An 89,091-nucleotide genomic window follows, 5' to 3' on the forward strand; every position below is an offset into this window, starting at 1 on the left:
ATGCGGTTGGTGAGTTCGGTGACCTGGTTGTAGATCGAGCGCCGCTCCGCCATCAACGAGCGGATCTTGCGGTCCGCGTGCATCACGGTGGTGTGGTCGCGGCCGCCGAACTGGGCGCCGATCTTCGGCAGCGAGAGGTCGGTGAGCTCCCGGCACAGGTACATGGCGATCTGCCGGGCCGTCACCAGCACCCGGCTGCGCGAGGATCCGCAGAGGTCGTCCACGCCCAGGCCGAAGTACGCGGCGGTCTGCTGCATGATGACCTGTGCCGTGATCTCCGGCCCGGCGTCCTCGTCCCCGCCGGGGATCAGGTCCTTGAGGACGATCCCGGCCAACTCCAGGTCCACCGGAGCCCGGTTGAGGTTGGCGAAGGCGGTGACCCGGATGAGCGCGCCCTCCAACTCCCGGATGTTGCGGGTGATCCGGGACGCGATGAACTCCAACACGTCGGCGGGAGCGTTGAGTTGTTCCTGGATCGCCTTCTTGCGCAGGATCGCGATCCGGGTCTCCAGCTCCGGCGGGGTGACGTCGGTGATCAGTCCCCACTCGAAGCGGTTGCGCAGCCGGTCCTCCAGCGTGGTCAGCAGCTTGGGCGGCCGGTCCGAGGAGAGCACGATCTGCTTGTTCGCGTTGTGCAGGGTGTTGAAGGTGTGGAAGAACTCCTCCTGCGTGGACTCCTTGCTCGCGAGGAACTGGACGTCGTCCACGAGCAGGATGTCCATGTCCCGGTAGCGGCGGCGGAAGGTGTCCGCCTTGCCGTCCCGGATCGAGTTGATGAACTCGTTGGTGAACTCCTCCGAGGACACGTAGCGCACCCGGGTGCCCGGGAAGAGGCTGCGCGAGTAGTGCCCGATGGCGTGCAGCAGGTGGGTCTTGCCCAGCCCGGACTCCCCGTAGATGAAGAGCGGGTTGTACGCCTTGGCCGGGGCTTCGGCCACCGCCACCGCCGCCGCGTGCGCGAAGCGGTTGCTGGCGCCGATCACGAAGGTGTCGAAGAGGTACTTGGGGTTCAGCCGGGCCGCCGGCTCGTCCTTGCGCGAGCCCCCGGCCGGAGGGGCGCCGGGCGGGGCGGGCACCCCGGGGACGGCGGGGCGGTCGGTGCCGCGCTCCGCGGCGGGCTTCTCGGCCGGGCGGCCGCCGGTGGGACGGGAGCCGGGCGACCGCCGGCCGGCGCCGGTGCGCGGCTGCTCGCCGGGGCCGGGGCCGTACGCCCCGCCGAACAGGTCGCCCTGGGTGGTCGAGGGCGGGCTGGGCAGGTGGCGCGGCGCCGGGCGGGGCGCCGGCTCCTCGGACTCCCGGTAGGGCTGCTGCGGCTCCTGGTAGCCGGAGTCCTGGTAACCGGACCACGGCTGGCCGGACTGGCCGCCGTAGGAGGCGGGGCGCTGTTCGTAGCCGCCGCCGTCGTCGTAGCGGGGGCGGTCGTAGTCCTGCTGGTAGGACTGCTGGTGGTAGTCCTGCCCGCGGTAGCCGTCCGGATCCTCCTCGGCGGGGCCCGGGTAGGGCTCCGCGGGGGCCTGGGCGGCGGGCGCGGGGGTGGGCACGGCGTTGGCGTCGACCATCACGGCGATCCGCACCGGCCGGCTGAGCTCGCGGCTGAGGGCGTCGGTCAGCTGCGGCAGCAGTCGGCCCTCCAGCACCTGCTTGGCCCGCTCGTTCGGGGTCGCCAGCAGGGCGGTGTCGTGCATCATCCACATGGGCTGGGTGCGCTGCACCCACTGTTTGTCCATCTCCCCGACGTCGGGGTCGCTGACCAGCCGCTCGACGACCCTCGCCCAGACCGGGACGAGGTCGCTGTTGACATCAGCCACTGGTGCACGCTTTCAGAGAACAAACCAGACAAGTTCTGCAACGGTAGTCAGCGAACAGAGACGGATCAAGTCGTTGTCCACAGGCTGTGGGTAAACCTGCCGCAGGGGGCTGGTTTGACCCTCGGACCCCGTCCCGCGTACCGTAACCAGGTCGAGTTGTCGATGGCCGCTGCCGCATGTCCGCGGGTCCACCCGCTCCATAAGGCGCGCAGCACGGGCGCCGTGGATTGCCCCAGACCCCAGCCGAACTGGGGCGACGGGCCGGATTTCCGAATCAGGGGAGATCACGCGGACGCACGGTGACGGCCAAGCGACCCCCCGTCATCCTACGATTCACCTCAGGAGCCCCCGAGTGAGCAAGCGCACCTTCCAGCCGAACAACCGTCGTCGCGCGAAGACCCACGGCTTCCGGCTGCGTATGCGTACCCGCGCCGGCCGCGCCATCCTGGCCGCCCGCCGTGGCAAGGGCCGCGCCAGCCTGTCCGCCTGATCCACGACAGAGTCTGTTGTGCTGCCCTCCGAGAATCGGCTGCGGCGGCGCCAGGACTTCGCGACCGCGGTGAAACGCGGTCGCCGGGCCGGCCGGCCCCTTCTGGTCGTCCATCTCAGCAGAGAGGGCGACCTCCAGGGGCCGACCGACCGGACCAGCGACTCCCGCCCGCACGTCGCCGAGGGGACTCCTTCGGCGCGTGCGGGTTTCGTCGTGAGCAAGGCCGTCGGCCCGGCGGTCGTCCGCAACCTGGTCAAGCGCCGGTTGCGCCATCTCATCCGTGATCGTCTGTCCCGGCTGCCCGCCGGTAGCCTGATAGTGGTGCGTGCGCTGCCCCAGGCCGCGACCGCCTCGTACCAGGATCTCGAACGTGATCTTGACGCGGCGCTGAAGCGGTTGCTGAGGGTCGAGCCCGCCGCCTCGGCACCGACGGGAGCAGGGCGATGAAGTACCTGCTGATGGGTCTGATCAGGGTCTACCAGTGGACCATCAGCCCGCTGCTCGGTCCGGTCTGCCGTTATTACCCCTCCTGCTCGCACTACGGCTACGAGGCCGTCAGGGTGCACGGGGCGGTCAAGGGCGGCGGACTGACCGTATGGCGCATCCTGCGCTGCAATCCGTGGTCGCCCGGCGGGGTGGACCACGTACCGCCGCGCAAGCACCCGGTGTGGCACCGCCGGCTGCGCGATCTGCTGAGCCCCAAGAGCGGGACCGCCGAGCCGGAGCCGGTGGCGAAGCCCGATGCCCAAGGAGTCTGACCGGTGACCTTCGGTTTTCTGAGTCCCCTCTACACCGCGGTGTCCTGGATCATCGTCCAGTTCCACTCGCTGTACAGCCACATCTTCGACCCGGACGGTGGCTGGGCCTGGGGTCTGGCCATCGCCTCGATGGTGGTCGTCATCCGGATCTGCCTGATCCCGCTCTTCGTGAAGCAGATCAAGGCGACCCGCGCCATGCAGGCGATCCAGCCGAAGATGAAGGCGATCCAGGAGCGCTACAAGAACGACCGGCAGCGCCAGTCGGAAGAGATGATGAAGCTGTACAAGGAGGCGGGCACCAACCCGTTCTCCAGCTGCCTTCCGATCATCGTGCAGGCGCCGTTCTTCACCGCCCTCTACGGCGTGCTCGCCAAGGTCGCCAAGGGCCAGGACATCGGCGTCATCCACGGCAGCCTGCTGGTCAGCGCCGGCAAGGCGCACATCTTCGGTGCCCCGCTCTCCGCGACCTTCCTCGGCAGCAGCGAGACCAGCGTCAAGATCGTCACCGCGGTGATGATCATCATGATGTCGCTGTCGCAGTTCATCACCCAGCGCCAGCTGATGACCAAGAACGTCGACCTCACGGTGAAGACGCCGTTCATGCAGCAGCAGAAGATGCTGATGTACGTCTTCCCGGTCATGTTCGCCGTGATGGGCATCAACTTCCCGGTCGGTGTCCTGGTCTACTGGCTGACCACCAACGTCTGGTCGATGGGCCAGCAGCTGATCGTCATCCACAACAACCCGACCCCGGGCAGCAAGGCCTTCCAGGAGCGCCAGGCGCGGCTGAAGAAGGCCGGTCGACTGCGTCCGGACGGTACGGAGATCAAGGGCGCGCTCTGGGGCCTGCTGCCCCCGTCCAAGGAGGCCCTCGCCGAGGCGTCCTCCGCGGCCGCCGTGGTCGAAGAGTCGGTGCAGGTGCGCCGCCAGCAGCCGCGCCGGCAGACCAAGGCGCAGCGCCAGCAGGCCGTCGCCACCGCCCAGGGGGAGGCGGACGCGTCCGGGGCGAGCGAGGGCAGCAAGGACGGGCAGCCGACCGACACCGTCCCGGCCGAGTCCGGCCCCAAGCCCACGGCGGCCAAGCAGCCCGCAGCCAAGTCGGGCGGTCCCCGGCAGGGCGCCCGCCAGCAGCCCAAGCGCGGCGGCCAGCGACCGAAGAAGAAGTCCTGACCGACCCCTGCCCCGCTGTGGCACCCCAGAGCTTCGTTCCCGGCCCGCCCGACGGGCCCAACTCCGAAGGAGTCCATCAGTGACGGAAGGCACCACCTCCGCCGTCGAGGCCGAGGCCGCCGCCAGCGCCGACGAGAGCCTCGTCGCCCGCCTCGAGCAGGAAGGCGACATCGCGGCGGACTACCTGGAGGGTCTGCTCGACATCGCGGACCTCGACGGTGACATCGACATGGACGTCGAGGGCGACCGCGCCCTGGTCTCCATCGTGAGCGACGGCAACGACCGCGCGCTCCAGCGCCTGGTCGGCCAGGACGGCGAGGTGCTGGAGGCCCTGCAGGAGCTGACCCGGTTGGCTGTCCACCGGGAGACCGGCGAGCGCAGCCGCCTCATGCTGGACATTGCCGGCTTCCGGGCCCGCAAGCGGGAGGAGCTGGCGGCCCTCGGCGCCAAGGCGGCGGAGCAGGCCAGGACCAGCGGCGAGCAGGTCAAGCTGCGGCCGATGACGCCGTTCGAGCGCAAGGTCGTCCACGACGCGGTCGCGGCCGCCGGTCTGCGCAGCGAGTCCGAGGGCGAAGAGCCCCAGCGGTGCGTGGTCGTGCTGCCGGCCTGAGGCCGACGGGCGACGTCCGGCCGCTGCGGCGGCCGGTGAGCTTCACCGGACGCGACCCCGTCCGCCTCGTGCGGGCGGGGTCGTCGTCCCTTCCGCGGGGTTCGGCCCGGCGGGGATGTTTCACGTGAAACGGTGCGTTGAGCGGGTCGGTGGATCCGGGGATCGGAGAGGTCGAGATGGACACGGAGAGCGGGGCCGCCGGCCGTCCGGGGGCGGACGTGGATCCGGACGCTGAGGGGCGGGCGGCCGAGGCGCCCGAGCTGGACGTGCCGGGCGACGCGCCTGCCGCGGCCCGGGAGGTCTTCGGTGACCGCTTCGACGCAGCCGTCCGCTACACCGAGCTGCTGGCCACCGCGGGCGTCCAGCGCGGACTGATCGGTCCGCGCGAGGTGCCCCGGCTGTGGGACCGCCACGTGCTCAACTGCGCGGTGCTCGCCGAGCTGCTGCCGGCCGGCTCGACCCTGTGCGACGTCGGCTCCGGTGCCGGGCTGCCCGGCATCCCGGTGGCGCTGGCCCGTCCGGACGTCTCGGTGACCCTCCTCGAGCCGCTGCTGCGCCGGACCACCTTCCTGGAGGAGGTCGTCCGCGAGCTGGCGCTGGAGAACGTCACGGTGCTGCGGGGCCGCGCCGAGGAGATGGTCGGCAAGCTCGCGGTGGACGTGGTGACCGCCCGGGCGGTGGCGCCGCTGGACCGGCTGGCCGGCTGGGGGCTGCCGCTGCTGCGTCCGCACGGGCAGATGCTGGCGCTCAAGGGCGACAGTGCCGAGCAGGAGCTGGCCGACTCGCGCGCCGGGCTGACCAAGCTCGGGGCGGTCGAGTGGAGCGTGATCTCGGTCGGCGAGGGCACCCTGGAGACCTCGACCCGGGTGGTCCAGGTCAAGGCCGGGGAGAGCCCCGGCGGTGTGCGGGCCGCGACCCGGCGGGCCAAGATGGCTCGGGCCGGCCGCGGCGCGAACGCGAAGGGCGGCGAGCGCGGTCGGGGCGGGCGGCGCCGCGGCCGCTGAGGCCGGGTGCCACCGAAGACCTGTCGCAGCGGGCGGGCGGTCCTCCAGAACGGGGGAACCGTCCGCCCGTCGTCATTCAGGTGACGGCTGGGCCGATGATCGGACACCGGAGTGTCGCAACGTCAGATTTCCGGCATAGCGGGCATGGTGTTCGACGTGAAACGTCGCTCCTTGCTCTCCGGAATCCTCCGTCGTGACCGGGCGGCGACTGTTGCCGCTCCGGTTTCACGTGAAACACTGAGCCCCATGCAGGACTCGGAGACCATCGACCAGATCGATGACACGCCCATCGCCCGGGCCGCCCAGGCTGCGGTCCAGGCGATCGGCCGAGCGGGGGAGGGGCTTCCCCGGCCCGCCACCACCCGGGTGATCGTGGTCGCCAACCAGAAGGGTGGGGTGGGCAAGACCACCACCACCGTGAACATGGCCGCCTCGCTGGCGATGCACGGACTGCGCGTCCTGGTCGTCGACCTCGACCCCCAGGGGAACGCCTCCACCGCCCTCGGCATCGACCACCACGCCGACGTGCCGTCCATCTACGACGTCCTGGTCGAGGGCAAGCCCCTGGCCGACGTGGTGCAGCCCGTCGTGGACGTCGAGGGGCTGTTCTGCGTCCCCGCCACGATCGACCTGGCCGGTGCGGAGATCGAGCTGGTCTCGCTGGTGGCCCGGGAGAGCCGGCTGCAGCGCGCCATCGCCGCCTACGAGCAGCCCTTGGACTACATCCTGATCGACTGTCCGCCCTCGCTGGGCCTGCTGACGGTCAACGCCCTGGTGGCGGGCCAGGAGGTGCTGATCCCCATCCAGTGCGAGTACTACGCGCTCGAGGGCCTCGGCCAGCTGCTGCGCAACGTCGATCTGGTGCGCGCCCACCTCAACCCCACGCTGCACGTCTCGACCATCCTGCTCACCATGTACGACGCCCGGACCAGGCTGGCCGCCCAGGTCGCCGAGGAGGTCCGGACCCACTTCCAGAACGAGGTGCTGAGCACGGCGATCCCGCGCTCGGTGCGCATCTCGGAGGCGCCCAGCTACGGGCAGACGGTGCTCACCTACGACCCGGGCTCGACCGGGGCGCTCTCCTACCTGGAGGCCGCCCGCGAGCTCGCGCTGCGCGCGGTGGGTCCGGGTGGAGCGCAGGTGGGGCAGCAGCGGGACGGCCAGCAGGGGCACGGAGCCCCGGTGGTACAGCACGGCACGACGGAGGGTCATCGGTGAGCGGTCGCAGCAGGGGACTTGGGAAGGGGCTGGACGCGCTGTTCGGCGGGGCGGCACAGCCCGCGCCGGCCGCGCCGGCGCCGCCCTTGGTGACGGCCACCGGAGGGACCTCGCCGACCGAGGTCCCGACGCTGCCGGCCGACCGCAGCACGGTGGCGGCCCGGGTGGCCGCGGGCAAGCGGGTCATCGAGCAGCCGAAGCCGGCGCCGGTGCCGGGTGCCTTCTTCGCCGAGCTGCCGGTGGACTCGATCGAGCCCAACCCGCGCCAGCCCCGCGAGTACTTCGACGAGGACAAGCTGGCCGAGCTGGTCGTCTCCATCAAGGAGGTGGGCCTGCTCCAGCCGGTGGTGGTGCGTCAGACCGGTCCGGAGGCCTTCGAGCTGATCATGGGCGAGCGCCGCTGGCGGGCGTCCCGTGAGGCCGGACTGACCCTGATCCCGGCGATCGTCCGGGCCACCGAGGACGACAAGCTCCTGTTGGACGCCCTCCTGGAGAACCTCCACCGGGCGGAGCTGAACGCGCTGGAGGAGGCCGCCGCCTACGACCAGCTGCTGCAGGACTTCTCCTGCACCCACGACGAGCTGGCGGACCGGATCGGCCGCTCCCGCTCGCACGTGACCAACACCCTGCGCCTGCTGAAGCTGCCCCCGGCCGTCCAGAGCCGGATCGCCGCCGGGGTGCTGTCCGCCGGACACGCCAAGGCACTGTGCAGCCTCACCGACCCGGAGGACCAGGAGAAGCTGGCGGCCCGGATCAACCGTGAGGGCCTCTCGGTGCGGACCACCGAGGAGATCGTCAAGACCATGAACACGGAGGTCAAGCCGAGCCGTCCGGCACCCAAGGCCGGCAAGCTGCTGACCCCGGCGTTCAACGACCTGGCGAGCCGCCTCTCGGACCGGTTCGACACCCGGGTCAAGGTCGAGGTGTCGCAGCGCGGCGGGAAGCTGGGCAAGGGCAAGGTCGTGCTGGAGTTCGGCTCGGTGGAGGACCTCAACCGGATCCTGGACAGCATGGCCCCGGGCGAGGACGGCCTGCGACTGTCACAGGGCTGAGCCGGCCGGAGGCGACGACCCGATGGGTGCGTGTTGCACGTGAGCGCAGTTTCACGTGAAACATGCACCCATCGGCGTTCACGGGGGAATGCTCGACCGTGAGAGGGAGGAGGAGGTACGGGCCATGGGACGCCGGATAGCCCCGCTGACACTGGACAACCTCGCGGATCTTCCGATCGGGTGCCGCTCCTGCGTGTTCTGGGAGCTGGACCCGGTCAGCGCGAAGGAGGCGGTCGAGTCCGGGAAGCCGGAGCAGGAGAAGGAGGGGTGGATCTCCGCGGTGCTGCTGGAGTGGGGGTCCTGCGGCCGGATCGTCTACGTGGACGACCAGCCCGCCGGCTTCGTGCTCTACGCGCCGCCCGCGTACGTCCCCCGCTCGCAGTCCTTCCCGACCAGCCCGCTCTCACCCGACGCCGTCCAGTTGATGGTCAGCCGCGTCCTCCCCGGGTACCAGCGGCAGGGCCTCGGGCGGGTGCTGGTGCAGACGGTGGCCAAGGACCTGCTCGGGCGCGGGGTCCGGGCCATCGAGGCCTTCGGATCGGCGGGCCGGACGCCGACCAGCTGCGTGCTACCGGCCGACCACCTGCTCGCGGTCGGCTTCAAGACCGTACGACCGCACCACCGGTACCCGCGGCTGCGGTTGGAGGCGCGGACCACGCTCTCCTGGCGGGGCGACGTGGAGGTCGCGCTGGAACGGCTGCTCGGCGGCGGGCGCAAGGAGCCGGCCCTGCGGCCGTTCTGAGCGGGCGCGCCGGGGCCGTGACGGAGCGCTGAGCCGCGGGAGCGGGGCCGCGGAGCGGCAGAACGACGGCGGCGGGGCACCCCGGTTGGGGAGCCCCGCCGCCCGTGCGTTCGGTGACCGGCGTGCCTAGATCAGGCCGTCCAGCTCGCGCATCAGCGCGGCCTTCGGACGGGCGCCGGTGATCTGCTTCACCGGCTGGCCGCCCTTGTAGAGGATCAGGGTCGGGATCGAGATGACGTTGTACTCGGCGGCGGTCGTCTGGTTGGCGTCCACGTCGAGCTTGGCAACGGTCAGCTTGTCGCCGTGCTCGGCCGCGATCTCCTCCAGGACCGGGGCGACCTGGCGGCACGGGCCGCACCAGGTGGCCCAGAAGTCGACCAGTACGGGCTTGTCGCTCTCCAGGACGTCGGACTTGAACGTCGCGTCGGTGACGGTGGTGGTGGCGCCGGCCACGGGAACTCCTCGGGTTCGGACGGAGGGGGCTGCCAGGAGAACAACGGGCGGGCCGTTTCTGTTTCTGCCTGGCCGGGGCGGGGGCGTTCCACGTGGAACGCCCTCGGGGGGTTCGGTCGGTCGCGAGTGGGTCAGACCGCCACGACGGCGGCGGCCTTGGACTCCAGGTCGTCCAGGGCGGCCAGGTAGCGCTCGGCGTCCAGGGCGGCGGAGCAACCGGTGCCGGCCGCGGTGATGGCCTGGCGGTAGGTGTGGTCCACGACGTCGCCGGCGCCGAACACGCCCTCGATGTTGGTCCGGGTCGACGGGGACTCGACCTTGAGGTAGCCCTCGGCGTCGAGGTCCAGCTGGCCCTTGAACAGGTCGGTGCGCGGGTCGTGGCCGATCGCGATGAACAGCCCGGTGACGGCCAGCTCGCGGGTCTCGCCCGTGGTGGTGTCGCGCAGGGTGACGCCGGTCAGCTTCGGGTCGCCGTGGATGGCCTCGACCGCGCTGTCCCACTCGAAGCGGATCTTCGGGTCGGCGAAGGCGCGCTCCTGCATCGCCTTGGAGGCGCGCAGGGTGTCCCGGCGGTGGATGATCGTGACGCTCTTGGCGAAGCGGGAGAGGAAGGTCGCCTCCTCCAGGGCGGTGTCGCCGCCGCCCACCACCGCGATGTCCTGGTCGCGGAAGAAGAAGCCGTCGCAGGTCGCGCACCAGGAGACGCCGCGGCCGGAGAGCTTGTCCTCGTTCGGCAGGCCCAGCTTGCGGTGCTGGGAGCCGGTGGTGACGATCACGGCGCGGGCCTTGTGCACGTTGCCCTCGGAGTCGGTGACGGTCTTGACGTCACCGGTGAGGTCGACCGCGACGATGTCGTCCGGGACCAGCTCGGCGCCGAAGCGCTCGGCCTGCGCCCGCATGTTGTCCATCAGCTCCGGGCCCATGATGCCGTCCCGGAAGCCCGGGAAGTTCTCGACCTCGGTGGTGTTCATCAGGGCACCACCGGCGGTGACGGCCCCCTCGAACACCAGCGGCTTGAGGGAGGCACGGGCCGTGTAGAGCGCAGCCGTGTACCCGGCCGGGCCGGAACCGATGATGATCACGTTACGGACGTCGCTCACTGCTTCTCCTGGTTCGCATCGCGACCCGCGTTTGCTGCGGGGAGGGCGGTCCTGCTCCGCCGCCCGGGACAACGACTGACCAGTCTCCCGCATTCCCAGGCTGATCAGTACCAGGCGCCCGGAGTTCGGGAGCGGCGTCGCGTCCTGGGCGTCGATCGCATGGGAACGACCCAGCGGCCGGCTGGGAACGCTGGTCAGCCCTCGGGGACGGACTGCTGCGACACGACGGGTCCGCAGTCCGGCGAGCGGAAGTAGACGTCCACGAACCCGGGTCGGCCCGGGGAGGGGTAGACCAGCACCTCGACCGGGGCTCCCCGGTAGCTGCCGCGGTCGGTGGCCAGCGGGGTGCCCGGGGCGGGCGGGGGGCAGGAGGCCGAGGGGGGCTGGACGGTCGGGGAGGCGGCGGCGGTCGGTGAGTCGGGTTGCGGCCGCAGGCCCTCCGCGGGTGCCGCGGCGTCGGACTTGGCGTGCCCGGTGGCCCCCGGCCCCGGGGCGGTGCCCGCGCGTGCCAGCAGCTGCTGGATCTGGGCGGCGAGCCCGTCGTCCTGGTAGGCGGTGCCCGGACCGGCACTGCGGGGCGTGCGGGCGCTCTGCTCGGCGGCGGACGTGCTCGCCGGGGCGCCCGCCGTGATCGCGGGGCGGTCATTCGGCGTGGAGGGGGCCAGCAGCAGCGCTCCGCCGAGCCCGAGCGCTGCCAGGGCGGTGGCCGCGCCCAGCAGCAGACCGGCCCGGCGCCGCCGGCGCGGATGGGCGCGGCCGGGGCCGGCGGCCGTGGCGGGGCGGGACGGGGGGGCTGAGGGCCGCGTGGCCGGCCGCACGGACGGCGCCGGGGCGGACGCCCGGTGAGGGTCTCCGACGGCCTTCTGGAGGCTGCGCGCGGCGTCGGCGGCCTCGGCGGGGCCGGCGGGGTCGGTGACGGCAGCGGGGTCGGGGGTGCCGGCGGTGTCAGCGGAGGCGGCGGCGTCGGCGGGCGCCTCCGCGCCGGATGCCCGGGCGGGGGTGCCGGCGTCGATGTGGGCCGCCTCGGGGCGGGCGGTCTGGGCCAGGGCGGCGTCCAAGCGGGCGGCGACGTCGGCGGGCATCGGCTCGGGTGCGAGGGCGCCGAGCAGCGACTGCACCTCGCCCAGCGCATCGACGGTCGCCCGGCAGTCGGCGCAGCCGTCCAGGTGCCGGTGCATGGCCTCGGCGGCCGCGGCGGGCTCGACCAGTCCCTCGGCGAGGTCGGCGAGCTCCTCGACGGAGGGGTGGGACCCGGCGGGACGACGGGAGGAGAGGTGGGCGGTCACGTGCTCGCGTCTCCTTCCAGCGTCGTCCGACCGGCGGTCGGGCCTGTCCCTGTGACGGTGCGGGGCCCCGTCGGGTTCCCCCGGGCGTCGGGGGGCGGCGGTGGGGCCGCGTCGGTGCTGCCCGTGGTCTCCGCCACGGGCCCCGCTCCGGCGGGTGTCCCGCGTGCCGGCGTCTCCCGCGCGGGGGCCGGCCGCGCGGTGGCGGTAGCGGGTGTCCCTCGGTCCGGCGTTCGGCGGACCGGTGTTCCTCGGTCCGGTGTTCGGCGGACCGGTGTTCCTCGGTCCGGTGTTCCTCGGACCGGCGCTGCGCGATCCGGTGTTCCACGTGGAACACCGGTGCCGCCGTCCGCCTCGCGCAGGTGCCGGACCAGGGGCAGCAGCCGGGCCCGCCCGCGTGCGCAGCGGCTCTTGACGGTGCCCACCGGGACGCCCAGCAGCTCGGCGGCCTCGGCGACCGGGTAGCCCTGCATGTCGACCAGGACCAGTGCGGCCCGCTGCTCGGGGGGCAGTTCGGCGAGCGCCGCGGTGACCTCGCGGTGCACCTCGGCGCGGACCACCGGGGAGTCGGCCGGCTCGGCGGGGCCGACCAGGGTGTCCAGCCGCTGGGGGTCGTCGTCCAGGGGCGTGGTGCGGCGCCCGGCGCTGCGCCGGGCGCGGTCCAGACAGGCGTTGACCACGATCCGGTGCAGCCAGGTGGTGACCGCCGAGCGCCCCTGGAAGCCCGCGGCGGCGCGGAAGGCGGAGACCAGGGCGTCCTGGAGGGCGTCCGCAGCCTCCTCGCGGTCGCCGAGGGTGCGCAGCGCCACCGCCCAGAGCCGGTCGCGGTGGCGGTTCACCAGCAGCCCGAAGGCCTCCCGGTCCCCGGCGACGTGCCGGGCGAGCAACGCCGCGTCGTCCTCCGCCACTGCCACCCCTTGCCGCTGTCGTCCGGTGTGCGAAGGGGCGCCGTCAGCCGAAGACCTTCACCTCGGCCACCTGTCCGCGCCACCTGCCTTCGGCGTCCTTATCCTTCGGCAGGCTGGTCAGCCAGATCAAGAGGTAACGCGTGTTCGTCGGGCTGCTCAGGGTGAAGTCGACCGTGGTGCCGGTCTGCTTGTCCAGCACGTTGTACGCCTCCGGCTGGGCGCCCTGCGGGCTGACGGCGGCCTGGGCGTTGGGCACCCGCAGCTCGGCGGTGGTGGTGCCGACGAACTGGACGTTCACCGAGCTGACCGCCTGGGCCGAGCCGAGGTCGATGAGCAGGCCGGTGCCGTCCTTGAGCGGTGGCTTGCTTCCGAAGGGGTCGAGGTACTGCTTGGTCGACCAGGCCGTGTTCGGGTCGCCGTCGAAGACCTTCGGCAGCAGGTAGGTGGACTCCGGGGAGTCACCCCGCGGGTTGTAGGAGAAGGCGTCCCTGATCGGGATCGGCACCGGGCTGTGGGTGCTGGCCTGCGGGCTCGGCGCGGCGCCGCTGGCGGAGGTCTGCGGAGCGGCGTGGGCGGGCCCGGTGTTGCGCAGGTTGTCGACGAACTGCCAGGAGGCGACGCCGATCGCGCCCAGCGCGACCGTCCAGGCGGTGGCCTTGATCACCCGGCGCAGCCGGCGCTTGGTGCGGCGGGAGGCGGTCGGCCGGGACGAGGCCGGCAGCGGGGCGACCTCCGGGTCGGCGACCCGGGTCGGGATGGGCGCCGTGGGCAGCGCGTGGGTGTGGTGCCGGGGCGGGGCCTGGAAGGCGGGCAGCTCGGGCTCGGGCTGGCGGATCTTGGGCATCCGGGCGATCGCCCGGACCAGCTCCTCCGGCGTGGTGATCGGCTCGGCGTGGTGCGGCGGGTGGTCGAACAGGGCCCGGGCGGCGAGCTCGGACAGCCCCTTGTGGACGCCCGCGCGGACCTGGTCCGGCGCGGCGTTCTGGAGGCCCTTCGGCAGCCCCTTGAGGTCGTAGCGGTCCTCGGGGTACGGCCAGCGATGGGTGAGCGCCGCGAACAGCAGCGCGCCGATCGCGCGGGTGTCGGCACGCTGGGCGTCGTCGGTGGAGTCCTCGTCGGGCAGCCCGCGCAGGGCGGCGTCCACCGCGATGCCGTTGATCCGGTACTGGCCGCTGTCGGTGCGCAGCACGCAGCGCGGGGTGAGCCTCAGGTGCGCCTGGCCGCGGCGGTGGGCGGCGGCCACGGCGTCGGCGACCTGGCGGACCATCTGGTAGGCCTCGTGCGGCTCCATCGGGCCGTCGGCGAGCAGCTTGGCGAGGTCGGAGGCGTGCGGGAGCCACTCCCGGACGACGTAGACCAGCTCGCCCTCCTGGACGGCGTCCAGGACCTGGACGAAGCGCGGGTCGCCGAGCAGGGCGGCGGACTTGGCGGCGGCCAGCACCTTGCGGGCGCGCTGGTGGCCGGAGGCCATCAGGTGCACGCCGACGGCCCGGCGCAGCTTCTCGTCGACGGCGCGCCAACTGCTGAAGGTCTCGGTCTGGGAGATGCACTCCTCCAGCCGGTACCGGTGGCCGATCCGGTCGCCGCTGTGCCGCATCGGCGCCGGGAGCGTGCGCGGGAGGGTGGCGGTGTCGCGCGGGTCGACCGTGGGCTGGGGGTCGGTGGGGAGTCGCTTGGGGGCGGCAGCTTCGGGGGCGGGGGCGGGGCCGGGGCCGGGCTTCTTCCGGGCGGTGCCGGCGGCCAGTTCGGCGGCGATCTCCTGGACGGAGAGCGGGGCGGTGATCTCGGAGGTCTCCTCGCCGACGGCGGCCTCCCGCCCGGGGCCGTCCTGGCCGTCCTCGTCGTCGGTCCCGGGATCGTCCTCGTCGTCGGCCTCGGGGGCGTCCGCGGAGGAGGCGTCGGCGGCGTCCGCCGGGGCGGTCTTCCCGTCCCCGAGCCCGTCGATCGCCGCGGCCAGCGCGGCCTCGTCCGCCGCCGCGTCAGCTGCTGACGTGTCGACGACCGCCTTGGTGCCATCAGCCACCGTGGTCCTGCCTCCCCTTGTGTCGCCCCGGCCTGAGAGAGTCGCTGGAGCCCGCGGATTGGCGTCCTGTGCTCCAGGACAATTGTGCCCACTCTTCTCCACCGGGTACGACCGCTGAAAGGTCGGCTCGGTTGCCTACCGGTGGAGAGATGTGGTGCAGATCCGACACCGGGCCGCCACCTTGTGGGCCCGGGAGGCCCGGGCGGAGGCAGCGGCACGGCATTCGGCCGGACGGGCGGAGGCGGTGGGTCGCCCCGGTTGACGTCCGGTCAGGACGCCCGCCCGTCCGGCCGGTTGGCGCGGTGGTCAGCGACCCAGTCGGCCGCGGACCATGCCCAGCATGGCGTTCATCTCCTCGATCCGCAGGCGCTTTGCGATGAACACAAACACCACCAGCTGGAGGCCGCCGGCCAGGACCACCGACAGCACGCTGCCCGCCCAGCCGCCGAGCACCTGCTGGACCGCCAGGCTGACGCCGAGGCCGACCGCCGCGGCCGGGACGCAGGCGGCGGCCAGCCGGCTGTACGTCTTGCCGATCCGCTTGGTGTCCAGCCCGCCGATCTTCTTCTTCAGCTTCGGCACCGCCACCGTCACTCCGACGGCGTAGGCGAGGCCGTAGCCGAAGGCCATGCCGGTCACCGTCCACTGCGAGGGCAGCGCGACCCAGCAGGCCAGCGAGAAGCCGGCCTGGCAGACGGCCACCCAGACGGTGTTGGAGAACGGCGTCCGGGTGTCCTCGTAGGCGTAGAAGCCGCGCAGCATCACGTACTGGGCCGAGTACGGGATCAGCCCGAGTGCGAAGGCCGAGAGCATCAGGCCGACGTTGGTCGCGTTCTCCAGGGCCTTGTCGCCGCCGCCGACCGCGTAGATCGAGCGGCCGATCGCCGGGCCGAGCGCCAGGAACAGGAAGGCCGCCGGGACGACCGCCACCGCGGTGGTGCGCAGCCCGTACGACAGGTCGTCGCGGACGGCGCCGGCGTCCTCGTCGGCCGCCGCCCGGGAGAGCCGGGGCAGCACCGCGCTCATGATCGAGACGGTGATGACGGCCTGCGGGAGCTGCCAGATCAGCAGGGCGTTGGAGAAGGCCGACAGGCCGACACCGCCGTGACCGCCCCGCTCGGCGGCGCTGCCGGCGGCGGTGGCCAGCTGGGTGATGACCAGGTACCCGGCCTGGTTGGCGAGCACGAAGAAGAAGGTCCACTTGGCCAGCCGGGCGGCCTTGCCCAGGCCGTGGCCGCGCCAGTCGAAGCGCGGCCGGAAGCGGAACTCCGCGGCCCGCAGGTACGGGATCATCGCCAGCGACTGGACCACCAGGCCGAGCAGGGTGCCCAGGCCGAGCAGTCGGACGCCCTCCGGGGAGATGTTCTCCGGGGTGACCTGGGTGCCGTCGTAGCCGCCGTAGACCCAGATGTACGCACCGAAGGTGAAGATCACCACGATGTTGTTGAGGACCGGGGTCCACATCATCGCGCCGAACCGCCCGCGGGCGTTCAGGATCTGGCCCATCACGACGTGGACGCCCATGAAGAAGATGGTCGGCAGGCAGTACCGGGCCAGCGCCACCGTGGTGTCGGCCCGGGCCGGGTTCGACATCATCGGGTGCGCGATCAGCTGCACCAGCAGGGGCGCCCCGAGCACCGCCAGGAACACCACGCCGCCGAGCCCGACCATCACCAGGGTGAGCAGCCGGCTGGCGTAGGCGGTGCCGCCGTCCTCGTCGTTCTTCATGCTGCGCACCAGCTGCGGCACGAAGACCGCGTTCAGCGCGCCGCCGCCGATCAGGATGTACAGCAGGGTCGGCAGGGTGTTCGCCGCGTTGTACGAGTCACCCATGACCGCGATGCCGATCGCACCGGCGATCACCATCGTCCGCAGGAAGCCGGTGCCCCGGGAGACCAGGGTGCCGGCCGCCATGATCGCGCTGGAGTTCAGCAGGCTGGCGACCTTGCCGCCGCCCCCGCCGGAGGCCTGGGCCTGCTCCTGCGGCCGGGCCGCGCGCTCCTCGGCGTGGTCGCGGTGGTCGTCGAGCGGCTCGACCGCCGGGGGGACCGCCACGGCGGCCACCTGCATGGTGGCCTCCTCCTCGGAGAGCGGGGGGTCGAACTCGATCGGGGGGACGAACGGGCGCTGCCCCTCCGGGCCGCCGTACAGCGGCTGCCCGGGGTAGCCGCCCGCCGGCGGGTACAGCGTGGCCGGGGGCACGGGTGCGGTCGGCTGGGCCGGGGCGGGCTGGGGCACCGGCGGCTGGGCCGCCGCCTCCGCCTGGTGGCCGCCGAACAGCGCGTCCACCCCGACGTACTCGGTGGTCTCGCTGTCCCAGGCCGAGTGCGCCGGGCCCGGCGCCCACTGCGGTCCGGGCTGCTCGGCGCTCCCCCACGGGCCGCCGGCCGGGGCGGTCGGCTGCTGCTGCGGCCAAGCGGCTTGCGGGGCGGCCTGGGCCGTCTGCGGGGCGGCCTGCGCCGGGGTGTCCCAGCCGGGCTGCACCGGGGGCACCGGGGGCGTGAACGGGGCCGGCGCCGGGGGCACCGGCGTCGGGTAGCCGCCGCCCTGCGGCGGAAGCTGCGGCGGCACGTCGTACGCGGTGGCCGGCGGCTGCGGCGCCGCGGGCCGGTCGGCCCGCAGGCCGTACGGGTCCTGGTCGTCCTGCGGGGTCCCGTACGCCTCGGCGGCGTACGGGTCCTGGGCGTAGGTGTCGGCCACGTACCAGTCGCCGGACGGCGACTCGGCGCCCGGCCGGCTCTCACCGCGGCCCGGCGGCCGCTCCTCGCTGCGCCCGGTCATGTCACCTCTTCGCTGTCGTGGGGGGAGGCCGGCCCGGCGTTGCGGGGGGTCGGCGGCATCAAGGACCAACCTTCTCATCACTGGCGGCCCGATCCCGGCCATCCGGGCTGCTGGCGCGCGGTGTCTGCGTGGGACCGCCCTCGTCGGTGTCCTGCCCCGGGCGTCCCGTCGGCCCTTCCTCCGGCCCCTCCCCCGGAGCCTCGGACCCCGCCTCGGCGGCGGCGCTCCCGGCGCCGTCCGGCGCGGGGCCGTCCCCGACCGGCTGGTCGCCGTCCTCGTGCGGCTGCCCGCCGCGGCGCTTGCGCTGGCGGACGAAGCGCAGCGCGGCCAGCAGCAGCAGGACCCCGGCACCGGCGAAGACGTACAGCACCCCGTTGGTCACCGAGGTGACCTCGACCGGGAAGGTCGCCGCGGGGCCGTACTTCTGCGGGTTGGGGCCGGTGGTCCAGAGCTGGGCGGTCATGGTGACCGGCCCGTTGTTGCGGGCCGCGGCCTGGAACCGCAGGGTGACGCTCTGCGAGGCCGGGATGACCAGTTCCTCCTCCTTGCTCACCGACAGCCTGTTCGGCTGGGTGGACGTGAGCACCAGCTTGAGGTTGGTGACCGTCTGGGTGAGGTCGTTGGTCACGCTGACCTGGAGCAGGCCGGTGTTCCCGGCGAGGGTGACCGCCGTCTTCTGCGGCACCTTGACGGCGTTGGTGAGGTCCGCCAGGTAGGTGGCGACGCCCTCGCGGTAGGCGTCGCCCGCGGCTCCCGTGGTCCGCCACTCGGTGGACAGCGAGCGGACCATGGCGGCGCTGAACGGGCCGCGCACCCGCTGCGGCAGGGTGAGCACCCGCATCAGGGTGTCCAGGTCGCGCTGGATCTTGTCGGTGCCGCTCAGGTCGAAGGCCGACAGTTCGCTGGCCCGGACCTGGGTCGGGTAGTCGGTCGGGGAGGGGACGGTGGTGTTGGCCTTCGGATCCGGCGCGGACTGCGCCAGGGTGTCCAGCTTCACCGGTGCCAGCCACTTGTCGCCCGCCGTCTGCAGCGCACCGGCCAGCACCTTGGCGGTGGCGGCGGACAGCTCGCGCGGGGGCATGATCAGCAGTCCGCGCTGGTTCTGCGGCTGCTCGTGGGTGATCGTGAAGGTCTCGGCGAGGAAGCGCTGGGTCGCCTCGGTCTGGTCCTTCGGGCTCGTGAGGTCCTTCTGGAAGAGCGCGGAGACCGTCTCGTCGGCGACCAGGGCGTTCTGCCCGTTGCCGATCGGGCGCACCGCGGTCGGGGTGTAGTTCACCGAGTCCGGCTCCGGCATGCTCGCGCCGTTGACCAGCACCAGCCCGCTGCCGGCCTGCCGGGCGATGCCGGTGATCTGCTGGTCGACGTAGCCCTGGTACGGCCAGGACACGTCGGAGCGGGTGTCCGCCGACAGCCGGCCCTCGACGGTCAGCCGGCCGGCGGTGGCGGCCTTGTTCAGCGCGGTCGCCATCCCGGCCAGGTCGGCGCCGTTGTGCGCGATCGAGGCGAGGTCGGGGTCGGCGTAGGGCAGCGCGACCACCTGGTTCCCCGGCTTGGCGACGGCCGCGCGCAGCTTGTCCAGCCAGGCCGCGGCGGCGGCCGAGCCGGTGCCGGCGACGGTGTTGTCGTCCCGGGCGGGCTTGCCCGCCGCCGCGCCCGGCTTCTGCACCCGGTACTGCTTGTTGGTCATCGCGAACGCGGCGTCCAGCAGGTCCGGGTCGACCACCCAGGTGAGACCGGACAGCTTGGCGCCGGTGTCCACCAGCTCGTACAGCCGGCCGCCCGGGGCGAAGTCGGTGGCCAGGCTGTCGTCGCGCAGCACCGGAACGGTCTGGTCGTTGTCGGCGACGGTCTGCGCGGCCAGCACCGGCGCGTGCACCAGCGGCCAGAGCGCGGTGACCTTCGTCGGCTGGGCGTCGCCGCCGCCCTGGCTGTACGGCAGGTAGGTGCGGGCGACGCCCAGCATCCGGTCGTGCGGGTTGTCGGCGGTCGCGCCCCAGGCGTCGACCGCGAGCTCGTAGACGCCGCTGTCGGACAGCCCGAGGTCGCTCACCGCGACGCTCAGGGTGTACGCCTGGGTCTGGCCGGGGTTCAGCTCCGGCAGGGCGTACTGCGGGCTGTCCAGCTCCACGCCCGGGGCGTTGCGGGTGGTCATCAGCTGCAGCTCGCTGCGTCGCTGCATCGGCTTGGCGGCCGGCTTGCGGATCGCCGCGTGGGCGCCCTTGAGCGCCGACTTGCCGCCGTTGGTGACGTGCCCGCTGATGGTGACGGTGCCGTTCGGGGCGGCGACCTGCGGATTCACCGACTCCATGGTCAGCACCACCGGGGAGTCGGCGGTCGCCGTGGCGTCGCCGCCGGCCGGCAGCGCCGTCGCCGGAGCCGCCGCGAACAGGGCCAGCGCGGCCCCGAAGGCGGCGGCGAGACGGCGGGCGCGGCGGCCCGGACTCCGTCCGTCGGCGGAGCCGCCCGCAGGGGGTTCGGCGGGGCCCGCGGCCCGTCCAGGCTGTCGGTGCGCCCCCAGGCCCGAGTGCCGTGCCGGCTCACTCACTCGTTTCGCCCTCGCCGTTCTCGATCGATCGCTCGCTGCTGATGCTGTCCGCCCGGCGCTGGCGCCCGGCGTTCCCCGCTCGACGTACTTCGCTTGACGTACTTCGCTGACGTACTCCGCTTGACGCTGCTCGCCGCACTGCCGCCGCGGAGGGTTCCGTCGGCTCCGGCGGCGCGCGACACCGCATCCCCGGTCCGGTGCGCGAGACTCGTCCACCGGCATGGTAACGATCCAGCCAGGCGTGCAGTGTTGCGGGCTGTGAGCTGAGACGCCCAAAACGCGCGGGCGGTTGACCTTCCGGGGCACGTACCCTTGTGAGCCGTGTCCACTGCCAATGAGTCCACCGCGCGCACCGACCGTTCCGACACCGCCGTCCAGGTCGTCCCAGGCCTGAGCGAGGCCCAGACCCTCGGGCTGCAAGAGCTGCTGCGGGTGTCGCCGGTCGCCGACGAGATCGCCCGGCGGTTCCAGGGCGCCGGTCACCGGCTGGCGCTGGTCGGCGGCTCGGTGCGGGACGCGCTGCTCGGCCGGCTGGGCAACGACCTGGACTTCACCACCGACGCCCGCCCGCAGCAGGTGCTCAAGCTGGTCAAGGGCTGGGCGGACGCGGTCTGGGACGTGGGCATCGCCTTCGGCACGGTCGGCGCCCGCAAGGACACCCCCGAGGGCTCCTTCCTGATCGAGATCACCACCTACCGCTCCGAGGCGTACGACCGCACCTCCCGCAAGCCCGAGGTCACCTACGGGGACACCATCGAGGAGGACCTGGTCCGCCGGGACTTCACGGTCAACGCGATGGCCGTCGACCTGCCGGGCCGCGGCTTCGTCGACCCGCACCACGGCCTGGAGGACCTGGAGGCCCGGGTGCTGCGGACCCCCGCCACGCCCGAGGAGTCCTTCTCCGACGACCCGCTGCGGATGATGCGGGCCGCCCGCTTCGCCGCCCAGCTGGACTTCGACCCGGCACCCGAGGTGGTCGCCGCGATGACGGCGATGGCCGAGCGGATCACCATCGTCTCGGCCGAGCGGGTGCAGGCCGAGCTGAACAAACTGCTGCTGGCCAAGCACCCGGTGAAGGGGCTGCGGCTGCTGGTCGACACCGGCCTGGCCGAGCACGTGCTGCCCGAGCTGCCCGCGCTGCGGCTGGAGCGCGACGAGCACCACCGCCACAAGGACGTCTACGAGCACTCGCTGACCGTCCTGGAGCAGGCCGTCGCGCTGGAGCAGGACGGCCCGGACCTCACCCTGCGCCTGGCCGCGCTGCTGCACGACATCGGCAAGCCGCGCACCCGGCGCTTCGAGCCGGACGGCCGGGTCTCGTTCCACCACCACGAGGTGGTCGGCGCCAAGATGACCCGCAAGCGGATGCGGGAGCTGAAGTACTCCAAGGAGCTCACCGAGGACGTCTCGCGCCTGGTCGAGCTGCACCTGCGCTTCCACGGCTACGGCGGCGGCGAGTGGACCGACTCCGCGGTGCGCCGCTACGTGACGGACGCGGGGCCGCTGCTGGAGCGCCTCCACAAGCTGACCCGCTCGGACTGCACCACCCGCAACCGCAAGAAGGCCGCCGCACTGTCGCGCACCTACGACAGCCTGGAGGAGCGGATCGCCGAGCTGAAGGCCCAGGAGGAGCTGGACGCCGTCCGCCCCGCGCTGGACGGCAACCAGATCATGGAGCTGCTCGGGCTCAAGCCCGGCCCGCAGGTCGGCAAGGCGTACAAGCACATGCTGGAACTGCGGCTGGAGCACGGCCCGATGGAGCACGACGAGGCGGTGGCGGCGCTGCGGTCCTGGTGGGCCGCGCAGCAGGGCTGACGTCCGGTCACGACACGAGGGGTGGCCCCGGCACTCGGCCGGGGCCACCCCTCGCGTCGCTCGGGCGCCGAGCTTCTAGGTGAGCTGCTTGAGGCAGAGCACGTAGTCCAGGGCCGGCAGGTTGGGGTGCTTGCTGGTGTACCAGCTGTCCGCCTTCGGCTGCTTCTCGCAGACCTTCTCGTCGGAGGTGGCGAAGTACTTGTACACCACCTTGTACTGGGCCTTGGAGTCGGTGCAGGGCAGCACGCTGACCTTGGGGTGGTTGTCGGTGGTCTCGCTGGTGCCGTTCTCGTTGCGCAGGCAGTCGCCGACCTTGGCGGAGTCGGGGGCGCCGTCCGAGGAGTCGCTGGGGGTGGTGACCGGCGGCACGGTGATGCTCGGCATCGGCGGCAGGCTGAAGCTCGGCGCGGGGAAGGTCGGCGCGGTGAAGGTCGGCATCGGCAGCGGCTTCGACGAGAACGTGAAACCCGTCGGCGCCGGCCCCGGGTACGCGGTGTCGTGGTCGTTCTTCGGGCCGAGCGCACCGGTGGCCGCCAGGAGCACCGTGACCACCAGCGACAGCGGGACCAGCAGCCCGACCAGGTGCGGCCGCCGGCCGAGCGGGACGCCCGGGTCGAGCTGCGGGCCGTGGGTGCCCGGGACGGGCGGGGGCAGCCGCTTGATCCGGCCGTTCGCGGCCAGGTTCATCAGCAGGGTGATCGGCGCCAGGATCAGCGACGCCGGGCTCCACCAGCCCTGGGCCATGGTCCGGGCCGACATGTCGCGCACGGTGGCCGTGCCGCAGGTGCGGCAGAACGGGCCGTGCATCCGCAGCATCCGGTAGGCCAGGACGAGGCCCTGGTGGCCGCGGACGGTGGCGTTCACCGCCGGGTAGCCGCCGCACAAGCGGCAGGTCCGACCGTCCGCCGGGCCCGGCGGCGGGTACCCGTAGCCGTAGCCGGGCGGCTGGGCGCCGTACGGCTGCTCCGGCGGCGGGGCGCTCGGGTAGCCGTACCCGGGCTGGCCCGGCGGCGGCGGTGGGGCGGGCGGGCCGTACGGGCTGCCGCCGGCGTAGGGGTTGCCGTCGCCCGGCGGGGGGCCGTACGGCATCTGGGGCGGAGGCGGAACGGACAAGTGGTCCCCCCGGGAAGGGTGTTGGTTGACGGTGTCAGGACTTCTTCACCGGCGGGTTGCCGGTGGTGCTGGGGCCGGTGGGGGTCAGCGGCCCGAGGCAGAGCACGTACCGCGTGGTGTTCCAGCGGCGGCCGCTCTTGCCCGAGACGGTGCTCGTGGTCTGCGGCGTCTGCCGGCAGCGGGTCACGTCGGTGGTGCCGGTGAACTTCGCCAGCACCCGGTAATTCGCCGCGGGGTCCGTGCACTTGACGATCTTGACGTCGCTCCGGCCGCTCGCCCGGACGCAGTCGCCGACCTTGGCGCTGCTGACGCTCGGTCCGGCCACGAAGTAGGCGGCGGCCAGGGCGGCGCAACCGCCGACGGCGCCGACGATCCGCAGCTTGGACCGGGCGCCGCGCTTGGCGGGCGCGGCCGGGGGCGTCGGGCCGGCCTGCGAAGGGCCGTACGGCCCGGCGTACGGCTGCTGCGCGTACGGCTGCTGCGGCGGGTACGGCTGCGGCTGTCCGTAGGGCGCCTGGGGGTACGGGGCCTGCCCGTAGGGTGCCTGGGCGTAGGGCTGCTGCCCGTAGGGTGCCTGGCCGTAGGCCGGCGGTGGCGGCCCGAAGCCGGGCGGCGTCGCCGGGGCAGGCGGCGGTGGCCCGTACGGGCTGGGCGGTGTGCTCATCAGTTCGTCCCCCGAGACCAAGTGCTGTCGTTCCGACAGGTCTAGGTACCTTAGCGACAGAGTCGGACGCAATCGGCCGACGGGTTGCGGGGGGACTTCGGGACCGGGCGGTTTCGATTCCGGGACACGACGGTTTCAGAGCGGCCGGTCACCCGGCAGCGGACCGGACCGCCGGGCGGCCCGCAGGTAGAGCGCCGCGGTGAGCGCGTACACCGCCGCCACGCCGGCGACCACGCCGGCCGAACGGCCGGACAGCGGCAGCACCAGCGCGGTCACCAGGGCGGCGGCCACGAAGGCGACGTTGAACAGCACGTCGTAGATGGCGAAGACCCGGCCGCGGTACTCGTCCTCGACCGACTCCTGGACCACGGTGTCGGCGCAGATCTTGGTGCCCTGGGTGACCACCCCGAGCAGCAGCGCCGCGATCAGGCAGGGCACCGGGGCGAAGAACAGGCCCAGCGCGGGCACGAAGACGACGGGGGCGACCAGGCAGACCGTCATCCAGCCGGCCAGCCCCAGCCGCCGGGTGCACCAGGGGCTGACCACGGCGGCGGCGAAGAACCCGGCCGCGGACAGCCCGACCGCCTGGCCGAGGGTGGCGAGCCCGGCCGCGCTGTCGGCGGGGTCGTTGAAGGTGTACCGGGCGAGCATCACCACCACCACGATCAGCACGCCGTAGCAGAACCGGGCGGCGGTGACGGCGGCCAGCGCGTGCACGGCCGTCCGGCAGTCCCGGCGCAGGTGCCGCACGGCGGCGCCCAGTTCGACGGCGGCCCGCACCAGCGCCTGGCCGAGCGCCGGGTGGTCACCCTGCTTCTCCGGGCCGAGCAGGTCGCGGTCCATCCGGCGGGCGGCCAGCGCGGCCGACAGGTAGAGCAGCGAGGCGACCGTGACCAGGGCGGCGTCCGCCCGCGGACCGGGGGCCATCACCTGGTGCAGCAGGAACCCGATCCCCCCGCCCGAGGCGGCGGCGACGGTGCCGAGGGTGGGCGAGAGCGCGTTGGCGGTGACCAGCTGGTCCTGCTCCACCACCCGGGGCAGGGCGGCGGACAGCCCGGCCAGGATGAACCGGTTGAGCGCGGTGACCAGCAGCGCGGAGGCGAAGAACAGCCAGGTCGGTGCCTGGACCAGGAGCAGCGCTCCGGTGCCCAGGCCCAGCCCGAAGCGGGCCAGGTTGCCGAAGTAGAGCACCTGGCGGCGGCGCCAGCGGTCCAGCAGCACCCCGGCGAACGGGCCGATCACCGAGAACGGCAGCAGCATCACGGCCAGCACCGAGGCGATGTCGGCGGGGGAGGACTGCTTCTCGGGGGAGAAGACCACGTAGGCGGCGAGCGAGACCTGGAAGACGCCGTCCGAGAGCTGGGAGAGCACCCGGGCGGTCAGCAGTCGCCGGAAGTCCCGGCCCCGGAGCAGACCGAGGAGCGTGGCGCGGTGCGCGGACTGGTGGGTGCTGCCGTTCTCGGTGATCGCCACCCGCCCAGGGTGCCATGGAACGGGGGACCGTTTCACGTGAAACATTCGCTGCGGAAACGTGAAGGGCTCACGATCCGGTGATCGTGAGCCCTTTCCGGGAGCTATGAGCAGTCAGCTCACGTGCTCAGCGCTTCAGCGCTCGACCTCGCCGCGGATGAACTTCTCGACGTTCTCCTTGGCCTCGTCGTCGAAGTACTGCACCGGCGGGGACTTCATGAAGTAGGAGGAGGCCGACAGGATCGGGCCGCCGATGCCGCGGTCCTTGGCGATCTTCGCGGCGCGGACGGCGTCGATGATGACACCGGCGGAGTTCGGGGAGTCCCAGACCTCGAGCTTGTACTCCAGGTTCAGCGGGACGTCGCCGAACGCGCGACCCTCCAGGCGGACGTAGGCCCACTTGCGGTCGTCCAGCCAGGCCACGTAGTCCGAGGGGCCGATGTGGACGTTCTTGGAGCCCAGCTCGCGGTCGCGGATCTGCGAGGTGACGGCCTGGGTCTTGGAGATCTTCTTGGACTCCAGGCGCTCGCGCTCGAGCATGTTCTTGAAGTCCATGTTGCCGCCGACGTTCAGCTGCATGGTGCGCTCGAGGATGACGCCGCGGTCCTCGAAGAGCTTGGCCATCACGCGGTGCGTGATGGTGGCGCCGACCTGCGACTTGATGTCGTCACCGACGATCGGCACGCCGGCCTCGGTGAACTTGTCCGCCCACTCCTTGGTGCCCGCGATGAACACCGGCAGGGCGTTCACGAAGGCGACCTTGGCGTCGATGGCGCACTGGGCGTAGAACTTGGCCGCGTCCTCGGAACCGACGGGCAGGTAGCAGACCAGGACGTCGACCTGCTTGTCCTTGAGGACCTGGACGACGTCCACCGGGGCCTCGTCCGACTCCTCGATGGTCTCCCGGTAGTACTTGCCCAGGCCGTCGAGGGTGTGGCCGCGCTGGACGGTCACGCCGGTCGGCGGGACGTCGCAGATCTTGATGGTGTTGTTCTCGCTGTTGCCGATGGCGTCGGCCAGGTCGAAGCCGACCTTCTTGGCGTCGACGTCGAACGCGGCGACGAACTCCACGTCACGGACGTGGTAGTCACCGAACTGGACGTGCATCAGCCCGGGGACCTTGCCGGCCGGGTCGGCGTCCTTGTAGTACTCGACACCCTGCACCAGCGAGGCGGCGCAGTTGCCCACGCCGACGATGGCTACGCGAACCGAACCCATTTCCGGTTGCTCCCTGTGATCTCATGAGGACCGCCGGAACCGGCGGTACTCGTCCTGCATGTTCGATGACTGCTTGTACGGGCGCGAGGCGCCCACTCCTGCCGCGCGGCACAGGGCTGACGCGGTGTCAGCGCTCCTGGGAGGAGCGCCCCGGGCGGTCGTACGGTGGCCCGGACGGGTCCGGGGACCCGATCTCCTGGCCACGGCCGTCCGAAGTCTTCTGGGGTCCGGCGGCGCCGCCGGTGGCGGATCCGGTCCGGCCGGTGCGGTTGGCCCGCTCGGTCTCGATCAGCTCGTTGAGCCACCGGACCTCGCGCTCCACCGACTCCAGTCCGTGCCGCTGGAGTTCGACGGTGTAGTCGTCGAAGCGTTCGCGGGCGCGGGCGAGCGAGCTGCGCATCCGCTCCAGGCGCTCCTCCAGCCGGCTGCGGCGACCCTCCAGGACGCGCATCCGGACCGCTCGGTCGGTCTGGCCGAAGAAGGCGAAGTGGACGCCGAAGCGCTCGTCCTCCCAGGCCTCCGGCCCGGAGTCGGCGAGCAGCTCCTCGAAGCGCTGCTTGCCCTCGGGCGAGAGCCGGTAGACGATCTTCGACCGCTTGCCGTTGAGCGCGGTGGCCGGGACGTACTCGACGTCCGGGTTGTCCTCGACCAGGAAACCCTGGGCGACCAGGCTCTTCAGACAGGGGTAGAGCGTTCCGTAGGAGAGCGCCCGCAGCGCTCCGAGCAGGATGTTGAGCCGCTTGCGCAGCTCGTAGCCGTGCATCGGGGCGTCGTGGAGCAGCCCGAGAACGGCGAACTCCAGCACTCCTGAGCGCCTGCCCACTGCCGTCGTCCTCCTCCCTCTCGACCCGCTCCCGGCCGCTGCATCCGGCGGTATGCCGTTTCGATGTATCGGCTCGATATATCGAGAACAGTAAACCCGACCCCCGGAACCGGCAAGGGGGGCACGCGTGAATGTGATCACAAGCCGACGCGCGGGTGGGCTTGGCAACGGGCGTGTAATGATCTGTCGCCGTTTTGCGGTTATTAGCGATTGATGCCCGATTAGTTGTGTTTCCCCGCTGCGTACGCTGTCGCGTGTGCACGAGGACCAACCTCCGGGGTTAGGGCGGTCCGGGCATCGGACGTGAACCCTGCCTTCAGGCTGGAAAGGCCTGGCGAGGAGTGGCTGGAACATGAGCGAGCGACGGCGACGGACGCCCAACCCGGGCGGTGACGGGCAGCAGCCCCCGGGGGGCGGTGGCCGTCGGGGTGGACCCGGTCCCGACGAGCTGAGCTCGGACGGACTCGGCCGCCGGCGCCCGCCGGGCGTCCGGGAGACCGCTCAGCAGCCCCGGATGACCCGTGCGGAGATGCGCAAGGCCGCGCAGAAGAAGGGCAAGGGAGGCGGTGGCCGGCGCGGTGGTGCCGGCGCCTCCGCGGCCGCGGCCGCCGACCCCGGCAAGAAGCGCTTCATCGACTACCCCCGGTGGGGCAAGACCGGCGTCCGGCGCTGGCTGCCGTCCTGGAAGCAGTGGCTGAGCGCCTTCCTGCTGTTCTTCGCCACCGGCGTGGGCGTCGTGTTCTACCTGTACCAGACCACCGAGGTCCCCCAGCTCAAGGACCTGGTGAAGGAACAGAACACGATCTACTACTGGGCCGACGGCAGTGAGATGACCCGCAAGGGCGACACCAACCGCCAGATCGTCGAGCTCGACGACATGAGCCCCTACCTCCAGAACGCCGTCATCTCCGCGGAGAACGAGACGTTCCGCACCGACAGCGGCATCGACCCCAAGGGCATGCTGCGCGCCGTCTACAACATGGCGAAGGGCGGTGAGACCCAGGGCGCCTCGACCATCACCCAGCAGTACGTCAAGAACGCCTACCTGAGCCAGGAGCAGACCCTCAGCCGCAAGCTGAAGGAGTTCTTCATCACGCTGAAGGTCAATCAGCAGATGAGCAAGAACGACATCCTCAAGAGCTACCTGAACACCAGCTGGTTCGGCCGCAACGCCAACGGCGCGCAGGCCGCCGCCCAGGCGTACTACGGCGTCAACGCCAAGGACCTGAACCTCTGCCAGAGCGCGATGCTGGCCGGCCTGCTGAAGGGCGCGAACTACTACGACCCCTCCAAGCCGGCCAACCACGACCGCGCGGTGGACCGCTGGAAGTGGATCCTGGACCGGATGGTGGCGACCAAGAACGTCAGCGCGGAGGAACGGGCCAAGTGCACCACGTTCCCCGAGCCGATCCCGGTCAAGCCCAGCTCCAACATGAACGGCGAGATCAGCTACCTGGTCGACACCGTCAACCAGTACGTGATGGCCACCGACAAGACGATCACCCAGCAGATGATCGACAAGGGCGGCCTGAAGATCTACACCACCTTCGAGAAGGACAAGGTCGACGCCCTCAAGAAGGCCGTCGACGACGTCAAGGCGGAGAACCTCAACCCGCAGAAGCGCCCGGACAACGACACCTTCATCCAGTTCGGCTCGGCCAGCATCCGCCCCGGTGACGGCGCGATCGTCGCCCTCTACGGCGGCGACGGCGTGGAGAACGGCCACTTCGACAACAACGCCAACGCCACCGGCGTCCAGGTCGGGTCGACCTTCAAGCCGTTCGTGCTGGCCACCGCGATGCAGGTGGGCGTGCAGACGGCGAAGGGCGACGACGGCAAGCCGAAGCGGATCAACGCCGACAGCCGCTACCTCTCCGACGACCTCTCCGAGATCCGCAAGCCGGACGGGTCGCTGGTGATCGGCGACGACGGCAAGCCCTACCGGCAGAAGAACGAGGACAGCGGCAAGCGCGGCTACGTCTCGCTCCGGCAGGCCATGCAGTACTCGTACAACGTGCCCTTCGTCCAGCTGAACCAGGACGTCGGCGGCTCGAACGTCGCCGACATCGCCGTGCAGATGGGCATCAAGCGGGAGAGCCTGGCCGACCCGAAGACCCTGACCTTCCCGCTCGGCACCTCCACCATCAGCCCGATCCGGATGGCCACCGCCTACGGCACCTTCGCGGCCAGCGGCAAGGAGGCCGAGCCCTACTCGGCCACCAAGGTCGAGGTGGACGGCAGGGAGCGCCCGGGCTTCGGCAAGAAGGACACCAAGGTCGCGCTGGAGCCCGCCGTCGCCGACAACGTCACCGACGTGCTGGTGAACGTGGCCAAGAACGGTACGGGTACCAAGACCAACTCGCTGGGCCGCCCGGTGGCCGGCAAGACCGGTACCACCGACCAGAACAAGTCGGCCTGGTGGGTCGGCTACACCCCGCAGCTGGTGACCAGCGTCGCGATGTGGCGCGAGGACCCCGCCAAGCACGACCGGCTGTCGCTCAACGGCACCGGCGGCAAGGAGTCCATCCACGGTGGTGACATCCCGACCGACGTCTTCACCCGGTACATGAAGGCCGCGCTGGCCAACGAGAAGAAGCTGGACTTCCCGAGCCCGCAGCCCGTCGGCACCGAGGTGGACTCCTCGGGCGCGCCGTCCACGGCCACGGCCACGGCGACCCAGGCGCCGACCGAGACGCCGTCGGCCCCGGCGCAGACCCAGACCCAGCCGGCCCAGCCGCAGCCCAACCAGCCCCAGCCGCCGCAGCCCACCCAGGGCGGGGGCTGCGTGCAGGGCGTGGACTGCCCGCCGACCCAGCCGCCGACCCACCCGGGCAGGCCGACGCCGACGGACACCTGCTTCATCCTCAGCTGCACGACGCCGACCCCGACCGGCAGCTCGGGTGGCGGCGGCAGCGGCAAACCGACCGGCAAGCCCACCGCGACCAGCACCGGCGCGGCCCAGGGCGCCGGGGCGGGCGGGTAGCGGCCCGAGCGCGGACGGCGCGGCGGCGCCCGGTACGGCGCTACGGCCCGGCGACGCGATCACGACGGCGGTGGCGGTCCTCCACGGAGGGCCGCCACCGCCGTTTCGTCACGTTTCGCCGGCCGCGCCCCCTCCGTACCACCCGTACCGCCAGGGCCGCCGCGGGGTCCTCCTCGTCCCGGCGCATCCGGTGCGGCAGGATGTCCGGCATGACGTCGAGCGATCGTGACGAAACCGCGGGCCCGCACGGGTCCGGCGCCGCCGCAGGGCCCACCCCGGCAGCCGTCGCCACGCCCGCGCCGCCGGCCAACACCGTGGTCGTCCCGGCCGACGAGGACCGGGTGGCGGCGGCCGGCAGTGAGGTGTTCGGCGGCCCGCCCGGCCGCCGGGCGCTGCTCGGCGTCTCCTGGTGGATCCCGGCGCGCTTCCTGGCGCTCGTGGTGATCGTGGTCTCCGTGCTCGGCATGGTGCACGACCTGCCCTGCTACCAGCAGGCCTGGTTCCAGCCCGGCTCGCCGCAGTACATCCACGCCTGCTACAGCGACATCCCGCACCTGTTCTCCGGGCGCGGCTTCGCGGCCGGGCTGCACCCCTACGTGGACCGCATCCCGGGCAGTTCGGGGGACCTCCAGTACCTCGAGTACCCGGTGCTGACCGGCCTGTTCATGCAGGTCGCGGCCTGGCTGACACCGGGCGGCGGCACCCAGCAGGACCAGGAGCAGTGGTTCTGGGCGATCAACGCCGGGCTGCTGATGGCCTGCGCGGTGGTCGCCGTGGTGGCGCTGTCGCGCACCCACCGCCGCCGGCCCTGGGACGCCCTGCTCTTCGGGCTCTCGCCGGTGCTGCTGCTCAACGGCACGGTCAACTGGGACCTGCTCGCCGTCGCCCTGGCGGCCGTGGGGATGGCCTGGTGGGCAAGGTCCCGCCCGGGCTGGGCCGGGGTGTTCATCGGCCTGGCCACCGCGGCCAAGCTCTACCCGCTCCTGCTGATCGGCCCGCTGCTGGTGCTCTGCTGGCGGGCCGGGAAGTGGCGCGAGTTCCGGGTGGCGCTGGGCGGTGCGGTGGGCGCCTGGCTGGTGGTCAACCTGCCGATCATGGCGGCCAACTGGCAGGGCTGGTCGACCTTCTACGTCTTCAGCGAGCACCGCGGCGAGGACTACGGCTCGTTCTGGCTGATCCTGATGCAGAACCGCGGCGTGGGGCTGGCCGACCTCGACCTCTACATCGGGGTGCTGATGGTGCTGGGCTGCGCGGCCATAGCGTGGCTGGGCCTGTCCGCACCCCGGCGGCCGCGCTTCGCGCAGCTCGCCTTCCTGGTGGTCGCCCTGTTCGTCCTGGTCAACAAGGTGTACTCGCCCCAGTACGTGCTCTGGCTGCTGCCGCTCGCGGCGCTGGCCCGGCCGCGCTGGCGGGACGTCCTCGTCTGGCAGGCCTGCGAGGTGCTGTACACCCTGGGCATCTGGTCCCACCTGGGCTTCGTGACCGGGCCCAAGCAGCACGGGATCGGCGAGTCCTGGTACCACTTCGCGATCGTGCTGCACCTGCTCGGCACGCTCTACCTGGTCGGGCTGGTGGTCCGGGACGTCCTCCACGCGGACCGCGACCCGGTCCGCTGGGACGGCAGCGACGACCCCTCCGGCGGGGTGCTGGACCGCGCCCCGGACGTGACCGTGCTGGGGACCGCCCGACGGCTGCGCGAGGAGGAGAGCTACGCCGCCTACGCGCCGGCCGGCCCCGAGCAGTGGCTGGAGAAGCCAGGACCGTCGGAGCCGGCCGAGCGGCCGTGAGCGCGCTGAGCACCCCCGAGGGGGATGCTCAGCGGTCCACCACGCGGTCGAAGTGGGTGGTGGTGTGCCGGACCTGGAGGCCCAGCTCGTCGCCGATCGCGGGCGGCTCGGTCTCGCCGTCCAGGAACAGCAGGGAGACCTGCATGTGCGGCGGCTCGGCGAACCAGAGCTGCTTGCCGGCCCAGTGGAACGGCGACTTGGTCTTGTTGACGGTCGCCAGACCGGCCCGGGCGATGCCCTTGGCCCGGGCGCCCATGCTCGCCACGTACTTGGGGGCCTCCAGGCCGATGCCGTGCGCGGTGCCTCCGGCGACCACCAGGATGTGGCCGTCGGAGGGCGCCGGGTGCTGGCGGTAGCCGTAGCGGTCCCCCTTCCTGACCGGGGTGACGTCCAGCACCGTGGCCCGGACCTCCAGTGCGGCGTGGTCGCCCAGCCAGAGCCGGGTGCCGATCCGGGCCCGGAAGACGGTGCCCGGGTATCGCTGGGCCAGCTGGTCCATGCCGGCCGCGCCGAGGTGGCTGACGAAGACGGTGTGCACCGGGATGCCGGCCGCCCGGGCGGTGTCCACCCAGTACGCGACCTCCTCGACCGGGCTGGAACCGTCCGGCCGGTCCATCGGCAGGTGCAGCGCCAGGCCCTCGAAGGAGACCCCGTCCAGCTCGGCGGCCACCGTCCGCAGGTCGTCCGCGCTCACGCCGTGCCGGCGCATGGTGGTCATGCACTCCAGCACCACCCGGGCGCCGTGCAGCGCGCGCAGCGCGTCCACGCTGGCCACCGTCCGGATCACCCGGGCGTGCGGCAGCGGGAGCACCTCCTCGCCGACCCGGTACGGGGTGAGCACCAGCAGCTCGCCGCCGTACCACTCGGCGGCGTCGGCCGCCTCGTAGGCGGTGCCGACGGCCAGCACACCGGTGCCGAGCAGTGTCGCCTCCTCGGCCAGCCGGTGGTTGCCCAGCCCGTAGCCGTTCCCCTTGGCGACGGGCACCAGGCCGGGGAACTCGGACAGCACGGACCGCTGGTGGGTGCGCCAGCGTTCGGTGTCGAGGTAGAGCGACAGTGTCATCGGGTCAGTCTCCTCAGCGGCGGGACATGTAGAGGTCGAGGGCCTTGTGCAGCAGCTTGTTCAGCGGGAAGTCCCACTCGCCGAGGTACTCGGCCGCCTGGCCGCCGGTGCCGACCTTGAACTGGATCAGACCGAACAGGTGGTCGTTCTCGTCGAGGGTGTCGCTGATGCCGCGCAGGTCGTACACACCGCCGCCGAGGGCGTAGGCGTCGCGCATCATCCGCCACTGGATCGCGTTGGAGGGCTTGACCTCGCGCTTGTGGTTGGCCGAGGCGCCGTAGGAGTACCAGACGTGCTCGCCGACCACCAGCATCGTGGTCGAGGCCAGCGGCTCGCCCTCGTGGTAGGCGATGTAGAGCCGCATCCGGTTGGGGTCCTCGGCGTTGAGGGCGTTCCACATCCGCTGGAAGTAGGCCAGCGGGCGCGGGGTGAACCGGTCGCGCTCGGCGGTCACCAGGTAGAGCTGGTGGAAGATCGGCAGTTCGTCGTAGCCGCCCTGGACCACCTCGACGCCGCTCTTCTCGGCCTTCTTGATGTTGCGGCGCCAGAGCTGGTTGAAGCCCTTCTGGATGTCGTCCAGCGAGCGGTTGGCCAGCGGCACCTGGTACACGTAGCGCGGCTGGACGTCGCCGAAGCCCGCGCCGCCGTCCTCGCCCTGCAGCCAGCCGGCCTTGCGCAGCCGGTCGGCCACCTCGAAGGCGCGCGGCTCGTACCAGTCGGCCTCGATGTCGCGCAGGCGCTTGGCCTGCTTGGCGGCGATGGCCTCCTTGATGGTGGGGGCGTTCCACCGGCGGATGACCACCGGCGGGCCCATCTTCACGGAGAACGCGCCCTGGGACTTCAGGTGGGCCAGCATCGGGGAGAGCCAGCGGTCGAGGTCGCGGTCGAACCAGTCGATGACCGGGCCCTCGGGCAGGTAGGCGAGGTAGCGCTTGACCTTGGGGAGCTGGCGGTAGAGCACCAGGCCGGCACCGACCAGCTGGTTCTGCTCGTCGAACCAGCCGATCGACTCGGAGCGCCACTCGGCCTTCACGTCGCCCCAGGCCGGCACCTGCATGTGGCTGGCCGAGGCGCGGCTCCTGATGAAGGCGAGGTGCTCCTCGCGGGTGATCGTCCTCAGGCGCAGGCTCATTGCTCGGTGCTCCTCGTCGGTCGGGCTGCGGTGGCCCCAGGTTCTCGGGCTGACCTTATCGTCCGGGACCCGCCGGCCCGCCGCTGCGGGCACGACGGCGCCCCCGTCGCGTACCTGTCTTCTCTGCAGATACGCGACGGGGGCGCCGAGGGTTCCTGGGCCGGGCCCGAACGGGGTTCCGCACGGGCTCCGACGGGCCTCAGCCCACCAGGCCGCCGCGGGCGATGCCGAGGTAGAAGCCGATCGCGGAAGCGCCGAGCGTGATCATCAGGACGAAGCGCTCGGCGGTGGTCACCGAGACGAACATCCCCCAGAGCCCGGTGACGATCCCGGCGAGGCCGGTCCACGAGGTCAGCACGTGCAGGTTGTAGAAGAACGACGTGGTGAAGGCGATGACTCCCAGGACGGCGGTGAGCGCCACCAGGGTGTTCTCGCGGGGGTGCGGGTGGCCGTCGGTGTTCAGCGTGAGCGCGGGCATGCGATGGACGGACTGGGCCATGAATCCCACCTCCTGGCGTGGAGACGAACGGGCAGGAATCCCGTTCCGTCCAGATTGCGGCGGTTGGGTCGCTCTCACAACCCCTATGCGTTTTGTTCGGCCGTCCGGGTGCAGGTAGGCTGTGCCGTCTGCACTGGTGTAGTTGTGCCCCCTTGCGCCCTCTTCCGGGTGACACCCGATCCCGGGTGTGCGGGGCCGACTGTCGGACCCGGCCGCTACGGTGAGCCGGTGTCGTCACCGCCGGTGCCGACGCAACGCACAACCCTCCTGCCACGGAGAGACCGTGGCCGCTGAGTCCAAAGGAGGTGGGTTACTCATGCGTCACTACGAGGTGATGGTCATCCTCGACCCCTCGGTCGAGGAGCGCGCTGTCTCCCCCCTGATCGAGAACTTCCTCACCGTCGTCCGCAACGGCGGCGGCAAGGTGGAGAAGGTCGACACCTGGGGTCGTCGCCGTCTGGCTTACGAGATCAACAAGCAGTCCGAGGGCATCTACTCAGTCATCGACCTGAAGGCCACGCCTGAGGTCGTCAAGGAGCTCGACCGCCAGATGGGCCTGAGCGAGTCGGTTCTGCGGACCAAGGTCCTGCGCCCGGACACCCACTGAGCCACCTCTGAGGCCTTCGGGTCTCGGGTAGCTCGCGACCGCTGTTTCACGTGAAACAGCGGTGAACGGACATCTTCCCGAGAGGTCATCACCACCATGGCAGGCGAGACCGTCATCACCCTCGTCGGCAATCTCGTCGACGACCCCGAGCTGCGCTTCACCCCGTCGGGTGCGGCGGTCGCGAAGTTCCGTATCGCGTCCACCCCCCGCACCTTCGACCGCCAGACGAACGAGTGGAAGGACGGCGAGAGCCTCTTCCTCACGTGCAACGTCTGGCGTCAGCCGGCGGAGAACGTGGCCGAATCGCTGCAGCGCGGCATGCGCGTCATCGTGCAGGGCCGACTGCGCCAGCGGTCTTACGAGACCAAGGAAGGCGAGAAGCGGACGGTCTTCGAGGTCGAGGTCGACGAGGTCGGCCCGAGCCTGCGGTCGGCGACCGCGAAGGTCACCCGGGCCAACCGGTCCGGCGGCCCCGGTGGCGGCTTCGGCGGCCAGCAGGGTGGCGGCCAGGGCGGTTGGAACGGCGGTGGCGGCCAGCAGGGCGGCGGCGGCTGGGGTGGGAACTCCGGCGGCGGTCAGTCCGGCCCCTCCGACGACCCGTGGGCGTCCAGCGCCCCGTCCGGCGGCAACCAGGGCGGCGGCTGGGGTGCCCCGTCCGGTGGCGGCTACTCGGAAGAGCCCCCGTTCTAAGAGCTGACAGATTTCGTGCGGCCCGGCCGCCGGCGTCCTCGGACGCCCGCCGGGCCGTGAACCCCAAATGGAGCACACCATGGCGAAGCCGCCTGCTCGCAAGCCGAAGAAGAAGGTTTGCGTCTTCTGCAAGGACAAGGTCAACTACGTTGACTACAAGGACACGAACCTGCTGCGGAAGTACATCTCCGACCGCGGCAAGATCCGTGCCCGCCGGGTGACCGGCAACTGCACCCAGCACCAGCGTGACGTCGCCACGGCCGTGAAGAACAGCCGTGAGATGGCGCTGCTGCCCTACACCAGCACCGCGCGCTAAGAGAGGGTGACCGAGTAATGAAGATCATCCTCACGCACGAGGTGCCGGGTCTCGGCTCCGCCGGCGAGGTCGTCGAGGTCAAGGACGGCTACGCCCGCAACTACCTGGTCCCGCGCGGCTTCGCCATCCGCTGGACCAAGGGCGGCCAGAAGGACGTCGACGCCATCCGTCGCGCCCGCAAGATCCACGCGATCCAGACCCTCGAGGCCGCCAACGAGGTCAAGGGTCAGCTCGAGGGCGTCCAGGTCAAGCTGGCCGTCCGCTCGGGCGACGCCGGCCGCCTGTTCGGCTCGGTGACCCAGGCCGACGTCGTCGAGGCCATCAAGGCCGCCGGCGGCCCGGTCGTGGACAAGCGCGCCGTCGCGATCGCCTCGCCGATCAAGACCGTGGGCTCCCACAAGGTCTCGGTCAAGCTGCACTCCGACGTCGTGGCCAACCTCGACGTCGCCGTCGTGGCCGCCTGAGTCCCGTAGCAGTGGCCCGAGGGCCGGACTCCCCCCGGGGAGTCCGGCCCTCGGTCGTTCCCGGAACCGGCGGTCAGGAGCGGACGGCCCCGGTGACCAGCCAGCGGCCACCGCGGGCGCGGGCCACCAGGAACACCGCGCGGACCAGCATGAACAGGTTCATCGCCCACCAGAGCCCGGCCAGCCCGGTGCCGGTGGCCGGCACCGCGACCGCCACCGGGACGAAGACCGCCAGGGTGGCGAGGGCGGCCCGGGCCAGGTACGGCCCGTCCCCGGCGCCCACCAGCACGCCGTCCAGCACGAAGACCAGGCCGGACACCGGCTGGCTGAGCGCGAGCAGCAGCAGGGCGGTGTCCAGCTGCCCCTGCACCGCCGGGTCGGGCGTGAAGAGCGGGACGTACAGCGGCCGGGCGAGCACCACCAGCAGGCCCAGCACCACCCCGGAACCGATGCCCCACTCGACCATCCGCCGGGTCGCCGCCCTGGCTCCCGGCACGTCCGAGGCGCCCAGGTAGCGGCCGATGATGGCCTGCCCGGCGATCGCGATGGCGTCCAGCGCGAAGGCCAGGAAGTTGAACAGCGTCATGGTGATCTGGTGCGCGGCCACCTGGTCGTCGCCGAGCCGGGCGGCCACCGCGGTGGCGATCATCAGCACCGCGCGCAGGCTGACCGTCCGGACCAGCAGCGGGCCGCCCGCCCTGGCGCCGGCCCGGATGCCCGCCGCGTCCGGCCGCAACGACGCCCGCTCCCGGCGGGCGCCGCGGACCACCACGGCCAGGTAGACGGCGGCCATCCCGGTCTGCGCCAGCACCGTCCCCCAGGCCGAGCCGGCCACGCCGAGCCCGGCACCGTACACCAGCCCGGCGTTCAGCCCGATGTTGGCGGCGAAGCCCGCGACGGCCACCAGCAGCGGGGTGCGGGTGTCCTGGAGGCCGCGCAGCACGCCGGTGGCGGCCATCACCAGCAGCATCGCCGGGATGCCCAGCGAACTGATCCGCAGGTAGGTCACCGTGTACGGCGCGGCGGTGGGCGAGGCACCCAGCAGGTCGGCCACCCAGGGGGCGAGCAGCAGGGTGAACAGGACCACCGGGACGGCAAGGCCGAGGGCGAGCCACAGTCCGTCGACGCCCTGCTGGACGGCGCCCCGGCGGTCCCCGGCGCCGATCCTGCGGGCGACCGCGGCGGTGGTGGCGTAGGCGAGGAAGACGAACACCCCGGTCGCGGTGGAGAGTGCGGCGGAGGCCACGCCGACCCCGGCGAGCTGGGAGGTGCCGAGGTGGCCGACGATCGCCGAGTCGGCCAGCAGGAACAGCGGCTCGGCGACCAGCGCGCCGAAGGCCGGCACGGCCAGGGCGAGGATCTCGCGGTCGTGCCGGCGGCCGGGGCGCGGCACGGTGGGGGCGGCGGTCATGGGCTCCAGGGTACTCATCCACAGGTAACGACCGCTAGCCATTGGCAGTCATTACTCGAAACCTTGAGCGAGGAGCTTCGGCCGCCGGGCGCCCACAGTCCCCCGGTGGCGTGTGAAGAATTTCTCATGCACAGGCCCGGAAAGAGGTAACCGCAGGTCAGCCGGTTGACAGCGGGGCGATCGTCCGGTTATCCACAGACCCTTCCACAGGGGTGTCCACAGCTTTGCGGCAGTTTTCCACAGGCCAGGGCCGCTCATCCACACCCCCTGTGGATAACCGCCTTGGCGCAGGGGCTTCCAGCGCCTTAGCGTGGGCCGTCCGCCCGACACTCCCACCGCCCCGGCGTCCGATTTGTCGGTGCCGTGGCGTACAAAGAGGAGCGGCTCCGCTCCACCCAGCCACCGGCAAGGCCCAGCTCCAACTCGCACGACTCGCTGATCGGGGAACACGCGTGACCGGCCCCCAGTACGACGACCACGACGCCCCGCCGCCGGAGGAGGACTGGCCGACCGCAGAGGACCCGTTCCCGGTGAGCGCGTTCGACGGCGCACCCTTCCCGGACGGCCCGAGCGACCGGCTCCCCGTCACCCGCAACCGGAGCGGCCAGGGCGGCGGCCGGGACGAGGGCTTCCGCAAGGGCGGTGGCGGCTTCAACAACAACGGCTTCAACAACAACGGCAAGAAGGGTGACCGCCGGGAGGACCGCGACCGCCGCGAGGACGGTGGCGGCGGCGTCGACGGCTTCGAGCGCGTCCCCCCGCAGGACCTCGCCGCCGAGCAGTCCGTCCTGGGCGGCATGCTGCTCTCCAAGGACGCCATCGCCGACGTCGTCGAGGTGCTCAAGCCCGCCGACTACTACCGGCCCGCGCACGAGCTGATCCACGGCGCGATCCTCGACCTCTACGCCCGCGGCGAGCCGGCCGACCCGATCACCGTGGCCGGCGAGCTGACCAAGCGCGGCGAGCTGCAGCGCGTCGGCGGCGCCTCCTACCTCCACACCCTGGTCAACTCCGTCCCGACCGCCGCCAACGCCGAGTACTACGCCCAGATCGTCCACGAGCGGGCCGTGCTGCGCCGGCTGGTCGAGGCCGGCACCCGGATCGCCGGCATGGGCTACGCGGCGGAGGGCGACGTGGACGAGATCGTCAACGCCGCCCAGGCGGAGATCTACGCCGTCACCGAGCAGCGCACCAACGAGGACTACGCGCCGCTGTCGGACATCATGGAAGGCGCCCTCGACGAGATCGAGGCGATCGGCTCCCGGCAGGGCCAGATGTCCGGCGTGCCCACCGGCTTCGCCGACTTCGACCAGCTCACCAACGGACTGCACCCCGGCCAGATGATCGTCATCGCGGCCCGCCCCGCGATGGGCAAGTCCACCCTCGCGCTGGACTTCGCCCGGGCCTGCTCGATCCACAACGGCCTGCCGAGCGTGATCTTCTCGCTCGAGATGGGCCGCAACGAGATCGCCATGCGCCTGCTCTCCGCCGAGGCCCGGGTCGCGCTGCACCACATGCGCTCCGGCAACATGACGGACGACGACTGGACGCGGGTCGCCCGCCGGATGCCGGACGTCTCCAACGCCCCGCTCTACATCGACGACTCGCCGAACCTGTCGATGATGGAGATCCGCGCCAAGTGCCGCCGCCTCAAGCAGCGCAACGACCTCAAGCTGGTCGTCATCGACTACCTCCAGCTGATGCAGTCCGGCGGCTCCCGCCGGGCCGAGAGCCGTCAGCAGGAGGTCTCGGACATGTCCCGGAACCTCAAGCTGCTGGCCAAGGAGCTGGAGATCCCGGTCATCGCGCTCTCCCAGCTGAACCGTGGCCCGGAGCAGCGCACCGACAAGCGGCCGATGGTCTCGGACCTGCGCGAGTCCGGCTCGATCGAGCAGGACGCCGACATGGTCATCCTGCTGCACCGCGAGGACGCGTACGAGAAGGAGTCGCCGCGCGCGGGCGAGGCCGACCTGATCGTCGCCAAGCACCGCAACGGCCCGACCGCCACCATCACGGTGGCCTTCCAGGGCCACTACTCGCGCTTCGTCGACATGACCCGGGACTAGGGAACCTCCGGCGGTTCCCGCCGGGCGCTTGCGGGGGAACGACCGTGCCCGATGGACTACTGTCCCTGCCGTGAAGACGATACGACAGCTGACCGTCCGCCGGGCCGGGGGAAGCACGAAGGCCCGGGCCGGTGGATCAGCCGCCAGGCTGGGCTGGCTCGACGCGCTCCGCGGTGTGGCCGCCCTCGTGGTCGCCCTGCACCACTTCGACGTCCTGAAGATGCTGCCGGAGCCGGTGGCCGCCTTCATCTGGTGGCACGGGGACCTCGGCCTCTACGGGGTCATGCTGTTCTTCCTGGTCAGCGGCTACATCATCCCGGCCTCCCTGGAGCGCCGGGGGGACGTGCGGGCGTTCTGGATCGGTCGGCTCTTCCGGCTGTGGCCACCGGTGATCATCGCCATCGCGGTGGCGCTGGCCATCATCCCGAAGGGTGACGGCTCGGTCGCGCTCTTCGCCACCGGGCACAACTACGTGGCCGTGGCCGCCAACGGCATCATGCTCCAGGACCTGCTGGGCGTCTGGAACGCCCTGAACGTCACCTGGACGCTCTGCTACGAGATGGTCTTCTACTACCTGGTGACCGCCCTGTTCACCATGGGCTGGCACCGCCGCAGCGGCCCGATCGCGGTCGGCTTCGCGGGGGTGGCGCTGCTCCTCGGCACGGCGATCGCGCCGATGACGCTGACCCGGGACGTCACCTCCACCCGGGGCCTGGTCTGGTCGGCGACCCTGATCGTCCTCATGGGCTTCGCCTGCATGCTGAGCGGGCGCCCCGCGCTGACCCGGATCGGCGCGGTGCTGCTGGCCGGCCTCGGGCTGGTGCTCGTCTACAACAACAGCCGGGCCCCCGCCTTCGAGTCCTTCATGATCTTCGCGACGATGTTCGCCGGCACCGTGCTGTACCGCGCCGAGCACCGGCAGGTCGACCGGCTCCAGGCTTGGCTCTGCTGCGGCTTCGTCCTCATGGCCGGGGTCGCGGTCGGCTGGATGTACAACCGCGACGGCATGGAGCAGCACACCTGGACCTCCGGCTGGATGGCCTGGTCGGGCGCCTACCTGGCGGCCTGGGTCACCTTCGGTGCGGCCATGGCGCTGCGGCGGAAGCGCTTCCCGCGGGCGCTGACCTGGCTGGGGGCGGTCAGCTTCTCGGTCTACCTGCTGCACATCCCGCTGGTGCGGACCATCCAGCCGCTGCTGCACGTGGCCAAGGTGCCGCCCACCACCGGCGGGAAGGTGCTCTGGACGGCCGAGTACCTCGCCGTGGTGCTGATCGCGAGCTACCTGCTCTACAAGCTGGTCGAGATGCCCGGGCAGAAGCTGGGCCGCAAGGTGCTGAAGGCCGTCGAGCGGCGGTGGCCGACGGAGGACCCGGTACGGCCGGCCGGTGCGGCCGGGGACGCCGCCGTCCGCGCCGTGGAGCCCGAGCCGGTGCCGGTCGAGGTCGGCGCGTCCGGTCCGGGGCCGCGGGGCCGCTGACCGGATGCGCGAAGGGCTCGCCCCCTGCTCGGGGGCGAGCCCTTCGTCGTACCGGCGCTGGTGCCGCGGTCAGACGGTGACGGTGGCGCGGAAGAGCGTGCTGCCGGTGCCGCGGACGCGGGTCGGGGCGCCGGTCGCCGGGAGGAAGGCGGACTGGCCGCGGGCGAGGTCCAGGGTGGTGCCGTCGGCGGCGGTGAGCCGTACCGCACCCTCGGTGCAGAGCAGGATCTGCGGGGTGCGGCCGTCGATCTCGCGCTCGACGCCGTCCAACTCGAAGCGGGAGAGCCGGAACTCGTCGATCGGGACGGGGTAGAGCTGCTCGCCGGGGGTGGCGTCGACCGGGACGGGCCGGACGATCCGGGCGGCGTCCGGTTCGAAGACCACGACCTTCAGCAGCTCCGGCACGTCGATGTGCTTCGGGGTGAGGCCGGCCCGCAGCACGTTGTCCGAGTTGGCCTGGAGCTCGACGCAGACGCCGGAGAGGTAGGCGTGCGGCACGCCGGCGCCCAGGTAGAGCGCCTCGCCGGCGCGCAGCCGGACGTGGTTGAGCAGCAGGGCGGCGATCAGGCCGCGGTCCTGGGGGAAGTCCTCGGCGATCCGGGCGTACGGGGCGTAGTCGGAGTCCGGATCGGCGGTGTCGCGCGCCGCCAGTGCCTCGGCCGTCTCCCGGACGGTCTTCGCGGCGGTCCCGTCGTCCATGGTGAGGACGGCGGCCAGGGTGGCGCGCAGCGCCTCGGACTCGTCCTCGACGCTCAGCAGGTCGATCAGCGGGTCCAGCCCCGGCGCCGCGAGCCCGGCCATCAGCCCGGCCGCCTCGGCGGGGCGGCGAAAACCGCACAGGCCCTCGAACTCGCCGAGCGCGCAGACCATTTCGGGCTTGTGGTTGTCGTCGCGGTAGCTGCGCTCGGGGGCGTCCAGCGGGATCCCGAGGGCGTTCTCGGCGGCGAAGCCGGCCCGGGCCTGGTCCGGGGTGGGGTGGGCCTGGATGGACAGCGGGGCGCCGGCGGCGAGCACCTTGAACAGGAAGGGCAGCGTCGGGCCGAACTTGGCCACGCTCGCCGCGCCGAGCTCGCCCTCGGGGTCGGCCGCGATCAGCTCGTCCAGCCGCTGCGGGCCCGCGCCGCGGTCGGCTCGGGACGGGTCGCCGGGGTGGGCGCCCATCCACAGCTCGGCCTGCGGTTCCCCGGTCGGCTCCTGTCCCAGCAGCTCGGGCAGGGCCGTGAGCGACCCCCAGGCGTACGGGCGGACGGTGTTGACGAGCCTGTCCATGCGCGCGGTCCTACTCCTTCGCTGTCTGGGCGGGTGTGCCGGGTCGCCGGGGGCGGCCCGGCGGTGCGGGCGGGTCCGGGCACGGGCAAAAGGGCAAGGGCATCGACCCTAGCCCACCCGCTCCTCGTGCGGGGAAACGGTCGTCGTCGGGTGGGAGTGCCGTGGCCGGACGGGCGGTTCCCGGGCGCGGTAGTAGGATGCCAGGACGCAGCAGTCCCCGCCCCGCACAGCGTGTCCACCGTGGTCGACCCGTCGGCGGCTGTCGGCGGGGCCGCGTTCCAGAGTGCGGGCGACGGTGTTCTGATGCCCCCCGCCATCGGCCGAGAGGTTTGTACGTGACCGTGAACCAGCAGAGTTTTGCTGATCTCGGCAGGGTCCTGGTGATCATCCCGACCTACAACGAGGCGGAGAACGTCGAGCGGATCGTCGGCCGGGTCCGTGCCTCGGTGCCCGAGGCGCACGTGCTGGTCGCCGACGACAACAGCCCCGACGGCACCGGCGAGCTGGCCGACAAGCTGGCCGCCGAGGACCACAACGTCCACGTCATGCACCGCAAGGGCAAGGAGGGCCTGGGCGCCGCCTACCTCGCGGGCTTCCGCTGGGGCGTCGACAACGGCTACGACGTCCTGGTCGAGATGGACGCGGACGGTTCGCACCAGCCCGAGGAGCTGGACCGGCTGCTGAGCGCGCTGCGCGGCGCCGACCTGGTGCTGGGTTCGCGCTGGGTGCCGGGCGGCCGGGTGGTGAACTGGCCCAGGTCGCGGCTGCTGCTCTCGCGCGGCGGCTCGACCTACTCGCGCCTGATGCTGGGCGTGCCGATCCGGGACGTCACCGGCGGCTACCGGGCCTTCCGCAGGGAGACGCTGCTCGGGCTGGGCATGGACGAGGTGGCCTCGGCCGGGTACTGCTTCCAGGTGGACCTGGCCTGGCGCACGGTGAAGGCCGGGTTCAAGGTCGCCGAGGTGCCGATCACCTTCGTGGAGCGCGAGCTGGGTGCGTCCAAGATGAGCCGCAACATCGTGTTCGAGGCGCTCTGGCGGGTCACCGCCTGGGGCGTGTCCGACCGGGTGGCCCGGCTGCGGGGTGCCGCGGCCGCTCGCTGAGCCCGAATCTCCAGCAGAGCCCGTTCGCCGTTCCGGCGGACGGGCTCTGCTGCGTCTGCGGTGCGTGCGCCGGCCGTCCGGGGCGGCGCCCGGTGAGCCGGGGGCGGGAGCGAGCGGTCAGCAGCCGCCCCTGAGGGCGGTCTCCGGCAGGTAGCGGTCGGCCCAGACGGCCAGCTCGGTGAGCGCGGGCTTCAGCGCGGCGCCGCCTTCGGTGAGCCGGTAGCTGACCCGCAGCGGGGGCCCCGCGTCGACCTCGCGGACGACCATCCCGGCCTCGGTCAGCTCGGTCAGCCGGTCGGAGAGCATCCGTTCGCTGATGCCCGGGATCGCGCGGCGCAGCTCGGAGAAGTAGGCGGGGCCGCTCTGGTTGAGCACGGCCAGCAGCAGGCCGGTCCAGCGCTTGCCGAGCAGGGTGAACACCCGGGTCAGCGCCAGCTCGACGTTGAAGCAGCCGGCCTGGTCCCCGCCGGCGCACGCCGCCGCGGCGGTCGGCTCCCCATCGGTCACTACCTCGTGCTCGGCCATGGCACCAGCGTACTCGACCTGCCCGTAGTGACTATAGAAAAGTAAGCTGCTACGTTAGTTGCAGCTACAGACGAAAGAGTAGAGACTAACTCTCCGGAGGCTCCGCCATGCCCACGCTCCTGCACCTCGACTCCTCCGCGGTCGCCGACGGCTCCGTCTCCCGCGAGGTCACGGCCGCCTTCCGGGCCGCCTGGCTGGCCGAGCACCCCGACGGCACCGTGGTCTACCGGGACCTCGCCGCCGACCAGCTGCCCCACCTCGACATGGACGGCATCAGCGCCGCCTTCGTCCCCGCCGAGGGCCGCACCGCCGAGCAGGCCGCCGCCTTCGCGCTGCGCGAGGAGCTGATGGCCGAGCTCGAGGGCGCCGACGCCGTGGTGATCGGCACCCCGATGTACAACTTCACGATCCCGTCGACCCTCAAGGCCTGGCTGGACCAGGTGATCCTGGTCGGCCGCACCGCCGGCGACGCACCCTCCGCCAAGGGCACCCCGGTCACCGTGGTCGCTCCGCGCGGCGGCTCCTACGCGCCCGGCGCCCCGCGCGAGCCGTACGAGTTCGTCATCACCTACCTGGAGAAGGTGCTGACCGGCATGCTCGGGCTGGAGGTCGACTTCATCGTCCCGGAGTTCACCCTGGCCGGGAAGGTCCCGGCGATGGCCGACTTCGTCCCGAAGTCCGTCGAGTCCAAGGCGCAGGCGCTCGAGCTGGCCGCCCGCCGCGGCAAGGAGGCGGCCGCCCGCACCGCGGCGTGAGGCTCCCCCGAAGGCGCGCCCCATCGGGCGCGCCTTCCGCGCATTCGGCCGCCGGTGCTCCCATGCTGTAGGGCGCAGGGAGTCCGACCGCCGACCAGAGGGAGCAGCCCGTGACGTCGTCCCCGCGCGAGGAGAGCGCCCCGCCGCTGGAGGTCGCCGTCTTCACCGGTCCCGAATCGGCCTTCTTCACCACCTCCACGCTGATCCTCGGCGAGCGGACCGCGATCCTGGTGGACGCCCAGCTCACCCGCAGCGCCGGGCGGGAGCTGGCCGAATGGGTCGCGGGCAAGGGCCGCCGACTCCTCGCCATCGTGGTCACCCACCAGCACCCCGACCACTACTTCGGCGCCGAGGAGGTGCTGCGACTCTTCCCGGACGCCCGACTGCTGGCCGCACCGGCCGTGGTGGAGGGCATCCGGCGGACCGTCGCCGCCAAGGTCGCCCAGTGGAAGCCCGTGTACGGCGACGACATCCCGGACCACCCGCTGGTGCCGGCCCCGCTGCTGCCGCAGCCGCTGATGCTCGACCGCCAGGTGATCCCGGTGCTGCTGCTCGGCCAGGCCGACTGCGGGGAGTCCACCGTCGTCCACGTGCCCAGCACCCGGACCGTCATCGCCGGGGACTTCGTCGGCAACGGCACCCACCTCTGGACCGCCGACACCACCCCGGCCCAGCGCACCACCTGGGGCCACAACCTCCGCCGGATCGCCGAGCTCGGCGTGGACCGGGTGATCGCCGGGCACCGCGCTCCCGACCAGGGTGACGACGCGGCCCGGGTGCTCGCCTTCACCGGGGCGTACCTGCGGGACTTCGACCTGGCCCTGGCCGCGCACCCGCACGACCCGGAGGGCCTGGTCACGGCGATGAACGAGCGGTACGGGGAGCTGACCCTGCCGTCCTTCCTGGAGCTGGGCGCGGCGGCGAACACCGCCCGGGCGGCGGCCGCGGAGGCGGAGGACGGGATCATCGACGCGGAGATCGTCGAGGACGAGCCGGCCGGGGACGAGCCGGACCGGTAGCGCACCGGGCAGCTCGGCCCCGGAGGGCGAGCAGGTCCGGACGGGCCCGGGGCCCCGACGCGCAGCGCTCCGACCGGTCCGTCCCAGACGCACGGGGCACCGGCGAGCAGGTCCGGACGGGTGGCCGGGCGGCGCGCGGCCCGGCCGGACGGATACTGGCCGCATGACGCCGTACGACGTGATCGTCCCGGCGGGCGGCGCCGCCCGCCGCCTCGGCGGGGCCGACAAGCCCGGTCTGAGCGTGGGCGGGACCACCCTGCTCGACCGGGTGCTCGCCGCCTGCACCGGCGCGCGGACCACCGTCGTGGTCGGCCCCGCCCGGCCGACCGCCCGCACCGGGGTCCGCTGGACCAGGGAGCAGCCGCCCGGCGGCGGCCCGGTCGCCGCCGTCGCGGCCGGGCTCGGCCTGGTCACCGCGGACACCGTGCTGCTGCTCGCCGCCGACCTGCCCTTCCTGGACCGGCGGACGGTGGACCGGCTGGCCGGCGCCCTCGACGCCGCCGGGCCGACCGTCGCGGCCGCCGTACTCGTCGACGCGGGCGGCCGCGACCAGCCGCTCGCCGCCGCCTACCGCACCGCCCCGCTGCGCACCGCGCTGGCCGCCCTCGGCGATCCGGCCGGCCTCCCGCTGCGCCGGCTCGTCGGAGGGCTGCCCCGGCTGCCGGTGGCCGACACCGACGACGTCGCGCACGACTGCGACACCTGGGAGGACCTGGAACGGGCCCGGGAGCGGGAGCGGTCGTAGGGCGGGCGCGCGGAGCCGGCGGGGTCTCACCGGTCCCGGCCGGAGCACGGCCTCACCGGTCCCGGCCGGGGCGCGCCCTCACCGGACCGGGCCTGAACGGGCCCTCACCGGCCGTGCCACCGGCCCGTGCGGGAAACGACGCGCGCCGCGCACGGGGTGAACACACGGGGGAAACCGCCGATCGGGCAGCATGGGCGCATGGAGCGCACGCTGGAAGACTGGATCGCCGAGGTCAAGGCCGACCTGGGCATCGACCTGGACGTGGACGTCCGGGGCCTGCTCGACGGAGCCCGGGTGGTCGCGCACGGGGTGGCCCGGCCGGCCGCGCCGCTGACCGCCTTCCTGATCGGCTACGCGGCCGCGCAACGGGGCGGCGGGGCGGAGGCCGTGGCCGAGGCGTCCCGGCGGGTCGCGGCACTCGCCGAGCGCTGGCCCGCCGCCGGCCCGGACGAGTCGTGAGTGCGGCCGGGCGGACCGCCGCGGCGGCACCGTCCGCCGGTCCCGCCACGCTGAGCTGGCCGCGGGCCCGGGAGACCGCCCGCCGCGCCGGGCTGGGTCCGCTGCCGGCGGTCGGGGTGCCCCTGGCCGAGACCCTCGGACGCACCCTCGCCGAACCGCTGGCCGCGCTGACCGACCTGCCCGCCTTCGACACCTCCGCGATGGACGGCTGGGCCGTCGCCGGCCCCGGGCCCTGGCGGGTCTGCGGGCGGGTGCTGGCCGGCCGCGCCGAGGTGGAGCGGCTGGCCGACGGCTACGCCGTGGAGATCGCCACCGGAGCCCAACTGCCGCCCGGCGCGACCGCCGTACTGCGCCGCGAGCACGGGCGGGCGGACGGCACCCTGCTGTACGACCGCGGCCCGCAGCCGTTGACCACCGGCCAGGACGTCCGCCCCCGCGGTCAGGAGTGCCGCAGGGGGGAGGAGTTGCTGCCCGCCGGGACGGTGATCGGACCGGCGGTGCTCGGGCTGGCCGCCGCCTGCGGCCACGACCGGCTCGCCGTCCGGCGCCGTCCAGTGGTCCAACTGCTGGTGCTGGGCGATGAGTTGATGGACACGGGGATTCCCGGGCCGGGACTGGTCCGGGACGCGCTCGGTCCGCTGCTGCCGCCCTGGCTCCGGGCGGCCGGCGCGGAGGTGGCCGACGTCCGGTGCGTCCGGGACGACTACGGGCTGCTGCGGGACGCGCTGCGGCACTCCACCGCCGACGTCACGGTGACCACCGGGGGGACGGCCGCCGGGCCGGTGGACTTCCTGCACCGGGCACTCGCCGAGGCCGGCGCCCGGCTGCTGGTGGACGGCGTCGCCGTGCGGCCGGGCCACCCCATGCTGCTGGCCGAACTCCCCGGCGGGCGCCACCTGGTGGGGCTGCCCGGCAACCCGCTGGCCGCCGTCGCCGGGATGCTCACGCTCGGCCTGCCGTTGCTGCACGCCCGCGCCGGACGGACCGTCCCGGCACCCGCGCTCGCCACGGCGGCCGTGCTGCTGCCCGGGCACCCGGCCGACACCCGGCTGCAACCGGTGCGCCGCACCGCCGAGGGGGTGGTGCCCCTCGCCTTCGACGGACCGGCGATGCTGCGCGGCCTCGCCCGGGCCGAGGCACTGGCCGTCATCCCGCCCGGCGGGGCGGCGGCCGGGGAGACGGTCGAGCTGCTGGAGGCACCGTGAGCGGATCGCGGCGCGGCGCCCCCGGTGCCGAGCCGTGGGCGGACGCCGGGATCGTGCTCCCCGCCAGGCCCGCCGCGCCCGCCGTCCGGCAGGTCGGCTCCCGGCTGCTGCTGGCGCTCGCCGTGCTGGTCGCCACCACGGTGGCCGTCTACCTGGACCGGGACGGCTACCACGACAACGCGGGCGGCGGGGTCAGCTTCCTGGACGCCGCGTACTACGCCACCGTGACGCTCTCCACCACCGGCTACGGCGACATCACCCCGTACAGCGACAGCGCGCGGCTCACCAACATCTTCGTGATCACCCCGCTGCGCGTGCTGTTCCTGATCATCCTGGTCGGCACCACGCTGGAGGTGCTCACCGAACGGACCCGCCTGCAGTGGCGGTTGAACCGCTGGAGGTCCACCGTGCGCGAGCACACCGTCGTCATCGGCTTCGGGACGAAGGGGCGCAGCGCCGTCGACACCCTGCTCGGACAGGGGGTGGCGAAGGAGGAGATCGTGGTCGTCGACCCGCAGCGCAAGGTGATCGACCAGGCCTCGCAGTACGGCCTGGTCGGGGTGGTCGGCGACGCGACCAGGACCGACACCCTGGTGCGGGCCGCGCTGCCCGTCGCCGCCCGGGTGGTGGTCGCGCCGGAGCGGGACGACACCGCCGTCCTGATCACCCTGACGGCGCGGCAGTTGAACCGGACCGCCACCGTGGTCGCGGCGGTGCGGGAGGACGAGAACGCGCCGCTGCTGCGGCAGAGCGGCGCCGACGTCGTGGTGACCAGCTCCAGTTCGGCCGGCCGGCTGCTCGGACTGTCGATGCTCAGCCCGCACGCCGGGGCGGTGATGGAGGACCTGCTGACGTACGGGAACGGGCTGGACGTGGTCGAGCGGCCGGTCACCCGGGCCGAGGCGGGACGCGGTCCGCGCGCGTGCGAGGACCTGGTGGTCGCGGTGGTCCGGGGCCGGCGGGTGCTCAACCACGACGATCCGGAGGCCGCCGTGCTGCAGCTCACCGACCGGGTGATCGTCATCAAGTCGACCGGCCGGAGCGGGGCCTGAGCCCCGGACGGCCGCGCCGCGCAGTAGGTTCGGACCATGCATGCGATGACGATTCCCGTGCCCGGCGGCCCCGAGGCGCTCGTGTGGGCCGAGGTTCCCGATGTGGTGCCCGGTGAGGGCGAGGTCCTGGTCGAGGTCGCGGCCACCGCCGTCAACCGGGCCGATCTGCTCCAGCGGCAGGGCTTCTACGACCCGCCGCCCGGCGCCTCGCCGTACCCCGGGCTGGAGTGCGCCGGCCGGGTCGTCGCGCTCGGGCCGGGGGTGTCCGGGTGGGCGGTCGGCGACGAGGTGTGCGCGCTGCTGGCCGGCGGCGGTTACGCGCAGCGGGTCGCCGTGCCGAGCGGGCAGCTGCTGCCGCTGCCGAAGGGGCTGAGCCCGGAGCAGGCCGCGGCGCTGCCCGAGGTGGTCTGCACCGTCTGGTCCAACGTCTTCCTCACCGCCCACCTGCGCCCCGGCGAGACGGTGCTGCTGCACGGCGGCGCGAGCGGCATCGGGACGATGGCGATCCAGCTGGCCAAGGCCGTCGGCGCGCGGGTCGCGGTGACGGCGGGCAGCGCGGAGAAGCTGGCGCGCTGCACCGAGCTGGGTGCGGACATCGCGATCGACTACCGCGAGCAGGACTTCGTGGAGGAGCTGCGGAAGGCCACCGACGGTGCCGGGGCGGACGTCGTCCTGGACATCATGGGTGCCAAGTACCTGCAGCGGAACGTGGACGCCCTGGCGGTCAACGGCCGCCTGGTGATCATCGGTCTGCAGGGCGGGGTGAAGGCCGAGCTGGACCTCAACGCGCTGCTGCGCAAGCGGGCCGCGGTGATCGGCACCAACCTGCGCGGGCGGCCGCTGGCGGAGAAGGCGGCGATCGTGGCGGCGGTGCGGGAGCACGTGTGGCCGCTGGTCGAGTCCGGCGTGGTGAAGCCGGTGGTGGACCGGGTGCTGCCGCTGACCGAGGCAGGCGCGGCGCACCGGGCGCTGGAGGCGGGGGAGCCGGTGGGGAAGGTCGTGCTGAAGGCCTGAGGGAGGCGTGGCCCGAGGGGCCGCGGTCCGAGAGGGCGCGGTCTGCGGTCTCCGGTCTGCGGTCTGCGGCCTGCCGTAGGCGGGAGGCGTGGCGGGCGGCCCGCGGCTCGGTCGAAGTGCCGCACCGGTCGGAATGTGTGAGGCTGGTCCGGAGCTGTCCCGCCGCCGACCCGCCCCCGGGCGCGGTCGGCCGTCGGAAGGACTCCGACCGTGGCCGCAACTCCGCACGCACCCCTCGGGCCGCTGCCCGCTGCGCCGCACCACCGTCGTACCCGCCGCACCCGCAGGCTGCTCGCGGCGGCCGTGCTGGGGCTCACGCTCCCGCTGGCCGCCGCATCGGCGGCGGTCGCGGAGCCCCCGTCGAACTCCGACGCCGGTGCCGACGTGAGCGCCGGCCCGAGTGCCGACATGGGCGCCGACCCGAGTACCGGCGTGAGCGCCGGCCCGAGTACCGACATGGGCGCCGGCCCGAGTACCGACATGGGCGCCGGACCGAGTGCCGACACGACTGCCGGAACCGGCGCCGACGTGAGCACGGGCACGGGCCTGTCGGCCGCACCGCCGCAGCATCCCGGTCCCCCGTGGTCGCGCCCGTACCCGGGCGACTTCCCCCGGGTCCACCGGCACCGCCCGGCGTCGGCGCCGGAACGCCCCGACGTGGCACCGGAGCAGGCGCCCGACCAGGCCGTCGACCAGGCCGTCGAGCAACCGCCCGCGCAGCCGCCCGCGCAGGCCCCCGACCGGGCCCCGGCACAGGTGTCCGAGCAGGCGCCGGACCAGGCGCCCGACCAGGCCCAGGACCCGGACGCCGACGCCAACGGCCAGGACGCCCAGGCCGCCGGCCAGGACGCCGTCGCGGCCTCGGCCGGCCAGGCCGTGGCGGCTCCCGCCGTCCCCCTGGTCCTCCCGGCCCGCTGGCAGGACCCGTCCACCCTCCAGCTGCCGCTCGGCGTGGGCCTCGGCCTCATCGGCTGCGGCCTCGGCCTGATCGGCCTGCGCCTGCGCAAGGGCTGAACCGGTCGGCCGCTCGAGCGTCCGCGCCGCCCCGCCCCCAGCCGCAGCCGCCCCGCGCCGGACCGCGCCCGCCCCTCCGGAGTGGAGGTTCGGTGCGGGTTCCGGGGCGGGATCCGGGCGCAACGGTGGCGGGGAACTGAGTATCCGTACGGATTCCCGCGCGGGGCCCCGGGGCGTACCGTCGTGAGCGGGTGGCGCAGGCCGGCGGGACGAACGGGGGCTTCCGCCCGACCAACCCCAGTGAGAGAGAATGTTGTTCATGACGAATCCGATGAACGAGCGCTCGTCGCAGGAGCCCCTCCGGGCCGCCGGCGGGCAGTCGCAGGACGGCCAGAAGGTGCTGATCGTCGGACCGGACGGGCTGCCGGTGGGCCAGGGGTTCGCCGGCGGTTCGGGGGACGGGGACGACGAGGGCGACGCCCCGCGCGAGCTCCCGGTGACCGAGATGGTCGAGCAGCCCGCCAAGGTCATGCGCATCGGCAGCATGATCAAGCAGCTGCTGGAGGAAGTCCGGGCCGCGCCCCTCGACGAGGCCAGTCGGGCCCGGCTGAAGGACATCCACGCCAGCTCGATCAAGGAGCTGGAGCTGGGGCTGGCGCCCGAGCTGGTCGCCGAGCTGGAGCGGCTCTCGCTGCCCTTCACCGAGGACAGCATCCCGACCGAGGCCGAGCTGCGGATCGCCCAGGCCCAGCTGGTGGGGTGGCTGGAGGGCCTGTTCCACGGCATCCAGACCGCCCTGTTCGCCCAGCAGATGGCCGCCCGGGCCCAGCTGGAGCAGATGCGCCGCGCCCTGCCGCCCGGTCTGCACGGCGGTGACGCCGACGAGGAGGAGCCGGGCCAGGGCCGCGGCATCCGCTCGGGTCCCTACCTGTAGGGCGCCCGCACGACGGGACGTACCGCGACGATCCGCCCCGGGCCGCACCGCCGTGGAACGGGCGCCGGCGGTCCGGGGCGAGCATCGCCCCTGGACCGGTCACCGTCCGCGGGAGCCGATACCCTGACCCCTGTCGCTGGCCGGTCGCGCCGCCGCGACAGGGGTCCGCCAGGCCAGCGGGCCGGGCCCACCACGCACGGACGAGACCGAACGTCACGGCTGCGGCAGCACGGCCGCGCCGAGGGGGAGCAGAGGACCATGAGCGAGCACGGCAACGCGGCGGTCGAGGGCTTCTCCCTGGGCAACGGCCGCTATGTGCTGCAGCGGCTGCTGGGTGAGGGCGGCATGGCCTCCGTGCACCTCGCGTACGACAGCGTGCTGGACCGGCAGGTCGCGCTGAAGAGCATGCACAGCGAGCTGGGCCGGGACGACTCGTTCAAGGAGCGGTTCCGCCGCGAGGCCCAGGCGGTGGCCCGGCTGGAGCACCCCAACATCGTCACGGTGTACGACAGCGGCGAGGACGTCGCCCCGGACGGCTCCAGCACGCCGTACATCGTCATGCAGCTGATCGACGGCAAGGGCCTGCGCGAGACGATCAACGAGGCGGTCGCCCAGTACGGCGCGGTGCCCACCGAGGAGGCCCTGAAGGTCACCGTCGGGGTGCTGAACGCCCTGGAGGCCTCGCACGACATGGGCCTGGTGCACCGCGACATCAAGCCCGGGAACGTCATGTTCGACCGCAAGGGCAACGTCAAGGTCATGGACTTCGGCATCGCCCGGGCGCTGGAGTCCGGCGTGACGTCCATGACGCAGACCGGCATGGTCGTCGGGACCCCGCAGTACCTCTCGCCCGAGCAGGCCCTCGGCAAGCCGGTGGACGCCCGCTCCGACCTGTACTCGGTCGGCGTGATGCTCTTCGAGATGCTCACCGGCCAGCTGGTCTTCGACGGCGACTCGGCCTTCTCGATCGCCTACAAGCACGTCCAGGAGGAGCCGCCGGCTCCCTCCACCCTCAACCGCTCGATCACCCCGGCCGTGGACGCCTACGTCGCGCAGGCGCTGCGCAAGGACCCGGCCCACCGCTTCCAGAGCGCCGCCGCGATGCGGGACGAGGCGGAGCGGCTGATCGCGGAGCTGAAGGGCGGCGGGCAGTCCCTCCGGGCGAGCACCCCGCTGGTGATCAACGAGGGTCCGCGCGCGGTGCACGCCGCGCCGCATACCCCGCACCCCCAGGCCCCGCAGACCCCGCACCCGCAGTTCCTCCAGCAGGGCGGGGGCCAGCAGCCCCAGTACCAGACCCCGCCGCCGGCGTACCAGACGCCGCGCCCGCAGTTCCCGCAGCAGGGGGCGGCCCAGCAGCCGCAGTACCGGACCCCGCCGCCCGCCTACCAGACGCCGCGCCCCCAGGCCCCGCACACGCCGCAGCCCTTCCCGCAGCCGATGCGCGCCCCGGGGCCGCGGACGATGCCGCCGTACCAGCAGCCGAAGCCCAACGCCGGCGGCTGCTCCACGGCCTTCGTGGTCGTCGCGATCATCGTCGGCGTGCTGGTCCTGGCCGGGATCATCATCGCGATCGTGGTGAGCCGGGCACAGGACAAGACCAAGACCGGCTACAGCGGGCACGCCGAGCGGCCGGCCTCGGTGCTGGTCCTGGACCGGCCGGCCGACCGGAACGGCCTGCTCTGACGGAATCCGGCTGGTTCGGGCGTGTCACGGGTCCGTGCCGGAAGCGGTAGCGTTCGGGGATACGTAAGCGACAGGGCACCGCGATTCCGAGCGAACGCCCGGGGCGAGGAGCGATGGCACAGACGCAGCAGCCGGACGACGACGCGGGTGCCCGAGCGGACGGACGGACCGGCGGGACGCCGCGGATTCCCGAGCCGGGCAGCGAATCCGCGACCTCCGCGCTGCCGCCCTTCGGCCGGGGCGGGCCGCAGACCCCGGGGCGCGGCACCGCCGCCCCGCTGGGCACGGTCGGCGACGGCCGGTACCGGCTGACCCACCGGCTCGGCCGCGGCGGCATGGCCGAGGTCTTCGCCGCCGAGGACGTGCGGCTGGGCCGCACCGTGGCGGTCAAGCTGCTCCGCGGCGAGCTGGCCCAGGACGAGGTCGCCCGGCTGCGGTTCACCCGCGAGGCGCACGCCGTCGCGGCGCTGAACCACCACTCGATCGTCTCGGTCTACGACACGGGCGAGGAGTACGTCGGGGACGAGTCCACGCCGTACATCGTGATGGAGCTGGTCGAGGGCCGGACCGTCCGCGAGCTGCTGGTGGACGAGGAGGCGCCGCCGGTCGACCAGGCGCTGATCATCATCGCCGGGGTGCTGGAGGCGCTCGCCTACAGCCACCGGAACGGGATCGTCCACCGCGACATCAAGCCCGCGAACGTGATCATCACCACCACCGGCGCGGTCAAGGTGATGGACTTCGGCATCGCCCGGGCGCTGACCGGCGGGGCCACCACGATGACCCAGACCGGCATGGTCATGGGCACCCCGCAGTACCTGTCGCCCGAGCAGGCGCTCGGCAAGGCGGTCGACCACCGCTCCGACCTGTACGCGGCCGGCTGCATGCTCTACGAGCTGCTGGCGCTGCGCCCGCCGTTCACCGGCGACACCCCGCTGTCGGTGGTCTACCAGCACGTCCAGGACCCGCCGGTGCCGCCCTCGCAGGCCAACAGCCGGGTGCCGGCCGGGCTGGACGCGCTGGTGCTGCGCTCGCTCGCCAAGAACCCGGACGACCGCTTCCAGGACGCCGACGAGTTCCGCGCCCACGTGCAGCACGCGCTGCGCGAGATGCACGGCGCGGGCGGGGCCGGCTGGGCGGGCGCCGCGGGCGCGCTGCCGGGCGACACCGGGGCCACCCAGGTGCTCCGGCCGGGGCAGGCGGCGGCCACCCAGGCCTTCGGCGCCGTCGGCGCGGGCGACGCGACCTCCGTGCTGCCGTACTCGACGGGCGGCTCGCACACCCCCTCCTCGCCGTACCAGGCGGGCGGCGGCCCGTACGGCGGTGGCGGTGGCGGCGAGGACGGCGACGGTGACGGCTCCGGCCGCCGGCGCGGGCCGTGGGGCTGGGTGGTCGGCGGGATCGCCGTCCTGCTCGCCGCCGGCGCCGGGATCGCCTTCGCGCTCAGCGGCAGCCACGACGACAACACGCACCTCACGCCGAACACGCCCGCCCCGGTGATCAGCACCACCGAGCCCACCACGCCGACCCAGAGCGGCCAGTCGACCCCGCCGCCGTCGGTGTCCGGCAGCCGGCGGCCGCAGCAGCCGACCGACACCGGCAACTACCCGGGCAACGGTGGGGGCAACAACGTCTCGCCGTCGCCGAGTTCGGGCCGGCACACGTCGACCCCGACGCCGACCCAGACGCCGACGTCGACCGGCAGCCACGGCGCCACGGCCACCTCCACGGCGACCGGCGGGGCGACTTCGGCGCCGTCGACGCCGAGTTCGGGCGGCGGTGGCGGCACGGCCACCAACCCGCCGCCGCAGACCTCCAAGCCGACCGGCGGGGCGACGGTGCCGGCCGTGCCGTAACGGGCGGCCCGGCGCGGGCTCAGTTGGCGAAGGCGTCCAGGACCTGCTCGTACTCCTGGCACCACCAGGCCAACTGGCCCGCCGAGGCGGGGAAGAGCGGGTCGGCCCGGTGGTCGGCCCGCTGGTAGCGCCACTGCAGCATCCAGAAGTCGTTCAGCCGCTCCCACCAGACCCGGTGGACGGCGGCGGCCAGGTGCTCGGCGGTGGCGGCGCCGGAGGCCCGGTAGGCCTGGGAGTAGTGGCGGACCCGGACCAGGTCCAGGGTGCCGGTGGTGCGGTCGTTGAAGAGCAGCGTGGCGGCCCGCACGGCCTCCTCGGCGCGTGGCTGGGGGCCGAGCTTGTCCCAGTCGATCACGGCCGCGACCCGTCCGCCGTCGTGCAGCAGGTTGAGGCCGTGGAAGTCGCCGTGGGTCCAGCCGGTGGGCGGGGCGGCGCGCGGGTCGGGGCGGCGGTGGGCGTGCTCGGCGAGCAGTTCCAGCCGTTCGTCGAGCCGTTGCTCGACCAGGGCGTCCAAGGCGCCGTACGGCCGGTGCGCGCGGGCACGGCGCCGCAGTTCGCGGGCGAGCTCGGCGCTGTCCAGGGGGTCGGCGCTGCGGTAGCCGGCGGGCTGCTCGAGAGGGGCGCAGACGTCGTCGAGCGCGCCGTGCAGTCGGCCGAGCAGCGTGCCCAGCGCGTCGCACTGCGGGAGGGGGAGCTCCGTACCGTGCTGGTGCCGGCCATCGACCCAGGGGAACAGCGCGAACAGCCGGCCGTCCCGCCCGGCGACCGTGCCGCCGTGATCGGTGCAGGTCAGCGGGGGTGCGACGGGCAGTCCCAGGGCCTGCAGATCGGTCATCGCGCGGTGGTGGGCGAGGATCTTCGGGCGGTTGGCGGTGGCGGCGTCGACGTAGCACTTCAGGAAGTGGGGACCGGCCTCGGTGGTGACCCGGTAGCCGCGGTTCAGCAGGCCTTCGGCGACCGGTTCCACGGCCAGCAGCCGCCCGACCCCGTAGCGGGCCAGGACCTCGGCGAGTGCGCTGCGCGGAACGGGCGGACTGAGGGTCCCTATCGGCGGGGCGGAGAGGTCGGGACGGGCCGGGGCGCAGGCGAGGGTCTGGCTGAAAGTCACGTGCAGAGGTTATGGCCCTGTGGTGGGGGCGCTTGACAAACCGTCAGGCATGTGTAAGGAGCATGTGGCCCCGGCGTGAACGGCCGCGCGAACGGGCCCGGTGCGAACGGACGGCTCAGTGCTGGTGGTCGGTGGCCTGGTGCCGGGCCACGAAGGCCGCCGCCTGGGTGCGCCGCTCCATGCCCATCTTGGCGAGCAGGCTGGAGACGTAGTTCTTCACCGTCTTCTCGGCCAGGTGCAGTTCGTTGCCGATCTGGCGGTTGGTCATCCCCTCCCCGATCAGGTCGAGGATCCGCCGCTCCTGCCGGGTGAGCTGGGCCAGCCGCTCGTCCTCCCGCTCGCCGCCGTCCCGCAGCCGGGCGAGCACCCGGCTGGTGGCGACCGGGTCGAGCAGCGAGCGGCCCGCCGCGACGTCCCGGACGGCGGTGATCAGGTCGGTGCCCCGGATCGCCTTCAGGACGTAGCCGGACGCACCCGCCATGATCGAGTCGAACAGCGCCTCGTCGTCCGAGAAGGAGGTGAGCATCAGGCACTTGATCCCGGGCAGCCGGGACCGGACCTCGCGGCAGACCTCGACCCCGTTGCCGTCCGGCAGCCGGACGTCGAGCACCGCGACGTCGGGGTGGACCGCCGGGATCCGGGTGATCGCCTCGGCGGCCGTGCCGGCCTCGCCGACCACCTCGATGTCGTCCTCGACCGAGAGCAGGTCGTGCACGCCCCGTCGGACGACCTCGTGGTCGTCGAGGAGGAACACCCGGATTCGTCCGTTATCAGCCACCCCCAAAGCCTCCCATACCGCCGCACACACGACCTGTCGCACTCCTCGGCGCAACGGCGCGATCCGGCCACAGCCGCCGAAACCGATACCGAGAACCCCCTTACGTACGGGCGTCCGCCCGGATAACGTGCGCTGGTGTCCTGAAGGCGCTCGAATTGAGAGCTGCGTCACGCCGACCGTCACCCCCACCCTTCCGACGGCGAGCCGGACGCGGCACCCTCGGGGTTGTCGGCCCTGAACAAGTAGGACGTCCTAGCGCAAGCGCGCCAAGGGCGGACGCTGGGTAACGTTCTCGTGAGGGACGCCGTCGGAACAGGATCACCACCTGCCACGCAGTGGGTGCGCACACCCACGCGCGCCCCGCGAGGCGGTGACCGGACCGGTCACCGGCGACCCCGGGCGGCCGGACAGACCGAGGAGTGAACGTGACCGTCAAAAGCACGGCGAGGGCTCGCAAGAAGGCGGCCCCCGGCGTCCCTGACACCCTCCGCGCCACGGGTACGGACGCCCAGCCGGAGCTCGTCCAGCTGCTCACCCCGGAAGGCGAGCGGGTCGAGCACCCGGACTACCCGCTCACCACCACTCCGGAGGAGCTGCGCTCCCTCTACCGCGACCTGGTGCTGGTGCGCCGGTTCGACGGCGAGGCGACCGCCCTCCAGCGCCAGGGCGAGCTGGGCCTGTGGGCCTCGCTGCTGGGCCAGGAGGCCGCCCAGGTCGGCTCCGGCCGCGCCATGCGCACCGGCGACTACGCCTTCCCCACCTACCGCGAGCACGGCGTGGCCTGGTGCCGCGACGTCGACCCGCTGAACCTGCTCGGCATGTTCCGCGGCGTGAACCACGGCGGCTGGGACCCGAACGAGAAGAACTTCCACCTGTACACCATCGTGATCGGCGCGCAGACCCTGCACGCCACCGGTTACGCGATGGGCATCACCAAGGACGGCGCCGACGACGCGGTGATCGCGTACTTCGGCGACGGCGCCTCCAGCCAGGGCGACGTCAACGAGGCCTTCACCTTCGCCTCGGTCTACAACGCCCCGGTGGTGTTCTTCTGCCAGAACAACCAGTGGGCGATCTCCGAGCCCACCACCACCCAGACCAAGATCCCGCTGTACCGCCGCGCCTCCGGCTTCGGCTTCCCGGGCGTCCGGGTGGACGGCAACGACGTGCTGGCCTGCCTCGCGGTCACCCGCTGGGCGCTCGACCACGCCCGCACCGGCAACGGCCCGGTGCTGATCGAGGCCTTCACCTACCGGATGGGCGCCCACACCACCTCCGACGACCCCACCCGCTACCGGCTCGCCGAGGAGACCGAGGCCTGGAAGGCCAAGGACCCGATCCTGCGGCTGCGCGCCCACCTGGAGAAGGAGGGCCTGGCGGACGAGGAGTTCTTCGCCGCCGTCGACGCCGAGAGCGAGCAGCTGGGCCTGCGGGTGCGCGAGGGCGTGCGCAGCATGCCGGACCCGGACCCGACGCTGATCTTCGACCACGTGTACAGCGAGCCGCACGCACTGGTCGATGAGGAACGGGCCGAGTACGTCGAGTACGCGGCCTCCTTCGAGGCGGGGGAGAACCACTGATGGCCGGTCAGCTGAGCATCGCCAAGGCGCTCAACGAGGCGCTGCGCAAGTCGCTGGAGAACGACCCGAAGACCGTCCTGATGGGCGAGGACATCGGCAAGCTCGGCGGCGTCTTCCGGATCACCGACGGCCTGCAGAAGGACTTCGGCGAGGACCGGGTGATCGACAGCCCGCTGGCCGAGTCCGGCATCATGGGCACCGCGATCGGCCTCGCCCTGCGCGGCTACCGGCCGGTGGTGGAGATCCAGTTCGACGGTTTCGTCTACCCGGCCTTCGACCAGATCGTCTCCCAGCTGGCCAAGATGCACGCCCGCGCGCTGGGCCACGTCAAGATGCCGGTCACCGTCCGCATCCCCTACGCGGGTGGTATCGGTGCGGTCGAGCACCACAGCGAGTCGCACGAGGCGTACTTCGCGCACACCGCCGGCCTGCGGGTGGTCACCCCGTCCACCGCGCACGACGCGCACTGGATGCTGCGGCAGGCCATCGAGTCGGACGACCCGGTCATCTTCCTGGAGCCCAAGCGGCGGTACTGGGACAAGGGCGAGGTCGGTGCCGCCGCCGACCTGGGCCTGCACGAGGCCCGGATCGTCCGCCCCGGCACCGACGCGACGCTGATCGCGTACGGCCCGATGGTCAAGGTCTGCCTGGAGGCCGCCGCGGCTGCCGAGGAGGACGGCCGCCGGCTGGAGGTCGTCGACCTGCGCTCGCTCTCCCCGGTGGACTTCGCCGCCCTGGAGGAGTCGGTCAAGCGCACCGGGCGGGCCGTCGTGGTGCACGAGGCGCCGGTCTTCATGGGCATGGGCGCCGAGCTCGCCGCCCGCCTGACCGAGCGGTGCTTCTACCACCTGGAGGCACCGGTCCTGCGGGTCGGCGGCTACTTCGCGCCGTACCCGCCGTCCCGGGTCGAGGAGGCGTTCCTGCCCGACCTGGACCGCGTGCTCGACGCCGTCGACCGTGCGCTCGCGTACTGATACCGGGGAGCGAAGATGACCACCGAAGTTCGCTCGCTCCGCGAGTTCAAGATGCCCGACGTGGGCGAGGGCCTCACCGAGGCCGAGATCCTCAGCTGGTACGTCAAGCCCGGTGACACCGTCACCGACGGGCAGGTCGTCTGCGAGGTGGAGACCGCCAAGGCGGCGGTGGAGCTGCCGATCCCGTTCAACGGGGTCGTCGAGCAGCTCTTCTTCCCCGAGGGGGCGACGGTCGACGTCGGCACCGTGATCATCTCGGTGGCGGTGGCCGGCGAGGCGGGGGCCGCCCCGGCCGCCGCGCCCGCCCCCGCCGCGGCGGAGCCGGCCGCCGAAGCCGAACCGGAGCGCCGGGAGGTGCTGGTCGGGTACGGCCCGCGCACCGGCGGCAGCCAGCGCCGGGCCCGCCGGACGACCACCGTCACGGCCGTCGCGACGCCGAAGCCCGCACCGGCGGCAGCGGCTCCGGCCGCGCCCGCCCCGGCGGCTCCGGCCGTGCCTGCCCCGGTAGCCGAGGTGCCGGGCGGTCAGCGCCCGTTGGCCAAGCCGCCGGTGCGCAAGCTGGCCAAGGACCTCGGCATCGACCTGCGGGCCGTCACCCCGACCGGCCCGGACGGCGTGATCACCCGCGAGGACCTGCACGCCCACGCCGCGGCCCAGGCCGCCCCGGCGGCTCCGGCCGTCGAGCAGGCCGTGGTCGAGGCGACCGAGGCCGTGGCGGCGCCGGTGCCGGTGTCCGGCGCGGGCGATGTCCGGGTGCCGATCAAGGGCGTCCGCAAGGCGACCGCGCAGGCGATGGTGGCCTCGGCCTTCACCGCCCCGCACGTCACCGAGTTCGTCCAGGTCGACGTGACCCGCACCATGAAGTTCGTCCGCAAGCTCAAGGAGAGCGGCGAACTGGGCCGGGACGTCCGGGTCAGCCCGCTGCTGCTGGTCGCCAAGGCGCTGCTCACCGCGATCAAGCGCCACCCCGAGATCAACGCGCAGTGGGACGAGGCGGCCCAGGAGATCGTGGTCAAGGGCCAGGTGAACCTCGGCATCGCCGCGGCCACCCCGCGCGGCCTGATCGTCCCGAACATCAAGGACGCCGGGTCCCGCACGCTGTCCGGCCTCGCCGTCGCGCTCGGCGAGCTGGTGGAGACCGCCCGCCAGGGCAAGACCCCGCCGGCCGACATGCAGGGCGGCACGGTCACCATCACCAACGTCGGCGTCTTCGGCGTCGACACCGGCACCCCGATCCTCAACCCCGGCGAGGCGGCCATCCTCGCCTTCGGGGCGGTCCGGGAGCTGCCGTGGGTCCACAAGGGCAAGGTCGTCCCGCGGCAGGTCACCACCCTCGCGCTCTCCTTCGACCACCGGCTGGTGGACGGGGAGTTGGGCTCCAAGGTGCTCGCCGACGTGGCGGCGCTGCTGGAGCACCCGAAGCGCCTGATCACCTGGGGCTGACGCCGACCCGGGAACAGTGAAGAAGGGGCCCCCTCCGTACCGCCGTACGGAGGAGGGCCCCTTCGTCGTACCCGCCCGTCGACTACCGCTGGGGACGGAGTCGGCGGACGGCGATCAGGACGCCGGCGCCCAGCGCGAGGAGCGCGGCGGAGGAGAGGGCGAGGAAGGCGTTGGTGGAGGAGGCGCCGGTGTGGGCGAGCTCCGGGGTCCCGGCGGGCGCGGTGGTGGCCGGGGCGGCGGCGGGCTTCTCGGCCGGCACCTTCTCGGCCGGGGCGTTCGTGGCCGGAGCCTTCTCGCCGGCGGGAACGGCTGCGGCGGACTTCGCGGGCGCGGGCTTGGCGGGCTCGGTCTTGGCGGGCGCGGGCTTGGCGGGCTCGGTCTTGGGGTGGGTGACCCTCACCGTGCGGTTGCCCCAGTACTCCAGCGTCGACTTGTCGTTGGTGGCGTCCGTCACCACCGTGAGCGCGTTCAGGTCCTTGGGCGCGGCGGAGGAGAGCGACACCCGGAACGCGTAGTTGGCGGCCCGGCCGTTGGCCACCGGCTGCGTCAGCGAACCGGTGTCGGCCTCGATCCCGATGCAGCCCTGGTCGAGCTTGAGGGGCTTCCAGGTCCCGCCCTGGTTGACCTCGACCCGCAGGTCCTTGACCCGCAGGGAGACGCCCTGGGTGGCGGACGCCAGGGCGAAGCTCGGTCCGGTCCTGGCCACGTCCGCCCCGGTGAAGTTGGTGACCCCGACGGTGAACTCGGTCCAGCTGCCGTCGGCGACGATGCCCCTGGAGTCGGGCGTCCGGAAGTCCGCGTTCGGGACGGTCGGCTTGTTCGGACCGGTGGGGTCGACCACGCGCGAGGTACCGAACCGTGCGTCACCGCAGGCCCAGGAGGTGTCGGCGGCGATCACCTGGACGCCGCCCGCGAGGACGGTGGTCGCGGCGAGGACGGCGATGCGGCGGCGGCCGGAGACGGAGCGGTCGTTCTTCGCAAAACGGTTGATAACGGACGCGCGCATGACGTGACTCCCCAGGGTCATGTGACTGACGGTGTGTGTGGGTGAAGACGACCGGCCCCGCTGCTGTCGAGCGGAAGCGCCCCCCGGCTCCGCCGGTCTCGCTCTCCGTGCCTTCACCCTGATAGACGTCCATCCCCGCCGGGGGTTGCAGGTGGGTTGAGAAGTTTTTTTCGGGAGTCTTCGAGCGGCTCCGGGATACTGCCGGAATGACGGATGAGCTGACGGTCCGACCGGAGGAGACGGCGGGCGGGGGCGGGGGACGTCGCTCGCTGCGGCGGGACGTGTCGGGGCCGGCACTGCTGGCCGGACTGGTGTGCGTGGCGGTGTCCTTCTCCGGGCCGCTGGTGGTGGTGCTCGCCGCGGCCGCCGCCGGGCGGCTGGACCAGGCGCACACCGCCTCCTGGATCTGGGCGGTGGCGATCGGCAGCGGGGTGAGCGGCTTCGCGCTCAGCTGGTGGACCCGGACGCCGGTGGTCACCGCCTGGTCCACCCCGGGGGCCGCGCTGCTGGTGACCAGCCTGGGCGGCTACCCGTACCGCGAGGCGGTCGGGGCGTTCCTGGTGAGCGCGGCGGTGGTGGCGCTGTTCGGGGTGACCGGCTGGTTCGGCCGGCTGATCGCGGCGGTGCCGGCGGGGATCGTGAACGCGATGCTCGCGGGCATCCTGTTCTCCTTCGGCGCGGGGATCTTCGCCGCCGTGCACAGCGCACCGGTGCTGGTGGTGGGCGGCTTCGCGGCCTTCCTGCTGGCCAAGCGGCTGGTGCCGAGGTACGCGGTGCCGGTCGCGCTGGTGGTCGGCGGGGTGCTGGCGGCGCTCACCGTGGGGCTCCCGCTGCACGTGGGCCGGGGCGGCCCGACGGTGCCGGTGCTGACGGTGCCGGCCTTCTCCTGGTCGGCGCTCGTGGGGCTGGCGCTCCCGCTCACCATCGTCACGCTGGCCTCGCAGAACGCGCCCGGCCTCGGGGTGATGCGGGCCTTCGGCTACCGGGCGGACGACCGGCTGCTGATCGGTTCGACGGGGGCGGTGTCGGTGCTGATGGCGCCGTTCGGCTCGCCCGGGGTGAACCTGGCGGCGATCACCGCGGCGATCTGCTCCGGTCCGGAGGCCCATCCGGACCCGCGCCGCCGGTACGTCGCGGGGATGTCCTCGGGCGTGCTGTACGTGCTGGTGGGCAGCTTCGGCGGGGTGCTGGTGAGCCTGTTCACCGGGCTGCCGAAGGAGTTGATCGCGGTGATCGCCGGGGTGGCGCTGCTGGCCTCGCTCCAGGGCAGCCTGGCGGCGGCGGTCGCCGAGGAGCGCGGGCGGGACGCGGCCGTGGTGACCTTCCTGGCGAGTGCGTCGGGGATGAGCCTGTTCGGTATCGGCTCGGCCTTCTGGGGGCTGCTGTTCGGGCTGGGGACGCACCTCCTGCTGGACCTGGGGAGGCGGGCCCGGGGCTGACGACCGGGGGTGCCCCTCAGGTCCAAGCCCTCCCGGGATTGGTTGGTATGACTGGCATGGTTTGGATCGTTCGGCCAGGTTGGTGACATTTTCTTCGGCCGGTGGGGGCGACACGCCGGTCCGGGTACGTCTCCGCTCCACCACCCGGGCGACGCCGGGTGACCGGAGCCCCGAGGACGACGTATGCCTTCTGGCACCCCAGGCCGTCTCGTCCGGAGTCTGGCCGCGCTCGTGCTGGTGTCCACCGCCGTACTCCCCGCCGCCCTGGAACTGGTCGGTCCGTCGCCCTTCGGCGTGATCGGACCGGGTGCCCCGGCCGACCGCGCGGTGCCCCCGCACACCGCGCTCCGCGCCGACCAGCGGATACCCGAGGCCGCCCCGACCTTCGACATACGCCGCACCGGGGACCCGGCCAACCGGATCACCCTGGTCCTGCTCGGCGACGGCTACACGGGCGACGAGCAGGAACTGTTCCGGCAGCAGGCCGACAAGGCCTGGCACGCCCTGATGGACATCGAACCGTTCCGCACCTACCAGGGCTTCTTCAACATAAGGCGGGTCGAGGTGGTCTCCCCGGTCTCCGGGATCGCCGAGACGGAGAGCCGCGGCCGCAACCCCGCCACCCCGCTCGGGATGCACTTCTGGTGCGAGGGCACCGCCCGGCTGCTCTGCGCCGACGAGGCCGCCACCGCCCGGTACGCCGGTAACGGCGCGGGACCGCAGTACCTGATAGCGCTGGCCAACTCCGCGGAGTACGGCGGCGCCGGCGGCACCGGGGTGACCACCCTGGCCGGCGGCAGCCCGGACGCCGGGCGGATCATCCAGCACGAGATCGGCCACACGGTGGGGGACCTCGGCGACGAGTACGACAGCGCCCCGGACGACCCCGACTACCCGAACCTCTCCACCCTCAACGCCGACGAGATGCGCCGGAAGCAGACCAAGTGGTGGCGCTGGCTGGGCGCCGAGTCCCCGGACGGCGCCGGGGTCATCGGCGCCTACCGCAGTGCCAACGGCCTCTACCGGCCCACCCCCGACTCGGTGATGCGCACCCTGGGCAGCGCCTACAACCTGCCCTCGCGCGAGGCGATCATCGAGGAGATCTACCGCAAGGTCCGGCCGACCGACGCGCCCTCGCCGCCGCCCGGCGAGGTGGCCGGGCGCCCCCGGCTGGACGTCCGGCCGGTGCCGCTGACCGGCACCCGGCAGCTGAAGGTGGAGTGGAAGGTGGACGGCGTCCCGGTGGTGACGCAGGCCGCGGGCGGCGGCTCGCTGGACACCTCGCAGCTGGACCTGGCCCCCGGCCGGACGGCCACCGTGACGGCGACCGTCCGGGACACCACCGACTGGGTGCGCGACGAGGCCTTCCGGGACCGCTACATGACCAGGTCGGTGTCCTGGACGGTGACCGGCTGAGGACGGCCCTGCCGGGCGGGCCGGGAGCGGCCGCCCCCGCCGGAGCCGTTCGCCGGCGAACCCGCCCCCACCCCGGGGCTGGGCGTCCAATCATGGGATGACTAGTCTGGACGGACTATGACCGTGGAGCCAGCCCGTTCAGACCCGTCCCTGTCCGTCCCCGCTCCCCGTCCCACCGTCGAGCCCCCGGGGGCCGAGCGGTCCCCCGCCGGCGTCCAGCCGCCGGCCCTCCTCGAGCCACCGGCCGTCCTCGAGCCGCCGGTAGTCGTCCCGCCGCCGGCCGCCACCGCGTTCCTGCCGCCCGGCGGCCGCGCGGCCTGGCTGGCCTGGTCCGTCGGCGTCAGCGTCTACGTCCTGGCCGTCATCCACCGCACCAGCCTCGGCGTGGCGGGACTGGACGCCGCCGAGCGCTTCGGCATCGGTGCCTCGGCGCTGTCCACCTTCTCGATCCTCCAGGTGCTGGTCTACGCGGCCATGCAGGTGCCGGTCGGCCTGCTGGTCGACCGGTTCGGGCCGCGCCGGGTGCTGCTGCTCGGCGTGGTGCTGCTCAGCACCGGTCAGCTGGCCTTCGCGTTCAGCTCCTCCTTCGCCCCGGCGCTGCTCTCCCGGGCGGTGCTCGGCTGCGGCGACGCGATGACCTTCATCAGCGTGCTGCGGATCGCCGCCCGCTGGTTCCCGGCGGCGAAGAACCCGTTCGTCGCCCAGCTCACCGGTCTGGCCGGGATGGGCGGCAACCTCGTCACCACCGTGGTGCTCGCCCAGGCACTGCACGACGAGGGCTGGACGCCCACCTTCACCGCGATCGCGCTGCTCGGCGTGGCGGTGTTCGCCCTGGTCGCGCTCTGCCTGAGGGACGCCCCGGCCGCGGCGGAGCCGGTCCGGCCGGTCGAACGCCGGGACCGGCCCGGGATCGGCCGCCAGGTCCGCGACTGCTGGCGGGAACCGGGCACCCGGTTGGGCCTGTGGATCCACTTCACCACCCAGTTCCCCGGCAACTCCTTCGGCCTGCTCTGGGGCCTGCCCTACCTGGTGGAGGCGCAGGGCATGTCCCGGGCCGCGGCCGGCGGGCTGCTGACCCTGCTGGTGCTCTCCAACATGAGCTTCGGATTCGCCTTCGGCCGACTGGTCTCCCGCACCGCCCGGGCGCGGATGCCGATCGTGTTCGGCGTGCTCTCCGCCACCGCGCTGGGCTGGGCACTGGCGCTGTCCTGGCCGGGCGGCCACCCGCCGACCTGGCTGCTGGTCGGGCTGATCCTGGTGATGGGCAGCAACGGCCCGGCCTCGCTGGTCGGCCTGGACTACGCCCGGGCCCGCAACCCGGTGGAACGGCTCGGCACCGCCTCCGGGATCGTCAACATGGGCGGCTTCATCGGCACGATGATCACCCTGTTCGGCGTCGGAGTGCTGCTGGACGCACTCTCCCCGGCCGGCGCCGGGTCGTACTCGGCCACCGCCTTCCGCTGGGCGTTCTGCTGGCAGTACGTCCCGCTGGCGGTGGGCACGCTGATGATCCTCCGGCTCCGCCGGAAGGTCGACGCGTAGCGTGTCCGCCCGCGGCGACACCGCTGCCACCGCTGACCATCATCGACCGTGATGCCCAGCGGCCCCTCAGGGCCGGTAGTCCCGCATGAACGCGGCCATCTGCGGCGGCGTCCCGAAGACCCGTGCGCCGTGCATCTCCGCGTACATCAGCCCGTGGTCCGGTGCGGGCTCGGCGACCGCACCGGGCTGCGTCCCGTTCCGCAGGCGGATCAGGTCCACGAGCCTCAGCTTGGGGCAGCCCGGGACGAGTCGGCTGCCCCGGATGCCGACCCGCTCCCCGCCCGGGCAGGCGAAGTACGCGCCGAACGGCGGTCCGCTGTCCTCCCCCCGGGGTGGCAGATGGAGGATCATCTCGCCGTGCCGGCAACGGACCGTCCCGTCCGAGTGGACGGTCAGGCCGGGCCGGTGCTCGTGCTCGATCGCCGCGACGACCTCCACCCTCCCTCCGATCGCCTCGGTCAGGGTCTCCGCCATCCGCCGCCGCTGGACGGGGACATCGGCGTCCCCGCGGCGGACGGAGGGGAGAAGGTCGCGGGTGACCCACTCCTGGAAGGGCCGGGCATCGGCCTTGTTCGAGCGCATGATCAGCGTGTAGAGGCCTGGTTCGCTGATCACGTTGAGCATCGGATTGCCCCGCGCATAGGCTTTCCCACCTGCGGAAACGCCATTAGCCTTCCCGAAAGTTAGGCTAATCGAGCGTGAGTTGACGACGCGCGCGTGGCTCGCGTCGACCACCTTGCGCACCTGGCTCGGGTTCAGCCTGCCGAGCACGGCACAGACGTCCGCCGTGACGAACCACGGCTTCCCGTCGATCATCACGACCCTGATCGGCTGCCCCGTGACCGGGAAGGTCGACCGCACCAGCACCATCCGCTCCTGCTGTTCCTGCTCGTCGTCCATCAGACGCTCCTCCTTCTCCCGGGTGATGGCAGGACTGCCCGGGACGACGAGGCCGAAGAGGTGAGGTGGCTGGTGTCGGGTTGACGTACGGAAGCGCGAGTGGTGCCGACCCGGCGCACATTGGTGCGTGTACGCCGGGTGGTGAAAGCTGGTGGCCTCAGATGGTGACCGAGAAGTTGGCCAGCACCCGTTCGGCCAGCTCCTTGTCGCCCTCGACGGTGACCGGGCCGGGGCGGCCGCGGCCGCAGGCGAGCCGCAGGTAGGTCTCCCAGTCCATGGTGAGCTGGACGTCGGGGGCCAGGCTGATCGACTCGTCGACGGTGCCGCGCCCGGCGGCGTCCACGCGTACCGTGCGCAGGAACTCCACCGGGCCGGTGACGTCCACCACCAGGGTCGTCCCCGCCGGGGCGCCCGCGTCGTGGGCGACGGCCTTGGGCAGCCGCTCCAGCAGGACGTCCCGGGCGACCAGGGCGCCCGGGGAGGCCAGGTTGCCGGGGCTCTCCAGGGCCCGCCGCAGGTCCTGCTCGTGCACCCAGACGTCGAAGGCCCGCATCCGCAGCAGCTCGTGGTACGGGACGTCCCGCGCGAACGGGCCGGCCGACCAGCGCACCGGCTCCTCGGGCGTGTGCTTGGCGTTCCGCAGCGCCCGGGAGCGGCGGATGATCGTGTACTCCAGCTCGCTGGTCATCTCCAGCGCCGTGTGGCAGCGGCGCTTGTCGACCGGCAGCTCGATGTAGCGGGCGAACTCGGTGGTGACGTGGCGAAGATCACGCGGCAGCGAGTGGATCGGGCGCGGGTCGCCGAGCAGCTCGGACTCGACCGCGATCACGTGCGACACGACGTCCCGGACCGACCAGCCGGGGCACTCGGTGGCCCGGTTCCAGGAGCCTTCCGGGAGGGGGGCGACCAGCTCCGATATGGACTCGATGCTGTGCGTCCACGCCTCGGTGTAAGCCTGCACGGTCTGGTTGTCCGTCACGGGAATCTCCGGCCCTCCGTCAGCTTTCCTACGCTCCGCGCCCGGCTGCCGCGGCCGCCCGGGATGGTCCGGCTTCCGGGCGCGCTCGCTAACCGCACGTTACGCTGCCGGGAGACAGCAGGGCAGCGCTTTCGGGTGATGATCGTAGGTCTCTTGCCGTGGACGGTGGTACTGTGCGCGCTTCATTGATCCAACTCGCCGTCTCGGACGCCGAGCCGCCCGCCGAGCGGCGGGCCAGGGCGGCGGCGCTGGTGCGGGCCCAGCAGGGCGCCGACCTGGTGGTCCTGCCGGAGCTGTGGCCGCTCGGCGGCTTCGCCTACGACCTCTGGTCGGAGGGCGCGGAGACCCTGGACGGGCCCACCTCGGACGCGATGGCGGCGGCCGCCCGGGCCGCCGGGGCCTGGGTGCACGCCGGTTCGATCGTCGAACGCGACCCGGACGGTCCGATCTACAACACCTCGCTGCTGTTCGCCCCGGACGGCGAGCTGGTGCACACCTACCGCAAGATCCACCGCTTCGGCTTCGACAGCGGCGAGGCGGTGGTGATGGGCGCCGGGCAGGAGATCGTCACCGCGTCCACCGACTTCGCCACCCTGGGCCTGGCCACCTGCTACGACCTGCGGTTCCCGGAGCTGTTCCGGGCGCTGCTGGACGCCGGGGCGCAGCTGCTGGTGGTCCCGGCCGCCTGGCCGGCCCGGCGGCGCGAGCACTGGACGCTGCTGGCCAGGGCGCGGGCCGTGGAGGAGCAGGCCTTCGTCCTGGCCTGCAACACCGCCGGCACCCACGCCGGGGTCGAGCAGGCCGGGCACAGCATCGTGGTGGACCCGTGGGGGCGGGTGCTGGCCGAGGCGGGGGCGGAGGAGGAGGTGCTGACCGTCGAGTTCGACCCGGCCGAGGTCGGCAAGGCGCGCGAGGAGTTCCCGGTGCTGCGCGACCGCCTGCTCGGCATCCCGGCGCCGGTCCAGCGCTGAGGCGGGTCCGGCGGCTCCGGGCCGGGCCGCCCGGAGGCTTTCGGAGGGTTGGTTCGTACCTGCTCCCGGCCGGTTTGAGAAGATGAGCACTCGTCGTGTTCCCTGCCGCTCGTCGGCCGGTCCGTCGCGGGTCGGCACGGCGGCCTGCCCGAGGAGGTCGCGCGCATGTCCGGCAACGGCGCAAGCGACACCCCCCGTCCCGTCATCCACCGCAACAGCCTGCGCGAACAGATCGCGGGAGCGCTGCGCGAGGAGATGATGGCCGGCCGGCTGGCGGCCGGCCGCGACTTCACGGTCAAGGAGATCGCCGAGCTCTACGGCGTCTCCGCGACCCCGGCCCGCGAGGCGCTGGTCGACCTCGGAGCCCAGGGGCTGCTGCGGACCGAGCACCACCGCGGCTTCACCGTGCCGGAGCTGTGCTGGGACGACTTCCTGGAGATCTTCGAGTCCAGGGTCCTGCTCACCGACAGCTACTACCGCCAGTTCGCCGCCCGCCGGGCCCTGCCCGACCTCGCCCGGCTGCCCTCGCTGCGCCGGCGGGCCGACGCGGCGGTGCGGGCCGCCCGGGCCGGGAACCTGGACGTGATGGTGGGCTGCGACCGCCGGTTCTGGCAGGAGGTCTCCGCCCTGCTCGGCAACCGCCGGATCGGGGACTACCTGGACTGGCTGCGGGTGCAGTCCTGGATGTTCGCCGCACCCTACCTGCGGGCGATGCCCACCCTGGCCGGGGTCTGCTGGGACCGCCACTGCGACCTGGTCGAGGCGATCGGGGCGGGCGACCTGGAAGGCGCGCACCGGATCGTCTGCGAGTACAACCTGTTCACCGTCCGGCTGCTGGCCGGCCTGGCCGGGCGCCCGCTGGAGTCGGTGACGGTGCTCGCCCTGCTCACCGAGGGCGCGGGGGCGCAGCCGCCGGTGCCCGCCGATCCGCAGGCGCCGCCGCCGGCCCCCGCGCAGCCCGCGGCGGAGCAGGGACGGCCCGGGGCGGGCACGACGGCGGCGGGGCCCACGGGTGCGGGGTTCACCACGGCGGGGCGGCCCCGGCGGAGCGAGGAGGTCGGCCGGGAGCTGGGCCGGGAACTCGGTCTCGGCCTCGGCCTGGTGCCGCAACCCCGCTGGGCGCCGCACGGAAGGTTCGGCCGGCGGCTGTCCGAGTCGCCCACCGAGGCTCCGCAGGGACGGCCCGGTCCGCAGGCAGCGCCGGGCCGGTAGGGTGGCGGGCGTCGGACCCGCTGCCCGCGCAAGGGCCGTCCGGGTGCCGACCCCGCCCCCGTCGTCGCCCCGCCCCGCGGGCGATCCCCGCCGTCCGGAGAGGAACTGCCGGCCATGGCCTGCGACCTCTGGCTCGTCCCGCTGGTGGACGTGCTGAGCCACAGCCCCGACAACCCCTTCCGGGACGACCTCGCGCTCTACAACGCGGCGCTGGCCTCCCAGGGGCTGCCCCGGGTGCCGGTCTACCAGTACGTCCCCGGGCTGAGCGGCGCGGTCGAGCCGATAGCCGCCTTCGACTACGACTCGCTGCACTTCCTGCGCCGCGCCTACCTGCTGGGGCTCACCGGACTGGACATCACCCCGGTCGACGCGCTCGGCGGCGACTACGAGCAGCTGCTGGAGATGTTCGAGAGCAGCGCCGAACAGTCGCACCTGGTCTGGCACTTCGACCACGCCGGCGCCTACGTGCCGATCGAGTTCGCCACCCCGCTGGTGGACGACACCCTGCTCGCCTCCGGCGGCCCGCTCGGCTCCAGCCACGGGCTGCTGCGCGAACTGCAGGCCGTCGCACCGGCGCTGGGGATCGACCCGGCCGATCCGCCGGGCCCGACCCGGCCGCTCGGACCGACCGGCCTGGAGCAGCCGTTCGGGCCGCCGATCGACGACGTGCACCCCTTCGCCCGTGAGCGCCACGCCTGGTCGGGCCTGTACGCGGCGGCGACCCGCAGCCTCGCCCAGGGCTCGATGATCGTCTTCGCGTAGCGCGCCGCCCCGCGCGGCGGCCGATCCCCGCTTCCTCGCGCCACGGCCGCCCCGCACTGCCCCGCGCCACGGCCGCCCTGCGCTGCCCCGCCTCGCGGCCGCCCGCACCGCGGCCGCCCCGGTGGCGGGGCCGGCCGCCTACCGCAGCGGGCCCTCCGGCGGCCGCTGGCGCGGCATGGTGGGCCGGGTGCCCGGGGGCGGCAGCACCCGCACCTGGGCGCCCACCCCGGATTCGCTGCGCCCGCCCCAGGCCCCCGCCGACTGGGTGGGCAGCTGGGTCATCGAGGCGCGGAACTCCAGCATCCACTCCGAGGTCTCGGTGCGGACCATGTCGGAGACGTCCTCGCAGAACCGGCGCAGCACGCCCAGGCACCGCTCGGCGGCCTCGCCCGCGGTGCCCTCGGTCGGGCCGAGCACCTCGCGCACGCACTCCGACGCCCAGTCGAACTGGAAGGCCTCCAGGCGGCGTTGCAGGGCCTGGGCGGTGGACACGTCCCGCATCCAGCCGGAGGTGAGGCCGAAGACCCGGTCGGCGCCGTAGCAGGCGGCGGACAGCGCGAGGCCCACGTAGCCCCAGCCGGCACCGTGCGAGAGGGTGCCGGTCAGCTCCACCAGCGGGGCGGTCACCCCGCCCACCGCGAAGCCGGCCGTCCCGAGGCGCAGCAGGCGGGCCCAGCGCCGCTTCCAGATGCGGTCCCGGCGGTACCACTCGATCGCCTCGACCGCCCGCTCCTCGGACCAGCGGTAGAGCTCCTCCAGCCGCTCGGCGGGCTCGCCCCAGTCCCCGAGCGGGAACTGTCGGGTGCTCAGATCGGTCCGGCGGCGGGTGGAGGCCCGCGGTGCGACGGCGGCGACGGGCTGGTCCTCCTCGCCGATCTCCTTGCCCCAGGCACTCTCCTCGGGCTGCATTTCCGGCTGGCTCACCTGTGGGGCTCCCTGTGGCGGGCGGGCGGCTGGGTCTGTCGGCGCATCGGCTGACGTGGCGTCTGCCGTTGGTTGTCCAACAGCACTTCTTACCGCCAAATGGCTGACCATGGGTGCCTTCCACGGTGATCGTTACCGGTTTCGGCCGCCGGAAGCCGAGGTGAGCGGGTTGCGGGGGGTGGCGGGATTTCACCCGTCCGAGCGAGGCCGCGGTGACCCGCCGTCCTGACCCGGGCACGCCGTGTGCATCCGACCCCCGGCCGCCTTGGAGGATCCTCCTGCCTCGTCGGCGTACGGAGCTCTTCTCCTGGAGGATCCGACGGGACCGGAGCGCGGTCGGAACGGGCCACCGACTACGCTGCCAGGCGTGAAGGTCCTCGTCATCGGCGGCGGCGCCCGCGAACACGCCCTGTGCCGCTCCCTGTCCCAAGATCCCTCCGTGACCGAGTTGCACTGCGCCCCGGGCAATGCCGGGATCGCCGGCGTGGCGACGGTGCACCCGGTCGACCAGCTGGACGGCGACCGGGTCGCCGAGCTGGCCCTGCGGCTCGGTGCCGACCTGGTGGTGGTGGGCCCGGAGGCCCCGCTGGTGGCGGGCGTCGCGGACGCCGTCCGCGCGGCCGGCGTCCCGGTCTTCGGCCCCTCCGGCGCGGCCGCCCGGCTGGAGGGCTCGAAGGCCTTCGCCAAGGACGTGATGGCCGCCGCCGGCGTGCCCACCGCCCGCTCCTACGTCTGCACCACCCCCGAGGAGGCCGCCGCGGCGCTGGACGCCTTCGGCGCGCCGTACGTGGTCAAGGACGACGGCCTGGCCGCCGGCAAGGGCGTCGTGGTCACCTCCGACCGCGAGGCCGCGCTGGCGCACGCCGCCGCCTGCGAGCGCGTGGTCATCGAGGAGTACCTGGACGGCCCCGAGGTCTCGCTGTTCGCGATCACCGACGGCACCACCGTGCTGCCGCTGCAGCCCGCGCAGGACTTCAAGCGCGCCCTGGACGGCGACGAGGGCCCGAACACGGGCGGCATGGGCGCCTACTCCCCGCTGCCGTGGGCGCCGCCCGGGCTGGTGGAGGAGGTCCTGGAGACCGTCCTGCAGCCGACCGTGGACGAGCTGCGCCGCCGCGGCACCGAGTTCTCCGGCCTGCTGTACGCGGGCCTGGCTCTCACCTCGCGCGGCACCCGGGTGATCGAGTTCAACGCCCGCTTCGGCGATCCGGAGACCCAGGTCGTGCTGGCCCGGCTGCGCACCCCGCTGGCCGGCGTCCTGCTGGCCTCGGCCACCGGCACCCTGGACCAGCTGGAGCCGCTGCGCTGGGACGAGGGCGCGGCCGTCACCGTGGTCGTCGCCTCCGAGGGCTACCCGGCCGCACCGCGCACCGGCGACCCGATCGAGGGCCTGGCCGAGGCGGAGGCGGACGGCACCGCGTACGTGCTGCACGCCGGCACCAGGGCGGACGAGGACGGCCGGGTGCTGAGCGCCGGAGGCCGCGTCCTGTCGGTCACCGCGACCGGCGCCGACCTGGCCGAGGCGCGCGGGCGCGCTTACGCCGCGGTGGAGCGGATCTCCCTCAAGGGCGGCCAGCACCGCACCGACATCGCGCTCAAGGCGGCCACCGCGTAGGCCCGGTACACCTCTTCGAGGGCGTTGCCCCGGCGGGAATCAACCCACTGGGCGCAGCGCCCTCGGCGTTTCCGGCGGGACGGCGGTCCGGGCGGCGGCGCACCGTTCGGCGGCCGGATTCCAGCCCATCGGGTGACAGCACCCGCATCCGGCTGACGTAACCGGGCGCTCGGCCTTATGGTGCGCTGGATCGCAGTGCGACGGTGCCGTGCGCCGGGGTCGCCGCCGGGTAGCGGCGGGTCCGCGGGGGGATGCTGGACGGCGTCCGGCCGGGCGGTCGCCCGGGTGCTTCGCACCGGACCGGTCGCAGGTGTCCGGAATCCGGTCGGCGTCACCGGGACGAGTGGAAACCGGATCGATCCGGAACGTCCGCCCGGACCGGGGCGTCGAAAATGTCAGTAAGCGCCACACACGGCATGCACTGCCGGGATCGGACGCCTCCGCTTCCCGGTCGGAACTGATCGTTTCGAGTCGGCTCAGGGCCCGTCGCCGGGCGCCCGAGGGCTCCGAAGGGGGTGCCGCACCGTATGGCTGCTGTCGACACCGCGCGCGCTCACGCCCAGGCGGTCCTGCGGGTCCGAGGCCTGGCCCTGGCCGCCGCCGTCCTTCCCGCCGCCGTCGCGGTGGTCCTGCTCGCCGGCCGGTTCACCGGGCGGATAGGCGCGCCCGGAGCCCCGGACGCCGCCGGCTGGGACGCCGCCCGCTGGGCGGTCTGCGCGGTCGCCGCGCTGACCCTGCTGGTGGCCTGGCTGACCGCCGGCGCCTACCGCCGGGCCGTCCCGCCGCAGACCCCGGCCGTCCCGGTCGCCCGGGCCGAGGCCCCCGAGCTCTACCGGCTGATCGACGAGCTCGCCGACCGGCTCGACGTGCCCGCGCCCTCCGCGATCGCGCTCACCCCGGACTGCGACAGCTGGCTGGAGGACCTCCCGCCGGTGCGGCGCTCCACCGCCCTGCGGCCGCACCCCGCGCCGCCCGCACCGGTGCTGGTGATCGGCTCGCCCTTCCTGTGGTGGATGCGGGCCGGCGAACTGCGTGCCCTGCTCGCCCCGGTGGTGGCCGGCACAGGTGCCTCCGCCGACCCGGAGATCGCCGCCGCCCGCCGCTTCCTGCGCAGCCTGGACGCCTGCCTGGACTCCGGCGCGGGCAGCGTCCCCGGCCTCGGCGGCGGCCTCCTGGCCGCCCCGCCGCGACCGGCCCGCCGCGGCCCGGCCGGCCTGGCCGACCAGGTCACCCGGCGGATCACCCGCCGGCTGCTCCGCGCCTGCCGGGGCCACTCCGCCGAGCTGGAGCGCTCCGTCGCGGGCTGGGCCTCCGAACACGCCCGGACGGTCGACTACGGGCTGCGGATCGCCGCCCAGGAGCAGGTGGGCCTGGCCTACGCCGGCTGGGACAGGCTGCTCACCCGGGTCGCCCTGCCCGCCTGGCGGCTCGGCCGCCACCCCGCCCACCTCAACGCCGGGGTGGCCGCCGCCCTCACCGAGCTGTCCCGCCGCGACCGGCTGGCCGACGGCTACGGCAACCGGCTCGGCGACCGCCCCGCCTGCGACCTGCTGGAGGAGCCCGGCACGGTCGACCGCGCCGTCTCCCGGCTCGCCGCCGAGCTGTTCTTCGGCCGCCCGCCGGCCGGCGTCTGGCACGAGCTGGAGTGGGCCGACTACCCGGCCGAGGTGGTGGACGCCGGCTGGCGGGCCCGCGCGGCCGCCCTGCAGTCCGCCCTGGACCGGCTCGCCCCGCAGGCCCGCCCCGGTGCTCCCACCCTCACCCGGCTGCTGGTCCGGCTCGCCGAGGGCGACGGCGAGCAGCTGGCCGCCGCGCTCGCCGCCCAGCTGGCCCGCACCACCACCCCGGCCCCGGTGCTGGAGCCCGACCGCACCGGCCGGGACCTGCTGGTCGACCACGTCACCGCGATGGTCTGCTGCGCCGCCGTGGACACCACCGGCGGCGCCCCCGGCCTGGACTGGCTGGACGGCCCGGTGCTGCTGCTCGGCGGGGTCCGCCGCACCGATCTGGCCGCCCCCGTCGCCCAGGCCGTCGAACAGGGCCAGGACGGCCCGCTGCGCGCCTGGCTGGACGCCGCCGAGGTCCGCCTGGAGAAACCCGTCCGGCTGTGACGGACCGGACGGCGCTCGGCGCCCCGGCACGCGCCCCCGCCGGGCCCGTCCACCGGCCGTCTCCGCAGGCCGGAGGCCCTGCCGGGAAGACCCGCGAGATTGGCGACACCAATTGCTACCGTGGGGTGACGCAGCGCCAGCACGGTGTGGTGTATTAGACCGCACGCACATCCGGGGGGCACGTGCCAACCGGACGGAAGTGCACCTGGGAGGGGCGCGTGGGGACCGAACTCAACCGCCGCTGGGAGTCGGGCACGCACGCCTACAGCGTCTCCGACCCCTTCGGCCAGGGCCCGCTGCCCTGGCTGCGCAGCCCCGACCAGTACCTGGCCGGCGCGGAGGGCGCCGTGCCCTGGTACGTCTCGGTGGACGCGCCCGGCCAGCAGCCGCTGACGGCCGGCGCCCGGCCCAAGCCGCCGGTCGGCACGCCGCAGAGCTCCAACGACGTGGACCAGCAGATCAAGGGCTTCGCCTCGGCCGGGGTGGTCCGCCCCGGCGGTTCGGTGGACTTCCGGGTGACCGTCAACCCGCCCCGCGAGTTCACCGTGGACGTCTACCGGATCGGCCACTACGGCGGGGACGGCGCCCGGCACATGACGTCCAGTCCGCTGATCGCCGGTCTGGCCCAGCCCGCCCCCCTGGTGGTCGAGCGGACGGTCTCCTGCCACCACTGGTGGCACTCCTGGCGGCTGCAGGTACCGGCGCACTGGCAACCCGGCGCGTACGTCGCCGTGCTGACCACCGCGGACATGCTGCACCGCAGCCACATCCCCTTCACCGTGCGGGACTTCGCGGACCAGGGGCACCGGGCCGAGCTGCTCCTGGTGCTCCCGGACGTGACCTGGCAGGCGTACAACCTGTTCCCCGAGGACGGCCGCACCGGCGCCAGCCTCTACCACGCATGGGACGGCCTGGGCGGGCTGGTCGGCGAGTCCGAGGCGGCCGTCACGGTGTCCTTCGACCGCCCGCACGCCACCGCCGGCCTGCCGCTGCACGTCGGCCACGCGTACGACTTCATCCGCTGGGCCGAGCGCTACGGCTACGACCTGTCCTACGCCACCGCCACCGACCTGCACGCCGGCCTGGTGGACCCGGCCGAGCACCGGGCGCTGGTCTTCCCCGGCCACGACGAGTACTGGTCCGAGCCGATGCGCCGGGCCGCCGAGCGGGCCCGGGACGGCGGCACCTCGCTGGTCTTCCTCTCCGCCAACACCATGTACTGGCGGGTGGAGCTGACCGCCGCCGCCTCCGGTGAGCCGCACCGGCTGCTCAACTGCCGCAAGCGGCAGAAGGTGCCGCCCGGCAGCCCGGCCGCCGGGGTGCCCGGGGCGGCCAGCGCGCTGTGGCGGGACGCCGGGGAGCCCGAGCAGCACCTGCTCGGGGTGCAGTACTCGGGCCGGGTCGCCGCGCCCGTCCCGCTGGTCGCCCGGCACACCGCGCACTGGCTCTGGGACGGCACCGGGCTCCAGGAGGGCGACGAGCTGCCCGGCCTGGTCGCCGGCGAGGCCGACCGGTACTACCCCAAGGTCGCCCTGCCCGAGCACACCGAGCGGGTGCTGCTGGCGCACTCGCCGTACCGGGACATGGCCGGCCGCACCCGCTACCAGGAGACCTCGCTCTACCGGGCGCCCAGCGGCGCGTACGTCTTCGCGGCCGGGACCTTCGCCTGGTCGCCCGCGCTGGGCCGCCCCGGGCTGACCGACGAGCGGATCCAGCGGGCCACCGCCAACCTGCTGGACCGGCTCTGCAAGAACTGACGTTCACCGGTCGTGAAAGACTGCGGGTGCAGTGACCTCCCCTTTCGCGGTGCCCCGGGCCCGTGAACGACCCCTGAGGACTGAGACACCTTGAGCGGATTTGTCACCAAGCCCGAGCCGGTCCAGGTACCCGGCCTGGTCCACCTGCACACCGGCAAGGTGCGCGACCTCTACCGCACCGAGGCGGGTGAGCTGGTCATGGTCGCCAGCGACCGGACGTCCGCCCACGACTGGGTGCTGCCGAACGAGATCCCCGACAAGGGCCGCATCCTCACCCAGCTCTCGCTGTGGTGGTTCGAGCGGATCGCCGACATCGTGCCCAACCACGTGCTCTCCACCGAGGTCCCGGCCGGCGCCCCGGCGGACTGGAAGGGCCGCACGCTGGTCTGCCGGAGCCTGGAGATGATCCCGGTCGAGGCGGTCGCCCGCGGCTACCTGGCCGGCTCCGGCCTGACCGAGTACGAGCAGAGCCGGACGGTCTGCGGCATCGCCCTGCCGGAGGGCCTGGAGAACAGCTCCGAGCTGCCCGCCCCGATCTACACCCCGGCGCTCAAGGCCGAGGTGGGCGAGCACGACGAGAACGTCCCGTACGAGGAGACCGCGCGCCGGATCGGCTCCGAGCTGGCCGCCCAGCTGCGCCGCACCACCCTGGACGTCTACGCCCGGGCCCGGGACATCGCCCGCGAGCGCGGCATCATCCTGGCCGACACCAAGTTCGAGTTCGGTCTGCTGGACGGCGAGCTGGTGATCGGCGACGAGGTGCTCACCCCGGACTCCTCCCGCTACTGGCCGGCCGACGCGTACCAGCCCGGGCGCTCGCAGTCGTCCTTCGACAAGCAGCTGATCCGCGACTGGCTGGTCTCCCCGGCCTCCGGCTGGGACCGCTACAGCGAGCAGCCGCCGCCCGCGCTCCCGGCCGAGGTCGTGGAGCGGACCCGCGCCAAGTACATCGAGGTGTACGAGCGGCTGACCGGCACCTCCTGGGCGTGACGCCCCGGTGACGCCCGCGGGCGCGGCGGCTCAGATCCAGCCGTGCTCGCGGGCGATCCGCACCGCCGCGTGCCGGTTCTCCGCACCCAGCTTGCCGGCCGCCGAGGACAGGTAGTTGCGCACGGTGCCCTGGGACAGCGCGGCCCGTGCGGCGATCTCCGCGATCGGGGTGCCGTCTGCGGCCAGCTCCAGGACGTCGGTCTCGCGCGGGGTCAGCGGGCTCTCCCCGGCGCTGATCGCGTCCGCCGCGAGCTCCGGGTCCACGTACCGGCCGCCGGAGCGCACGGTGCGGATGATGCCGGCCAGGTCGGCCGCCGAGACGGTCTTCGGCAGGAAGCCGCGCACCCCGACCTCCAGCGCCCGCTTCAGGTAGCCGGGGCGGCCGTGGCCGGTGAGGATCATGCAGCGGCACTCCGGCAGCAGCTGGCGCAGTTCGGCGGCCGTCTCGATGCCGTCCAGGCCCGGGGGCACCTCCCGGCCGCCGGACCGGGGGTGCATCTGGAGGTCCAGCACCGCGATGTCGGGCCGGTGCACCCGGGCCATCGCCAGCGCTTCCGGGCCGGAGCCGGCCTGGGCGACCACCTCGATGTCGTCCTCCAGCGAGAGCAGCGCGGCCAGCGCGCCCCGGATCAGGTGCTCGTCGTCGGCGAGCAGGACGCGGACGGGGGCGGTGTCGGTCATCGGCGGGCCTTCCTCGGCGGCGCGGGTCACAGCGGTACGGCGGCGAGCATCCGGAAGGTACCCGGTGCGGCGGCCGGGACGGTCAGCTCGCCGTCGTGGAGGGCGAGCCGTTCGCGCAGGCCGCGCAGCCCCGTACCGGCGCCCTGGGACGGGATCGGCACCTCGGGCACCCCGTCGTTCTCCAGCTCCAGCACCGCCCGGCCGTCCTCCCGCCGCAGCCGGATCAGGCAGTGGGCGGCCTCGCTGTGCCGCAGCACGTTGGTGGTGGCCTCGCGGATCACCCAGCCGAGCACCGACTGCACCGGCAGCGGCAGGCCGTCGGCGTGCTCGCCCAGGTCGATCTCGCAGGCGATGTCGGCGGAGCGCAGCACCGCCCGGGCCCCGATCGCCTCGGCGTGCAGGTCGGCGGTGCGGTAGCCGCGGACGACGTCCCGCACCTCGCGCTGGGAGTCCTGGGCGATCCGCTGCACCTCGGCCATCTGGTCGGCGGCCTCCGGGCGCCCGCGCCGGGCGAGCTGCACGGCAAGTTCGCTCTTCAGCGCGATCGTGGTGAGGTTGCGGCCCATCACGTCGTGCAGGTCCCGGGAGAACCGCAGCCGCTCCTCGGCGACGGCCAGCCGGGACTGCACCTCGCGGGCGGCGTCCAGCTCCCAGACGATCGCGGTGACCCAGGCGAAGCTGCGGCAGCTGGCGATCAGCACGACCGTTCCGACGAGCGAGCCGACCAGCCATCCCGTGGTGGTGCCGAAGCCGACTCCGGCGAGCAGCATCGCCGGGGCGATCAGGAGCAGCAGGACGGTCCCGGTGAGGAGGGCCCACGGCCACCGCAGGCCCACCCCCGTGGGGCCCGCGGTGGCTCCGACCAGCCCGGCGGTGATCACCGCGGTGAACGGCGGGCCCGGGTGGGGCGAGAGCCCGTCGGAGGACGGGCCGAGCAGCAGGACGGTCCAGGAGCCGGCCACGGTCAGGGCGGCGCTGGTGATCAGCCAGCGCCGGTGGTTGCCGGGCCGGCCCAGGTAGTGGTCGAGCGAGGTGCGGTAGGCCCGGAGGGTGACCAGGACGGAGGCGAGGGAGAGGACCAGGCCGGTCCGTGCGGCGGGAGCCGTTCCCTGGAGCTGCACCCCGGAGGCGGTGGCCAACAGGTTGATCGGCAGCATGATCCACGCCACCAGGTAGAGCGACCAGCGGAAGTACAGCTCGGCGCGCTGCGGCTTGCCGTACCCCTTCCAACGGCGGATTGGCCCTCGGACCATCGCTGCGCTCCCCGTCTGATCACGATCGTGTGGCTGCCTTCATATCAGAGGGAGAACGGCGGAAGATCCTTCGGATCGTCCCGGGCGCGCTCAGCGGCGCGGCTCCCACCGGAAGTACCGGACGGCGCCCCAGACCGCCAGGCCCAGCCAGACCGTTCCGGTGGCGAGGTGCGGGGCGGCGGCGCCCCAGCTGCCGGCGAAGCCGGTCGGGGCGGCCGAGCCGTCGGTGCCGAACCAGCCGAGCCGGATCAGCTGGAAGGCGGGGGTGGTCGGCAGCAGGCGGCAGACGTCGGCCAGTTGGCCGGGCATGACCTCCAGCGGGACGAACAGACCGGAGCCGAGCTGCATCACCAGCATGACCGGCAGGGTGGTGATGCCGGCGGTCTCGACGGTCCTGGTGAAGGCGCTGGACAGGGCGGCCAGGGCGATCATGGTGGCCAGGGCCAGCCCCAGCCCGATCAGCATCAGCAGGGGGTTGACGGGCACGGCCAGGCGCAGGCCCAGGCTGCCGCCGATCCCGATCAGGGCGGCCATCAGCAGGCCCAGGGTGAGCGAGGGCACGGCCGTGCCCAGCAGGATCTCCAGGTCCCTGGCCTCGCCGGTGCGCAGCCGCTTGAGGACCAGCTCACCGCGCCGGCCGACGTAGGCGGTGGTCAGGTTGTAGTACACGACGAAGGCCAGGGCCATCCCGACCGAGCCGTAGACCAGCAGCGAGTGGACGTCCAGGCCGGGGTTGGACTCGGCCTGCTTCCGGAGCGTGCTCCGCAGGCTCGTGACCAGCACCAGCGGCAGCACCAGCGCGGTGAACAGGGCCGTGCGGTTGCGCAGCAGCAGGGTCGTCTCGGCGCGGCCGAGGGCGAGCAGGCGGCGGGCGGCGGTGGTCCGCGGGCCGGCGGCGGTGCTCTGCGGGCCGGCGGCGGTGCTCTGCGGGCCGGCGGCCCGGGGGGCGGTGCGGGCGGCGGTGGTCATCGGGCGGATCCGATCAGGCGGCGGCGGGCGGGACGGGCGGGACGGGCGGGAGCGGCGGGGGTCTGCGGCGGGTCCTGGTGGGCCGCCTCGGAGGCGATGGCGAGGAAGGCCTCCTCCAGCGAGGCGCTGCGGGCGTCCAGGGCGCCGAGCGCGATCCCGTGGTGCCGGGCCCAGCCGAGCAGGTCGGTGAGGGTGTCCTGGAGGGCGGTGGTCTGCACGGTGACCTTGCGGCCCTCGACGGCGACCTCCGCCCCGGGCAGGACCGGCAGGGCGGTACCGGCGGCCCCGGTCGGCGCGGGCAGTTCGAAGCTGACCCGGGAGGGCCGGCCGGCGATCACCTCGGCGACGGTTCCGGTGGTGACCACCCGGCCGCCGTGCATGATCGCCAGCCGGTCGGCGAGTTCCTCGGCCTCCTCCAGGTAGTGGGTGGTGAGCAGCACCGTGGTGCCCTGGGCCCGCAGGTCGCGGACCAGGCGCCAGACGGCGGCGCGCGCCTCCGGGTCCAGGCCGGTGCTGGGTTCGTCCAGGAACAGCACCTCGGGCCGGCCGAGCAGGGCCACGGCGAGGTCCAGCCGGCGCCGTTCGCCGCCGGACAGCTGCTTGACCCGGACGCCGGCGCGGTGGCCGAGGCCGACCAGGTCCAGTACCTCGGCCACCGGGCGGGCGCCGCTGGTCATCCCGGCCCAGGCGCGGCCGGTCTCGGCGGCGGTCAGCTCACCGGGGAAGCCGCCCTCCTGGAGCATGATGCCGATGCGCGGGCGGACGGCGGCCCGCTCGGTGAAGGGGTCGAGGCCGAGCACCCGGACGCTGCCGCCGGTGGGCGCGGCCAGGCCCTCGACGACCTCCAGGGTGGAGGTCTTCCCGGCACCGTTGGTGCCCAGCAGGGCGAACAGCTCGCCGCGGCCGACGGTCAGGTCCACGCCGCGGACGGCGTGGTACCCGGTGGTTCCGCCCCCGTAGTGGCGGTGCAGTCCGGTGACCTCGATCACACTGTCGCCGGGGCGGGAAAGCTGGCTCGTTTCCATGTCTCCAGCCTTCCGCCGGCCCCGGTGCGCGGGCAGTGCGCGACGTCATCGGCCGGTGGTGGGGATCCACGGATCGGCGGTGACAAATGTCATCGCGGGAGGGCGGGGGTTCGGGCGGCGGGGTTCTGCCGGCGAAGTGGCGGGGCCGGGATCACCGGTGGCCGGGAATGCCGAAGGGCCCCCTCGATCGAGGGGGCCCTTCGTGCTGGAGCGGACGACGAGATTCGAACTCGCGACCCTCACCTTGGCAAGGTGATGCTCTACCAACTGAGCCACGTCCGCAGGACTGAACTATTGAGTTGTGCTGTGCTCGCGCACTGCGAGCGGACGACGAGATTCGAACTCGCGACCCTCACCTTGGCAAGGTGATGCTCTACCAACTGAGCCACGTCCGCGTGGTGCCTGGTGGGGCACCAGTCGCCTCTCCGGATCCCTCCGTTGCGGCGACGAGGAATACTCTACAGCATCGTTCGGGGTGGTCGCCCCACCCTTTCGACCAGGGCGGGCGGGGCGACCGGGGGCGGCGCCCCGGGAGGTCAGTTCGCCTCGGCGAACGCCTCGTACACGTGCTTGGGGATCCGGCCGCGGGCCGGCAGCTCCATGCCGCGGGACAGGGCCCAGGCGCGCACGGCGGCCGGGTCCGGGGTGAGCGCGGTGCGCCGGAACGACTTTCCGGTGCGGCTCTGGCGGCGGCCCGCCGCGACGAACGGGGCGAGGGCCTCCCGCAGCTTTTCCGCGTTGTCCACGGACAGGTCGATCTCGTACGACTTCCCGTCGACGCCGAAGTGGACGGTTTCCGCGGCGGCGCCGCCGTCCAGGTCGTCGGAGAGCGTGACAACTACACGCTGAGCCATGGGTGTCAATCCTCTCGGGCAATTCGGCTGCCGGTTCGCGGGTACGCCCGGTGGCCTGATGTGCACCAACTCGCGCAAGCGCACACGGGCAGGCCCGGTGGCCCGCCGGATACGCAGCACTTGCCGCGACAGGTGGCCCTATTCTGCACCCGAAGGGGGTCGAAATCGAAGAGTCCGGCATTCTTTTCCGGATATTCACGACTCTTCGCGGGACTGCCGGATACCGATGTGCGGGACGGGAGGATCTGTCCCCAAGTGCCGTATTCGGGTGTTCTTCGGGCGTTGTCGATCGGGGCCGCGAATCAGCGGAAACCGAGCGGGCCCGGCGGCGGCCCGGTGCCCCGGATCCCTTGCGGCGTAAGGGTCGTGGGTCTACGCGCGTCACCCTCCCCGGCCAGCAATCCCGCCCGAAACGGCCGGTAGTCTGGAGTTCCCCCGCCTCACCGAAGACACCACCGGGAGTGCCAGTGGCACGCGTCGTAGTCGACGTCATGCTCAAGCCGGAGATCCTCGACCCCCAGGGACAGGCGGTGCAGCGTGCACTGCCCCGTCTCGGATTCACCGGGATCGCCGACGTCCGCCAGGGCAAGCGTTTCGAGCTGGAAGTGGAGGGCCCGGTCGACGACGCCGCGCTCGCCCGTATCCGCGAAGCCGCCGAGACCTTTCTCGCCAACACCGTGATCGAGGACTTCACCGTCCGGGTCGAGGAGGCGGCGAAGTGACCACCCGCATCGGCGTCGTCACTTTCCCCGGGTCGCTCGACGACCGCGACGCCCAGCGCGCGGTCCGCCTGGCCGGCGCCGAGCCGGTCGCCCTCTGGCACCGTGACAAGGATCTCCACCAGGTCGACGCCGTCGTCCTGCCGGGCGGATTCAGTTACGGCGACTATCTGCGCTGCGGCGCGATCTCCCGCTTCTCCCCGGTGATGGACACCGTGATCGAGCAGGCGAAGGCCGGAATGCCGGTGCTCGGTATCTGCAACGGCTTCCAGGTGCTCTGCGAATCGCACCTGCTGCCCGGTGCGCTCACCCGGAACGACTCGTTGCACTTCATCTGCCGCGACCAGAAGCTGCGCATCGAGAACGCGGGCACGGCCTGGACCGCGGATTACTCGGCGGGCCAGGAAATCGTCGTCCCGCTGAAGAACGGCGAGGGCCGCTTCGTCGCCGACGAGCGCGTCCTGGACGAACTGGAGGCGGAGGGCCGGGTCGTCGCCCGTTACCTGGACGTCAACCCGAACGGTTCGTACCGCGACATCGCCGGCATCACCAACGCCGCCGGCAATGTCGTCGGCCTGATGCCGCACCCGGAGCACGCCGTGGAGCCGCTCACCGGTCCGACCACCGAGGGCCTGGGCTTCTTCACTTCCGTCCTGAAGCAGCTGGTGAACGCCTGATGAGCCTCGACACCGTCAAGAACGCCGAGCAGACGCCGGACGCCGAGCAGCCCTGGGCCGAGCTCGGCCTCAAGGAGGACGAGTACGCCCGCATCCGGGAGATCCTCGGCCGCCGCCCGACCGGCGCGGAGCTCGCGATGTACTCGGTGATGTGGTCGGAGCACTGTTCGTACAAGAGCAGCAAGGTCCACCTGAAGCAGTTCGGCGAGAAGAAGCCCGATTCGGACGCGATGCTCGTCGGCATCGGCGAGAACGCCGGCGTCGTCGACGTGGGCCAGGGCTACGCGGTCACCTTCAAGGTCGAGTCGCACAACCACCCGTCGTACATCGAGCCCTACCAGGGCGCGGCCACCGGCATCGGCGGCATCGTGCGCGACATCCTGGCGATGGGCGCCCGTCCGGTCGCCGTGATGGACCCGCTGCGCTTCGGTGCGGCCGACCACCCGGACACCCGGCGCGTGCTGCCCGGCATCGTCGCGGGCATCGGCGGCTACGGCAACTGCCTGGGCCTGCCGAACATCGGCGGCGAGGTCGTCTTCGACTCCTGCTACCAGGGCAATCCGCTGGTCAACGCCCTGTGCGTGGGCGTCATGAAGCACGAGGACATCCACCTCGCGCAGGCCTCCGGCGCCGGCAACAAGGTCATCCTGTACGGCGCCCGCACCGGTGGCGACGGCATCGGCGGCGTCTCGGTGCTGGCCTCCGAGACCTTCGACGCAGCGGGCCCGGCCAAGCGCCCGGCCGTCCAGGTCGGCGACCCCTTCCAGGAGAAGCTGCTCATCGAGTGCACCCTGGAGCTGTTCCGCGAGAAGCTCGTCAAGGGCATCCAGGACCTCGGCGGCGCCGGCCTGTCCTGCGCCACCAGCGAGCTGGCCTCGGCCGGTTCCGGCGGCATGCGGATCGAGCTGGACACCGTGCACCTGCGCGACCACACGCTCTCGCCGGAGGAGATCCTCATGAGCGAGTCGCAGGAGCGCATGTGCGCGATCGTGGAGCCCGACAAGGTCGCCCGCTTCCTGGAGATCTGCGAGAAGTGGGACGTCATCGCCAACGTCATCGGTGAGGTGACCGACGGCGAGCGCCTGGAGATCTTCTGGCACGGCGAGCTCGTGGTGGACGTGCCGCCGCGCACCGTCGCCCACGAGGGCCCGACCTACCAGCGCCCGTACGCCCGCCCGAGCTGGCAGGACGCGCTGCAGGCCGACGCCCCCACCGCCGAGCGGCTGGCCCGCCCGACCACCGGCGAGGGCCTCAAGGCCGACCTGCTGAAGGTCGCGAGCCACCCGAACCAGGCCTCCAAGTCCTGGATCACCGACCAGTACGACCGCTACGTGCTCGGCAACACCGTGCTCTCGCACGGCGAGGACTCGGGCATGATCCGGATCGACGACGAGACCAACCTCGGCGTCTCGGTCGCCACCGACGGCAACGGCCGCTACGCCAAGCTGGACCCGTACACCGGCGCCCAGCTGGCCCTGGCCGAGGCGTACCGCAACGTCGCGGCCGGCGGTGCCAAGCCGCTCGCCGTCTCCGACTGCCTCAACTTCGGCTCCCCCGAGGACCCGGACGTGATGTGGCAGTTCGCCGAGGCGACCCGCGGCCTGGCCGACGCCTGCCTGGTGCTCGGCACCCCCGTCACCGGCGGCAACGTCTCGCTGTACAACCAGACCGGCGAGGTCGCCATCCACCCGACCCCGGTGGTCGCGGTGCTCGGCGTCATCGACGACGTCACCCGGCGCACCCCGGTCGCCTTCGCCGAGGAGGGGCAGCTGCTCTACCTGCTCGGCGACACGGCGGACGAGCTCGGCGGCTCGGCCTGGTCCCAGGCGGTCCACGACCACCTCGGCGGCCTGCCGCCCCGGGTCGACCTGGAGCGCGAGCGGCTGCTCGGCGAGATCCTGATCTCCGCCTCGCGCGACGGCATGATCGACGCCGCGCACGACCTGTCCGACGGCGGCCTCGGCCAGGCGCTGGTGGAGAGCTGCCTCAAGGGCGGTCACGGCGCCCGGATCGTCGTGCCCGAGGGCATGGACCCGTTCGTCTTCCTGTTCTCGGAGTCGGCCGGCCGCGCCGTCGTGGCGGTGCCGCGCAGCGAGGAGCTCCGCTTCAACGACATGTGCACCGCGCGCGGCCTGCCGGCCGCCCGGATCGGTGTCGTGGACGGCGACAGCCTGGACGTCCAGGGGCAGTTCACCGTCTCGCTGGCCGAGCTGAAGGACGCCCACACCGGCGTCATCGAGGCCCTGCTGGCCTGATCGGCGCGCTCCGAGGGGCGGGCGGTTCCTGGTGAACCGTCCGCCCCTCGGCGTATGTTGGGGCCCATGCCTGCCAAGTCCCGTACGTACCAGCCGAAGATGGTGAGCGCCGCGCTGGCGGCGCAGAACGAGGCGCTGCGCGGCGTCGTGCACCGGCTGACGGACTCGGACCTGGACCGGCCGACCCGGCTCGGCTCCTGGCGGGTGCGGGAGTTGCTGGCCCACCTGAGCCTGGCGCTGGGCCGGTTGCCGGCCGCGGTGGCGGAGGACCGGGCCGCGGACGGGCCCGAGCTCTCGCTGTCCGGCTACGCGGAGCTGAGCAGGACGCTGACCGGGAGCGTCGACAGCGCGGTGGCGGAGCACGCGCAGACGGCGTTCGCGGGGCGGCCCGAGCAGGTGGCCGCCGCGTTCGACCGCTCGCTCGACGCCGTACGGGCCGTGCTGGACAACCCGGAGGCGGTGGAGTCCGGGCGGCGGGTCTCGCTCCTGGGCGGCCGGTCCATGGACCTGACCGACTTCCTGGTGACCCGGCTGGTCGAGGCCGTGGTGCACGCCGACGACCTGGCGGCCGCACTCGGCGGGGACGCCTTCCCGCACGACCGCCAGGCCGTCGCCGCCGTCACCCGGATGCTGGCCGACGCCTTCGCCGAGCAGGTGCCGGGCGGCGCCGTCGAGCTGCGGATCCCGCCGTACGCGGTGGTGCAGGCCGTCGAGGGGCCGAAGCACACCCGCGGCACCCCGCCGAACGTGGTCGAGACCGACCCGCTGACCTGGATCCGGCTCGCCACCGGCCGCACCGACTGGTCGGCGGAGGTGGAGGCGGCGAGGGTGTCCGCCTCCGGCGAGCGCAGCGACCTGGCGCGGCACCTGCCGATCCTGGGCTAGACGAGTAGTTCCGAAGTCGGTCAGTGGTCGTAGGCGATCAGTGAGCGGGTCGCGGGCTGGTCTGTGGTCCGGTTGTGCCAGATCGCGCAGGTCATCGCCAGTAGCCGCTGGCCGATGCGGGCGCCTACGCCCTCGATGGTGCGGCCG

The 89,091-nt window shown here is 73.1% G+C and carries 75 protein-coding genes, 2 tRNA genes and 2 pseudogenes (1 of these 79 cut by a window edge); 47 read left to right on the forward strand and 32 right to left on the reverse strand.

The window, feature by feature from the left end:
• On the reverse strand, positions 1 to 1,808 hold the 5' portion of the coding sequence (dnaA, locus tag ACGF07_RS06545) for a chromosomal replication initiator protein DnaA (protein WP_350743785.1). The gene continues 10 nt to the left of window position 1, outside the view; 1,808 of the gene's 1,818 nt are visible here — the first part of the coding sequence; the start codon lies at positions 1,806 to 1,808; its stop codon lies beyond the left edge, outside the window.
• A 352-nt stretch (positions 1,809 to 2,160) separates the two neighbouring features.
• On the opposite strand from dnaA, the gene rpmH reads away from it, so the two are divergent.
• The 9 genes from rpmH to ACGF07_RS06590 all read left to right on the forward strand — a co-directional run bounded on the left by rpmH (position 2,161) and on the right by ACGF07_RS06590 (position 8,852).
• The gene (gene rpmH / locus ACGF07_RS06550; protein WP_030059672.1) at positions 2,161 to 2,298 is read left to right on the forward strand and encodes a 50S ribosomal protein L34; all 138 of its coding nucleotides are present in this window, start codon (positions 2,161 to 2,163) and stop codon (positions 2,296 to 2,298) included.
• A gap of 18 nt (positions 2,299 to 2,316) precedes the next feature.
• Positions 2,317 to 2,745 (forward strand): ribonuclease P protein component, encoded by a 429-nt coding sequence (gene rnpA, locus ACGF07_RS06555; protein WP_350743784.1) that lies wholly within the window; start codon positions 2,317 to 2,319, stop codon positions 2,743 to 2,745.
• Positions 2,742 to 3,056 (forward strand): membrane protein insertion efficiency factor YidD, encoded by a 315-nt coding sequence (gene yidD, locus ACGF07_RS06560; RefSeq protein WP_350743783.1) that lies wholly within the window; start codon positions 2,742 to 2,744, stop codon positions 3,054 to 3,056. Before rnpA ends, yidD begins: the two co-directional genes overlap by 4 nt.
• Before the next feature lie 3 nt (positions 3,057 to 3,059).
• Positions 3,060 to 4,226, forward strand: coding sequence for a membrane protein insertase YidC (gene yidC, locus ACGF07_RS06565; protein ID WP_392895965.1), 1,167 nt, complete (start codon positions 3,060 to 3,062; stop codon positions 4,224 to 4,226).
• A 79-nt stretch (positions 4,227 to 4,305) separates the two neighbouring features.
• Entirely contained in the window at positions 4,306 to 4,836 is a 531-nt protein-coding gene (locus tag ACGF07_RS06570) for a R3H domain-containing nucleic acid-binding protein (protein ID WP_350743781.1), read from the forward strand.
• 176 nt (positions 4,837 to 5,012) lie between these two features.
• Positions 5,013 to 5,840: a 16S rRNA (guanine(527)-N(7))-methyltransferase RsmG gene (gene rsmG, locus ACGF07_RS06575; protein ID WP_350743780.1), complete on the forward strand. Its 828-nt coding sequence runs from the start codon at positions 5,013 to 5,015 to the stop codon at positions 5,838 to 5,840.
• A 246-nt stretch (positions 5,841 to 6,086) separates the two neighbouring features.
• A complete protein-coding gene (locus ACGF07_RS06580; RefSeq protein ID WP_350743779.1) occupies positions 6,087 to 7,058 on the forward strand; it encodes a ParA family protein in 972 nt (323 codons plus the stop codon).
• A complete protein-coding gene (locus ACGF07_RS06585; protein ID WP_392895968.1) occupies positions 7,055 to 8,110 on the forward strand; it encodes a ParB/RepB/Spo0J family partition protein in 1,056 nt (351 codons plus the stop codon). Before ACGF07_RS06580 ends, ACGF07_RS06585 begins: the two co-directional genes overlap by 4 nt.
• A 124-nt stretch (positions 8,111 to 8,234) precedes the next feature.
• On the forward strand, positions 8,235 to 8,852 hold the full coding sequence (locus tag ACGF07_RS06590) for a GNAT family N-acetyltransferase (RefSeq protein WP_392895970.1): 618 nt from the start codon (positions 8,235 to 8,237) through the stop codon (positions 8,850 to 8,852).
• A 126-nt stretch (positions 8,853 to 8,978) separates the two neighbouring features.
• Here ACGF07_RS06590 and trxA read toward each other — a convergent pair whose 3' ends face one another.
• From trxA to ACGF07_RS06625, 7 genes and pseudogenes are all read right to left on the reverse strand, one after another.
• Positions 8,979 to 9,305 (reverse strand): thioredoxin, encoded by a 327-nt coding sequence (gene trxA / locus ACGF07_RS06595; RefSeq protein ID WP_350743776.1) that lies wholly within the window; start codon positions 9,303 to 9,305, stop codon positions 8,979 to 8,981.
• Between the two features lie 131 nt (positions 9,306 to 9,436).
• The gene (gene trxB, locus ACGF07_RS06600; RefSeq protein WP_350746588.1) at positions 9,437 to 10,405 is read right to left on the reverse strand and encodes a thioredoxin-disulfide reductase; all 969 of its coding nucleotides are present in this window, start codon (positions 10,403 to 10,405) and stop codon (positions 9,437 to 9,439) included.
• 194 nt (positions 10,406 to 10,599) lie between these two features.
• Positions 10,600 to 11,691: a hypothetical protein gene (locus ACGF07_RS06605; RefSeq protein ID WP_392895973.1), complete on the reverse strand. Its 1,092-nt coding sequence runs from the start codon at positions 11,689 to 11,691 to the stop codon at positions 10,600 to 10,602.
• Positions 11,692 to 12,044: 353 nt separating this feature from the next.
• Positions 12,045 to 12,602 (reverse strand): annotated as a pseudogene (sigM, locus tag ACGF07_RS06610) (RNA polymerase sigma factor SigM); the annotation flags it as partial.
• A 37-nt stretch (positions 12,603 to 12,639) separates the two neighbouring features.
• Positions 12,640 to 14,619 carry a serine/threonine protein kinase gene (locus tag ACGF07_RS06615; protein ID WP_392895975.1) on the reverse strand — a complete coding sequence of 660 codons (1,980 nt, stop codon included), beginning with the start codon at positions 14,617 to 14,619 and terminating at the stop codon, positions 12,640 to 12,642.
• 306 nt (positions 14,620 to 14,925) lie between these two features.
• Positions 14,926 to 17,400 (reverse strand): murein biosynthesis integral membrane protein MurJ, encoded by a 2,475-nt coding sequence (murJ, locus tag ACGF07_RS06620; RefSeq protein WP_392895977.1) that lies wholly within the window; start codon positions 17,398 to 17,400, stop codon positions 14,926 to 14,928.
• Between the two features lie 58 nt (positions 17,401 to 17,458).
• Positions 17,459 to 19,945, reverse strand: coding sequence for a DUF6049 family protein (locus tag ACGF07_RS06625; protein WP_392895979.1), 2,487 nt, complete (start codon positions 19,943 to 19,945; stop codon positions 17,459 to 17,461).
• Positions 19,946 to 20,335: 390 nt separating this feature from the next.
• On the opposite strand from ACGF07_RS06625, the gene ACGF07_RS06630 reads away from it, so the two are divergent.
• Positions 20,336 to 21,760 (forward strand): CCA tRNA nucleotidyltransferase, encoded by a 1,425-nt coding sequence (locus ACGF07_RS06630; RefSeq protein WP_392896080.1) that lies wholly within the window; start codon positions 20,336 to 20,338, stop codon positions 21,758 to 21,760.
• Positions 21,761 to 21,835: 75 nt separating this feature from the next.
• On the opposite strand, the gene ACGF07_RS06635 is transcribed toward ACGF07_RS06630, so the two are convergent.
• The 5 genes from ACGF07_RS06635 to ACGF07_RS06655 form a co-directional block, all read right to left on the reverse strand.
• Complete coding sequence (locus ACGF07_RS06635; protein ID WP_392895981.1) at positions 21,836 to 22,849, reverse strand: hypothetical protein; 1,014 nt, start codon at positions 22,847 to 22,849, stop codon at positions 21,836 to 21,838.
• Between the two features lie 58 nt (positions 22,850 to 22,907).
• Complete coding sequence (locus tag ACGF07_RS06640) at positions 22,908 to 23,537, reverse strand: hypothetical protein (RefSeq protein ID WP_392895983.1); 630 nt, start codon at positions 23,535 to 23,537, stop codon at positions 22,908 to 22,910.
• Positions 23,538 to 23,672: 135 nt separating this feature from the next.
• Positions 23,673 to 25,010 carry an MFS transporter gene (locus ACGF07_RS06645; RefSeq protein ID WP_392895985.1) on the reverse strand — a complete coding sequence of 446 codons (1,338 nt, stop codon included), beginning with the start codon at positions 25,008 to 25,010 and terminating at the stop codon, positions 23,673 to 23,675.
• A 132-nt stretch (positions 25,011 to 25,142) separates the two neighbouring features.
• Positions 25,143 to 26,225, reverse strand: a complete 1,083-nt coding sequence (locus ACGF07_RS06650; protein WP_350743883.1) for an inositol-3-phosphate synthase — start codon at positions 26,223 to 26,225, stop codon at positions 25,143 to 25,145.
• A gap of 127 nt (positions 26,226 to 26,352) precedes the next feature.
• On the reverse strand, positions 26,353 to 27,048 hold the full coding sequence (locus tag ACGF07_RS06655; RefSeq protein ID WP_392895987.1) for a PadR family transcriptional regulator: 696 nt from the start codon (positions 27,046 to 27,048) through the stop codon (positions 26,353 to 26,355).
• Positions 27,049 to 27,562: 514 nt separating this feature from the next.
• Here ACGF07_RS06655 and ACGF07_RS06660 point away from each other — a divergent pair.
• Positions 27,563 to 30,031 (forward strand): transglycosylase domain-containing protein, encoded by a 2,469-nt coding sequence (locus ACGF07_RS06660; protein WP_392895989.1) that lies wholly within the window; start codon positions 27,563 to 27,565, stop codon positions 30,029 to 30,031.
• A 209-nt stretch (positions 30,032 to 30,240) separates the two neighbouring features.
• Positions 30,241 to 31,818 carry a glycosyltransferase family 87 protein gene (locus ACGF07_RS06665; protein ID WP_392895991.1) on the forward strand — a complete coding sequence of 526 codons (1,578 nt, stop codon included), beginning with the start codon at positions 30,241 to 30,243 and terminating at the stop codon, positions 31,816 to 31,818.
• A gap of 28 nt (positions 31,819 to 31,846) precedes the next feature.
• Here ACGF07_RS06665 and ACGF07_RS06670 read toward each other — a convergent pair whose 3' ends face one another.
• From ACGF07_RS06670 to ACGF07_RS06680, 3 genes are all read right to left on the reverse strand, one after another.
• Complete coding sequence (locus ACGF07_RS06670) at positions 31,847 to 32,881, reverse strand: alanine racemase (RefSeq protein WP_392895993.1); 1,035 nt, start codon at positions 32,879 to 32,881, stop codon at positions 31,847 to 31,849.
• Between the two features lie 13 nt (positions 32,882 to 32,894).
• Positions 32,895 to 34,013, reverse strand: a complete 1,119-nt coding sequence (locus tag ACGF07_RS06675) for a peptidoglycan bridge formation glycyltransferase FemA/FemB family protein (RefSeq protein WP_350743878.1) — start codon at positions 34,011 to 34,013, stop codon at positions 32,895 to 32,897.
• Between the two features lie 199 nt (positions 34,014 to 34,212).
• Positions 34,213 to 34,512 (reverse strand): hypothetical protein, encoded by a 300-nt coding sequence (locus tag ACGF07_RS06680; protein ID WP_350743877.1) that lies wholly within the window; start codon positions 34,510 to 34,512, stop codon positions 34,213 to 34,215.
• A gap of 316 nt (positions 34,513 to 34,828) precedes the next feature.
• Here ACGF07_RS06680 and rpsF point away from each other — a divergent pair, with 316 nt between their 5' ends.
• The 4 genes from rpsF (at position 34,829) to rplI (ending at position 36,589) form a co-directional block, all read left to right on the forward strand.
• A complete protein-coding gene (gene rpsF, locus ACGF07_RS06685) occupies positions 34,829 to 35,119 on the forward strand; it encodes a 30S ribosomal protein S6 (protein ID WP_030233085.1) in 291 nt (96 codons plus the stop codon).
• Between the two features lie 96 nt (positions 35,120 to 35,215).
• Complete coding sequence (locus ACGF07_RS06690; protein WP_350743876.1) at positions 35,216 to 35,809, forward strand: single-stranded DNA-binding protein; 594 nt, start codon at positions 35,216 to 35,218, stop codon at positions 35,807 to 35,809.
• 79 nt (positions 35,810 to 35,888) lie between these two features.
• A complete protein-coding gene (gene rpsR / locus ACGF07_RS06695) occupies positions 35,889 to 36,125 on the forward strand; it encodes a 30S ribosomal protein S18 (protein WP_030059640.1) in 237 nt (78 codons plus the stop codon).
• A gap of 17 nt (positions 36,126 to 36,142) precedes the next feature.
• Positions 36,143 to 36,589: a 50S ribosomal protein L9 gene (gene rplI, locus ACGF07_RS06700; RefSeq protein WP_350743875.1), complete on the forward strand. Its 447-nt coding sequence runs from the start codon at positions 36,143 to 36,145 to the stop codon at positions 36,587 to 36,589.
• A 73-nt stretch (positions 36,590 to 36,662) separates the two neighbouring features.
• Here rplI and ACGF07_RS06705 read toward each other — a convergent pair whose 3' ends face one another.
• Positions 36,663 to 38,000, reverse strand: coding sequence for an MATE family efflux transporter (locus ACGF07_RS06705; RefSeq protein WP_392895996.1), 1,338 nt, complete (start codon positions 37,998 to 38,000; stop codon positions 36,663 to 36,665).
• 530 nt (positions 38,001 to 38,530) lie between these two features.
• On the opposite strand from ACGF07_RS06705, the gene dnaB reads away from it, so the two are divergent.
• On the forward strand, positions 38,531 to 40,066 hold the full coding sequence (gene dnaB / locus ACGF07_RS06710; RefSeq protein WP_392896082.1) for a replicative DNA helicase: 1,536 nt from the start codon (positions 38,531 to 38,533) through the stop codon (positions 40,064 to 40,066).
• A 70-nt stretch (positions 40,067 to 40,136) separates the two neighbouring features.
• Positions 40,137 to 41,543 carry an acyltransferase family protein gene (locus tag ACGF07_RS06715; RefSeq protein WP_392895998.1) on the forward strand — a complete coding sequence of 469 codons (1,407 nt, stop codon included), beginning with the start codon at positions 40,137 to 40,139 and terminating at the stop codon, positions 41,541 to 41,543.
• Positions 41,544 to 41,612: 69 nt separating this feature from the next.
• Here the strand turns inward: ACGF07_RS06715 and manA are convergent, their stop codons facing one another.
• Positions 41,613 to 42,812, reverse strand: a complete 1,200-nt coding sequence (gene manA / locus ACGF07_RS06720) for a mannose-6-phosphate isomerase, class I (RefSeq protein WP_392896000.1) — start codon at positions 42,810 to 42,812, stop codon at positions 41,613 to 41,615.
• Positions 42,813 to 43,147: 335 nt separating this feature from the next.
• Here manA and ACGF07_RS06725 point away from each other — a divergent pair, with 335 nt between their 5' ends.
• Positions 43,148 to 43,915 carry a polyprenol monophosphomannose synthase gene (locus ACGF07_RS06725; protein WP_392896002.1) on the forward strand — a complete coding sequence of 256 codons (768 nt, stop codon included), beginning with the start codon at positions 43,148 to 43,150 and terminating at the stop codon, positions 43,913 to 43,915.
• Positions 43,916 to 44,032: 117 nt separating this feature from the next.
• On the opposite strand, the gene ACGF07_RS06730 is transcribed toward ACGF07_RS06725, so the two are convergent.
• Positions 44,033 to 44,440, reverse strand: a complete 408-nt coding sequence (locus ACGF07_RS06730) for a winged helix-turn-helix transcriptional regulator (RefSeq protein ID WP_392896004.1) — start codon at positions 44,438 to 44,440, stop codon at positions 44,033 to 44,035.
• Positions 44,441 to 44,547: 107 nt separating this feature from the next.
• Between ACGF07_RS06730 and ACGF07_RS06735 the strand changes: the two genes are divergently transcribed.
• The 11 genes and pseudogenes from ACGF07_RS06735 (at position 44,548) to ACGF07_RS06785 (ending at position 56,119) form a co-directional block, all read left to right on the forward strand.
• The gene (locus ACGF07_RS06735) at positions 44,548 to 45,195 is read left to right on the forward strand and encodes an FMN-dependent NADH-azoreductase (protein WP_392896006.1); all 648 of its coding nucleotides are present in this window, start codon (positions 44,548 to 44,550) and stop codon (positions 45,193 to 45,195) included.
• A gap of 110 nt (positions 45,196 to 45,305) precedes the next feature.
• On the forward strand, positions 45,306 to 46,214 hold the full coding sequence (locus ACGF07_RS06740) for an MBL fold metallo-hydrolase (RefSeq protein ID WP_392896008.1): 909 nt from the start codon (positions 45,306 to 45,308) through the stop codon (positions 46,212 to 46,214).
• A gap of 163 nt (positions 46,215 to 46,377) precedes the next feature.
• Positions 46,378 to 46,959: a molybdenum cofactor guanylyltransferase gene (locus ACGF07_RS06745; protein ID WP_392896010.1), complete on the forward strand. Its 582-nt coding sequence runs from the start codon at positions 46,378 to 46,380 to the stop codon at positions 46,957 to 46,959.
• 197 nt (positions 46,960 to 47,156) lie between these two features.
• Positions 47,157 to 47,418, forward strand: a pseudogene (locus tag ACGF07_RS06750) (DUF6457 domain-containing protein); the annotation flags it as partial.
• The gene (locus ACGF07_RS06755) at positions 47,415 to 48,623 is read left to right on the forward strand and encodes a molybdopterin molybdotransferase MoeA (RefSeq protein ID WP_392896012.1); all 1,209 of its coding nucleotides are present in this window, start codon (positions 47,415 to 47,417) and stop codon (positions 48,621 to 48,623) included. The pseudogene ACGF07_RS06750 and the gene ACGF07_RS06755, both read left to right, overlap by 4 nt.
• Before the next feature lie 50 nt (positions 48,624 to 48,673).
• A complete protein-coding gene (locus ACGF07_RS06760) occupies positions 48,674 to 49,675 on the forward strand; it encodes a potassium channel family protein (RefSeq protein ID WP_392896084.1) in 1,002 nt (333 codons plus the stop codon).
• Between the two features lie 36 nt (positions 49,676 to 49,711).
• Positions 49,712 to 50,689, forward strand: a complete 978-nt coding sequence (locus tag ACGF07_RS06765) for an NAD(P)H-quinone oxidoreductase (RefSeq protein WP_392896014.1) — start codon at positions 49,712 to 49,714, stop codon at positions 50,687 to 50,689.
• Between the two features lie 210 nt (positions 50,690 to 50,899).
• The gene (locus ACGF07_RS06770) at positions 50,900 to 51,703 is read left to right on the forward strand and encodes a hypothetical protein (protein WP_392896015.1); all 804 of its coding nucleotides are present in this window, start codon (positions 50,900 to 50,902) and stop codon (positions 51,701 to 51,703) included.
• A 259-nt stretch (positions 51,704 to 51,962) separates the two neighbouring features.
• On the forward strand, positions 51,963 to 52,577 hold the full coding sequence (locus ACGF07_RS06775; RefSeq protein WP_350738875.1) for a bacterial proteasome activator family protein: 615 nt from the start codon (positions 51,963 to 51,965) through the stop codon (positions 52,575 to 52,577).
• 258 nt (positions 52,578 to 52,835) lie between these two features.
• Complete coding sequence (locus ACGF07_RS06780) at positions 52,836 to 54,263, forward strand: protein kinase (protein ID WP_392896017.1); 1,428 nt, start codon at positions 52,836 to 52,838, stop codon at positions 54,261 to 54,263.
• A gap of 113 nt (positions 54,264 to 54,376) precedes the next feature.
• Positions 54,377 to 56,119 carry a protein kinase gene (locus tag ACGF07_RS06785; RefSeq protein ID WP_392896019.1) on the forward strand — a complete coding sequence of 581 codons (1,743 nt, stop codon included), beginning with the start codon at positions 54,377 to 54,379 and terminating at the stop codon, positions 56,117 to 56,119.
• Positions 56,120 to 56,138: 19 nt separating this feature from the next.
• On the opposite strand, the gene ACGF07_RS06790 is transcribed toward ACGF07_RS06785, so the two are convergent.
• Positions 56,139 to 57,227: a phosphotransferase enzyme family protein gene (locus tag ACGF07_RS06790; protein WP_392896021.1), complete on the reverse strand. Its 1,089-nt coding sequence runs from the start codon at positions 57,225 to 57,227 to the stop codon at positions 56,139 to 56,141.
• A 115-nt stretch (positions 57,228 to 57,342) separates the two neighbouring features.
• Entirely contained in the window at positions 57,343 to 58,005 is a 663-nt protein-coding gene (locus ACGF07_RS06795) for a response regulator (protein WP_392896023.1), read from the reverse strand.
• 425 nt (positions 58,006 to 58,430) lie between these two features.
• Here ACGF07_RS06795 and pdhA point away from each other — a divergent pair, with 425 nt between their 5' ends.
• From pdhA to ACGF07_RS06810, 3 genes are read left to right on the forward strand one after another with little or no spacing between them, the layout of a single operon-like run.
• Positions 58,431 to 59,585, forward strand: coding sequence for a pyruvate dehydrogenase (acetyl-transferring) E1 component subunit alpha (pdhA, locus tag ACGF07_RS06800; protein ID WP_392896025.1), 1,155 nt, complete (start codon positions 58,431 to 58,433; stop codon positions 59,583 to 59,585).
• Positions 59,585 to 60,559, forward strand: coding sequence for an alpha-ketoacid dehydrogenase subunit beta (locus tag ACGF07_RS06805; RefSeq protein WP_392896026.1), 975 nt, complete (start codon positions 59,585 to 59,587; stop codon positions 60,557 to 60,559). Before pdhA ends, ACGF07_RS06805 begins: the two co-directional genes overlap by 1 nt.
• A 15-nt stretch (positions 60,560 to 60,574) precedes the next feature.
• Positions 60,575 to 62,002, forward strand: a complete 1,428-nt coding sequence (locus tag ACGF07_RS06810; protein WP_392896028.1) for a dihydrolipoamide acetyltransferase family protein — start codon at positions 60,575 to 60,577, stop codon at positions 62,000 to 62,002.
• 82 nt (positions 62,003 to 62,084) lie between these two features.
• Here ACGF07_RS06810 and ACGF07_RS06815 read toward each other — a convergent pair whose 3' ends face one another.
• Positions 62,085 to 63,008, reverse strand: coding sequence for a hypothetical protein (locus ACGF07_RS06815; RefSeq protein ID WP_392896029.1), 924 nt, complete (start codon positions 63,006 to 63,008; stop codon positions 62,085 to 62,087).
• Between the two features lie 206 nt (positions 63,009 to 63,214).
• On the opposite strand from ACGF07_RS06815, the gene ACGF07_RS06820 reads away from it, so the two are divergent.
• The 3 genes from ACGF07_RS06820 to ACGF07_RS06830 all read left to right on the forward strand — a co-directional run bounded on the left by ACGF07_RS06820 (position 63,215) and on the right by ACGF07_RS06830 (position 67,405).
• Positions 63,215 to 64,447, forward strand: a complete 1,233-nt coding sequence (locus ACGF07_RS06820) for a benzoate/H(+) symporter BenE family transporter (protein ID WP_350738853.1) — start codon at positions 63,215 to 63,217, stop codon at positions 64,445 to 64,447.
• A gap of 183 nt (positions 64,448 to 64,630) precedes the next feature.
• A complete protein-coding gene (locus ACGF07_RS06825; RefSeq protein ID WP_392896032.1) occupies positions 64,631 to 65,863 on the forward strand; it encodes a M64 family metallopeptidase in 1,233 nt (410 codons plus the stop codon).
• Positions 65,864 to 65,980: 117 nt separating this feature from the next.
• Entirely contained in the window at positions 65,981 to 67,405 is a 1,425-nt protein-coding gene (locus ACGF07_RS06830; RefSeq protein ID WP_392896034.1) for a nitrate/nitrite transporter, read from the forward strand.
• 66 nt (positions 67,406 to 67,471) lie between these two features.
• Here ACGF07_RS06830 and ACGF07_RS06835 read toward each other — a convergent pair whose 3' ends face one another.
• Both ACGF07_RS06835 and ACGF07_RS06840 read right to left on the reverse strand, forming a co-directional pair.
• Positions 67,472 to 68,305, reverse strand: coding sequence for a Bro-N domain-containing protein (locus ACGF07_RS06835; protein ID WP_392896036.1), 834 nt, complete (start codon positions 68,303 to 68,305; stop codon positions 67,472 to 67,474).
• Between the two features lie 157 nt (positions 68,306 to 68,462).
• Positions 68,463 to 69,284, reverse strand: coding sequence for a maleylpyruvate isomerase family mycothiol-dependent enzyme (locus ACGF07_RS06840; protein ID WP_350738839.1), 822 nt, complete (start codon positions 69,282 to 69,284; stop codon positions 68,463 to 68,465).
• A gap of 173 nt (positions 69,285 to 69,457) precedes the next feature.
• Here ACGF07_RS06840 and ACGF07_RS06845 point away from each other — a divergent pair, with 173 nt between their 5' ends.
• The 3 genes from ACGF07_RS06845 to ACGF07_RS06855 all read left to right on the forward strand — a co-directional run bounded on the left by ACGF07_RS06845 (position 69,458) and on the right by ACGF07_RS06855 (position 72,229).
• The gene (locus tag ACGF07_RS06845; protein ID WP_392896039.1) at positions 69,458 to 70,255 is read left to right on the forward strand and encodes a carbon-nitrogen family hydrolase; all 798 of its coding nucleotides are present in this window, start codon (positions 69,458 to 69,460) and stop codon (positions 70,253 to 70,255) included.
• Positions 70,256 to 70,420: 165 nt separating this feature from the next.
• The gene (locus tag ACGF07_RS06850; RefSeq protein ID WP_392896040.1) at positions 70,421 to 71,467 is read left to right on the forward strand and encodes a GntR family transcriptional regulator; all 1,047 of its coding nucleotides are present in this window, start codon (positions 70,421 to 70,423) and stop codon (positions 71,465 to 71,467) included.
• 114 nt (positions 71,468 to 71,581) lie between these two features.
• Complete coding sequence (locus ACGF07_RS06855; protein WP_392896042.1) at positions 71,582 to 72,229, forward strand: hypothetical protein; 648 nt, start codon at positions 71,582 to 71,584, stop codon at positions 72,227 to 72,229.
• A 138-nt stretch (positions 72,230 to 72,367) separates the two neighbouring features.
• On the opposite strand, the gene ACGF07_RS06860 is transcribed toward ACGF07_RS06855, so the two are convergent.
• The gene (locus tag ACGF07_RS06860) at positions 72,368 to 73,153 is read right to left on the reverse strand and encodes an SLATT domain-containing protein (RefSeq protein WP_350738827.1); all 786 of its coding nucleotides are present in this window, start codon (positions 73,151 to 73,153) and stop codon (positions 72,368 to 72,370) included.
• A gap of 367 nt (positions 73,154 to 73,520) precedes the next feature.
• Here ACGF07_RS06860 and purD point away from each other — a divergent pair, with 367 nt between their 5' ends.
• The 4 genes from purD (at position 73,521) to ACGF07_RS06880 (ending at position 79,626) form a co-directional block, all read left to right on the forward strand.
• Positions 73,521 to 74,768: a phosphoribosylamine--glycine ligase gene (gene purD / locus ACGF07_RS06865; protein WP_350738825.1), complete on the forward strand. Its 1,248-nt coding sequence runs from the start codon at positions 73,521 to 73,523 to the stop codon at positions 74,766 to 74,768.
• Between the two features lie 527 nt (positions 74,769 to 75,295).
• Positions 75,296 to 76,879: a hypothetical protein gene (locus tag ACGF07_RS06870; protein WP_392896044.1), complete on the forward strand. Its 1,584-nt coding sequence runs from the start codon at positions 75,296 to 75,298 to the stop codon at positions 76,877 to 76,879.
• Positions 76,880 to 77,097: 218 nt separating this feature from the next.
• Positions 77,098 to 78,636 carry a N,N-dimethylformamidase beta subunit family domain-containing protein gene (locus tag ACGF07_RS06875; RefSeq protein WP_350738820.1) on the forward strand — a complete coding sequence of 513 codons (1,539 nt, stop codon included), beginning with the start codon at positions 77,098 to 77,100 and terminating at the stop codon, positions 78,634 to 78,636.
• 90 nt (positions 78,637 to 78,726) lie between these two features.
• A complete protein-coding gene (locus ACGF07_RS06880; RefSeq protein WP_392896046.1) occupies positions 78,727 to 79,626 on the forward strand; it encodes a phosphoribosylaminoimidazolesuccinocarboxamide synthase in 900 nt (299 codons plus the stop codon).
• 30 nt (positions 79,627 to 79,656) lie between these two features.
• Here the strand turns inward: ACGF07_RS06880 and ACGF07_RS06885 are convergent, their stop codons facing one another.
• The 7 genes from ACGF07_RS06885 to ACGF07_RS06915 all read right to left on the reverse strand — a co-directional run bounded on the left by ACGF07_RS06885 (position 79,657) and on the right by ACGF07_RS06915 (position 84,408).
• Positions 79,657 to 80,307, reverse strand: coding sequence for a response regulator (locus ACGF07_RS06885; RefSeq protein WP_392896048.1), 651 nt, complete (start codon positions 80,305 to 80,307; stop codon positions 79,657 to 79,659).
• A 26-nt stretch (positions 80,308 to 80,333) separates the two neighbouring features.
• Positions 80,334 to 81,560, reverse strand: coding sequence for a sensor histidine kinase (locus tag ACGF07_RS06890; RefSeq protein WP_392896050.1), 1,227 nt, complete (start codon positions 81,558 to 81,560; stop codon positions 80,334 to 80,336).
• Positions 81,561 to 81,650: 90 nt separating this feature from the next.
• Positions 81,651 to 82,529, reverse strand: coding sequence for an ABC transporter permease (locus ACGF07_RS06895; RefSeq protein ID WP_392896052.1), 879 nt, complete (start codon positions 82,527 to 82,529; stop codon positions 81,651 to 81,653).
• Positions 82,526 to 83,554: an ABC transporter ATP-binding protein gene (locus ACGF07_RS06900; protein ID WP_392896054.1), complete on the reverse strand. Its 1,029-nt coding sequence runs from the start codon at positions 83,552 to 83,554 to the stop codon at positions 82,526 to 82,528. Before ACGF07_RS06900 ends, ACGF07_RS06895 begins: the two co-directional genes overlap by 4 nt.
• A gap of 206 nt (positions 83,555 to 83,760) precedes the next feature.
• Positions 83,761 to 83,836 (reverse strand) — tRNA-Gly (locus ACGF07_RS06905).
• 40 nt (positions 83,837 to 83,876) lie between these two features.
• Positions 83,877 to 83,949: transfer RNA gene (locus tag ACGF07_RS06910), tRNA-Gly, on the reverse strand.
• A gap of 141 nt (positions 83,950 to 84,090) precedes the next feature.
• Complete coding sequence (locus ACGF07_RS06915; protein ID WP_030056585.1) at positions 84,091 to 84,408, reverse strand: Lsr2 family protein; 318 nt, start codon at positions 84,406 to 84,408, stop codon at positions 84,091 to 84,093.
• 467 nt (positions 84,409 to 84,875) lie between these two features.
• Between ACGF07_RS06915 and purS the strand changes: the two genes are divergently transcribed.
• From purS to ACGF07_RS06935, 4 genes are all read left to right on the forward strand, one after another.
• Positions 84,876 to 85,130, forward strand: a complete 255-nt coding sequence (gene purS, locus ACGF07_RS06920) for a phosphoribosylformylglycinamidine synthase subunit PurS (protein ID WP_045692676.1) — start codon at positions 84,876 to 84,878, stop codon at positions 85,128 to 85,130.
• Complete coding sequence (gene purQ, locus ACGF07_RS06925) at positions 85,127 to 85,804, forward strand: phosphoribosylformylglycinamidine synthase subunit PurQ (protein WP_350738800.1); 678 nt, start codon at positions 85,127 to 85,129, stop codon at positions 85,802 to 85,804. Before purS ends, purQ begins: the two co-directional genes overlap by 4 nt.
• Positions 85,804 to 88,059, forward strand: coding sequence for a phosphoribosylformylglycinamidine synthase subunit PurL (purL, locus tag ACGF07_RS06930; protein WP_350738797.1), 2,256 nt, complete (start codon positions 85,804 to 85,806; stop codon positions 88,057 to 88,059). The genes purQ and purL overlap by 1 nt, the downstream gene beginning before the upstream one ends.
• 66 nt (positions 88,060 to 88,125) lie before the next feature.
• Positions 88,126 to 88,944 (forward strand): sterol carrier family protein, encoded by an 819-nt coding sequence (locus ACGF07_RS06935; protein WP_392896057.1) that lies wholly within the window; start codon positions 88,126 to 88,128, stop codon positions 88,942 to 88,944.
• The last annotated feature ends 147 nt before the right edge of the window (positions 88,945 to 89,091 follow it).

Origin of the sequence: Kitasatospora sp. NPDC048194 (genome assembly GCF_043202455.1) — a bacterium.
Classification (GTDB): domain Bacteria; phylum Actinomycetota; class Actinomycetes; order Streptomycetales; family Streptomycetaceae; genus Kitasatospora.

Coding starts and splice junctions, on each gene's coding strand:
- ACGF07_RS06590 (WP_392895970.1), top strand. CDS start 8,235: ATGGGACGCCGGATAGCCCCGCTGACACTGGACAACCTCGCGGATCTT.
- ACGF07_RS06825 (WP_392896032.1), top strand. CDS start 64,631: ATGCCTTCTGGCACCCCAGGCCGTCTCGTCCGGAGTCTGGCCGCGCTC.
- manA (WP_392896000.1), bottom strand. CDS start 42,812: ATGGACAGGCTCGTCAACACCGTCCGCCCGTACGCCTGGGGGTCGCTC.
- ACGF07_RS06775 (WP_350738875.1), top strand. CDS start 51,963: ATGACGAATCCGATGAACGAGCGCTCGTCGCAGGAGCCCCTCCGGGCC.
- ACGF07_RS06730 (WP_392896004.1), bottom strand. CDS start 44,440: ATGGCCGAGCACGAGGTAGTGACCGATGGGGAGCCGACCGCCGCGGCG.
- ACGF07_RS06885 (WP_392896048.1), bottom strand. CDS start 80,307: ATGACCGACACCGCCCCCGTCCGCGTCCTGCTCGCCGACGACGAGCAC.
- murJ (WP_392895977.1), bottom strand. CDS start 17,400: ATGACCGGGCGCAGCGAGGAGCGGCCGCCGGGCCGCGGTGAGAGCCGG.
- rpsR (WP_030059640.1), top strand. CDS start 35,889: ATGGCGAAGCCGCCTGCTCGCAAGCCGAAGAAGAAGGTTTGCGTCTTC.
- ACGF07_RS06780 (WP_392896017.1), top strand. CDS start 52,836: ATGAGCGAGCACGGCAACGCGGCGGTCGAGGGCTTCTCCCTGGGCAAC.
- ACGF07_RS06745 (WP_392896010.1), top strand. CDS start 46,378: ATGACGCCGTACGACGTGATCGTCCCGGCGGGCGGCGCCGCCCGCCGC.
- ACGF07_RS06675 (WP_350743878.1), bottom strand. CDS start 34,013: ATGAGCCTGCGCCTGAGGACGATCACCCGCGAGGAGCACCTCGCCTTC.
- rsmG (WP_350743780.1), top strand. CDS start 5,013: ATGGACACGGAGAGCGGGGCCGCCGGCCGTCCGGGGGCGGACGTGGAT.
- ACGF07_RS06815 (WP_392896029.1), bottom strand. CDS start 63,008: ATGCGCGCGTCCGTTATCAACCGTTTTGCGAAGAACGACCGCTCCGTC.
- ACGF07_RS06635 (WP_392895981.1), bottom strand. CDS start 22,849: ATGCCGTACGGCCCCCCGCCGGGCGACGGCAACCCCTACGCCGGCGGC.
- rpsF (WP_030233085.1), top strand. CDS start 34,829: ATGCGTCACTACGAGGTGATGGTCATCCTCGACCCCTCGGTCGAGGAG.
- ACGF07_RS06680 (WP_350743877.1), bottom strand. CDS start 34,512: ATGGCCCAGTCCGTCCATCGCATGCCCGCGCTCACGCTGAACACCGAC.
- ACGF07_RS06820 (WP_350738853.1), top strand. CDS start 63,215: ATGACGGATGAGCTGACGGTCCGACCGGAGGAGACGGCGGGCGGGGGC.
- ACGF07_RS06830 (WP_392896034.1), top strand. CDS start 65,981: ATGACCGTGGAGCCAGCCCGTTCAGACCCGTCCCTGTCCGTCCCCGCT.
- ACGF07_RS06650 (WP_350743883.1), bottom strand. CDS start 26,225: ATGGGTTCGGTTCGCGTAGCCATCGTCGGCGTGGGCAACTGCGCCGCC.
- yidD (WP_350743783.1), top strand. CDS start 2,742: ATGAAGTACCTGCTGATGGGTCTGATCAGGGTCTACCAGTGGACCATC.
- ACGF07_RS06915 (WP_030056585.1), bottom strand. CDS start 84,408: ATGGCTCAGCGTGTAGTTGTCACGCTCTCCGACGACCTGGACGGCGGC.
- ACGF07_RS06580 (WP_350743779.1), top strand. CDS start 6,087: ATGCAGGACTCGGAGACCATCGACCAGATCGATGACACGCCCATCGCC.
- ACGF07_RS06895 (WP_392896052.1), bottom strand. CDS start 82,529: ATGACCACCGCCGCCCGCACCGCCCCCCGGGCCGCCGGCCCGCAGAGC.
- ACGF07_RS06810 (WP_392896028.1), top strand. CDS start 60,575: ATGACCACCGAAGTTCGCTCGCTCCGCGAGTTCAAGATGCCCGACGTG.
- ACGF07_RS06705 (WP_392895996.1), bottom strand. CDS start 38,000: ATGACCGCCGCCCCCACCGTGCCGCGCCCCGGCCGCCGGCACGACCGC.
- ACGF07_RS06640 (WP_392895983.1), bottom strand. CDS start 23,537: ATGAGCACACCGCCCAGCCCGTACGGGCCACCGCCGCCTGCCCCGGCG.
- ACGF07_RS06805 (WP_392896026.1), top strand. CDS start 59,585: ATGGCCGGTCAGCTGAGCATCGCCAAGGCGCTCAACGAGGCGCTGCGC.
- rplI (WP_350743875.1), top strand. CDS start 36,143: ATGAAGATCATCCTCACGCACGAGGTGCCGGGTCTCGGCTCCGCCGGC.
- ACGF07_RS06890 (WP_392896050.1), bottom strand. CDS start 81,560: ATGGTCCGAGGGCCAATCCGCCGTTGGAAGGGGTACGGCAAGCCGCAG.
- ACGF07_RS06660 (WP_392895989.1), top strand. CDS start 27,563: ATGACCCGTGCGGAGATGCGCAAGGCCGCGCAGAAGAAGGGCAAGGGA.
- ACGF07_RS06870 (WP_392896044.1), top strand. CDS start 75,296: ATGGCTGCTGTCGACACCGCGCGCGCTCACGCCCAGGCGGTCCTGCGG.
- purL (WP_350738797.1), top strand. CDS start 85,804: ATGAGCCTCGACACCGTCAAGAACGCCGAGCAGACGCCGGACGCCGAG.
- ACGF07_RS06855 (WP_392896042.1), top strand. CDS start 71,582: ATGGCCTGCGACCTCTGGCTCGTCCCGCTGGTGGACGTGCTGAGCCAC.
- ACGF07_RS06900 (WP_392896054.1), bottom strand. CDS start 83,554: ATGGAAACGAGCCAGCTTTCCCGCCCCGGCGACAGTGTGATCGAGGTC.
- ACGF07_RS06690 (WP_350743876.1), top strand. CDS start 35,216: ATGGCAGGCGAGACCGTCATCACCCTCGTCGGCAATCTCGTCGACGAC.
- ACGF07_RS06670 (WP_392895993.1), bottom strand. CDS start 32,881: ATGACACTGTCGCTCTACCTCGACACCGAACGCTGGCGCACCCACCAG.
- ACGF07_RS06835 (WP_392896036.1), bottom strand. CDS start 68,305: ATGGACGACGAGCAGGAACAGCAGGAGCGGATGGTGCTGGTGCGGTCG.
- ACGF07_RS06735 (WP_392896006.1), top strand. CDS start 44,548: ATGCCCACGCTCCTGCACCTCGACTCCTCCGCGGTCGCCGACGGCTCC.
- ACGF07_RS06785 (WP_392896019.1), top strand. CDS start 54,377: ATGGCACAGACGCAGCAGCCGGACGACGACGCGGGTGCCCGAGCGGAC.
- ACGF07_RS06850 (WP_392896040.1), top strand. CDS start 70,421: ATGTCCGGCAACGGCGCAAGCGACACCCCCCGTCCCGTCATCCACCGC.
- ACGF07_RS06935 (WP_392896057.1), top strand. CDS start 88,126: ATGCCTGCCAAGTCCCGTACGTACCAGCCGAAGATGGTGAGCGCCGCG.
- ACGF07_RS06665 (WP_392895991.1), top strand. CDS start 30,241: ATGACGTCGAGCGATCGTGACGAAACCGCGGGCCCGCACGGGTCCGGC.
- ACGF07_RS06765 (WP_392896014.1), top strand. CDS start 49,712: ATGCATGCGATGACGATTCCCGTGCCCGGCGGCCCCGAGGCGCTCGTG.